At 68.8% G+C, this 114,490-nt stretch carries 98 protein-coding genes and 1 tRNA gene; 36 read left to right on the top strand and 63 right to left on the bottom strand.

The window, feature by feature from the left end; all coding sequences use genetic code 11:
- Positions 1-84 precede the first annotated feature (84 nt).
- Positions 85-1,548, bottom strand: coding sequence for a mycothione reductase (locus FM105_RS06260; protein ID WP_087006436.1), 1,464 nt, complete (start codon positions 1,546-1,548; stop codon positions 85-87).
- 63 nt (positions 1,549-1,611) lie between these two features.
- Positions 1,612-3,036, bottom strand: coding sequence for a type I glutamate--ammonia ligase (gene glnA / locus FM105_RS06265; RefSeq protein WP_087006438.1), 1,425 nt, complete (start codon positions 3,034-3,036; stop codon positions 1,612-1,614).
- Between the two features lie 154 nt (positions 3,037-3,190).
- Between glnA and FM105_RS06270 the strand changes: the two genes are divergently transcribed.
- Positions 3,191-3,739 carry an RDD family protein gene (locus FM105_RS06270; protein ID WP_087006440.1) on the top strand — a complete coding sequence of 183 codons (549 nt, stop codon included), beginning with the start codon at positions 3,191-3,193 and terminating at the stop codon, positions 3,737-3,739.
- A gap of 142 nt (positions 3,740-3,881) precedes the next feature.
- On the opposite strand, the gene FM105_RS06275 is transcribed toward FM105_RS06270, so the two are convergent.
- The 3 genes from FM105_RS06275 to lipB are packed head-to-tail and all read right to left on the bottom strand — an operon-like array spanning position 3,882 to position 6,417.
- Positions 3,882-4,640, bottom strand: a complete 759-nt coding sequence (locus FM105_RS06275; protein ID WP_087006442.1) for a DUF4191 domain-containing protein — start codon at positions 4,638-4,640, stop codon at positions 3,882-3,884.
- Positions 4,641-4,678: 38 nt separating this feature from the next.
- Positions 4,679-5,719: a lipoyl synthase gene (gene lipA / locus FM105_RS06280; protein ID WP_087006444.1), complete on the bottom strand. Its 1,041-nt coding sequence runs from the start codon at positions 5,717-5,719 to the stop codon at positions 4,679-4,681.
- A gap of 59 nt (positions 5,720-5,778) precedes the next feature.
- Positions 5,779-6,417 carry a lipoyl(octanoyl) transferase LipB gene (gene lipB / locus FM105_RS06285; RefSeq protein ID WP_087006445.1) on the bottom strand — a complete coding sequence of 213 codons (639 nt, stop codon included), beginning with the start codon at positions 6,415-6,417 and terminating at the stop codon, positions 5,779-5,781.
- Between the two features lie 179 nt (positions 6,418-6,596).
- Between lipB and FM105_RS06290 the strand changes: the two genes are divergently transcribed.
- Positions 6,597-8,189, top strand: coding sequence for a hypothetical protein (locus FM105_RS06290; RefSeq protein ID WP_087006447.1), 1,593 nt, complete (start codon positions 6,597-6,599; stop codon positions 8,187-8,189).
- Positions 8,190-8,363: 174 nt separating this feature from the next.
- On the opposite strand, the gene sucB is transcribed toward FM105_RS06290, so the two are convergent.
- The 3 genes from sucB to FM105_RS06305 all read right to left on the bottom strand — a co-directional run bounded on the left by sucB (position 8,364) and on the right by FM105_RS06305 (position 13,274).
- Entirely contained in the window at positions 8,364-10,199 is a 1,836-nt protein-coding gene (gene sucB, locus FM105_RS06295; RefSeq protein ID WP_087006449.1) for a 2-oxoglutarate dehydrogenase, E2 component, dihydrolipoamide succinyltransferase, read from the bottom strand.
- Between the two features lie 21 nt (positions 10,200-10,220).
- A complete protein-coding gene (lpdA, locus tag FM105_RS06300; protein ID WP_087006451.1) occupies positions 10,221-11,612 on the bottom strand; it encodes a dihydrolipoyl dehydrogenase in 1,392 nt (463 codons plus the stop codon).
- 150 nt (positions 11,613-11,762) lie between these two features.
- Complete coding sequence (locus FM105_RS06305; RefSeq protein WP_087006453.1) at positions 11,763-13,274, bottom strand: leucyl aminopeptidase; 1,512 nt, start codon at positions 13,272-13,274, stop codon at positions 11,763-11,765.
- A gap of 90 nt (positions 13,275-13,364) precedes the next feature.
- On the opposite strand from FM105_RS06305, the gene FM105_RS06310 reads away from it, so the two are divergent.
- Positions 13,365-14,477: a quinone-dependent dihydroorotate dehydrogenase gene (locus tag FM105_RS06310; protein WP_087006455.1), complete on the top strand. Its 1,113-nt coding sequence runs from the start codon at positions 13,365-13,367 to the stop codon at positions 14,475-14,477.
- A gap of 72 nt (positions 14,478-14,549) precedes the next feature.
- Here FM105_RS06310 and FM105_RS06315 read toward each other — a convergent pair whose 3' ends face one another.
- On the bottom strand, positions 14,550-15,176 hold the full coding sequence (locus tag FM105_RS06315; protein ID WP_087006457.1) for a DUF3043 domain-containing protein: 627 nt from the start codon (positions 15,174-15,176) through the stop codon (positions 14,550-14,552).
- Between the two features lie 20 nt (positions 15,177-15,196).
- On the opposite strand from FM105_RS06315, the gene FM105_RS06320 reads away from it, so the two are divergent.
- The 6 genes from FM105_RS06320 (at position 15,197) to FM105_RS06345 (ending at position 21,087) form a co-directional block, all read left to right on the top strand.
- Complete coding sequence (locus FM105_RS06320; protein ID WP_087006459.1) at positions 15,197-16,591, top strand: dipeptidase; 1,395 nt, start codon at positions 15,197-15,199, stop codon at positions 16,589-16,591.
- 161 nt (positions 16,592-16,752) lie between these two features.
- Positions 16,753-17,106 (top strand): HesB/IscA family protein, encoded by a 354-nt coding sequence (locus FM105_RS06325; RefSeq protein ID WP_087006461.1) that lies wholly within the window; start codon positions 16,753-16,755, stop codon positions 17,104-17,106.
- A 167-nt stretch (positions 17,107-17,273) separates the two neighbouring features.
- Positions 17,274-17,912, top strand: coding sequence for a leucyl/phenylalanyl-tRNA--protein transferase (aat, locus tag FM105_RS06330; RefSeq protein WP_306298567.1), 639 nt, complete (start codon positions 17,274-17,276; stop codon positions 17,910-17,912).
- A 177-nt stretch (positions 17,913-18,089) separates the two neighbouring features.
- Complete coding sequence (gene ctaC, locus FM105_RS06335) at positions 18,090-18,983, top strand: aa3-type cytochrome oxidase subunit II (RefSeq protein WP_087006464.1); 894 nt, start codon at positions 18,090-18,092, stop codon at positions 18,981-18,983.
- On the top strand, positions 18,983-20,689 hold the full coding sequence (ctaD, locus tag FM105_RS06340; protein WP_179207098.1) for an aa3-type cytochrome oxidase subunit I: 1,707 nt from the start codon (positions 18,983-18,985) through the stop codon (positions 20,687-20,689). Before ctaC ends, ctaD begins: the two co-directional genes overlap by 1 nt.
- Positions 20,686-21,087 (top strand): cytochrome c oxidase subunit 4, encoded by a 402-nt coding sequence (locus FM105_RS06345; protein WP_087006468.1) that lies wholly within the window; start codon positions 20,686-20,688, stop codon positions 21,085-21,087. Before ctaD ends, FM105_RS06345 begins: the two co-directional genes overlap by 4 nt.
- 1,453 nt (positions 21,088-22,540) lie before the next feature.
- On the opposite strand, the gene qcrB is transcribed toward FM105_RS06345, so the two are convergent.
- The 4 genes from qcrB to ctaE are packed head-to-tail and all read right to left on the bottom strand — an operon-like array spanning position 22,541 to position 26,759.
- Positions 22,541-24,193 (bottom strand): cytochrome bc1 complex cytochrome b subunit, encoded by a 1,653-nt coding sequence (qcrB, locus tag FM105_RS06350; RefSeq protein WP_087006470.1) that lies wholly within the window; start codon positions 24,191-24,193, stop codon positions 22,541-22,543.
- Positions 24,190-25,242 carry a cytochrome bc1 complex Rieske iron-sulfur subunit gene (gene qcrA, locus FM105_RS06355; protein WP_087006472.1) on the bottom strand — a complete coding sequence of 351 codons (1,053 nt, stop codon included), beginning with the start codon at positions 25,240-25,242 and terminating at the stop codon, positions 24,190-24,192. Before qcrA ends, qcrB begins: the two co-directional genes overlap by 4 nt.
- Positions 25,243-25,285: 43 nt before the next feature.
- Entirely contained in the window at positions 25,286-26,071 is a 786-nt protein-coding gene (gene qcrC / locus FM105_RS06360) for a cytochrome bc1 complex diheme cytochrome c subunit (RefSeq protein ID WP_087006474.1), read from the bottom strand.
- 46 nt (positions 26,072-26,117) lie between these two features.
- A complete protein-coding gene (gene ctaE, locus FM105_RS06365; protein WP_444861021.1) occupies positions 26,118-26,759 on the bottom strand; it encodes an aa3-type cytochrome oxidase subunit III in 642 nt (213 codons plus the stop codon).
- Between the two features lie 390 nt (positions 26,760-27,149).
- Here ctaE and trpD point away from each other — a divergent pair, with 390 nt between their 5' ends.
- Complete coding sequence (trpD, locus tag FM105_RS06370) at positions 27,150-28,166, top strand: anthranilate phosphoribosyltransferase (RefSeq protein ID WP_087006605.1); 1,017 nt, start codon at positions 27,150-27,152, stop codon at positions 28,164-28,166.
- Between the two features lie 25 nt (positions 28,167-28,191).
- On the opposite strand, the gene FM105_RS06375 is transcribed toward trpD, so the two are convergent.
- The 3 genes from FM105_RS06375 to FM105_RS06385 form a co-directional block, all read right to left on the bottom strand.
- Positions 28,192-29,922 carry a DEDD exonuclease domain-containing protein gene (locus FM105_RS06375; protein ID WP_087006477.1) on the bottom strand — a complete coding sequence of 577 codons (1,731 nt, stop codon included), beginning with the start codon at positions 29,920-29,922 and terminating at the stop codon, positions 28,192-28,194.
- A 72-nt stretch (positions 29,923-29,994) separates the two neighbouring features.
- Complete coding sequence (locus tag FM105_RS06380; protein ID WP_087006479.1) at positions 29,995-30,438, bottom strand: hypothetical protein; 444 nt, start codon at positions 30,436-30,438, stop codon at positions 29,995-29,997.
- Positions 30,435-31,244, bottom strand: a complete 810-nt coding sequence (locus FM105_RS06385; RefSeq protein ID WP_087006481.1) for an alpha/beta hydrolase — start codon at positions 31,242-31,244, stop codon at positions 30,435-30,437. Before FM105_RS06385 ends, FM105_RS06380 begins: the two co-directional genes overlap by 4 nt.
- Positions 31,245-31,364: 120 nt before the next feature.
- Here FM105_RS06385 and FM105_RS06390 point away from each other — a divergent pair, with 120 nt between their 5' ends.
- Both FM105_RS06390 and FM105_RS06395 read left to right on the top strand, forming a co-directional pair.
- The gene (locus FM105_RS06390; RefSeq protein WP_087006483.1) at positions 31,365-32,111 is read left to right on the top strand and encodes a lysophospholipid acyltransferase family protein; all 747 of its coding nucleotides are present in this window, start codon (positions 31,365-31,367) and stop codon (positions 32,109-32,111) included.
- A 231-nt stretch (positions 32,112-32,342) separates the two neighbouring features.
- On the top strand, positions 32,343-32,894 hold the full coding sequence (locus FM105_RS06395) for a MerR family transcriptional regulator (protein ID WP_218777922.1): 552 nt from the start codon (positions 32,343-32,345) through the stop codon (positions 32,892-32,894).
- Positions 32,895-33,151: 257 nt separating this feature from the next.
- On the opposite strand, the gene FM105_RS06400 is transcribed toward FM105_RS06395, so the two are convergent.
- The 3 genes from FM105_RS06400 to FM105_RS06410 form a co-directional block, all read right to left on the bottom strand.
- Positions 33,152-34,231, bottom strand: a complete 1,080-nt coding sequence (locus FM105_RS06400) for a ParA family protein (protein WP_087006489.1) — start codon at positions 34,229-34,231, stop codon at positions 33,152-33,154.
- Positions 34,232-34,292: 61 nt separating this feature from the next.
- Positions 34,293-37,331: an AAA family ATPase gene (locus tag FM105_RS06405; protein ID WP_087006491.1), complete on the bottom strand. Its 3,039-nt coding sequence runs from the start codon at positions 37,329-37,331 to the stop codon at positions 34,293-34,295.
- A gap of 3 nt (positions 37,332-37,334) precedes the next feature.
- Entirely contained in the window at positions 37,335-38,531 is a 1,197-nt protein-coding gene (locus FM105_RS06410; protein WP_087006492.1) for an exonuclease SbcCD subunit D, read from the bottom strand.
- Between the two features lie 140 nt (positions 38,532-38,671).
- Between FM105_RS06410 and FM105_RS06415 the strand changes: the two genes are divergently transcribed.
- The 3 genes from FM105_RS06415 to FM105_RS06425 all read left to right on the top strand — a co-directional run bounded on the left by FM105_RS06415 (position 38,672) and on the right by FM105_RS06425 (position 43,527).
- Positions 38,672-42,082: a pyruvate carboxylase gene (locus FM105_RS06415; RefSeq protein WP_087006494.1), complete on the top strand. Its 3,411-nt coding sequence runs from the start codon at positions 38,672-38,674 to the stop codon at positions 42,080-42,082.
- Complete coding sequence (gene def / locus FM105_RS06420) at positions 42,075-42,566, top strand: peptide deformylase (protein WP_087006496.1); 492 nt, start codon at positions 42,075-42,077, stop codon at positions 42,564-42,566. The genes FM105_RS06415 and def overlap by 8 nt, the downstream gene beginning before the upstream one ends.
- Positions 42,567-42,663: 97 nt before the next feature.
- Positions 42,664-43,527, top strand: a complete 864-nt coding sequence (locus FM105_RS06425) for a 3-hydroxybutyryl-CoA dehydrogenase (protein WP_087006498.1) — start codon at positions 42,664-42,666, stop codon at positions 43,525-43,527.
- Between the two features lie 136 nt (positions 43,528-43,663).
- On the opposite strand, the gene FM105_RS06430 is transcribed toward FM105_RS06425, so the two are convergent.
- Positions 43,664-44,944, bottom strand: coding sequence for an aminotransferase class I/II-fold pyridoxal phosphate-dependent enzyme (locus FM105_RS06430; RefSeq protein WP_087006500.1), 1,281 nt, complete (start codon positions 44,942-44,944; stop codon positions 43,664-43,666).
- A 144-nt stretch (positions 44,945-45,088) separates the two neighbouring features.
- Here FM105_RS06430 and FM105_RS06435 point away from each other — a divergent pair, with 144 nt between their 5' ends.
- Both FM105_RS06435 and FM105_RS06440 read left to right on the top strand, forming a co-directional pair.
- On the top strand, positions 45,089-46,174 hold the full coding sequence (locus FM105_RS06435) for an Ldh family oxidoreductase (RefSeq protein ID WP_087006502.1): 1,086 nt from the start codon (positions 45,089-45,091) through the stop codon (positions 46,172-46,174).
- Positions 46,175-46,239: 65 nt separating this feature from the next.
- Positions 46,240-47,016, top strand: a complete 777-nt coding sequence (locus tag FM105_RS06440) for a class I SAM-dependent methyltransferase (protein WP_087006504.1) — start codon at positions 46,240-46,242, stop codon at positions 47,014-47,016.
- A gap of 182 nt (positions 47,017-47,198) precedes the next feature.
- On the opposite strand, the gene FM105_RS06445 is transcribed toward FM105_RS06440, so the two are convergent.
- The gene (locus FM105_RS06445) at positions 47,199-47,684 is read right to left on the bottom strand and encodes an Hsp20/alpha crystallin family protein (RefSeq protein WP_087006506.1); all 486 of its coding nucleotides are present in this window, start codon (positions 47,682-47,684) and stop codon (positions 47,199-47,201) included.
- A gap of 275 nt (positions 47,685-47,959) precedes the next feature.
- On the opposite strand from FM105_RS06445, the gene FM105_RS06450 reads away from it, so the two are divergent.
- On the top strand, positions 47,960-48,892 hold the full coding sequence (locus tag FM105_RS06450) for an AEC family transporter (RefSeq protein WP_087006507.1): 933 nt from the start codon (positions 47,960-47,962) through the stop codon (positions 48,890-48,892).
- Between the two features lie 177 nt (positions 48,893-49,069).
- Here FM105_RS06450 and FM105_RS06455 read toward each other — a convergent pair whose 3' ends face one another.
- The 6 genes from FM105_RS06455 to FM105_RS06480 all read right to left on the bottom strand — a co-directional run bounded on the left by FM105_RS06455 (position 49,070) and on the right by FM105_RS06480 (position 55,469).
- A complete protein-coding gene (locus FM105_RS06455; RefSeq protein WP_087006509.1) occupies positions 49,070-49,993 on the bottom strand; it encodes a TIGR01777 family oxidoreductase in 924 nt (307 codons plus the stop codon).
- Entirely contained in the window at positions 49,990-50,712 is a 723-nt protein-coding gene (locus FM105_RS06460; RefSeq protein ID WP_087006511.1) for a TetR/AcrR family transcriptional regulator, read from the bottom strand. Before FM105_RS06460 ends, FM105_RS06455 begins: the two co-directional genes overlap by 4 nt.
- Before the next feature lie 117 nt (positions 50,713-50,829).
- Complete coding sequence (locus FM105_RS06465) at positions 50,830-51,291, bottom strand: transglycosylase family protein (protein WP_306298568.1); 462 nt, start codon at positions 51,289-51,291, stop codon at positions 50,830-50,832.
- Between the two features lie 259 nt (positions 51,292-51,550).
- On the bottom strand, positions 51,551-53,929 hold the full coding sequence (locus FM105_RS06470) for an ATP-binding cassette domain-containing protein (protein ID WP_087006514.1): 2,379 nt from the start codon (positions 53,927-53,929) through the stop codon (positions 51,551-51,553).
- Between the two features lie 23 nt (positions 53,930-53,952).
- Positions 53,953-55,071 (bottom strand): winged helix DNA-binding domain-containing protein, encoded by a 1,119-nt coding sequence (locus FM105_RS06475; protein ID WP_087006516.1) that lies wholly within the window; start codon positions 55,069-55,071, stop codon positions 53,953-53,955.
- Between the two features lie 23 nt (positions 55,072-55,094).
- Positions 55,095-55,469: a hypothetical protein gene (locus FM105_RS06480; protein ID WP_087006517.1), complete on the bottom strand. Its 375-nt coding sequence runs from the start codon at positions 55,467-55,469 to the stop codon at positions 55,095-55,097.
- Positions 55,470-55,618: 149 nt separating this feature from the next.
- On the opposite strand from FM105_RS06480, the gene FM105_RS06485 reads away from it, so the two are divergent.
- A complete protein-coding gene (locus FM105_RS06485; RefSeq protein WP_087006519.1) occupies positions 55,619-55,960 on the top strand; it encodes an RNA polymerase-binding protein RbpA in 342 nt (113 codons plus the stop codon).
- 166 nt (positions 55,961-56,126) lie between these two features.
- Here FM105_RS06485 and FM105_RS06490 read toward each other — a convergent pair whose 3' ends face one another.
- Both FM105_RS06490 and FM105_RS06495 read right to left on the bottom strand, forming a co-directional pair.
- Positions 56,127-56,861: a polyprenol monophosphomannose synthase gene (locus FM105_RS06490; RefSeq protein ID WP_087006609.1), complete on the bottom strand. Its 735-nt coding sequence runs from the start codon at positions 56,859-56,861 to the stop codon at positions 56,127-56,129.
- Between the two features lie 192 nt (positions 56,862-57,053).
- Positions 57,054-58,046 (bottom strand): metal-dependent hydrolase, encoded by a 993-nt coding sequence (locus FM105_RS06495; RefSeq protein ID WP_179207099.1) that lies wholly within the window; start codon positions 58,044-58,046, stop codon positions 57,054-57,056.
- Between the two features lie 56 nt (positions 58,047-58,102).
- On the opposite strand from FM105_RS06495, the gene FM105_RS15010 reads away from it, so the two are divergent.
- Both FM105_RS15010 and secA2 read left to right on the top strand, forming a co-directional pair.
- Positions 58,103-59,809 (top strand): exonuclease domain-containing protein, encoded by a 1,707-nt coding sequence (locus FM105_RS15010; RefSeq protein ID WP_306298569.1) that lies wholly within the window; start codon positions 58,103-58,105, stop codon positions 59,807-59,809.
- A gap of 77 nt (positions 59,810-59,886) precedes the next feature.
- Entirely contained in the window at positions 59,887-62,154 is a 2,268-nt protein-coding gene (gene secA2, locus FM105_RS06505; RefSeq protein ID WP_087006520.1) for an accessory Sec system translocase SecA2, read from the top strand.
- Between the two features lie 58 nt (positions 62,155-62,212).
- Here secA2 and FM105_RS06510 read toward each other — a convergent pair whose 3' ends face one another.
- The 5 genes from FM105_RS06510 to FM105_RS06530 all read right to left on the bottom strand — a co-directional run bounded on the left by FM105_RS06510 (position 62,213) and on the right by FM105_RS06530 (position 68,276).
- Positions 62,213-64,891: a DEAD/DEAH box helicase gene (locus tag FM105_RS06510; protein ID WP_087006521.1), complete on the bottom strand. Its 2,679-nt coding sequence runs from the start codon at positions 64,889-64,891 to the stop codon at positions 62,213-62,215.
- A gap of 82 nt (positions 64,892-64,973) precedes the next feature.
- Positions 64,974-65,792: a twin-arginine translocase subunit TatC gene (tatC, locus tag FM105_RS06515; RefSeq protein WP_256970266.1), complete on the bottom strand. Its 819-nt coding sequence runs from the start codon at positions 65,790-65,792 to the stop codon at positions 64,974-64,976.
- Positions 65,793-65,815: 23 nt separating this feature from the next.
- Positions 65,816-66,124: a twin-arginine translocase TatA/TatE family subunit gene (locus FM105_RS06520; protein WP_179207100.1), complete on the bottom strand. Its 309-nt coding sequence runs from the start codon at positions 66,122-66,124 to the stop codon at positions 65,816-65,818.
- Between the two features lie 33 nt (positions 66,125-66,157).
- Positions 66,158-67,156, bottom strand: a complete 999-nt coding sequence (locus tag FM105_RS06525; RefSeq protein WP_101599168.1) for a WYL domain-containing protein — start codon at positions 67,154-67,156, stop codon at positions 66,158-66,160.
- On the bottom strand, positions 67,149-68,276 hold the full coding sequence (locus FM105_RS06530) for a helix-turn-helix transcriptional regulator (RefSeq protein WP_218777920.1): 1,128 nt from the start codon (positions 68,274-68,276) through the stop codon (positions 67,149-67,151). Before FM105_RS06530 ends, FM105_RS06525 begins: the two co-directional genes overlap by 8 nt.
- 52 nt (positions 68,277-68,328) lie before the next feature.
- On the opposite strand from FM105_RS06530, the gene FM105_RS06535 reads away from it, so the two are divergent.
- Complete coding sequence (locus FM105_RS06535; RefSeq protein WP_087006527.1) at positions 68,329-69,486, top strand: DUF3866 family protein; 1,158 nt, start codon at positions 68,329-68,331, stop codon at positions 69,484-69,486.
- A 125-nt stretch (positions 69,487-69,611) separates the two neighbouring features.
- Here FM105_RS06535 and FM105_RS06540 read toward each other — a convergent pair whose 3' ends face one another.
- From FM105_RS06540 to dop, 7 genes are read right to left on the bottom strand one after another with little or no spacing between them, the layout of a single operon-like run.
- Entirely contained in the window at positions 69,612-69,992 is a 381-nt protein-coding gene (locus FM105_RS06540; RefSeq protein WP_087006529.1) for an FKBP-type peptidyl-prolyl cis-trans isomerase, read from the bottom strand.
- A 57-nt stretch (positions 69,993-70,049) separates the two neighbouring features.
- Positions 70,050-71,012 (bottom strand): FKBP-type peptidyl-prolyl cis-trans isomerase, encoded by a 963-nt coding sequence (locus tag FM105_RS06545; RefSeq protein WP_087006531.1) that lies wholly within the window; start codon positions 71,010-71,012, stop codon positions 70,050-70,052.
- Positions 71,013-71,044: 32 nt separating this feature from the next.
- Entirely contained in the window at positions 71,045-72,520 is a 1,476-nt protein-coding gene (gene pafA / locus FM105_RS06550; RefSeq protein ID WP_087006532.1) for a Pup--protein ligase, read from the bottom strand.
- Positions 72,517-73,167 (bottom strand): proteasome subunit alpha, encoded by a 651-nt coding sequence (gene prcA, locus FM105_RS06555; protein WP_087006534.1) that lies wholly within the window; start codon positions 73,165-73,167, stop codon positions 72,517-72,519. The genes pafA and prcA overlap by 4 nt, the downstream gene beginning before the upstream one ends.
- Positions 73,164-73,994 (bottom strand): proteasome subunit beta, encoded by an 831-nt coding sequence (gene prcB, locus FM105_RS06560; protein WP_087006536.1) that lies wholly within the window; start codon positions 73,992-73,994, stop codon positions 73,164-73,166. Before prcB ends, prcA begins: the two co-directional genes overlap by 4 nt.
- A complete protein-coding gene (locus tag FM105_RS06565; RefSeq protein WP_087006538.1) occupies positions 73,991-74,191 on the bottom strand; it encodes a ubiquitin-like protein Pup in 201 nt (66 codons plus the stop codon). The genes prcB and FM105_RS06565 overlap by 4 nt, the downstream gene beginning before the upstream one ends.
- A gap of 33 nt (positions 74,192-74,224) precedes the next feature.
- Entirely contained in the window at positions 74,225-75,787 is a 1,563-nt protein-coding gene (gene dop / locus FM105_RS06570; protein WP_087006540.1) for a depupylase/deamidase Dop, read from the bottom strand.
- A 49-nt stretch (positions 75,788-75,836) separates the two neighbouring features.
- Between dop and FM105_RS06575 the strand changes: the two genes are divergently transcribed.
- Positions 75,837-76,214, top strand: coding sequence for a DUF3054 domain-containing protein (locus FM105_RS06575; RefSeq protein WP_087006542.1), 378 nt, complete (start codon positions 75,837-75,839; stop codon positions 76,212-76,214).
- A gap of 3 nt (positions 76,215-76,217) precedes the next feature.
- Here the strand turns inward: FM105_RS06575 and arc are convergent, their stop codons facing one another.
- From arc to FM105_RS06590, 3 genes are read right to left on the bottom strand one after another with little or no spacing between them, the layout of a single operon-like run.
- Positions 76,218-77,825 carry a proteasome ATPase gene (gene arc / locus FM105_RS06580; RefSeq protein ID WP_087006544.1) on the bottom strand — a complete coding sequence of 536 codons (1,608 nt, stop codon included), beginning with the start codon at positions 77,823-77,825 and terminating at the stop codon, positions 76,218-76,220.
- Complete coding sequence (locus tag FM105_RS06585; protein ID WP_087006546.1) at positions 77,806-78,921, bottom strand: tRNA (adenine-N1)-methyltransferase; 1,116 nt, start codon at positions 78,919-78,921, stop codon at positions 77,806-77,808. Before FM105_RS06585 ends, arc begins: the two co-directional genes overlap by 20 nt.
- 49 nt (positions 78,922-78,970) lie before the next feature.
- The gene (locus FM105_RS06590; protein WP_087006548.1) at positions 78,971-80,128 is read right to left on the bottom strand and encodes a site-2 protease family protein; all 1,158 of its coding nucleotides are present in this window, start codon (positions 80,126-80,128) and stop codon (positions 78,971-78,973) included.
- Positions 80,129-80,156: 28 nt separating this feature from the next.
- Between FM105_RS06590 and FM105_RS06595 the strand changes: the two genes are divergently transcribed.
- Positions 80,157-80,969, top strand: a complete 813-nt coding sequence (locus FM105_RS06595) for a RecB family exonuclease (RefSeq protein WP_087006549.1) — start codon at positions 80,157-80,159, stop codon at positions 80,967-80,969.
- Here FM105_RS06595 and FM105_RS06600 read toward each other — a convergent pair.
- On the bottom strand, positions 80,947-81,648 hold the full coding sequence (locus tag FM105_RS06600) for an HAD family hydrolase (RefSeq protein WP_256970267.1): 702 nt from the start codon (positions 81,646-81,648) through the stop codon (positions 80,947-80,949). The genes FM105_RS06595 and FM105_RS06600 overlap by 23 nt on opposite strands.
- 342 nt (positions 81,649-81,990) lie before the next feature.
- On the opposite strand from FM105_RS06600, the gene FM105_RS06605 reads away from it, so the two are divergent.
- Positions 81,991-82,821 carry a PAC2 family protein gene (locus FM105_RS06605; protein ID WP_179207102.1) on the top strand — a complete coding sequence of 277 codons (831 nt, stop codon included), beginning with the start codon at positions 81,991-81,993 and terminating at the stop codon, positions 82,819-82,821.
- A gap of 40 nt (positions 82,822-82,861) precedes the next feature.
- Here the strand turns inward: FM105_RS06605 and mshC are convergent, their stop codons facing one another.
- From mshC to FM105_RS06620, 3 genes are all read right to left on the bottom strand, one after another.
- On the bottom strand, positions 82,862-84,100 hold the full coding sequence (gene mshC / locus FM105_RS06610) for a cysteine--1-D-myo-inosityl 2-amino-2-deoxy-alpha-D-glucopyranoside ligase (protein WP_087006616.1): 1,239 nt from the start codon (positions 84,098-84,100) through the stop codon (positions 82,862-82,864).
- 109 nt (positions 84,101-84,209) lie between these two features.
- The gene (locus FM105_RS06615; protein WP_087006555.1) at positions 84,210-85,022 is read right to left on the bottom strand and encodes an SCO1664 family protein; all 813 of its coding nucleotides are present in this window, start codon (positions 85,020-85,022) and stop codon (positions 84,210-84,212) included.
- 8 nt (positions 85,023-85,030) lie between these two features.
- Positions 85,031-85,597 carry a DUF3090 domain-containing protein gene (locus FM105_RS06620; RefSeq protein ID WP_087006557.1) on the bottom strand — a complete coding sequence of 189 codons (567 nt, stop codon included), beginning with the start codon at positions 85,595-85,597 and terminating at the stop codon, positions 85,031-85,033.
- A gap of 66 nt (positions 85,598-85,663) precedes the next feature.
- Here FM105_RS06620 and FM105_RS06625 point away from each other — a divergent pair, with 66 nt between their 5' ends.
- Positions 85,664-86,038: a hypothetical protein gene (locus FM105_RS06625; protein WP_087006560.1), complete on the top strand. Its 375-nt coding sequence runs from the start codon at positions 85,664-85,666 to the stop codon at positions 86,036-86,038.
- A gap of 21 nt (positions 86,039-86,059) precedes the next feature.
- Here FM105_RS06625 and FM105_RS06630 read toward each other — a convergent pair whose 3' ends face one another.
- Positions 86,060-86,977 carry an aldo/keto reductase gene (locus FM105_RS06630; protein ID WP_087006562.1) on the bottom strand — a complete coding sequence of 306 codons (918 nt, stop codon included), beginning with the start codon at positions 86,975-86,977 and terminating at the stop codon, positions 86,060-86,062.
- Between the two features lie 72 nt (positions 86,978-87,049).
- Between FM105_RS06630 and FM105_RS06635 the strand changes: the two genes are divergently transcribed.
- Positions 87,050-87,892: an undecaprenyl-diphosphate phosphatase gene (locus tag FM105_RS06635; protein WP_087006564.1), complete on the top strand. Its 843-nt coding sequence runs from the start codon at positions 87,050-87,052 to the stop codon at positions 87,890-87,892.
- On the opposite strand, the gene FM105_RS06640 is transcribed toward FM105_RS06635, so the two are convergent.
- The gene (locus tag FM105_RS06640; protein WP_087006566.1) at positions 87,893-88,594 is read right to left on the bottom strand and encodes a histidine phosphatase family protein; all 702 of its coding nucleotides are present in this window, start codon (positions 88,592-88,594) and stop codon (positions 87,893-87,895) included.
- Positions 88,595-88,627: 33 nt separating this feature from the next.
- On the opposite strand from FM105_RS06640, the gene FM105_RS06645 reads away from it, so the two are divergent.
- Entirely contained in the window at positions 88,628-89,608 is a 981-nt protein-coding gene (locus FM105_RS06645) for a DMT family transporter (RefSeq protein ID WP_087006568.1), read from the top strand.
- On the opposite strand, the gene FM105_RS06650 is transcribed toward FM105_RS06645, so the two are convergent.
- Both FM105_RS06650 and FM105_RS06655 read right to left on the bottom strand, forming a co-directional pair.
- Positions 89,583-90,920 carry a M20/M25/M40 family metallo-hydrolase gene (locus FM105_RS06650; protein ID WP_087006569.1) on the bottom strand — a complete coding sequence of 446 codons (1,338 nt, stop codon included), beginning with the start codon at positions 90,918-90,920 and terminating at the stop codon, positions 89,583-89,585. The two genes, FM105_RS06645 and FM105_RS06650, sit on opposite strands and share 26 nt — an antisense overlap.
- Positions 90,921-90,967: 47 nt before the next feature.
- Positions 90,968-91,678 carry a PIG-L deacetylase family protein gene (locus FM105_RS06655; RefSeq protein WP_087006571.1) on the bottom strand — a complete coding sequence of 237 codons (711 nt, stop codon included), beginning with the start codon at positions 91,676-91,678 and terminating at the stop codon, positions 90,968-90,970.
- Between the two features lie 107 nt (positions 91,679-91,785).
- Between FM105_RS06655 and FM105_RS06660 the strand changes: the two genes are divergently transcribed.
- Positions 91,786-93,009: an NAD-dependent epimerase/dehydratase family protein gene (locus tag FM105_RS06660; RefSeq protein ID WP_087006573.1), complete on the top strand. Its 1,224-nt coding sequence runs from the start codon at positions 91,786-91,788 to the stop codon at positions 93,007-93,009.
- Between the two features lie 15 nt (positions 93,010-93,024).
- On the top strand, positions 93,025-94,224 hold the full coding sequence (locus tag FM105_RS06665; RefSeq protein ID WP_087006575.1) for a glycosyltransferase: 1,200 nt from the start codon (positions 93,025-93,027) through the stop codon (positions 94,222-94,224).
- Between the two features lie 75 nt (positions 94,225-94,299).
- On the opposite strand, the gene FM105_RS06670 is transcribed toward FM105_RS06665, so the two are convergent.
- From FM105_RS06670 to FM105_RS06685, 4 genes are all read right to left on the bottom strand, one after another.
- Positions 94,300-94,386: transfer RNA gene (locus FM105_RS06670), tRNA-Leu, on the bottom strand.
- Positions 94,387-94,455: 69 nt separating this feature from the next.
- Positions 94,456-95,355, bottom strand: a complete 900-nt coding sequence (locus FM105_RS06675) for a MaoC/PaaZ C-terminal domain-containing protein (protein WP_087006577.1) — start codon at positions 95,353-95,355, stop codon at positions 94,456-94,458.
- On the bottom strand, positions 95,355-96,704 hold the full coding sequence (locus tag FM105_RS06680) for a 3-oxoacyl-ACP reductase (RefSeq protein WP_087006579.1): 1,350 nt from the start codon (positions 96,702-96,704) through the stop codon (positions 95,355-95,357). The genes FM105_RS06675 and FM105_RS06680 overlap by 1 nt, the downstream gene beginning before the upstream one ends.
- Before the next feature lie 25 nt (positions 96,705-96,729).
- Complete coding sequence (locus tag FM105_RS06685) at positions 96,730-98,025, bottom strand: acetyl-CoA C-acetyltransferase (protein ID WP_087006581.1); 1,296 nt, start codon at positions 98,023-98,025, stop codon at positions 96,730-96,732.
- Between the two features lie 122 nt (positions 98,026-98,147).
- On the opposite strand from FM105_RS06685, the gene FM105_RS06690 reads away from it, so the two are divergent.
- Positions 98,148-98,759, top strand: coding sequence for a TetR/AcrR family transcriptional regulator (locus FM105_RS06690; protein WP_087006582.1), 612 nt, complete (start codon positions 98,148-98,150; stop codon positions 98,757-98,759).
- Complete coding sequence (locus FM105_RS06695) at positions 98,756-100,804, top strand: acyl-CoA dehydrogenase family protein (protein WP_087006584.1); 2,049 nt, start codon at positions 98,756-98,758, stop codon at positions 100,802-100,804. Before FM105_RS06690 ends, FM105_RS06695 begins: the two co-directional genes overlap by 4 nt.
- Here FM105_RS06695 and metX read toward each other — a convergent pair.
- From metX to FM105_RS06725, 6 genes are all read right to left on the bottom strand, one after another.
- Complete coding sequence (metX, locus tag FM105_RS06700) at positions 100,779-101,813, bottom strand: homoserine O-acetyltransferase MetX (protein WP_087006586.1); 1,035 nt, start codon at positions 101,811-101,813, stop codon at positions 100,779-100,781. The genes FM105_RS06695 and metX overlap by 26 nt on opposite strands.
- Positions 101,810-103,153, bottom strand: coding sequence for an O-acetylhomoserine aminocarboxypropyltransferase/cysteine synthase family protein (locus tag FM105_RS06705; protein WP_087006588.1), 1,344 nt, complete (start codon positions 103,151-103,153; stop codon positions 101,810-101,812). The genes metX and FM105_RS06705 overlap by 4 nt, the downstream gene beginning before the upstream one ends.
- Positions 103,154-103,348: 195 nt before the next feature.
- Positions 103,349-106,765 carry an error-prone DNA polymerase gene (locus tag FM105_RS06710; protein ID WP_087006589.1) on the bottom strand — a complete coding sequence of 1,139 codons (3,417 nt, stop codon included), beginning with the start codon at positions 106,763-106,765 and terminating at the stop codon, positions 103,349-103,351.
- Between the two features lie 13 nt (positions 106,766-106,778).
- A complete protein-coding gene (locus tag FM105_RS06715; RefSeq protein ID WP_087006591.1) occupies positions 106,779-108,407 on the bottom strand; it encodes a DNA polymerase Y family protein in 1,629 nt (542 codons plus the stop codon).
- A complete protein-coding gene (locus tag FM105_RS06720; RefSeq protein ID WP_087006592.1) occupies positions 108,404-109,237 on the bottom strand; it encodes a hypothetical protein in 834 nt (277 codons plus the stop codon). Before FM105_RS06720 ends, FM105_RS06715 begins: the two co-directional genes overlap by 4 nt.
- A 50-nt stretch (positions 109,238-109,287) precedes the next feature.
- On the bottom strand, positions 109,288-110,952 hold the full coding sequence (locus FM105_RS06725) for an HNH endonuclease signature motif containing protein (RefSeq protein WP_179207104.1): 1,665 nt from the start codon (positions 110,950-110,952) through the stop codon (positions 109,288-109,290).
- A 235-nt stretch (positions 110,953-111,187) separates the two neighbouring features.
- Between FM105_RS06725 and FM105_RS06730 the strand changes: the two genes are divergently transcribed.
- Positions 111,188-111,658: a tRNA (cytidine(34)-2'-O)-methyltransferase gene (locus FM105_RS06730; RefSeq protein WP_087006596.1), complete on the top strand. Its 471-nt coding sequence runs from the start codon at positions 111,188-111,190 to the stop codon at positions 111,656-111,658.
- Positions 111,659-111,770: 112 nt separating this feature from the next.
- Positions 111,771-112,637 carry a bifunctional hydroxymethylpyrimidine kinase/phosphomethylpyrimidine kinase gene (thiD, locus tag FM105_RS06735; RefSeq protein WP_087006598.1) on the top strand — a complete coding sequence of 289 codons (867 nt, stop codon included), beginning with the start codon at positions 111,771-111,773 and terminating at the stop codon, positions 112,635-112,637.
- A 120-nt stretch (positions 112,638-112,757) separates the two neighbouring features.
- On the opposite strand, the gene FM105_RS06740 is transcribed toward thiD, so the two are convergent.
- Positions 112,758-113,015 (bottom strand): type B 50S ribosomal protein L31, encoded by a 258-nt coding sequence (locus FM105_RS06740; protein ID WP_087006601.1) that lies wholly within the window; start codon positions 113,013-113,015, stop codon positions 112,758-112,760.
- Between the two features lie 174 nt (positions 113,016-113,189).
- On the opposite strand from FM105_RS06740, the gene FM105_RS06745 reads away from it, so the two are divergent.
- Both FM105_RS06745 and FM105_RS14525 read left to right on the top strand, forming a co-directional pair.
- Entirely contained in the window at positions 113,190-113,753 is a 564-nt protein-coding gene (locus tag FM105_RS06745) for a YbaK/EbsC family protein (RefSeq protein WP_087006603.1), read from the top strand.
- 87 nt (positions 113,754-113,840) lie between these two features.
- Positions 113,841-114,470 (top strand): hypothetical protein, encoded by a 630-nt coding sequence (locus tag FM105_RS14525; protein ID WP_143275842.1) that lies wholly within the window; start codon positions 113,841-113,843, stop codon positions 114,468-114,470.
- The last annotated feature ends 20 nt before the right edge of the window (positions 114,471-114,490 follow it).

Consider the following 114,490-nt stretch of genomic DNA (forward strand, 5'->3'; position numbering starts at 1 on the left):
GACGAAGCGGCCTGACGAAGCGGCCTGACGAAGCGGCCTGACGAAGCGGCCTGACTGAGCGGCACGCGGGCGGCACGCGGACCGCTACGCGAAGTCGAGGTCTAGCAGCGCGTTCTCGACGACCTCGGGCAGGGCCGGGTGGATCCAGTACTGGCCGTGGGCGACCTCGTCCGCCCGCTGGCCGAACGCCATCGCCTGGATGAGCGGCTGGATGATCATCGACGCCTCCGGGCCCATGATGTGAGCCCCGAGGATGCGTCGGGTGTCCTTGTCCGCGATGACCTTCGCGAATCCGGTCCGATCCTCCAGGGCCCACCCGTACGCGACGCCCGCGTAGTCGCGGCGTCCCACGGTGACGGCGGCGCCCGAGGCCCGGGCCTCCTCCTCCGTCATCCCGACGGTGGCGATCTGCGGACGGGTGAAGACGGCGGCGGGCACGGCATGGTGCCGGGTGGCCGTGAGGTCCGCCTCCTGCGCGCCGCCCGGTGTCCCGGAGGCGAGGTCGACGAGGAGGTTGCGCTGGACGACGTCGGCCTCGTGGTTCGCGACGTGCTTGAGCTGGTAGGGCGAGCAGACGTCGCCCAGGGCGAACACGCCGGGCAGCGGATCGCCGCCGCTGAGCACGCGCTGGTGGGCGTCGACCGACAGCCTGCCATCGGCGTGCACATCGAGCCCTGCGGCCACGGGATCCAGACCGGCGGAGTTCGGCTCGCGGCCGACGGCCAGCAGGAGGCGCTCCACGACGATCGGCTCGGGGACCTCGGCGCCGGGGACGCGGCCCGTGGACGCGAAGGTGACCCGCACCCGTCCGTCGTCGGTGAGGGAGACCTCCGAGGCCTCGATGCCGAAGCGGACGTCGTTCTCCGCGGCGAACGCCGCCGTGTAGGCGGCGGACACCTCTGCGTCCTGGTGGGCGAGCATGCTGTCGCCGCGCACGGCCACCGTGGTGTCCGTGCCGATCGAGGTGAAGATGTGCGCGAACTCCGCGGCGATGTATCCGGAGCCCAGGACGAGGACGGAGTCCGGACGGTCGTCGACCCGCATGATGGAGCGCGAGGTGTGGATCGGGTGGCCCGGTTCGTCGACCAGCGCGGGATCCAGCCCCGGGATGGCCGGCACGACGGGGTGCGCACCGGCTGCGATGACGATGCGATCCGCCGTCACCTCGGAGCCGCCGTCGCCCATGAGCGAGTGCGTGCCCGTGAAGCGCAGATGCTCCGTCAGCACGGTGGTGTTGTCGAGCTCTTCGCTGCGATAGCGGCGGCCCGCGGACTCGATCTCGTCGATGCGGGCGAACACGCGATCGCGGATGGCGGGCCAATCGGCCGATGCGAAGTCCGTCTGGAGCCCGAGGTCCCGGGAGTCAGTCGCCTGGCGTGCGACGTCGGCGACATGGACGTACATCTTCGTGGGGATGCACCCTGCGTTGAGGCAGGTGCCGCCGAACAGGGACGGCTCTGCGATCGCGACCCGCAGATCCGCGAAGCGGTCGTCGAGGATGGAGTTCCCTGAGCCGGTGCCGATGACGAGCACGTCGAAATGAGTCATGCGGGAAGTCTAACGAGGGGCCCCGCCGTCGGCGGGACCCCTCAGAGTGTGGACTGGATCGGGTCAGAGCGAGTAGTAGAGCTCGAACTCGGTCGGAGTCGGACGGAGGCGTGCGACCTCGATCTCCTCTTCGCGCTTGTAGCGGATCCAGGTCTCGATGAGGTCCTCGGTGAAGACGTCACCGGCCGTGAGGAAGTCCATGTCCTGCTCGAGTGCGAGAAGAGCCTCGTCGAGCGACCCGGGGATGGTCTCGATCCCCTCCAGCTCCTCCGGGGGGAGCTCGTAGAGGTCCTTGTCGATGGGCTCCGGCGGCTCGATGCGGTTCTTGATCCCGTCCAGGCCCGCCATGAGCTGCGCGGCGAATGCGAGGTACGGGTTCGACGACGGGTCGGGGACGCGGAATTCGAGGCGCTTCGCCTTGGGGGAGGAGCCCGTGACCGGGATGCGGATCGCGGCGGAGCGGTTGCCCGATGAGTACACCAGGTTCACCGGTGCCTCGTACCCGGGGACCAGTCGACGGTAGGAGTTGATCGTCGGGTTCGTGAAGGCGAGGACGGCACCGGCGTGCTCGATGAGGCCGCCGACGTACCAGCGCGCCAGGTCGGACAGGCCCGCGTAGCCGTTCTCGTCGTAGAACAGCGGCTTGCCGTCCTTCCAGAGTGACTGGTGGCAGTGCATGCCGGAGCCGTTGTCGTCGAACATCGGCTTGGGCATGAACGTCGCGGACTTGCCGTTCTCCGTCGCGACGTTCTTCACCACGTACTTGAAGTCCAGGAGCTGGTCCGCCGCGTGCTTGAGCGTGTTGAACGTGTAGTTGATCTCCTGCTGACCGGCCGTCCCGACTTCGTGGTGCGCGCGCTCGACGCTGAAGCCGATCTGCGCGAGCGTCAGCGAGATCTCATCGCGGATGTCTGCGAAGTGGTCCTGGGGCGACACCGGGAAGTAGCCGCCCTTCATGGGTGTCTTGTAGCCGAGGTTGCCGCCCGGCTCATCCGCGCCTGTGTTCCACGCCGCCTCGATCGAATCGATCTGGTAGAAGCTGTGTCCCGGAGTCGTCTGGTAGCGGATGTCGTCGAACAGGTAGAACTCCGCCTCTGCTCCGAAGAACACGGTGTCCGCGATGCCCGTGCTCTTGAGGTAGGCCTCGGCCTTCTCCGCGACCTGGCGCGGATCCCGGGAGTACGGCTCATCCGTGAACGGATCGACGATCGAATGGGTGATGACGAGCGTCTTCGCCTCACGGAACGGATCGATGTAGGCCGAGCTCACATCCGCGAGCAGCTTCATGTCCGACTCGTGGATACCGCGGAAGCCGCGGATCGACGAGCCGTCGAACAGCAGGCCCTCGGTGATCTCGTCCTCGCCGTACGCCTGCGCTGGAAGGTTGAAGTGCTGGACGACGCCCGGCAGATCGCAGAAGCGGATGTCGACGAACTGGACCTCCTGCTTCTGGACGAATTCGATGAGCTCCTGTGCTGTCGTGAACACGCGCACTCTCCTGCTTTCGATTGTGTGTCGGTGAGTCCGGGCGACGGGCCGCCGTGTCGCCACGGGGTCCGGACGTCCGATCCGCTCTCATTCTATCGACCAGAGGCACCTCCCTCGCCACCCGAATGTTCTGCGCGTGTTCAGGGGGAGGCTCTTGACCCGCATCATGGCGTTCGACGTGCGCACAGAGGGCACGGAGGCATCGACTAGCCTGGGACGCATGGTTTCCAAGGGTGAGGACGGCGCGGGCAGGTCCGAGTGGCTGACGGGTCCGACGCTGCCGGAGGGGTCATGGCCGGGCCGCCGGCTGGGTCTTCCGCAGGAGGGTCCGGGGGCGGTCGCATCGATGCTGCGCAGGGTCGGCGGCATCGTGATCGACTGGGTGCTCGCCATCATGATCGCGAACCTCGCGCTCGACCTCGACCTCCTGGCCATGAACATCGCGATCCACTCCATCTTCGCAGTGCTCTACCTGCTGAGCGTGTGGCTCATGGGACGCACGCCGGGCCACCTGGCGATGGGGATCGGCGTGGTCGACATCGAGACGCGGGGGACCCTCGCGTCGACCGGGCCGGTCGGCCTGCTCCGCGCGCTCGTCCGGACGGTGCTCGTCTGCCTGGTGCTCCCCGTCGTCATCGCCGATCCCGATGGCCGCGGACTCCACGACCTGGCGACCCGCACCGTCGTCGTGCGCACCCGCTGACCGCGGCTGTTCATCCAGCAGGATCGTCACACAGCGCAACGGCTGAGGGCCGCACCGAACTGATCGGTGCGGCCCTCTAGCCGTTTCTGCACTGCACGGAGACGATCCCGCGCGTGCAGCGCGCGTGCAGCGCGCGTGCGGGTCAGCGTCCGCGCAGTGCGCGGCGGTCCGGACGGATGTTGTTCGGATCGACGCCCTTGGGGATCGGCGGGCGGGTCGCGAGCGAGCCGATGCCGGTCAGGCGGTTCCGGACTGCGAGGATCTCTGCCTTGTTGAGGCGCTTGGGCAGCTTGTAGAGGGTCTTCGTGAGGTTCTCCATGGGTACCTGGCCCTCGTTCTCACCGCCCTGGAACGTGTGGACCGGGACGCCCTTGACGACCTTCTCGTGGCGGCGCTTCTGCTTCTCGAGCAGCTGCGTCACCTTGTGCCTGCTGCGGCCTTCGCCCACGAGCACCACGCCGGCCCGCCCGGTGGTGCGGAAGACCATCTCCTGCGTGCGGGGGTCGACGGCGATGGGCTGCTCATCCATCAGCCAACCGCGCCGCGCGGTGTTGAGGACCGCTCCGATCGCACCGGCCTGGCCGCGCATCTGATCGAACGCGGCGGTCTCCGCGTACCGGCCGAGCATGAACATCGCGAGCACGGCGCCGGCGAGGAGGCCGGAGATGCCCCAGAGGATGGTGCCGAAGACACCGCCGCTGACGAGCAGGCCGACGAGGACGCCGACCAGCGTGAGACCCACGAGCGCGGCGGCCATGAGCCAGGCGGAAGCGGGGTTGTGCTTCCGGGCGAGGTTGAAGACCTCGCGCATCTGCTGGATTCGGCCGTTCTTCTTGGGGGCCCGGTCCTTCTTCTTGCGGCCGAAGAGGCCCTTGCGGGGGGTTTCGCTGTTCGTTGACATGCTCTCGCTTCGATGCGGACGGGGTGGGAGGGGTCGACTCAGTAGTGTACCTCGTCGCCCTCACCGAAGGCGTCGACGACCGCCTGCGCCTCCTGGCGGGCCGCCACGTCGCGGTCGAGGTGGGCGAGGTGGGCGGGGATCTCCTCGCCTCGTGCGCGCATCGCCTGGGCCCACAGCTTGCCTGCACGGTAGGACGAGCGGACCAGCGGACCGGACATGACGCCCAGGAAGCCCATGCGCTCTCCCTCGTCGCGCAGATCGACGAACGTCTGCGGCTTGACCCAGCGGGTGATGGGGTGGTGACGCTCAGAGGGCCGCATGTACTGCGTGATCGTGAGGAGGTCCGTGCCGGCCTCCTTGAGGTCGTGCATGGCCTCGACGACCTCCTCGTCGGTCTCTCCCATCCCCAGGATGAGGTTCGACTTCGTCACGAGGCCGGCCTCGCGGGCCTTGGTGATGACGGAGAGGGATCGCTCGTACCGGAATCCCGGGCGGATCCGCTTGAAGATGCGGGGAACGGTCTCCACGTTGTGGGCGAGGACCTCGGGGCGGCTGGAGAAGACCTCTGCGAGCTGGTCGTCCTTGGAATCGAAATCGGGGATGAGGAGTTCGACGCCGGTGCCCGCCCCGTCCTCGTACTCCAGCGCGTGGATCCGGCGGACCGTCTCCGCGTACAGCCAGGCGCCGCCATCGTCGAGGTCGTCGCGGGCGACGCCCGTGATCGTGGAGTAGCGCAGTCCCATCTGACGGACGGAGTCCGCGACGCGGCGGGGCTCATCCGCGTCGAAGTCCGCCGGCTTGCCGGTGTCGATCTGGCAGAAGTCACAGCGTCGGGTGCACTGCTCACCGCCGATGAGGAACGTGGCCTCGCGGTCCTCCCAGCACTCGAAGATGTTGGGGCAGCCGGCCTCCTCGCACACGGTGTTCAGTCCGGCGCCGCGCACGAGTGACTTGAGCTGGGTGAATTCCGGGCCGATGTTGGCCTTCGCCTTGATCCAGGCCGGCTTCTGCTCGATGGGCGTCTGCGCATTGCGCGCCTCGATGCGGAGCAGCCTGCGGCCCTCGGGTGCGAGTGTCACGGTGGAGTCCCTTCACTGAGTGAGCGGTGGTGTCGGTATCGCCGGGCGAGTGGTCGTGGTCAGGCGGTGATGTGGTCGTCGAGGAGTTCTGCGAGCCGGTCTGCGATCTGCTCGGGGGTGACGGTGCGCCCCAGCTCCTGGGACATCGAGGTGACGCCGGCGTCGGCGATGCCGCAGGGGATGATCGAGTCGAATCCCGCCGAATCGTTCGAGCAGTTCACCGCGAGTCCGTGCATGGTCACGCCGTCGTGGATGCGGATGCCGATGGCTGCGATCTTGCGCTCGGGGCCGCGGTCGTCAGCGGCGAGCCATACTCCTGCCCGTCCCTCGACGGTGCGTGCGGCGATGCCGTGCTCCGCCATGAGCGCGATGATCGCCTGCTCGATCTGCTCGACGAAGAGGCGGACGTCCTTCGGGTCCTGAAGCCGGTAGATCGCGTATGCGACGAGCTGCCCCGGGCCGTGCCAGGTGATCTTCCCGCCGCGGTCGACGTCGATGACGGGTGTGCCGTCGGTGGGCCGTTCGTGATCCTCGGTCCGCTTCCCCGCCGTGTAGACGGCGTCGTGCTCCAGGAGCAGGAGGGTGGAGGGGCGTTCCCCGCGCACCACGTCGTCGTGATAGCGAGTCTGCAGCGACCATGCGTCGCGGTAGTCGACGAGCTGCGGGTGGTATCCGAGGCGCTCCACGGTGAAAGCCATGTGGCTCACAGTATCCGGCGGGGCCGCGCTGCGGCGCACACCCCACTGTTAACCTCACCACGTCCATCTGGCAAAGGTGGAGGCATCCAGGATAGTCAAACGATATCAAATGCACGTATACTGCATATCACGGCGTCCGAAGGAGTGCGCGACGAAGCGCGCGGAGGGTGGGAGACAGCATGGATGCGGATGCAGCTCGATGGTCGACCGGCGGGGACTGGGCCATCGACGAGCAGATCGATTCGGCACTCCTCCGCGTGCGCCGGGACGAGGAGACGCGCTGGTTCGCCGTGGTGGATTCGGACGCGGTCGGGGAGGCCGAATCCACGGTGTGGCCGTCCGTGCGCGGTGCGAGTGTGGACGGTCGTGCCGGTCTCCTCGTCCCGCGCTGCGAGGGCGGGCTCCTGGAGGACGCCCTCCGACTGCGCGGGGGCATGTCGGCGGCGCTCGCGCTCGGTGTGCTCGATGAGGTCCTCGAGGTGCTCGAGACGGCTCCGGCGGCGCCCTGTGGCGGATCCCGCGCTGCGATCCGCAGCTTCGCGGTGGAACGGGGCGGAGGCGTGGTCCTGGTGCCGGGCCGTTTCCGGGATGGCGCGACGCGGTCGGATGCGGCCGAGCTCGGAGAGCTGCTGCACCTCGCTCTCACCGGGGCGACGTGGGAGGAGACGGGGCTGCCGGTGTCGGAGACCGCGCCCGAGGCCCCGGCCGCCGTCTCCGGACTCGTCACCGACCTGCTCGAGGGGTCGGTGCTCACCGGTGGGGCGACAGTGCCTGCGGACATCGCGGATCTGCGTGCGCGCATCGGGTGCCTGGGCCCGTCGCGTGAGCGCGGCTTCCTGCCCGCTGAGCCCGGGGTGTTCGAGGACGATGCACCGACAGGGACTCTCAGCCCGGAACTCGTCGAGGCGCTGCGGACCTCACCGACCCGCTCTGCGCGCACGAGCGAGTCGCACCAGGTCGGGTCTCGACTGCCCGGTGCACGCGTGCCCGATCGGCCGCCTCAGGGGCGACGGTCGTCCCGGCGTCGTCGGTCGTCTGAGGGTCATCGGTCGTCCCGAGTGCCGACGGCGAACGGTGACGAGGCCAGACCACGGCGCGACCGGCGACGGGCCGAGCGGGGCAGGAGGCATGGGCGCCTCGCGACAGGCATCCTCGTCCTGTGTGCGGCGGCGGTCGCCGTGGGCGCGGTGCTCATGGGCACAGGTGCCGGATCGCACGCTGGCGACGCGGAGGCGAGGCACGCGTCGTCGCAGCCCACTCCGACCACTCCGCTCACTCCGACCAACCCGGCTGACCCGACACCCACTCCGCCGCAGCCTCCCATGCAGCCTTCGATGCCGTCCCCGTCTTCCGCTGCGCCCTCGGAGATCGGCACGCATGCAGCCGGCCCCCTCGACGCCGCAGTCGCACTCACGCGTGCCCGCGCGGAGGCTTTCGCGAACGGCGACGCGGACGCACTGGCCGCGGTGACGGTGCCCGGGTCTCCTGCGGCTGAGGCGGACGCACAGCGCACGCTGGGGGAGTGTGCCGAGTGCGCAGACGCGCTGTCCCTGTCCGACGTCGGCTTCGCAGTCGACCACGAGTCCCGCGGTGACGAGTCCCGGGGCCTGGGTGCGGAACAGGACTTTGAGGAGGGGCAGCCGCCCGCGGACGGGCAGCGGGCGCACGTGCGTGCGACGATGCGCTCCACGGGCACGGCGCCGGTCCCGGTGGTCCTCGTCCTCGAGTGGTCCGACGACCAGTGGCGCGTCCACGACGTGCGGTCGTCGTAAGACTGGCTGTGCCGGCGTGAGGCTGTGCAGGCGTGACGCTCCGTCGCCGTGAGTCTGGGTCGTCGTGGACATCGCACCCGTGGGTGAATGCGTGTGGGGCGGGAGACCGATGGTCTCCCGCCCCACACGTCGACAGGTGCCGCTCAGCGCGTCAGCGCTGCGGGCTCCCGCTCATCAGAGCTCGAGGTCGCCCTCGAAGTCGGCCTCCTGCAGACGCTCACGGATCGTCTTGAGGAAGCGACCCGCATCCGCACCGTCCACCAGCTCATGGTTGTAGGTGAGCGGCAGGTGCACCATGTCGCGGACTGCGATCGACTCCGCGCCGTCGGCGGTCTTGACGACCATGGGACGACGGACGATCGTCCCGACGCCCAGGATGCCGGACTGCGGGTAGTTGATGATCGGTGTGTCCATGATCGCGCCGAAGCTGCCGATGTTGGTCACGGAGAACGTGCCGCCGGACAGCTCATCGGGCTTGATCTTGTTGTTGCGCGTCCTGTCGGCCAGATCGTCGATGGCCTTCGAGATGCCGGCGATCGACAGATCGCCCGCATCCTTGATGACCGGGACGAGCAGACCGCGCGGCGTGTCGACTGCGATGCCGACGTGCTCGTGACCGAAGTACTCGATCTCCTTGCCGTCCGCACCCAGCTGCGCGTTCATCTCCGGATGGATCTGCAGCGCTTCGACGACCGCCTTGATGAAGAACGGCAGGTACGTCAGTTTCACGCCGTGCTTCTCCTGGAAGGCGTCCTTGGTCGACTTCCGCAGATTCGCGACACCGGTGACGTCGACCTCGGACACCTGCGTGAGCTGCGAGGTGTTCTGCAGCGATTCGCGCATGCGCTTCGCGATCGTCTGACGGATCCGCGAAGACTTCTGCGTCGTGCCGCGCAGCTTCTTCGCCTCCTCCGACAGCTCCACGACGCGCGGTCCGGAACCGCCGGACGTGCCGGTGGCTCCGCTGACCGGTGCGGGAGAGGCCGCCGCATTGAGCACGTCCTGCTTGCGGATGCGACCACCGACGCCGGTGCCCTTGATCGACGTGAGATCGACGCCCTTGCTCTTGGCGAGCTTGCGGACCAGCGGTGTCACGTAGGCGGCGTTGTCACCCGACACGCTGCGTGCGATGTCCTCACCTGATGCGGGGGTGTCTCCACCGCTCACGACCTGAGGAGTGTCCTCGGCCGGCGCGGAGGACGGTTCCGGTGCGGACTCCTCAGCCGGTTCGGGCTGGGACTCCTCGGCCGGAGCCTCGTCCTCTGCAGGTGCCTCCTCCGCGGGGGCCTCTTCGGCCTCGGCAGCGGGTGCCTCATCCGATCCGGAATCATCCGAACCGCCGGCGGCATCCTCGGACCCGACCAGCGCGAGCTTCGCGCCGACCTCGACCTCCTCGTCCTCTTCTGCGAAGAGTTCGAGGACCGTGCCGGCGACGGGGGAGGGGACCTCGGTGTCGACCTTGTCGGTGGAGACCTCGAGCAGCGGCTCGTCGACCTCGATCGTTTCGCCGACCTCCTTGAGCCACCGGGTGACGGTGCCTTCCGTCACGGACTCGCCGAGCGCGGGCATCGTGACCTCGGTCGCGTCGCCGGATCCCGACGACGCCTTCGGTGCGGGTGCCGCCTCGGGCTCTGCTGCGGACGCGTCCTCCGGCTCGTCGGCCTCGTCCTCGGACGGTGCCTCGTCGGCCTCGTCCGCTGACTCCTCTGCCGTGTCCTCGGCGGGTGCGGATTCCTCAGCGGATGCCTCGGCGTCGCTCGAGCCGCCGCCGGATCCGTCACCGATCACGGCGAGCGCACCGCCGACCTCGACGTCGTCGTCCTCTTCCGCGAGGATCTCTTCGACGACTCCCGCGTACGGGGAGGGGATCTCAGTGTCGACCTTGTCGGTGGAGACCTCGAGCAACGGCTCGTCGACCTCGATCGACTCTCCGACCTCCTTGAGCCACCGGGTGACAGTGCCCTCGGTGACCGATTCGCCCAGAGCGGGCATGTTCACTGTGTTGGACATCGTGTTCGACTCCTTCGGGACTCAGTTGTGCGCGTGGAGCGGCTTGCCGGTGAGGGCGAGGAACGCCTCTCCGATGGCTTCGTTCTGGGTGGGGTGCGCGTGGATGAGCTGCGCGACCTCCTCCGGGAACGCTTCCCAGTTGATGATGAGCTGCGCCTCGCCGGCCTGCTCGCTCAACCGGGCTCCGATCCCGTGGATGCCGAGCACCGGGCCGTCCTTCTCACGGACGACCTTGATGATGCCGGTCGACTTGAGGATGACGGTCTTGCCGTTGCCCGCGAGGTTGTAGTCGAGGGTCTCGATGCTGTCCTCGCCGTACTGCTCAGCGGCCTGCTTCTCCGTGATGCCCACGGAGAAGATCTCCGGCTCCGAGTAGGTGACGCGGGGGACGCCGGACTCGACGAGCGGCGCGGGGTTCAGGCCCGCGATCTCCTCTGCGACGAAGATGCCGTGCGCGAACGAGCGGTGCGCGAGCTGCAGGCCGGGGGTGATGTCGCCGATCGCGTAGACGTTCCCGACGCCCGTGTGCTGGCGCTCATCGACGATGACGAAGCCGCGGTCCGTCGTGATTCCCTGGTCCTCGTAGCCGAAGCCCTGGGTGACGGGGCCGCGGCCCACGGCCACGAGCAGGTAGTCCGCGTCGAGGACGGTGCCGTCCTCGAGCTCCACGTGCACCTGGTCGTCGTCCTGCGTGACGCCCTTGAACATCTTGCCGGTCTTCACGCCGATCTTGCGCTTCTTGAAGGCCCGCTCGAGGTTCTTGGAGATCGCCTCGTCCTCGTTCGCCACGAGTCGGGGGAGTCCCTCGACGATGGTGACCTTCGCACCGAAGGAGGTCCACACACTGGCGAACTCGACGCCGATCACGCCGCCGCCCAGGACGATCGCCGACTCCGGGACGTCCTTGAGGTGGAGCGCCTCCGTGGAGGTGAGCACGCGACCGGAGATGTCGATGCCGATCGTCTTCGGCTCGGAGCCCGTCGCGAGGATGATGTTCTTGCCCGTGACGGTCACGCCGCCCTCATCGTTGGACACCTGGACCGTGTCCGTGCCGGTGAGCTTGCCCTCGCCGGAGATGTAGTCGATGCCGCGAACCTTCACGAGCCCCTGGAGGCCCTTGTAGTTCTTGGAGATGACATCGTCCTTGTAGGCGAGCACACCCTCGATGTCGATGCCCTGGAATTCGGCCTTGATGCCGAACTGCTCGGCCGACTTCGCCGTCTCCGCGACTTCTGCGGCGTGGAGCAGGGCCTTGGTCGGGACGCAGCCGCGGTGGAGGCACGTGCCGCCCACCTTGTCGCGTTCGATGAGTGCGACGCTCATCCCGAGCGTCGCGGCGCGGAAGGCGGCGGCGTATCCGGCCGTCCCGCCCCCCAGGATCACAAGATCATAGTTCTCTGACGATTCGGTCACGGAGCACTCCTCAATATCCGGCGGACTCTTTGCCACACATGGGCCTCGAGCTCAATCATTCCACTTAACGAGGGGGTTGGGACCCCTATTCCCGGTCGTTTCACGGTGAGGGCGATCACGCGGCGCCCCCACCGTCGGCATTCCCGCCGCTCACGCTCCGGCCAGACGGGCCGCGAGCTCGACGAGGGTGCGCACCGGCACTCCCGTCCCGCCCTTGCCCGTGTAGCCGTGGGGGCCTTCGCCGTTGAACGAGGGTCCTGCGATGTCCAGGTGCGCCCATTCGACGCCGTCTTCCACGAACTCCTGGAGGAACGCAGCGGCGGCGAGCATGCCGCCGGAGCGACCGCCCGCGTTCGTGAGGTCCGCGGTGTTCGAGTCGAAGGAGCGGATCATCTCCTCTGGGATGGGCATCGGCCACATCGGCTCGCCGGATGCCTCCGCCGCGAGGACCAGCTTGTTGCGGGCATCGTCCGTGCCCATGACGCCCGTGGTGCGCAGCCCCAGCGCCACGACCTGCGCGCCCGTGAGCGTCGCGATGTCGACGATGAGGTCCGGGGACTCCTCCTGCGCGGCGACCAGGGCATCGGCGAGCACCAGGCGTCCCTCGGCGTCCGTGTTCGTCACCTCGACGGTCTTCCCGCCGTAGATGCGCAGGACGTCGGCCGGCCGCTGCGCGGATCCGGACGGCATGTTCTCTGCGAGGGCGAGCCACGCGGTGACCCGGACGGGCAGCCCCAGGCGTGCGATCGCGAAGATCGACTGCGCTGCGGCGGCCGCCCCGGCCATGTCCGACTTCATCTCCTCCATCTTCGCCGGCGGCTTGAGCGAGATGCCGCCGGAGTCGAAGGTGATGCCCTTGCCCACGAGCGACAGGTGCGTCGCAGCCTTCTTGGGCGCGTACGAGATCTTCACGAGGCGGGGGCCGCGGGTCGAACCGCCGCCCACACCGATCAGACCGCCGAACCCGCGGGAGCGCAGGGTGTCCTCGTCGAGCACCTCGACGGTGACCTTGGCCTTCTTGAGGTCGCCGGATCCCGCCTGGTCGACGACGGCCTGCGCGAACGAGGCGGGGAACAGGTCGAGCGGAGGCTGGTTCACGAGGTCGCGGGCGCCCGCGGATGCGGCGGCGATCGTCGCGGCGCGGTCGAGTCCGGCCTTCGCGGATGTCGGGGCGACGAGCGTGAGGGTCGAGACCGGATTCTTGTCCGTGCCGTCGGACAGGTATGCGGTGTAGCGGTACGAGCCGAGCAGTGCGCCGGTGGCGACGGCCTCGGCGGATGCCGAGTCCGCGACGGGGAAGGCGAGGCCGACGGAGTCCGTCTTCTCCAGCGAGCGCAGGGCGGTGCCCGCGGCACGGCGCAGCGTCTCGAGGTGAGCGCTGTCGGATTCGGCCTCGTCGCCGATCCCTGCGAGCACGACCGAGGTCGCCTTGAAGCCGGTGGGTGCCGGTATCCGGACGGTCGAGCCGGCCTTCCCCGTGTGGCCGACGGCCTCCGCTGCGGCCGTGAGCGCCTGCGCCTGCTTCTTCGCCAGGCCCGGGGCTGCGGGGACGCCTCCCGTCTGGTTCTGCTGGAACGCGACGACGAGTGCATCGACGGTGAGCGCGGCGGGATCGCCGGTGGCGCGCGCGAGCGTCGGGAGGGGAGTGCTGGGGGTGACCATCGAGGGTCCTTCCGTGAGTCGGATGGTGTCCGTCCCTACCCTAGTCCGGTGGGAGTCGCAGGTGAGGGCGGGGCGGATAGACTCCGGCTCGTGGACAATTCCCTGTATTCGCTCGTCTTCCGTGCCGTGTTCGCGCCGATGGATGCGGAGCGCGCTCACCACCTCAGCTTCACGGCCCTGCGCGGACTCGATTCGCTGCCGGGACTGCGGGCCGCGTTCGGCGCAGTGCTGTCGGCCGGGACCGATGATCCGGTCGAGGTGCTGGGCCTGCCTTTCCGCAACCGCGTGGGGCTGGCCGCCGGGTTCGACAAGGAGGGCGGCGGGGTCCGCGCCCTGTCGCGTCTGGGGTTCGGACACATCGAGATCGGGACGGTGACGGGACAGGCGCAGCCGGGCAACGAGCGTCCGCGGCTCTTCCGCCTGCTCGCGCACGACGCGATCCTCAACCGCATGGGCTTCAACAACGCAGGGTCGCATGCCGCCGCAGCCGCGGTCGCGCAGCAGCGGGACCTCGTCGAAGAGCTGCCGGCATCACGGCGACCGATCATCGGGGTCAACATCGGCAAGACCAAGGTCGTCGAGGCGGCGGATGCGGCATCGGACTACGCCGTGTCGACGCGGGAGCTGGCGCCGCTGGCCGACTACCTCGTCATCAACGTGTCCTCGCCGAACACTCCGGGCCTCCGCGACCTGCAGGCGGCGGACTCGCTGCGCCCCATCATCACCGCGGTGCGCGACACCGCCGCGAAGGTCGTCGCGGCCCCGCGCTCGACACTCGGCCACGTTCCGCTGCTCGTGAAGCTCGCGCCGGACCTGGCGGACGGCGACGTGCGGGAACTGGTCGATCTTGCGATCGCGGAGCGGGTCGACGGCCTGGTGCTCACGAACACGACGATCGATCGCGAGGTTCTGACGGGAGCAGACCGGGACTTCGCGCGGGGCGAGGCCGGGGGGATCTCCGGACGGCCGCTCGCCGCACGATCGATGGAGGTGCTGCGCCTGGTGCGCGCCCACCTGGACCGCGCCCACCCGGGATCGCCGATGGCACTGGTATCCGCCGGGGGAGTCGGCGATGCCCGGGACGTCGCAGCTCGCCTGGGTGCGGGGGCAGACCTCGTGCAGGCCTACTCCGGACTCATCTACGGCGGACCGACGTGGCCCGGTCAGGTGGTCCGCGGAAGCCGTGGCGGACGGCGGCGGTGAGCGGGTGGATATGAGGAGGGGCCGGGCGATCGCCCGGCCCCTCCTCATTTCATGCGCGCTGTGCCGTCCGGGTCAGGACGGGTACTGGCCGCGCTTCACAACAGCCTTGGGCACGCGGAGGCGGCGGATCTGCACGGAGCGCATGATCGCGTAGAAGTTGGTGCCGCGCTGGATGGAATCCTCGCCGAACTTCGTCTTGAGGCGACCGCGCAGCAGGACGCAGAGCAGGACGCTGTCGAGCAGGATCAGGATGATCAGGCCGTAGACGATGAAGTTCGCGATCATCGCCCACTGCTGTCCGCCGAACATACCGGCGAGCAGCACGACGAGTGCGATCGGGATGAACATCTCTCCGATCGAGAACCGTGCGTCGACGTAGTCGCGGATGTACCGGCGCTGCGGCCCGGCGTCACGGGGCCCGAGGAACCTCTCGTCCCCGTTCATCACACCGATCCGGGATTCGTCGCGTCGACGACGCATCTCCTCGCGCGCACGCTTGTCAGCGGCCTTGCGGTCGCCACCGACCAGAGGGCGCTGATTGCGCGCTTCCTGGTCGCTGCGCTTGGGCGTGGGGCGATTCTTCTTCTGCTCCGCGGAGTGCGCGGCGGGCTCGGCGTCAGCGCCGACCGCTGTGTCGTCGTGCGACGACGCGCGCTGATCCGGGTCAGCTTCCTGGGGCTTACTCTTCCGTCCGAACACGCAATGAATAGTATCGGATCATGACTGACTCACAGCATCCGCGTCCCGCGTCCGCTCGCGCAGCGGAGCTCCACACCGCACTGGACACCGTCTTCGACCAGGTGAAGGAGACGCTCGCGTCGCTCGTCGCACTCCCGTCGATCGCCTGGCCGTCCTTCGACCAGTCCCATGTCGCCGCGTCCGCCGAGGCCGTCGCCGGCCTGGCCCGGGAGGCGGGCTTCCCGTCGGTGGAGGTCCTCACAGCGCCCACGGCATCCGGTGTCGACGGCGCACCCGCTGTCGTGGCACGTCGAGAGGGTCCGGCGGGTGCTCGGACAGTGGTCCTCTACGCACACCACGACGTCCAGCCCACGGGGGACGAGGCCCTGTGGAACACCCCGCCGTTCGTCGCGACGGAGATCGGCGATCGGATCTACGGACGAGGCGCAGCCGATGACAAGGCCGGCATCCTCGTCCACCTCACCGCTCTGCGCCTGCTGGGCGACGACCTCGGCGTCGGTGTGGTCCTCTTCGTGGAGGGGGAGGAGGAGGCGGGCTCCCCGAGCTTCCAGAACTTCCTCCGCACGCACCGGGACAAGCTGGCGGGCGACGTCATCGTGGTCGCGGACTCCGGCAACTGGAAGGTCGGCACGCCGGCGCTGACCACCAGCCTGCGCGGCATGGCATCGCTCGAGTTCACCGTGTCCACCCTGGACCACGCGGTGCATTCCGGGATGTACGGGGGAGTGGTGCCCGACGCCGCCCTCGCGATGACGAGACTGCTGGCGACCCTCCACGGTGAGAGCGGGGCGGTGGCGGTGTCCGGCCTCGGCGGCGAGACGCGCGCCGATGTGGAGTACGACGAGGCGGAGCTCCGCCGGGATTCGGGAGTGCTCGACGGCGTGGAGCTCATCGGTGACGGATCGCTGGCCTCCCGCCTGTGGTCCCAGCCATCGATCACCGTCATCGGCCTGGACCTGCCGAATGTCGACGTCTCCTCGAACACGCTGCAGCACTCCGTGCGCGCGAAGCTGAGCATCCGGGTCGCCCCGGGCGGGACCCCGGCCGACGCACTGGCAGCGGTCAAGGAGCATCTGCGCTCCCACGCTCCGTTCGGTGCGCAGGTCGAGTTCGGGGCGGAGGAGGGCGGCAGCCCGTGGCGGGCGGACACCGAGGACCCGGTCGTCGACACCGCGATGGCCGCGCTGTCCGACGGCTTCGGAACGGAAGCGGTGCAGGTGGGCCTGGGCGGGTCGATCCCCTTCATCGCGGACCTGCTCGGGGAGTTCCCCTCCGCGTCGATCCTGGTGACAGGAGTGGAGGATCCCGATGCGCGGGCGCACAGCGCCAACGAGTCGCTGCATGTGCCGGACTTCCGGTCGGCGATCGTGTCTGAGGCGCTGCTCCTCGAGGCGCTGGGGCGCGCCGAGGGATAGCCGCTGGGCCGGGATGAGGGATAGGGGGCTGGGCCGGAATGCAGGTCGTCCGACGCGGCGGAATAGGAGCGGCCGTCGCGGTGTTCCGAGGTGTAGCCTGAGAGGACCAACGATCGACAGTGCGATCTGCGACGTTCCCCGAATCGTGCGAAGGAGATCCGATGACCGTCACCGACACGACGACCGTGCCCCACGGAGTCGAACTGACAGACACAGCCGCCGACAAGGTGCGCAACCTGCTCGAGCAGGAGGGCCGTGACGACCTGCGACTGCGCGTCGCAGTGCAGCCCGGTGGCTGCTCCGGTCTCATCTACCAGCTGTACTTCGACGAGCGCACGCTCGACGGAGACGCGGTGCGAGACTTCGACGGCGTCGAAGTGATCGTCGACAAGATGAGCGTTCCATACCTGGGTGAGTCGAAGATCGATTTCTCCGACACCATCGAGAAGCAGGGCTTCACGATCGACAACCCCAACGCCGCGGGCTCCTGCGCGTGCGGTGATTCGTTCCACTGACCCACAGGCGCACTGCGATGGCGGGATCGGGTTCCTCACGGAAGCCCGGTCCCGCTGTGCGTTGCAGGGGAGGTGCGCTGCCGGCGAGGTTCAGCAGCTCGGTGGCTCAGCGGCTTGGAGGCTCAGCGGCTCGCGAGTCGGTGGTCACGTGTTCGATCGGAGGAACGATGATGCACGACGAGGACCTCAAAGCGGTGTCGGTCGGCTTCACCGGTGAGGTGGACCTGGTCATGTCCGCTTATCGAGCGGGTCTCTTCCCGATGGGGCTGGGCGATGACGGCGGCCCCCCGATGGGGTGGTGGGCCCCGACCGTCCGCGGTGTGCTGCTTCCCGGCGGACTGCGGGTGAGCAGGAGCCTGCGCCGCTCGATGCGCGACTTCACCTTCACCGTCGATCAGTCGTTCCCCGCCGTCGTCGCAGGGTGCGCGGACACCTCACGGGAGGGCTCGTGGATCACTGAGGGCTTCGCACGGATGTACGACGACCTCCACGCGGCCGGATGGGCGCATTCGGTCGAGGTGCGCGATGCGGACGGCGCGCTGGTCGGCGGACTCTTCGGCATCAGCTTCGGAGCGGTGTTCGTCGGTGAATCGATGTTCCATGCGGCTACGGACGCGTCGAAGGCGGCGCTCGTCCACCTCTCGGACCTCCTCGATGAGCGGTGCGGGGACCGCTGGATGGTCGACGTGCAGTGGTCGACTGAGCACCTCGAGAGCCTCGGCGTGTCGGAGCTGACGGGGCTCGAATACCTCGATCGGCTCCACCGTGCGGAAGGTGCTCCCGATTCTGAGGCCTTTTTCAGCTGAAGCCCCGCCAACGTGAATTTCTACGCCGTGTAGCGGTAAGGTGTGGGAGACAAAGTCAGAGTTCGGTGACCAGGGCATCTACACCCTTGTCCGCGTTCCGCATTCACGGTGCATCCGGAGTGGGAACCGGCAGGGTCGGCCACCCTGGGGCACCGACAGAGGTTCGAAAGGCTGCACGTGGATTCTCCGAATCAGCCAGCACCGGGGGCGCGCGCGTCCTGGGCCAAGCGGCTCGGTGTGATCGGCGCAGCGGCGGCAACGACACTGCTCGCCGGATGCACGACGGAACAGTGGGAGGTCGGCTTCCTCCATCCCGACTCCAAGGGCGCCACTTCCCACACCGATCACTACATCGCGCTGTGGAACGGCGGATGGATCGCCGCACTCATCGTGGGTGCCATCACCTGGGGCCTGCTGCTGTGGTGCATCGTCGCCTATCGCCGCAAGAAGTCCGATCGCGGCCTGCCCGTCCAGATGCGCTACAACATGCCGGTGGAGATCCTCTACACGGTCGTTCCGATCATCCTGGTCCTCGCGTTCTTCTTCGAGAACGTCAAGACGTTGGACAACACCATCAACGACGACACGGAACCGGAACAGGTCATCGAGGTCTATGGCAAGCAGTGGGCCTGGGACTTCAACTACGTGACGGAGGACGTCCACTACGCCGGAGTTCAGGCGAACCTGGATGGCACTGAGCAGCCGGGCATCGATGCGCCCACGCTCTACCTCCCCTCGAACACGGATCTCGAGCTCAAGCTCGAATCCCGCGACGTGGTGCACTCCTTCTGGATCCCCGCGTTCCTCGAGAAGCGCGACATGTTCCCCGGTCACTCGTCGAGCATCCATCTCCAGGCCCTCAAGGAGGGCGACTACATGGGCAAGTGCGCAGAGCTCTGCGGCGAGTTCCATGCGGAGATGATCTTCAACGTCAAGGTCGTCTCGCCGACCGAATACGACGACTACATCCAGTCCCTGCGCGATCAGGGCAATGAGGGTGTCCTGGGTGAGGAATACAACCGCACCGAGTGGTACCACAACCCCTACGAGCAGGAAGGGGCTGAGAACTGATGACTGCGACTGACTCGCGTCCTGCCGGCATCGTCGGTGCGCCCGCCGATCCGGTACCGACCAGCAAGGGTCGTATCTTCGTCAGCTGGATCACCTCCACTGACCACAAGACGATCGGATACATGTATCTGATCAGCTCCTTCCTCTTCTTCTGCCTCGGCGGCGTGATGGCTCTGCTCATCCGTCTGGAGCTGTGGGAGCCGGGGATGCAGATCCTCGAGACCAAAGAGCAGTACAACCAGATGTTCACCATGCACGGCACGGTGATGCTGCTGATGTTCGCGACACCGCTGTTCTCCGGCTTCGCGAATGTGCTGATGCCTCTTCAGATCGGCGCACCCGACGTCGCCTTCCCGCGACTGAACTCGTTCGCGTTCTGGCTCTTCTCCTTCGGCTCGCTCATCGCGCTGGCAGGCTTCCTCACACCTCAGGGTGCGGCCTCGTTCGGCTGGACGGCGTACGCGCCGCTGTCGAACACCACGTTCACCCCGGGCATCGGTGGTCATCTCTGGGTGATGGGCCTCGCCTTCCAGGGCTTCGGCACCATCCTCGGCTCGGTGAACTTCATCGCCACGATCCTCACGCTGCGCGCTCCGGGCATGACGATGTTCCGCATGTCGATCTTCACGTGGAACACGCTCATCACCGGTGTGCTCGTGCTCATGGCGTTCCCGCCGCTGGCCGCCGCGCTGCTGGGCCTCGCGTCCGACCGGATCCTCGGTGGACACATCTTCAGTCCGGAGAACGGAGGTCCGCTGCTCTGGCAGCACCTCTTCTGGTTCTTCGGGCACCCGGAGGTCTACGTCATCGCTCTGCCGTTCTTCGGCATCGTGTCGGAGATCTTCCCGGTCTTCAGCCGCAAGCCGATCTTCGGCTACGTCGGTCTCGTGTACGCCACGATCGCGATCGCCGCGCTGTCCGTCACGGTGTGGGCACACCACATGTACGTGACCGGTGCCGTGATGCTGCCGTTCTTCGCGTTCATGACGATGCTGATCGCGGTTCCGACCGGTGTGAAGATCTACAACTGGATCGGCACACTGTGGAGGGGCTCGCTCACGTTCGAGACGCCCATGCTGTGGTCGCTCGGCTTCCTCGTGACATTCGTGTTCGGCGGTCTGACGGGAGTCATCCTCAGTTCGCCGGCGCTTGATCAGCAGGTGTCCGACTCCTACTTCGTCGTCGCTCACTTCCACTACGTCGTCTTCGGCACCGTGGTGTTCGCGATGTTCGCCGGCTTCTACTTCTGGTGGCCGAAGTGGACGGGCAAGATGCTGGACGAGACGCTGGGCAAGATCCACTTCTGGGTCCTGTTCATCGGCTTCCACATGACGTTCCTCGTGCAGCACTGGCTGGGCGCAGACGGCATGCCGCGCCGTTACGCCGACTACCTGCCGCAGGACGGTTGGACGTTCCTCAACCAGGTGTCCACCGTGGGATCCCTGATCCTCGGCCTGTCGATGATTCCGTTCTTCTGGAACGTGTGGATCACGTCGCGCAAGGCCCCCAAGGTCACGGTCAACGACCCGTGGGGCTACGGCGGATCGCTCGAGTGGGCGACGTCCTGCCCGCCGCCGCGTCACAACTTCACATCGCTTCCGCGCATCCGCTCCGAGCGCCCTGCGTTCGAAGCGAACCATCCGGAACTGCTGGAGCTCGCGGCCGCCGGTCACGGTGCCGCTGAGGCCAAGGAGGTCGCCAAGTGAAGACAGGCGCATGGATCTTCGGTCTGGGTATCTTCTTCTTCGCGCCCGTCGCGATCGTCTACGGCTTCCTGACCGACTTCACGGAGTGGGTCGGGCTCGCCGGACTCATCCTGGTGGGCGGTATGGCCCTCATGATCGGCGTCTACCTGTGGACGTGGGAGAAGAAGCACCCACAGCTGCCGATGGATGACATCGATGGTGAGATCGAGGACGAGTACTACGAGTACGGCTTCTACTCCCCATGGAGCTGGTGGCCGATCACCGTGGCCACGGGCGCGGCACTGTGCTTTGTAGCGGTTGCAGTCGGCTGGTGGATCTTCCCGTTCGGCGGCGTCATCGCCATCGTGGGAATGGTCGGTCTGATCTACGAATACGATCGCGGCAAGTTCGCGCACTGATCGGAGCGCGACGGGTTGACCTCGTCGTGGGCCTCGCACTCTGACACACAGGAGGGCGGGATGGAAGGAGACTTCCATCCCGCCCTCCTGTGTCTCTGCTGCGCGTGCTGCGGGTAGTCGGACTGGTGGAGCAGAGCGGGCGCATCGCGTGTCGTTGGAGGCGCTCCTACTCGAGCGTCTTCCTTCTACCCGAGCCTGTGCCTACCCAACCCAGTGCCCACCCGAGCCACCAGCTTTCATCAGACCGCATAGCAAGGAAGTTGTGCGGTCTGATGAATGGGCGTGTCTCGCGCGGGTATGCGCTCGACCCGGCGGTGTCTCGGGACATCGGTGACACTTCTGCACCGGGACATCGGTGGCACTTCTGCATCAGGACATCCGTGACGGTGTGCACGGTCCCGGTGGGGACACTTCCCCACAGCGATCGATGGGTGAGCAGAATCGCCCAAGCACATCTCCGCGTCGGCTCTGCGGCCTCTCAATGGGTGGAGGAGCCAAGCGATGGGCTGCGAGTCGAGGTGATCACCGGAAAGCCGCTCAACGCGACTGCGGAGCTCAAGAAGGAATCCTTCTCCACTGTGGTCGGCATTGCCACGCTTCGCCGTCGATACGGGGGCGATCTTCACCCGCCGTTGGCATCCGCGGCGCAGACCACCGCCCACAGTTGTCTCAGATGCCCGTATCCGCTCTATTCGACGAGCTCGTGACCTTGGGGCCGCGGCGGAAGGTTTCCGGGACGATGTAGGACCGCGTGTGTGCTCAGAATGAGCATTGGCCCGGATACGGATCGTGGGACTTGCGGACACCGTTGCTCCCTGCTGGCGGCCAGCAGCAGCGCTGAGGCACGATCAGGTGGCCTTCAGACCTTCATCTACTGACCCAGATCCTCACCGCTGTGGAGAATCGTTCGGACTTCGGGCCGGGAGGCTGAGGGCAAGAGACGGTGGCCTCAACCGGCCACGGAGTCATCGTCATGAGGACCGGACCACGCAGGAGCTCATCGAAGATTCCGGTGGGGTCGGCGCTTGGCTTGCCTGCAGGGACCTTCACCTGTCCGTGTGAACTCCGGCGGTTGGCTGCGCCCCGGAGCCGGGTCCAGAAGCGAGCGGCGTGCGTGGAGACCGACGAGGGACGGATCCCGGAGCGTCACGGGAGTCGTGAGACATGGAGTGTCACCGGTCTCCTGAGGCAGAATTGTCACCGATGTCCGGAGACATGGCAGACGACCCGCGAGCCACAGCGTTTCATCAGACCGCACGACTTCTTTGCTATGCGCTCTGATGAAAGCTGGTGGCTCGAGTTCTGTCGCGCGTTCTGTGAGGTGCTCGAGGCGTGTTCGCCGCGGGTGTGGAAGGGCGCGTGGGGGAGTAGTGGCACGCAGAAGGGGGTCAGAACAGGTATGGCACCTGTTCTGACCCCCTTCAGCGCAGCGCGCTGAGAGTGCGGTCAGACCTTACTTCTCGAGGCCTGCGCTGTGGTCGCGGTGGTCGTCACCCTCGACCTCACCATGGTGGTCTCCATGGGCGGCGTCGAGCTCAGCCTTGGTCACCGGGGTGACGCGCTCCTCGTAGAAGTACTTCGCCATCGCGGCACGCACTCGCTCGAGACCGGACACCTTGCCCTTGGCTCCAGGCTGCGCCGGGATAGCCGGCGGTGCCTCGAAGGCGGTCAGCTTCCAGCTCTCGTGAGGCGTGAGCGGAATGTGACGCTCCTGGAACTCACCGTGGGGCAGACGGATGATGTGTCCCGACTCGTGTCCGTGCAGAACGAGCTCGCGATCCTTGCGCTGCAGACTGATGCAGATGCGGCGCGTGAGGAAGAAGGCGATGAACGGTCCGACGATGAAGAGCACTCGGAAGATGTAGATCATGTCGTTCAGGGACATGTGGAAGAAGACTGCCACGAGGTCACCCGAAGCGCCCGCCCACATCACCGCGTACCAGACGACCGCTGCGACACCGAGTGCCGTACGGGTCGGCGCATTGCGGGGACGATCGAGGATGTGGTGCTCGCGCCTATCCTTCAGCAGCCACGATTCGATCCACGGCCATATCGCTGCGATGCCCCAGAAGCCCATCATGATGATGATCGCGATATTGATGTTCAGGCTGATGGGGTAGCCGAAGATGTAGAACTCCATCCATCCCGGCATGATGCGGAGGATGCCGTCTGCCCATCCGACGTACCAGTCCGGCTGGGTGCCGGCGGAGACGGGGGAGGGGTCGTACGGGCCGTAGTTCCAGATCGGGTTCGTCGTGAAGAGCGCCGATATGAATGCTATGACCGCGAAGATCATGAAGAAGAACCCGCCGGCCTTCGCCGCGAACGACGGCAGAACCGGCTCGCCCACGACGTTCTTCTCTGTGTGCCCCGGGCCGGCCCAGTGCGTGTGCTTGTGGATCACGAGGAACATCATGTGCACGCCGATGAGTGCGATGAGCACCGCCGGAAGGATCATGATGTGCAGCGAATAGAGTCTCGACACGATGTCGATGCCGGGGAATTCGCCACCGAACAGGAAGAACGAGATGTAGGTGCCGACGAGCGGGATGGACTTCAGGAGGCCATCGATGATCCGCAGACCGTTGCCGGAGAGCAGGTCGTCAGGCAGGGAGTAGCCGGTGAAGCCGGCACCGAGGCCGACCATCGACAGAACGATGCCGATGACCCAGTTGAGCTCACGCGGCTTGCGGAACGCGCCGGTGAAGAAGACGCGCAGCGCGTGGATGGACAGACCCGCCATGAAGAGAAGAGCCGCCCAGTGGTGCATCTGGCGGATGAAGAGACCGCCTCGGACCTCGAACGAGATCTCGAGAGTCGACTGGTACGCCTCGGAGATCGTCACACCGCGCAGCGGTGTCCAAGGACCGTTGTAGATGACTTCGGCCATCGCCGGCTTGAACCAGAACGTGAGGAACGTACCGGTGAGCACGAGGATGACGAAGCTGTACAGCGCCACCTCGCCGAGCATGAACGACCAGTGCGACGGGAAGATCTTGCGACCGAATTCTCGCACGGCCTTCGATGCGCTTGTGCGGTCCTCCGTCCACTGCGCGACGTCTCCGACGATCGCGGTGGCCCTGTTGGTCTGCTGTGTGGTGCTCATGCGTTCGTCTCCCGAGTGTTGATCTCCCAGAAGGTCGGTCCCACAGGTTCCGTGAAGTCAGACTGGGCGACGAGGTAGCCTTCGTCGTCGACTGCGATGGGCAGCTGGGGGAGCGGCCGCTTCGCAGGCCCGAAGATCACCTTGCAGTGGTTCGTGACGTCGAAGGTCGACTGGTGGCACGGGCAGAGCAGATGATGCGTCTGGTGCTCGTACAGCGCGACGGGGCAGCCGACGTGCGTGCACACCTTGGAGTAGGCGACGATTCCATCGACGCCCCAGGACTCGCGGTCCGGATCCGTGTTCAGCTCATTCGGATCGACGCGCATGAGCAGCACGGCTGCCTTGGCCTTCTCGTCGAGCGGGTGGCCGGAGTCGCGGAGGTTCTCCGGGATCACGTGGAACGCAGAGCCGATCGTCACATCAGCGGCCCTGATCGGCATGATGTCACTCTGCTCCGGGATCATCCCGATGTCCTTGCAGAGCCGGACTCCTGGGCCCCAGAGCGTGGTGAAGAGCTTGTCGCCGGGGAGCGGACCCAGGTCGCGGAACACGAGGATCGCGGGCAGCGGCGCGATGGCCACCGCAGCGATGAGCGTGTTCCGGATGAGCGAACGCCGCGCGATGCCGGACTCGTCCTTCGCCTGGTTGAGGATCTCCAGGGCAATGGCCTGGTCCTCTTCTGTCCCGCCGCCCTTGTCGTGGCGGTCCTCGACGATCTCCGCATCGGTGACCAGGGTCTTCGCCCAGAGGATGATGCCGATGCCGATGCCGGCGAGTGCCGCTGTAGCGCCGAGGCCGATGGCCATCGTGTGGATGCGGACCAGCGCTCCAGAATCCCCGACGGGGAACAGGAAGTAGGCCACGATGAACCAGATGGTGCCGATCATCGAGACGATGAACCAAGCTGCGATCTGGCGCTCAGCGAGGCGCTCTGCGGTCGGGCTGCTGTCGGTGATGCGCGGCTTGTGCTCGGGAAGGCCCGGGTTCGCGAACCCGTTCATCTCCGCGAGCTGGCCGCCCTGGCCGCCGCTGCTCTCAATCGAGGTCATTCGCTTCCTCGTCTAGTACTCGTTGCGGATAAAGACTTGATGCTCATTTGGAGCGGGCTGTGAGCCATACCGTGATGCCGATGACGCCTGCCAATCCGAAGAACCAGATGAACAGGCCCTCCGCCACAGGTCCCAGCGAGCCGAGCTTGAAGCCACCCGCGGACGGGGTCTCGGAGACCTCGCGGACGTACGTGATGACGTCCCGCTTCTCTTCGGGGGTCAGGTTCGCGTCATTGAAGATCGGCATGTTCTGCGGCCCGGTCTGCATCGCCTCGTAGAGGTGCTTCTCGGAGACCTCGGAGAGATTGGGCGCGTACTTGCCGCGTGTCAGAGCACCGCCGGAGCCGACGACGTTGTGGCACATCGCGCAGTTCGTGCGGAAGAGGCCACCGCCGGCAGCGGAATCGCCCTCAGCGGTGTTGAGCCATTCCTCATCCGGAACGGCGGGTCCGGGGCCCAGCGAGGCGACGTAGCCCGCCATCGCTGCGATCTCCTCTTCGGAGAACTGAGGCTCCTTCACCTGTGCCTGCGGACCGTGCATCTGCAGCGGCATGCGGCCGGTGCTCACCTGGAAGTCGACAGCGGCAGCGCCGACGCCGATCAGGCTCGGACCGTTCTCGGAACCTTCTGCGTTCATGCCGTGGCAGGTCGCACAGTTCGAGACGAAGAGCTTCTGTCCCTCTTCGACCTGAGCAGTGCTGTATTCCTCGGCATTCGCGGTCGTGTTGCCGGTGAAGAGCGAGTACGCGCCGCCGGTGAGCAGCATGCCCACCAGCAGAAGGACGACGAGGGCCATCGGATGCCGACGGCGAGCGGCGAGTAGCTTCACTGAGAGTCCTTTTCTGATCTGACGTGGTCGCGGGCTGAGGTGCTGATCACTGGATCGCGTAGATGATCAGGAACAGCGCGACCCACACGATGTCCACGAAGTGCCAGTAGTACGAGACGCACGTGGCGAAGGTCGCCTCACGGTGACCGAACCGCTTGGCGCCGTAGGCACGACCGATCACGAACAGGAAGGCGATCAGCCCGCCCAGAACGTGGAGTCCGTGGAATCCGGTGGTGAGGTAGAAGGCCGAGCCGTACCCGTTGGAGTTGATGGCGATGCCGTGCGAGACGAGCGTCGCGTACTCCATGACCTGACCGGCGACGAACACCGATCCCAGGACGAAGGTGAGGAAGAACCACTCGACCATGCCCCAGGACTTGATGTTGAACAGCCCGCCCGTGCGGTACGGCTTGAAGCTGTGCTCGGCCTTCCACACGCCGATCTGGCAGGTGAAGGACGAGGACACGAGGATGAGGGTATTCACCGTCGCGTACGGCACGTCGAGTTTTGCGGTCTCCACCTCCCACATTTCGGGCACGACGGAGCGCAGCGTGAAGTACATGGCGAAGAGCGCGGCGAAGAACATCAGCTCGCTGGCCAGCCAGACAATCATCCCGACGGTTGTCGAGTCTGGCCTGTTCACAGCGGGACGAACTGGCGCTGAGGGAGATGCAGCTACGGTTGACACGCCCCCATTATTACCCGTTTTGCAGGCGGAATTCACCTTGTACACAGGTTGTACGGCCTGCTTCTTCTACAGCGTGTAGCAAGAACCGCATGTTGGCGCGGATCGGAGCCTGTGAGATCGATGGGAAATATGTCGTCGGTGTGGCGCGCCTCTCCGGGTCGGGACGCGGTCGGGCTGCTCCAGGGTCGCTCGTCGGTCCGTCTCCAGCGTGTTCCGGGGAGTGGACCCGCGCGTCGGCGGGCGGTCCCGCGCCGTTACGATGACGGGGTCCACAGATCACTTCGCGAGGAGACCTCCGTGTCCACGACCGCCGCGCCCCATCCCCAGCAACCTGCCGTCGACGGAGCAGTCGACGGCATCACAGGGGTGAGGGAATGGCCGGATCTGCTGATGGGTCTGATGGACGGCAAGCACATGGATGCGGACACCGCCGCGTGGGCGATGGACCAGATCATGGGGGGGAACGTCCCTGATGTGACGATGGCTGCGTTCCTCGTGGCCCATCACGGCAAGGGCGAGACCGTCGATGAGATCTCTGGACTGGTGCGCGCGATGTATGCCCACGCCGTGGACCTTCCAGGACTGTCCGACGCCGTCGACATCGTCGGTACCGGCGGTGACCGTGCGAAGACGGTGAATGTGTCGTCGACCGCGTCCTTCGTGATCGCAGGAACGGGCCAGCGGCTGGTGAAGCACGGCAACCGCGCGACGTCCTCGGCGTCCGGATCGGCAGACGTCCTGGAGGTGCTCGGACTCGCGCTCGACCTCACCCCTGAGCAGTCCGTGGCCCTTGCCCATGAGGTCGGTATGGCGTTCGCCTTCGCGAACGTCTACCACCCGGCGATGCGATTCATCGCGCCTGTGCGGAAGCAGATCGCAGTGCCGTCCGCCTTCAACATCCTCGGCCCTCTCACAAACCCTGCGCGCACGCGCGCGACGGCGATCGGGGTCGCCGACCCTGCGATGGCGCCTCTGGTCGCCGGCGTGCTCGCTGCGCGCGGAGACTCGGCTCTGGTCTTCCGGTCCCGTGACGGACTCGATGAGTTCAGCACGACCGCGGTCACAGACGTCTGGGAGGTGCGGAACGGCGACGTCGTCGAGCAGGCGATCGATGCGCGTGACCTGGGCCTGCCGCGTGCGACCAAGGCTGACTTGCGCGGAGGCGACCCATCGTTCAATGCCGACGTGATGCGCCGCACCCTTGAGGGAGAGCACGGACCCGTGCGCGACATCGTGCTCCTCAATGCTGCGGCAGCGCTCGTCGCGGCATCGTCGGATGTCGACGGTTCGCTGGTCGATCGCCTTGCGGCCTCGTTCGCAGTCTCGAAGGACGCACTGGACTCCGGTGCTGCAGCGGGCAAGCTCGGCGCGATGATCGAAGCGTCCACCCGCCTCGCTGAGGGGTGAGCGCCTGTCCCGGGAATCCGGGCTGTCAGCTGACGGGCCGGACGAGCCGTGTCCAGGCGAAGCGTGCGGCTTCGAAGCCGTGCGCGGGCTGTGACCACGCGCTGCTGCTCCGCACCAGCCGCGTCGTTCCGTTCGAGAGCCAGGAGACCAGAAGATCGGTCTCCTCATCAGTGGTCAGCTGGGTGACCGGGTCGTGAGGCGGAACGAATTCGGCTGACAGCAGGAGTGCGTCGATCGCTGGGTACGGGCTGACTCCTCGATGGCTCGATCCGGCGGCGGCGAGTCGACCGTGGCGGATCACGGCGAGGTCCCAGCCACCGTCCTCCCTCCGTTCGGCGGCGACGATCTCCGTGATCGACCGCAGTGAGGTGCGTGTGCTGAGCCCCGCTGTCGAGTGGAGGAGCCCGCCGACGGAGTCGCGGACCTCTGCCGCCGCCTCGAACCTCTCCTGCGAGGCGAGGTCGGAGATCCGCTGCCGGGCCCCGGCGAGGAACTGCCCTGGATCGCCGTTGAAGAGTGCTCTGAGTCCGGCGAGGGAATGTGCGTATTCGGCAGGGTCCGTCTGTCCCGCGCACGGACCGTGGCAGCGCCCAACCTGGGCTGCGGCGCAGGGTGCGAACCGAGCAGAAGCGGGTGAAGCGGTGCAGGATCTGAGTGGGAAGACCGTTTCGAGCAGCTGCTTGGCGGCGCGAGCGGACGCGGCGGACCGGAAGGGCCCCAGGATGCGGGCCGAGTCGACCCGTTCGCGGGTGAGCGAGCGCACCGCGGAGAGGCGGGGGAAGTCCTCTCGAGTCTCGGTCAGCCAGTGGCGCTTCTCCGGTCGTTTGGATCTCCTGTTGTACGGCGGCTCGAGTTCACCGATCAGCCGCACTTCCCTCACACGCGCTTCGAGCACGGTCGCGCACAGCAGCGGTGAGACTTCCTGCGCTGCGGTGACCATCTCCGTCATCCGACCGCGGGTCTCCGATTCTGTGAAGTACGAGCGCACGCGCGAGTGCATGTTCCCACTGGAGCCGATGTAGAGCACCCTGCGCGATCCGTCGAGGAATGTGTAGACGCCGGGTGCGTGGGGGAGACCGTCCGCGAGATGGGTCTTCTGCCGTCGCCGCGACCAGCCGGTGGTCCGGACCGTCGAGAGGTCTTCGAGCGTCACGATGCCATGCGAGCCGTAGATCTCGAACAGGCCGTGCAGGACGCCGACTGTGGCGCGTGCATCCGACAGCGCCCGGTGATCCGGGTCCGTGTCGGTGCCGAAGAAGGCTGCGAGCGTGGCGAGCTTGTGGTTGCGGACCTCTGTGCGGGGCAGCGCCCTGCGCGCGAGGGTGACTGTGTCGAGGACCTTCGGGGCCGGCCACGTGTAGTCCAGTCGAGTGCAGGCCGCGCGCAGGAAGCCGACGTCGAACGGCGCGTTGTGGGCGACGAGGACAGCGCCCCGCATGAACTCGAGGAAGCTCGGCAGCACGGCTTCGATGCGCGGAGCATCCGCGACCATGCTGTTGGTGATCCCCGTCAGCCGTGCGACGAACGGTGAGATGGCGGAACCGACCGGACGTACGAGCGACTGGAATTCGCCGAGCACGTCGCCGCCGCGGACCCGCACCGCACCGATCTCCGTGATCGCATTGTCAGCCGAGTGCGCCCCGGTGGTCTCGAGGTCGACGACGACGAAGTCGACGTCGTGCAGGGGTGTGCCGAGGTCGGCGAGGGACAGCTGGCCGCCACGGGTGTGCGTGCGGCTGCGATCGAAGGACGGCATGGCGTCCATGGTCGCACGGGGCACGGACACAGGAATCGGCCCGCCCGGATGGGCTCTACGCCCGGCGACGCCTCACACCTCACGACCGTCGGAGAAGGGGTCGCGCCGCTGCGGCAGATGGGTGAAGAGCACGACTGCGGAGCCGACGGTCACCGCGATGGTGACCAGCAGGAGCCATCCCGGCACGGGGCGCAGGAAGATGGCGATGATGAACAGTGCGAAGGCCCCGCCGAGGGCGCCGATGAGCCCGAGGACGAGGGAGGGGGACGTCGTGCGCCACCCGATCGGCTCCGGTTCGGGCGCGATCCATTCCTCGTCGTCGAGTGCTTCGCGCACCTCGTCGGGCGGGATGTCCGGCGCCGGAGAGGTGTGCCAGGTGATGTTGTCCACGAACGACGACCACGTGGAATCATCGACCCGCTCGTCGGCCGGAAGCGACTCCGTCTCCGGAGTGAGGTCGTCGTCCGGGTCTCCCTCGTCGTCGGATCCGCTGCGATCGTTCGGTTCTGAGGTCATGCAGCACCTCCGGCGGACTCCTGCAGCGCTCTGCGGATCTCCCCGGCGATGACGTCCGCGTCGTGGTCGAGGGTCGCCACGTGGCGGCTGCGACGCAGCGCGACCGTGCGCGCGGAACTGCTGAGGCGACTGCGCAGCGTCCTGAAGGAGCGCGGGGAGACGACACCGTCTCGCCCCGACAGGCAGACGGTGACGGGACAGTCGATCATCCAAAGCTCTTCGCGGAGGCCCGCCAGACCGCGGTGCATGCTCGCGACCGCCCGCACTGGGGTCCGATCGTTGGCGCCCTCGATGACTCCGGGCTTCTCGATGTCCCCTCCGATGGAGGGGATCGTTGCGACGAACGGCCACAGGAGCGGCAGCGCAGGAGCGAGGGGCGAGTCGACGTGCAGCGCTGGATTGACTGTGACGATCGCCTCGGGGCGCCTGTCGATGCCGAGTGCCAGCGCGAGCGCCCCTCCCATGGACTGACCGACGACGATGACTCCCGGATGCTCGTCCGCCGCCTCGTCGTACGCTGCGATCGCTGCCTGTCGCCACTGATCCCAGCCCGTCTTCCGGAGCTGCTGCCATGTGCCGCCGTGGCCCGGCAGTCGCGGAATACTCAGTGTCGCGGAGGTGTCCGACAGCGATTCTGCGAGCGGTCGCATCGAGGACGGGCTGCCGGTGAACCCGTGGAGCAGCAGGATCGCCGGCAGCGCAGCGCTCCCGCGCTGATGCCACGCCGAGTGCGGAGAGTCCGGAGGCAGCGAGATCCCGTCATCAGGAGCGGTCTGCGACTGGCGGTGCGTATCGTGCGAGGCCATGGTCTCAGCATCCCACACGAGCCTCGAGTCGGCAGAGGGGTGGACCGGCCGTCCACGCCCATATAGTGGTGGTGAGCCGCTGTCGCATGTCGCAGTCCACCGAACGGAAGCAGGTCGGGAGTGTTCTACTGGTTGCTCAAGCGCATCGTCGTGGGCCCCATCCTGCGCATCCTCTTCCGACCATGGACTCGCGGCCTCCAGCACGTCCCCGCAGACGGCGGGGCGATCATCGCGGCGAATCACCTGTCCTTCATCGATTCCATCTTCGTGCCCATCGCGGTGCCCCGCCCCGTGGTCTATCTGGCGAAGAACGACTACTTCACCAGGCCGGGTGTCCGCGGCCGTGCTCAGCGCTGGTTCTTCCAGCTCACGAATCAGCTTCCAATGGACCGAAGCGGCGGCTCCGGTTCGGAGAACTCGCTCCGTGCCGGACTGGACGTGCTGCAGTCCGGTTCCCTCCTGGGCATCTATCCCGAGGGCACCAGGAGCCCCGACGGCCGACTCCACAGGGGCAGGACGGGTGTCGCACGTCTCGCGATCGCGGCAGGCGTGCCGGTCGTCCCGGCAGCCCTCATCGGCACCGACGCGGTGCAGCCCAAGGGGAAGAACATTCCGCGGATACGCCGCGTGGGCGTGGTCTTCGGTGAGCCGCTGGACTTCTCGCGCTTCGAGGGCCGCTCCGACGACAGGCATGTGCTCCGCGCGGCCACGGACGAGGTGATGTACGAGATCATGCGGCTGTCGGGCCAGGAGTACAGCGACACCTACGCGACGGCGCACACGACGACCCTGCTGACATCGACGCGGACCGCGGAGTCCGCTCAACAGGACGAGAGCCCCCGTGGCACGCCCGCTGACCGGGAGTGACGGACTGTCGGACCCATGTTCGATTACTCCTATAACGGCGACACGCAGAATCGTTACAGCCTGCATGCGTGACCCGCGCCGCCTCGCCCCATACCTTCGTGATGTGCCCACAACCCCGGCGCAGGGGTCGAGAGGTGTAGAATCGTCTGCACCAGCTCACCGCCGCTTGCGCCCCGCTTCCCCCTGGGGTGAAAAGGAGGAGTCGGTGTGAACCGCTCTGAACAGGAATCGATGCAGATGGAGTCATTGCCGCGCGACGCGCAGGGGCTCCTCTTCGACGACGACATCCCGGCCCTCGATGATGAGGCCGGATACCGCGGACCGACGGTCTGCAGCGTCGTCGGCATCACATACCGCCAGCTCGACTACTGGGCACGCACCTCGCTCATCGTCCCGTCGATCAGGGCCGCCACCGGATCCGGATCGCAGCGCCTCTACAGCTTCCGCGACGTACTCGTCGTCAAGATCGTCAAGCGGCTCCTGGACGCCGGCGTCTCGCTCCAGCAGATCCGCGTCGCAGTCAGCCACCTGCAGGGGCAGGGCGTCGAAGACCTCTCCCAGATCACGCTCATGAGCGACGGTTCGTCCGTGTTCGCGTGCACATCGGCCAATGAGGTCATCGACCTCGTGCAGGGCGGCCAAGGTGTCTTCGGCATCGCTGTGGGACACGTCTGGCGCGAAGTGCAGGGCACACTCTCCGAACTTCCGAGCGAACGGCCTGACGATGAGATCGTCGAGGTGGACGAACTCGCCATGCGCAGGGCACAGAAGTCAGCGGGCTGATGGATCACCGTCCGCTCGGCTGAGCTCGAGAGGACACGGAGAATCACAGAACTGAGGGCGCCTGGCCGGGAAGCGGCAGGCGCCCTCAGTCGTGTGCGGAAGCATGTCGCGCCTCGTGGCGATCAGGCCGCTGCGGCGCGTGCCCGCGGTTGTGCCGCCACGCGAGAAGGACCCTCATTCGCCGTCCCTGGGGAGGGCGAATGAGAGTCCTACAGGAGAGGGAGAGCGAGGACCTGTGACGCGGAGGGTCGTGTGGCTCAGTGGCGCGTGCGAGGCCGACGCGGGGCCTCCTCTGCATCCTCCGTGGCAGGGGTGCCTGTGCTGGAAGCGGAATCATCGGTGAAGGGATTCGTGCTGTCCTGCTCTTCGGCACCCGGCGCTGAAGAGTCTGCGGGAATCTGCTCAGACACATCCGTGGTGGGCTGCTGCGCGGCCTGCACGTCATCGGCCTGCACAGCACCCGCCCGCGCTTCGCCGACCGGTGCTTCACCGGCCTGCGCGTCGACTGCCGGCGCATTCGGAACCTGTGCATCGCGGGGATTCCCGCGCGACCGCATGGTCGATGTGCGCAGCCCCCGGTCCAGAAGCGCATCGAAGGAACCGGCGAGCTCACTGGCGGCCTGCCCCGGCCACGAGTGGATCGGACGTGCGGATCCCTGGGCCTGCTGGAGCACCGTCCTCTCCGACAGCGGGGGAGTGAGCAGGAGGGGGCCGAACATCTCCCGCATCTCATCGACGCGGAAGGAGTGCTCACGGGACTTCGTCCTGACGCGGTTCGCGATGATGCCGAGCGGCTGCAGGTCCGGCGCCCCCCGGCGGCGCAGCTCTGCGACTGCGCGGAGTGCACGGTCAGCGGCCGCGACGGAGAAGAGCCCCGGCTCGGTGACGACGGCGACGCGCTGGCTCGCCATCCACGCCGCGCGTGTGAGGCCGTTCATCGAGGGCGGGCAGTCGATGATGACGAGTCGGTAGTCGTCGCTCACAGTCGCGAGCGCGTCCTTGAGCCGGCGGAGGAACCGCTCGGACATCGTGGGGCGGTCGAACTCCGCCGATCGCGGACTGCCGGGGATCACGTCGAGTGCCCCCTTCGCTCCGCCCGACCATCCCGACGGCACGATCGCCTGCGACATGATCTTGGCTTTCGGAGCGGCGAGGACGTCCGCGATGTCGAGCGGTGTGGTCACCGGAACATCGAGGCCAGTGGACGCGTCCGCCTGCGGATCCATGTCCACGACGAGCGTGGGCAGGCCGCGGTTGTGGGCGGCGGAGGCCAGGCCGAGGGCGACCGAAGTCTTCCCGACGCCGCCTTTGAGGCTTGAGACACTGATGACGAGCACGCTATCTACCGTAACCGATCGCGGTCGCATTTCCCGTGGGCAACCCGCCCGACCTGGCGTGTCATTCGTGTGAACCGTCCTGTGGGGACTCGAGGCGGACACTCGCGCCGAGTGCGCTCGGTTCGACCATGATCCGGGTGGTGATCGCCTGCTGGAGTTCCGCGACGTGGGAGATGATGCCGATCGTTCGGCCACCCGTGCGCAGACGGTCCAGCACCGCCAGGACGTCGCTCAGCGCATCCGGGTCCAGTGTGCCGAATCCCTCATCGAGGAACAGGGCATCGAGGTCGATGCCGCCTGCTGCTCCGCGCACCGTGTCGGCCATGCCAAGCGCGAGCGCCAGAGACGCCATGAAGCCCTCGCCCCCTGACAGCGTGCGCGGGTCGCGCGACTCCTCCGTGAAGAGGTCGATGATCTTCAGCCCCAGCCCCGAGCGGCGTTCCCCCCGACGCCGTTCCAGGTCATGGGCGAGGCGATAGCGTCCGGCGGTCATGTCGACCAGCCTGTCTGAGGCGTGTGCGGCAACGTCCTCGAAGAGCGAGGCGAGCGCGAAGGATGACAGCGACATGCGGCTCGCCGCGTCAGAGCTGGTGCCGAGGACGAGCTCTGCGGCGTCGATGTCCCGCAGCAGCTCTTCGACCTGAGCCTCATTCTCCGCGCGGTCGGCTGCGGCCTGCGAGTAGGCATCGTGGGCGCGCACCGCTGCGGCCCGTACGACCGCTGCGCGCTGCGCCGCCGCATGGGAGCGCGCCTGCAGGGATTCTGCGTGTGCCGCGGTGCGCGCAGAGGATTCGGCGAGCTCCGCATCCTGAGCTGAGTCGGTCAGTGCACGACGGATGACATCGGATTCCCTGCGCAGAGCGAGCCGGGAGGCGCGGGACCGCTGCTCCTCGACCTGCGCCTCCAGGCGGTCCAGGGGGAGGGCCGCGGCCGCTTCGAGTGCTTCGACGTCTGCGAACGGAGAGTCCCGGAGTGCATCGAGGAGCTCTTCTCTGCGCACGCGAGCATCACGGCGAGCCGCTTCAGCCGTCTGCCGTACGCTCACCCACGCGGTGCGTGCACGATCGAATCCCTCCAGCGCCTTCCGCATTCTGTCTGCTGCGCGGAGATCGACAGGATGCTCGAGGCCGATCCGCTGCCATGCGACAGGCGATGCTGTCGTGTCTGCGTCGGAGACCTCTTCCAGCCTGCTGCGTGCTTCCGCATGTGCTGTCGCTGCGAGACGGCTGGTCGTCTCTGCCGTGGTCAGCGCGGTCTGGGCCTCGTCGATCCGGAGCTTCAGCGCGCGCAGTCCGTCCGCCGCCTGCGCGAGTTCGGTCTTCAGCCGTGCGCGGTCCGTCGCGGCGTCCTCCGCGGCGGCCAAGCGTGACGCGAGGATGTCCTCGTCGATCCCCTCTGCCTCAGTGCGGGTCCGTTCGAGTGCCGATTCCGCTGCCGCGAGCGAGGCCCGCGCTGCGGCATGGGCGGATCGTGCCGCTGTGTCCGCGGCTTCGTCGCGCGCCTCATCATCAGACGTGGGACCCCCGTCGGCCGGCACGGCGGGGTCAGGGTGGTCGCAGGATCCGCAGACCGGGCACGGCTGGTCGGCCTGCAGGAGCCCCGCGAGGGTCCCGGCACTGTCCCTGCGCATGGCACGACGGGTCGCTGTGAGGGCATGGGCCGTCTGCTCCGCGCGCTGCATCGTGCTGAGGCCGTGTTCGTGCGCCGCATCGCGCTGGGCGAGGGCGGTGCGCACAGCGGCGGCCAGGCGCTCCTGTTCGCGGAGCCGATCCCGCGATGATGCCGTCTCCTCGAGCGCGTCATGGCTGCTCCGCAGATCCTCTGCGCGGGTCCGGAGCTCGTCCTCATCCTTCCGCAGCGCTGAGAGGAGGGCCTTCGCGCCGTCGAGCTCCGTCGCAGCAGTCGCTGCGGCTGAGCCGGTGACGGCACTGCGTTCCTCGAGCTGCGCATGTCGGCGCAGCCGGTCCTCCGTGCGCTCGAGATGAGCCCGGGCCGTCGCGATCTCGGAGTCTGTCAGGTCCTCGAGGCGGACACGCGCATCCGTCGGCAGCGCAGTGACCGCGGAGCGCTCCGCGCGCTGTGCTGCGGTTTCCATGCGTTCGGCTTCGGTTCCTGCACGTCGCACTGCGGTCAGGTGAGTCCCGAGTGCCTGTCCCGCACGTGCGCGCTCCAGCTCTCTGCGCAGGGATTCGCGTTCGCCGGACTCCTCGTTCCACGCGGCCTCGTCCTGGAGCAGGGCTGAGAGTGCCGCGCGATCCTCAGCACGCTGCCTCCAGGACTGGGCCGTGTCCGTCGCGCTCGCAGCCAGTCGGTCTGCGAGCTGTGCGGTGAGGTCGGCGGATTCCGCGCGCTCGTCGGCGATGACCGCTGCCGCGCCCAGGAACGCGAGGGCGTCGATCACGCCGGGGGCCGCATCGGGAACGACCAGAGCCTCCCAGGAGGATTCCGCGGCGGCTTCGACCGCGAACCGTCGACGCTGGGATTCCTGCTCCGTGGTGCGTCGCGCGTCCGTCGCCCGATCGGCGAGCACGCGTTCCACCGCCTGGAAGTGCTCCGTGGCGAACAGCTTCTCGAGGATCGCTTCGCGTTCGGCCGGGTCCGCGTGGAGGAAGGCGGCGAAATCACCCTGCGGCAGGACCACCAGCTTGGTGAATTGGGCCGCGTTCAGGCCGAGGATGCCGTCCAGGAACGACTGCGTCTCCTGCGCAGTGCGGGAGATGCCGGCCCATTCGCCCTCGACCCATTCCGCCAGCGCGACGGTGTGCTGCTGGGTCGTCATCCCCGACCCGCGCTTGCGCGGGCGCAGGTGCTGCGGGACCCGCTCGATGCGGAAGCGGCGGCCGCCCGCGCTGAAGACGAGTTCGACGCGCGTCGGGTCGTGGGGTGCGGCGAGGTGGGACCGCAGGTCCGATGCGGAACCACGCGGGCCGGGGACCGTATTGAAGAGAGCGAAGCAGAGCGCGTCGAGGATGCTCGTCTTGCCGGCGCCCGTGGGGCCGGAGATGAGGAACAGTCCATCGTGGGACACCGCGTCGAAATCGATCGTCTGCCTGTCTCGGAAGGGGCCGAAGCCCTCGATGACCAGCTGGTGGGGGCGCATCCGTCACACCGACCCTTCCGCGGGACCTGCCGCCGCGTGGACCCGGGCCAGCGCGTCGGCGAACCGCCTGCGGATCTGAGGCGGTGGCGGACCCCCGCGCTGCGCACGGTGGAAGTCCGCGAAGACCTCTTCGTCCGTGCGGACGACCGCGGTGGAGGCGGATCCCGCTGCCGAGGTCCCGGTCGGCTCGTCGAGTCGGGTCCACGACATCCTGATGAATCCCGGGAACGCGGCCCGCAGCCGGTCGACCGCCCCGGGGATGCGCTGTGGGTCGGTGAGCTCTGCGGCGATGAGCGCCTCCTCGTGGTCCGCAGACTGCGACACGACGTCGTGGAGTGTGCCGCGCAGCGTGCGCACGGGCCGGAATTCGGGGACCGGGTGCGACGTGATCAGGGGCTTCCCGATCGCGCCCGAGTCGCTGAACTCGACTTCGACGACCTCCTTAGAGAAGCGGGCCTCGCCGAAGGAGAACGGCAGGGGAGAACCGCTGTACCGGACGTGGTCCGAGATCTCCTGCGGCCGGTGGAGATGGCCCAGCGCCGCATAGTCCGCGTCGTCGAAGACGGACGCGGGGGTGACACCGACATCGCCCAGAGACACATCGCGCTCGGATTCGCTCGACGTCGACCCCGCGACGAAGGCGTGGGCCAGGACGACGAGTCGGTCATCGGGGGAGTGGGAGTCCCTGCGCGCCCGGATGCGCTCCATCGCCGTGCTCAGAACAGCCGCGTGCGTGCGGCGTGCCGCGTCCATGCGCTCCCAGACGAGCGAGGGCTCGAGGTAGGGGATCCCGTGGATCGAGACCCCCGGGGTCGGATCCGCGTTCGGGAGCAGTGCTCCGTCGAACCCGATCCGCACCGGCCGCCGGATGTCCGACAGGTGGGTGCGGAGGTGCACCCCGGCGCGTTCGAGGTGGTGCCGATTGAGCCCCAGCCGGACGAACGAGTCGTGATTCCCGCTCGATGCGACCACCCGTGCACCCCGGTCCAGGAGCCCTGCGATCCCGTGCTCCCAGAGCCCCAGCGCGTCCGGGTGCGGGATCGCACGGTCGTAGACGTCCCCGGCGATGGCGATGACGTCGATGTCGCGTTCGTCGACGAGCGCGTGCAGCCAGTCGAGGAATGCGCGGTGCTCGTCCGTGAGGTCGACGCCGTGCAGCCGTCTGCCCAGGTGCCAGTCGGAGGTGTGGAGGATCCGCATGCGCTTCACAGTAGCCAACGCCACGGACACGGGCGTGCCCCTGCCCGTGCACCCCCTGAAGGCTGTGTCCTCGACCACTTGTACAGTGGGGCTGTTCCGCAGGACGCGTCGTGAACCGGCGCCGGAAGAAACGAGTTCGAATGTTCCGAAAGGTGCTTGTCGCCAACCGTGGCGAGATCGCCGTCCGTGCTTTCCGCGCTGCTTACGAGCTCGGCGCGGAGACCGTGGCCGTGTTCCCCTACGAGGATCGCAACTCCGAGCATCGGCTGAAGGCCGATGAGGCGTACCAGATCGGAGAGGAGGGGCACCCGGTCCGGGCCTACCTCGATGTCTCCGAGATCATGCGCGTGGCGAAGGAATCGGGAGCCGACGCCGTCTACCCGGGCTATGGCTTCCTCTCCGAGAACCCAGATCTGGCCCGCGCGTGCGAAGAGGCCGGGATCACCTTCGTGGGCCCTCGCGCTGACGTGCTCGAGATGGCCGGCAACAAGGTCCATGCACTGGAGGCGGCGCGTCGAGCGGGCGTTCCGACCCTCGACTCGACCTCGCCGTCGGCAGACATCGACGAACTGCTCGAGCAGGCCGCGGACATGGAGTACCCCCTGTTCGTCAAGGCCGTGGCAGGCGGCGGCGGGCGCGGTATGCGCCGCGTCGACTCCCACGACGGACTGCTCGAGGCGCTCAAGGCGGCGATGCGAGAGGCGGAGGGCGCCTTCGGCGACCCGACCGTCTTCATCGAGCAGGCGGTGCAGCGTCCGCGCCACATCGAGGTCCAGGTGCTGGCCGACAACGACTCGAACGCGATCCACCTCTTCGAGCGCGACTGCTCCATCCAGCGCCGTCATCAGAAGGTCGTGGAGATCGCACCCGCGCCCAACCTGGACCCGGCGGTGGCGGATGCGCTGCGGAGCGACGCGCTCCAGTTCGCACGTGAGATCGACTACCAGAACGCGGGCACCGTGGAGTTCCTCCTCGAGACCGCGGGTCCGCGCGCCGGCAAGCACGCTTTCATCGAGATGAACCCCCGCATCCAGGTCGAGCACACGGTGACGGAGGAGATCACGGACATCGATCTCGTCCAGTCCCAGATGCTCGTGGCAGCGGGCGGCACACTGGACGAACTGGGACTCTCCCAGGACATGATCCAGATCAAGGGCGCGGCGCTGCAGTGCCGCATCACGACGGAGGATCCCACCAACTCCTTCCGCCCCGACACCGGAGTGATCACCGCCTACCGGTCCGCCGGCGGCGCGGGTGTGCGGCTGGACGGCGGCACCGCGTACGCGGGTGCCGAGGTCTCCGCGCACTTCGACTCCATGCTCGTGAAGTGCACCACCCGCGGCCGCAGCTTCGAACAGGCGGTCGATCGTGCACGTCGTGCGCTCGCGGAGTTCCGCATCCGCGGCGTCGCCTCGAACATCGGCTTCCTGCGCGCAGTCCTCGCAGAGAAGAAGTTCCGCGACGGCGACCTCGCGACGTCCTTCATCGACGATCATCCCCACCTCCTCGAGGCCCGCGTGGGCGCGGACCGCGGCTCGAAGATCCTCGAGTTCCTGGCCGATGTGACGGTCAACCGCCCCAACGGTGAGGCCCCGGTCTCCCTCGACCCCATCGACAAGCTGCCCGCCCTGCCGGAATCGCTCGCCGGAGCGACCGCGCCGGCAGGCTCCCGGCAGAAGCTCCAGGAGCTGGGTCCCGAAGGCTGGGCCAGGGCACTGCGCGAGCAGACCGCGCTGGCGGTCACGGACACGACGTTCCGCGACGCGCACCAGTCACTGCTCGCCACCCGCGTGAGGACGAAGGACCTCGTCACTCCGGCGGAGTACGTCTCGAAGATGACCCCGGAGCTCCTGAGCATCGAGGCCTGGGGCGGAGCCACGTACGACGTCGCACTGCGCTTCCTCGCGGAGGATCCGTGGGAGCGTCTTGCGAAGCTGCGTGCGGCGGTGCCGAACATCAATCTCCAGATGCTGCTGCGCGGCCGCAACACCGTGGGGTACACGCCGTACCCCACTGAGGTCACGGACGCCTTCGTCGCCGAAGCGGCGGACGTGGGCGTGGATGTGTTCCGCATCTTCGACGCGCTCAACGACGTGTCGCAGATGCGTCCGGCGATCGACGCGGTCCGCGCCACCGGGACGACAGTCGCCGAGGTCGCGCTCTGCTACACGTCCGACCTCTCCAATCCGAACGAGTCGCTCTACACCCTCGACTACTACCTGCGACTCGCAGAGCAGATCGTCGAAGCCGGAGCACACGTCCTGGCTGTGAAGGACATGGCAGGACTGCTGCGCCCGGCCGCGGCCACCACACTCGTCACCGCACTGCGTGAGAACTTCGACCTCCCCGTGCACGTCCACACCCACGACACCGCCGGCGGACAGCTCGCGACTCTGCTCGCCGCATCCGCTGCGGGTGCGGATGCCGTCGACGCAGCCAGCGCCGCGATGTCCGGGACCACGAGCCAGCCGTCCATGTCGGCACTCGTGGCGTCTCTGGAGAACACGGAGCGCGACACGGGCCTCAGCCTCAGCGCCGTCGGAGACCTGGAGCCCTTCTGGGAAGCTGTGCGCAACGTCTACAAGCCGTTCGAGTCCGGGCTCCCGGGTCCGACCGGGCGCGTGTACCGCCACGAGATCCCCGGCGGGCAGCTCTCCAACCTCCGTCAGCAGGCCGTCGCTCTGGGCCTGGGGGAGAAGTTCGAGGAGATCGAGGCGATGTACGAGGCCGCGGACCGGATCCTCGGCCACCTCGTCAAGGTCACCCCGTCGTCCAAGGTCGTCGGGGACCTCGCCCTCCACCTCGTGGCGGTCGGCGCGGATCCGGATGAGTTCGAGCAGAACCCGCAGAAGTTCGACGTGCCGGATTCGGTCATCGGCTTCCTCAACGGGGATCTGGGCGACCCTCCGGGCGGCTGGCCCGAGCCCTTCCGGAGCAAGGCGCTCGAAGGACGCACGCACAAGGCTCCTGCCGCGGACCTCGAGGCCGACGACTCTGCGCTCCTGAACGAGTCGGGCACGACGCGCCAGGACACGCTCAACAGGCTGCTGTTCCCGCAGCCCCACAAGGAGTTCGGCCGGATGCGCGATCAGTACGGCGATCTCTCCGTGCTGGAGACGTCGCTGTACCTCTACGGACTCGAGGAGGGCTCGGAGTACAGCGTCGTCATCGACAAGGGCAAGGCGCTCCTGGTCGGCATCCAGGCGGTCGGACCCGCCGATGAGCGCGGCATGCGGACGATCATGTGCACCCTGAACGGTCAGCTGCGTCCGATCTCCGTCCGTGATCGCAGTGTCGATGTGGATGTCGCCGCCGCAGAGAAGGCCGACCCGGACAACCAGGGTCACGTCGCCAGCCCGTTCGCCGGCGTCGTCACCCTCCAGGTCGAGACGGGTGACACGGTGAAGGCAGGCCAGACGGTTGCCACGATCGAGGCCATGAAGATGGAGGCTTCCATCACCTCGCATGTGGACGGAACCGTGTCCCGACTGGCGATCGGACCGGTCCAGCAGCTCGAGGGCGGCGACCTCGTCGTCGTGATCGATGGCTGACCGTCCTATCCGGCACTACGGCGATCCGGTCCTGCGCACGGTGTGCGCGCCGGTCACCTCGTTCGACGACTCGCTGCGCGTGCTCGTCCGGGATCTCGCAGACACTGCGGCTCCGGACGGGCGCGCGGCGGTCGCCGCTCCGCAGATCGGGGTGGACAGGCGCATCTTCGCCTTCCACCTCGACGACAGGGTGGGACACGTCGTGAACCCGGTCGTCGTCCAGACCGGCGGGGAGCAGCGCGACATCGATGAGGGCTGCCTGTCCGTGCCGGGTCTCTGGTTCCCCACTCCGCGGTGGGAGTTCGCCGTCGTCGAAGGATTCGACGTCGACGGCGAGCCGATCCGCGTCGAGGGCGAAGGAGTCTTCGCGCAGATGCTGCAGCACGAGACCGACCACCTCGATGGAACCGTCTACATCGAGACCCTCCCCAAGGAGCGGAAGCGGGAAGCACTGGCGGCAGTCCGCCGGGCGGACTGGTTCTGACTCCCTGACACCGAGGGCCCCACAGAGGGCGCTCACCGACGAAGCACCGGGTCCAGACGGCACAGACGGACCCGCAGACGTGAAGAAACGAGGGAATATGGCTATCGAACGCGCCGGAGTCGTGGGCTCCGGACTCATGGGATCCGGCATCGCAGAGGTGCTCGCACGTGCGGGGCTCGACGTCGTCGTCCGCGACATCAGCGAGGAGGCCATCGCCTCGGGCCGCACCAGCATCGAGAAGAGCCTCGAGAAGGGCGTGCAGCGCGGAAAGCTGTCCGCTGAGGACCGGGATGCCGCGCTGGCCCGTCTGCACTTCACCGTCGACATGGCGGACTTCGCGGACCGCCAGCTGGTCATCGAGGCGGCGAGCGAGAACGAAGACGTGAAGAAGGCGATCTTCGCAGAGCTCGACACCGTGGTGACGGCGAAGGACGCGATCCTCGCATCGAACACGTCCTCGATGCCGATCATCCGCTTCGCACAGGCCACCGGCCGACCGGACCGCGTGCTGGGGATCCACTTCTTCAACCCGGCACCCGTCCAGCCGCTGGTCGAACTCGTCGTCTCCGAGCTCACTGATCCGGCAGTCGTCGACGCGATGGACTCCTTCGCGACCGATGTGCTGGGCAAGGTGACGATCCGTGCGTCGGATCGCCCCGGGTTCGTCGTCAATGCACTGCTGATCCCCTTCCTGTTCTCCGCGATCCGCATGGTCGAAGCAGGTCATGCGACGAAGGAGGACGTCGACCTCGGCATGGTGAACGGGTGTGCGCACCCGATGGGCCCGATCGCACTGGCCGACAGGGTGGGACTGGACACCTGCCTGTTCGTCGGGCAGAGCATCTACGAGGAGACGGGCGACCCGGCGGCGAAGCCGCCGGTGCTCCTGTCGCGCATGGTCGATGCGGGACTGCTCGGTGTGAAGACCGGACGCGGCTTCTACGACTACAGCGCGACGTGACGAACCCGCGGTGATGAGTCCGCACTGACGGTTCCTCCGACGCGCTGAGAGCGCGCTGGAGAGCCGCCGGTGCCATGGCATGACGAAGGGTCCGGACCGATCGGTCCGGACCCTTCGTCATGCGCTCCCCGTGCGCTCAGCTGCGGGGTGCCGCGACCGCTTCATAGGCGGCGACGCGCACGCAGGCGGCGACGACCTCGGCCGCGGCCTCGACCTCTTCGAGAGGAGGCATGGTCGGCGCGATCCGGATGACTGCATCATCCGGATCCACGCCGTGGGGATGCGTGGCTCCCGCGGGCGTCAGCTTGACCCCGGCCTCGCCGGCCAGCTTCACCACGTGGGAGGCGGTGCCCGGCGGCACCGCGAGCGTGATGAAGTACCCGCCGGACGGCTTCGTCCACGCGGCCAGGTCCTCCGGACCCAGTTCGCGGGAGAAGATCTCGTCCACCGCGGCGAACTTGGGGTTGAGCAGCTCCGCGTGCTTCCGCATGTGGCTGCGGACGCCCTCCGGGGAGCCGAAGAAGCGGGCGTGCCGGAGCTGGTTGATCTTGTCCGGGCCGATCGCCCCGGCCGCGGTGTGGCGCGCGAACCAGTCGACGATGGTGGGGGACCCGCCGACGAACGCGACGCCGGCACCGGCGTGCGTGATCTTGGACGTCGAGGCGAACACGAGAGGTCGATCCGGGTTGCCGGCCTCTGCTGCGATGCCCAGGACATCGATCGGCTCCGGGTGCGGCTCGCGCAGGTGGTGGAGCGCGTACGCGTTGTCCCAGAACACGGTGAAATCGCCTGCTGCGGCCTGCAGGGTCATCAGCTCACGGGTGCGGCGCTCCGAGATGGAGACGCCGATCGGGTTGGAGTGGACCGGTACGACCCAGATGCCCTTGACAGTCGGATCGTCCGCGACGAGCGACGCGACCTGGTCCATGTCGGGGCCCTCCGCATCGGTGGCGATCGGCACGAGTTCGAAGCCCAGGGCCTCCGCCAGGCCGAAGTGTCGGTCGTATCCCGGCACGGGGCACAGCATCCTCACGGGGGTCCCCGCCCAGGGGCCCGCCGAATCGGGTCGCCCGTGGAGCATCGCGAAGGCGAGCGCATCACGCATGAGGGTGAGAGACGAATTGCCCTGTGCGAGCAGCTGGTCGGCGGGCACTGAGAGGAGGGGCGAGAAGATCTCGCGCAGTTCCGGGAGTCCGTGCAGGCCGCCGTAGTTGCGGGTGTCCGTCCCGTCCGCCGACGCGGCGTCGGCACCCGTGACAGCAGTGAGGAGGCCGTCGGCGAGATCCAGCTGAGCCGCCGACGGCTTGCCCCGCGTGATGTCCAGGCTGAGTCCACGCGCGGCGAACCGCTCGTAGTCCGCCGTGGCGTTCTCGAGGCGCGACGCGATCTCTTGTGGGGTGAGCGAACTGAGCGACATGCGCGGGTCCCTTTCGAATCGGGGGAGTGCAGGAGGACCGGTACGCCCCAATCCTAGTCGTCTGCCGCCTGGTCGGGAGGAGACCTCGCTCGTGCCGGAGAGACGCTTGTGTTGCTGCCTCGCCGTTTGTGTAGTCTCGCTCACATGAGACGATTCGACCCCGCTTCCGTACGTGCCCAGATCGATTCGACCCTCCGAGGGTTCGGCGCTGATGACCACACGCGCACCGTGTGCACGGACGTCATGTACGACACGGACCTCATGGGAGTCGACTCCCACGGGATCTCCATGCTTCCGTACTACGCCTCGGAGATCGCGAAGGGTCACATCGATCCGACCGCGGAGCCCGAGGTCGCGCACTCGTTCGGTGCGGTCGTCCGCGTCGACGGGAAGAGGGGTTTCGGCCACACCGGCGCGCACCTCGCCATGACCAGCGCGATCGAGGCTGCGGAATCGTTCGGCGTGGGCATCGGTGTCGTGGGGCAGACGAACCACTACGGCGCCGCGGGCTACTACGCGCGCATGGCGGCCGAGGCCGGACTCATGGGCATCTCACTGTGCTCGACTGCGAACGCACTGCAGGTGCCGCACCGTGCCAAGGGCGCGCTCATGGGCACGAACCCGATCGCGTTCGCCGCGCCCGTCCCGGGGGAGGAGCCCGTCCTGGTCGACATGTCGACGACGACGGTTCCCCTCAACAAGGTCAAGCTCTACGGACTCCGCGGCGAGGACCTCCCGGAGGAGTGGGCCGTCGACGGTGACGGCGCGCCCATCCATGATGCGCAGGAGATCTATTCCCGCCTGGAGTACGGCAAGGACGGGGGAGTGGGGCTCCTGCCGCTGGGCGGTCAGGGGTTCTTCACCGGTGGGCACAAGGGCTCCGCACTCGCGACGATGGTCCAGATCCTCTCCGCGGCGCTTCCGGGCGCAGGACAGCCGGGGAACGTCGACGGGTACCAGGACATCGGCTACTTCTTCCTCGCCATCGATCCTGCTGCCTTCGGCGCTCCGACGGATGCGGGGGAGTACGTGCGCGAACTGCGAGACACCATCCGTGGGATGGAACCGCTCGATGCCGCAGAGCCGGTGCAGGCGACGGGGGACCGCGACTTCCTCACACGGGCAGAGCGGCTGGAGAACGGAGTGCCGCTCGCCGAGGCGCTGGTCGATCAGCTGCGTGCACTGAGCACCGAGTTGGACAGCGACTTCGCCCTCGTCGAGAGCGTGTGAACTCGCAGTCGTCATCCGCCTCACCGCCGGACAGCGGCTCCTGGGGGAGTACCGGACAGCGAGCCGTGCGTCCCGCCGTGGTGCACTCGACCCGCGAGGCGGTGGGCACGCGGTTCGGGGAGTCTGCAGCGGTCTACGATCGGGTGCGGCCCCGGTATCCGGACGCCGTGTACGACTGGCTGGCGGAGGAGACCACCGCGCCTGGACGCTGTGCGGACGTGGGCGCCGGAACGGGCATCTTCGGAGCCGGACTGCGTGCTCGCGGATGGTCGGTGGTCGGCATCGATCCGGATCCGGAGCTGCTCGCTCTGCACCCGGAGCCGGCCCATACCGGGACCGCGGAGTCGCTTCCGCTGGACGACGGCTCCGTCGACCTGGTGGCGGTCGCGCAGGCATGGCACTGGATGGACCCGGTCGCGGCGGCCTCGGAGTTCCAACGCGTGCTCACAACGACCGGGGCTGTGGCGATCGTTCTGAACCAGCTCGATGTGCGCGTCGATTGGGTCCTCAGGCTGGCTCGCATCATGCATGCGGGCGACGTCTATCGACCGGCGTGGAGTCCGGAGCTCGTCGGGTTCACTGATCCACTCGCAGCGGAGTTCGCGTTCACCACCCGCGTGAGCACGGAGGACGTGGTCGAGCTGGCGGCGACGCGCTCGTACTGGCTGCGCAGCGGACCCACGGTCCGCGCGCGCGTGGAGGCGAACATCCGCTCGTTCCTCGCAGGGGAGGGACGCGGGCTCGCAGCCGAATCGGGCGGCCTCGTCACGGCAGCGGGGGAGCCGGACACGTTCGAGCTGCCCTACCTGTGCCTCGCATACGTGGCGCACCGAAGCGTCTGAGCGGACCAGCCCGGCGCCACATCGGACCTGCGCCGGGTCACGTCAGGACCGGGGGAGCACACACGACGGCGGACGGACGCATGATGCGTCCGTCCGCCGTGTCGCCCGGAGGCAGTGTGTCTGAGTCGCTGTGTGTCTGGCCCGAGCGTCTATATGTCTGAGCGGCTGTGTGCCCGTGCGGCTCAGAGTTCCGGCGCGGAGTCGCCGGAGGCTGACGGGGTGATCGGTGGCTGCTCCGAGGAGACGACCGTGTTCGAGCGCGCGCTGTCCGCGTGCGCCACGGAGATCTTCCGCGGCTTCGCATCGTCGGCGACCGGGATCGTCAGCGAGAGGACGCCGTCGGCGTACTCCGCGGAGATCTGGTCGACCGCCACGCGGTTGCCCAGCGTGAGCTGGCGGGCGAACGTCCCCGTCGGACGCTCGCGGGTGAGCCACTTGACCTCCGGCTCCGGATCGAGCGTGGTGCGCTCGGCACGGACGGTGAGCGTGCGGTCCTCGACGTCCACATCGATGCTGGACGGGTCGACGCCGGGCATGTCGATGCGGGCCACGAACATCTCTCCGTCGCGGAAGAGGTCCATCGGCAGGCCGACCGCGTTGGGTGTCCTGGTGACCTCGGAGAAGAAGCGGTCGATGTCGCGAATGGGGTTGAAAGTGGATCCGGCCATGAGGGTGGTCCTTTCATTCGGCGTGTCGTGCGCGGAGCTGATCGCTGGCGACCAGCGGTCAGCAGTCCGTGCATGATGGCTCGTGCTCGAAGGCTCGCTGCAGTGAGTCCGACACGCTTGAATCTAGTCGCTTTCGGGCATCCCTGGAAGTCGGGTGGACAGCCGCCTCATGACGCCGCGCCGTCGTGATAGGACGGGGAGGGGCACGAGGCCCGACCAGGTCTGCGCGTGCAGGTGACAGGGTCTGCGCATGCAGGTGACAGAGGGGGAGCGGCATGTCGGTGGGGGCGATCGCGGCGGCGCTGGTCCCGATCGCGGCGCTGCTCGCACTGGGAGCGGTGCTGCGTCGGCTGCGAGGCTTCTCCAGCCCCGACTTCTGGTCGGGAGCGGAGCGTCTCGCGTACTTCGTCCTGCTGCCGATGCTCCTGTTCACGAGCATCGCGACCGTCGACCTCGGGGGAGTTCCGGTGGGGCGAGTGGCGGTGGCCGTCGTCGTTCCCACGCTGCTCGTCACGGGAATCCTCTTCGCACTCAACAGGGTGGTCGCCCCGACAGCCGCTGCATTCACATCTGTGCTGCAGGGATCGGTCCGCTTCAATACGTATGTCGGAGTATCCCTCGCGGTGAGTCTGGCTCCGGGGGAGGGTGCCGCACTCGCGGGGATCGTGGGTGCGGTGCTCGTGCCGCTGGTGAATGTGATCGCGACGCTGGGCTTCGAGGTGTTCCTCGTCGACAAGAGCTCATTGCTCTCACTGGTGGGCAAGGTCGTGCTGAATCCGCTGGTGCTCGCATGCGTCCTGGGTGCCGCGGTGGGCACGCTGCCGTTCGACATGCCCGAGGTCGTCATCGGAGTCCTGGATCCGCTCGCGGCCGCCGCACTGCCGGTCGGCCTGCTCTGCGTCGGTGCCGGACTGCGGAGGATCGAGCTGCGGACGCACGCGGTGGGGCTCGTCGTGGCGTCGTCGATGAAGCTGCTCGTGCTTCCGGCACTGACGCTGGGTGGACTCATCCTGGTCGGGGTGAGCGGGCCGGTGGCGCTCGTCGCGCTGATCTTCCAGTCGATCGGAACGGCGAGCACGTCGTACGTGCTCGCACGGCAGCTGGGCGGCGATTCGTCGCTCATGGCTGCGCTCATCGCGTTCCAGACGGTGGCGTCCTTCGTGACGCTGCCATTCGTCCTGCTCGTCGGTTCTGCGGTGCTCGTGTGACGCGCGATCCTGAGCGAGTGTGCCCACGGGGGGGTGGGCGCAGCTCTGCCGGCTCTTGCCCGTGGGAGAGCGCTTCCACGGATCAACTTAACATAATGTAGATTATCGGCGCACCGTGGATGCGTGGATCCGGGCTCACCTCCCACCTCGTGTCGAGGTGCTCAGGACTGCGCAGCCCTATCCCAGCTGTACGGGAACCAGCCCGCGGCGAGTCTCCTCGGCGATCTGCGCAAGCGCGTCGTCGAGTTCAGGGTGCGTGAACGCGAATCCGCTCTGTGTGAGCCTGCGCGGCTCCACCCAGCGGCTCTTGAGGACGAGTTCGGCCTCCGTGCGGATGATCCGGGCGCCTGCTTCGAGTGACCAGGCCGGCAGTCGCACACCCTTGCGGGATCCGATGCGTCCGCCCAGGTGGCGTCGCACGCTGCACATGAACTCCTCGTTCGTGACGGCATGCGGAGATGCGAGGTTGATCGGCCCACGCAGATCGCGGTCCGCGATGATGTGCTGCACCGCCCGATAGACGTCTTCTATGTGGATCCACGACAGCATCTGGCCACTATCGCCCTGGCGGCCGCCGAATCCCATGCGCGCCAGATTGATGTTCGGGTTCATCGCTCCCCCTGCGCCCAGGACGATCGACATGCGCAGCGCGACCTTCCGTACCTGAACCGGGGCATCCCAGAGCTCGTGCTCCCACGCCCGGGCGACTGCGACGGAGAACCCGCTGCTCAGCTCACCCGTGTCCTCGTCCTGCGGCCGATCCCGCGCGTCGCGATAGATCGTCTCGGTGCTCGCATTGATCCACAGGGGCGGGCTCGAGCACTGTGCGAGTGCCCTGCCCAGAGCGTGAGTGGTCTCCGTCCGCGAACGGAGGATGTCATCCGCGGTCCGCTTGGTGTACCGGCAGCTCACCGACCGGCCCGCGAGGTTGATGAGGGCGTCGGCGCCTTCGAGCACCCCGCCGAGGTCCCCGCCCCACCGCGCGTCGGCTTCGGATCCCCGCCCGATCGTCCGAACCCGCGCGCCGTCCTCCTCGAAGCGCCGCACCAGGCGACTCCCGATGAATCCGCTCGCACCGGCGAGTACGACGGTCTGCGTCATTCCTGGCCCTCTCTGAGTGCACCGGCCGTGCGCACGCGGTCCATGAGGTCGATGGCATCGGCGGCAAGGCTGCGACCGATCGGAATGCGCGCCAGGGACACCATCCTGCCGACGAGCGGAGCGGCGCCGTCGATGAGCAGGGCGGTGCGCCGAGTGTCAGGGCTCGAATCGAGCACCCAGAAGAGTGTGACGCCCATATAGGCGAGCCAGAGCAGTTCGGGAAGCCTCTCCCCTGGGCGCCCGCCGGGTACGCGTGCGGACGCATCGACGACCTCGCGCATGAGAGCCACAGCGTCTGTGCGCGGTGAGCGCGAGGCGGCTGAGAACGGGCTGGTCTCCGAGTCCATGCGGAGTGCCGTGCCGAGCAGTGTGGATCCGAACGAATGATAGGGCGCCATGACCTCGACGCCGATGGTCAGGGCGCGTCGGAGATTGTCCGCGAGTGAACCGCCGGCGATGAGTGCGGACTGTGTGCGCACCCGATGCTCGATCACGACGCGCCGGTACAGCTCGTGCACGAAGGCGTCCTTGCCGGCGAAGTGGTAGTACGCGTTGCCGGTCGTTACCCCGGCCTCCCGGGCGATCCCGCGCATCGTCGTCGCGTCGTACCCGTGTGCGCGGAACATCCGCAGGGCGGTATCCGCGAGCAGTTCTCGTGTCCGCTCCGCCTTCGTCCCGGTGGAACCGTGCGGTGCTGCTGCATCGCCGTGCGCGCTCATGGCCTCAGCTTGCTCCCGAAGTGAACGTGTTCAAAAATCCAGGAAGGCCGCGCACACAGATCGTGGCCGCGGGGAGACTTCCCCGCGGCCACGTATCCAGTCTCACTGCGGTGCTGCTCAGGCGCCGCCGAGCTGCGGCTTGTCCGAGCCGCCGTCGGAGTCGCCGCCCTCATCGGAGCGTCCTTCGTCCGAGTCATCGGATCCCGAGCCGTCATCCGCCAGCCCGTTCTCCACGGTGAGTCCTGCTTCCTGGCTGCACACCGGCCATGCGCCCGGTCCCTGCTCCTTGAGGGTCTCCTGCGCGACGTCGATCTGCTCGGCCTTGCTAACCTCGTGCGGCATGCCCTCACCGCCGAACGCCTCCCATGTCTGCAGGGAGAACTGCAGGCCTCCGTAGTAGCCGTTCCCGGTGTTGATGCTCCAGTCCCCGCCGGACTCGCACTCCGCGACGCGGTCCCACACGGATCCGGAGTCCGCCTGTGCGGGGCTGGCCGCTCCGACGAAGCCGACGGCTGCGACCGCTCCGGCGCCGCCGAGCAGTGCGATCTTGCGGAGGCTGTTCGTCATGGTGGTCTTCACGGTGTCGTTCTCCTTCGGAGCGCAGAGCGGGGTGCTCCCCCGCCGGTGCGCGCCTCGGTGTCGTCCGACGTCGTGCGTGAGCACGGCGTGCATGTCAGTGCCCGGTTCGTTACCGGGCCGTTACACGGTAGCGAACAGTCGGGCGCTCATGACAGCCAGAACCACGGATCAGCGGTGCGCATTCACTCAGAGTCGCCTCAGCGTTACCTGACCGTGATGTGATTGCCCGCACACACGTGGGCGCGCACGCCGCCGGGCGTCACTCCGACACGTACGCGGCGAGGTGCTCGCCGGTCAGAGTCCTCTCCCCTGCCCGCGCCCGGGCGATGAGAGCCGCCGGAGTCCCCTCGAACACGACGCGTCCACCGTCGTGGCCGGGCCCGGGGCCCATGTCGATCAGCCAGTCTGCATGGGCCATGACCGCCTGGTGGTGCTCGATGACGATCACCGTCTTCCCCGAGTCGACGAGTCGATCGAGCATGGCCAGCATCGCCTCGACATCCTGGAGGTGCAGTCCCGTCGTCGGCTCGTCGAGCACGTAGACCTCACCGTCGCCGGCCATCCGCACGGCGAGCTTCAGCCGCTGGCGCTCTCCGCCGGATAGTGTTGTGAGCGGTTGACCGATCGTCACGTACCCGAGCCCCACATCGACGAGACGGCTGAGGATCCTGGCTGCGGCCGGCACCTTCGCGTCGCCCTCGGAGAAGAATGTGTGGGCCTCGGCGGCCGACATGAGGAGGACCTCGGCGATGGACCTCTCCCCCAGCCGGTATTCGAGCACCTCGTCCTGGAACCTGCGGCCCTGGCAGACCTCGCAGGTGACGGCCACTCCTGCCATCGTCGGGATGTCGGAGTAGATGACCCCCGCGCCCTTGCAGGTCGGGCACGCGCCCTCGGAATTGGGGCTGAAGAGCGCGGGCTTGACCCCGTTGGCCTTCGCGAACGCCTTGCGGATGGGTTCGAGCAGACCCGTGTACGTCGCGGGGTTGCTGCGCCGCGATCCTCGGATCGCCGTCTGGTCGACGACGACCACCCCGTCACGGCCGGTGAGGGAACCGTGGATGAGCGAGCTCTTCCCCGAACCGGCGACCCCGGTCACGACCGTGAGCACACCGGCCGGGACGTCGACATCGACGTCGTCCAGGTTGTTCAGGTCCGCGCCGCGGATCTCCCACGCGCCCGAGGCCGTCCGCACCTCGTCCTTGAGCCGCACCCGGTCGTGGAGGTGCCGACCGGTGGGCGTGTCCGCACCGGCCAGCTCCGTGACCGTGCCCTCGTACACGATCTTGCCTCCCTGGGTCCCCGGACCCGGGCCGAGGTCGACGACGTGGTCGGCGATCGCGATCGTCTCCGGCTTGTGCTCGACGACGAGCACCGTGTTGCCCTTGTCCCGCAGCTGCAGGAGGAGGTCGTTCATCCGGGAGATGTCGTGGGGGTGCAGGCCCGTCGTGGGCTCGTCGAACACGTACGTCACGTCGGTGAGCGGCGACCCCAGCTGGCGGACCATCTTGATCCGCTGCGCCTCGCCGCCGGACAGCGAGCCGGACGCGCGCTCGAGGGACAGATATCCCAATCCCAGGCGCACCAGGGAGTCGAGCAGCTCCGCGAGGCCCGTGAGCAGCGGGGCGACCGACGGCTCCTCGAGCCCGCGGACCCACTCCGCGAGATCCGCGATCTCCAGAGCGCAGGCATCGGCGATCGAGAGTCCCGCGATGTGCGAGGAGCGGGTCGCCGTACTGAGCCTGGTCCCGTCGCACGCCGGGCAGGCCACATAGGTGAAGGCACGATCGACGAACTCCCTGATGTGGGGCTGCATCGATTCCCGGTCCTTGGTCAGCATCGACTTCCGGATCCGAGGGACCAGACCCTCGTACGTCGAGTTGATGCCCCGGAACTTCATCTTCGTCGGCTCCTTCCAGAGGAAGTCGCTCATCTGCTGCGCATCGAACTCCCGGATCGGCCGGTCCGCGGGCATGAGCCCGGACTCCGAGTAGTACTTCACCATCCAGCCCCCGGCTTTGTAGCCGGGCACGGTGATCGCCCCGTCGTCCAGGGAGAGGGACTCGTCGAACAGTTGGGTGAGATCGACGTCATGGACGGTGCCGGTCCCCTCGCAGCGGGAGCACATCCCCCCGACGACGGCGAACTCCCGACGCTCCCTCTTGGTGGAGCCGTCCGCCTGCTCGAAGGTCACGGCTCCTGCGCCGGAGACCGATGCGACGTTGAAGGAGTACGCCTGCGGCCCGCCGATGTGCGGCGTCGCGATCCGGGAGAAGAGGACACGCAGCATCGCGTTCGCATCTGTCGCGGTGCCGACCGTGGACCGCGGGTTCGATCCCATCCGCTCCTGATCGACGATGATCGCAGTCGTGAGGCCCTCGAGGACATCGACGTCCGGGCGGCCCAGTGAGGGCATGAAGCCCTGGACGAACGCGGGATAGGTCTCGTTGATCAGCCTCTGCGACTCTGCGGCGATCGTCCCGAAGACGAGCGAGCTCTTCCCTGAACCCGACACGCCTGTGAAGACCGTGAGCCGTCGCTTCGGGATGCTGAGGCTCACGTCGCGCAGATTGTTCTCGCGTGCGCCGTGCACGCGGATGTGATGGTGGGAATCCGCGGCTGCGGTCGGTTTGATCACGGGTGGTCTCCTCCGGGATGGCTTCAGGGCGCAGTGTAGGGGAATGCTGCGAAGAGGCGCTCGAAGCGCGTGCGCTGGGCATCGCTGACGGACGTGAGCGGCGTCAGCGACAGACTCCTGCGCCCGGCCGAGCCCTTCCTCGTCCATGTGCCGACCACCCGACCGCGGCGGATCGCGGCCCGCTTGAACACCCCGTTGTTGCCGGGCACCAGGACGGCGTGATCCGCGGCACCCATCAGCACGAGCCGGTCAGGGTATCCCAGCACCAGTTCGTCGAAGCCCGGCAGCAGGAGTTCGCGCATCGCGTCCTTCTCCCTGGCCCAGTACTCATCCATGAGCCCCGGTCGCCAGTACGCGGTCTCCTCATCGCCCGGGATGGGTCCGGACTCCACCGAATCCTCGATGAGCGGCAGTGCTGAGCGGATCGTGCGCAGCGGCAGCTTCGTCCACCACGCGAAGTCGCGCAGGGTGGCGGGTCCGTGTGACCGGATGTACCGCCGCAGCAGCTCTGCCGTCGCAGCGACACGATCACCGTCGAACCGTTCGCTCAGCGTTGAGCCCGCCGGCAGCCAGCGTGCGGCGTCGACGACTGCCGTGTCGTCGCCCGACCACGGCCCGTAGGCCGCGATGCCCGTCGAGATCAGTTGGACGAGCAGGTGGTACCCGCGGCCGCCGGTGGGGTCGATGCCCGCGGACCGCCACGCCTCGAAGACCTCTGCCCGCGGCACTCCGCTCCCCTGCCCCGGCTCGGAGCGGTCGTGGGCGAGGCCGATGAGGACATCGGCGGCCCGTGAGACGTGGGACTCGTCGAGGCCCAGCTGCGGGCGCCGCCGCGCCGCCGCGCGGATGGGACCGTCGGCGCACAGCTGGGTCATCCAGGCGAGGTCCTCCGCGGCCACGGCGAAGACCGTGCCGCGCATGGGGTAGCCGCGGACGATCCGTCCTGTCGTGAAGGCATCGAGGACGGGGCCGACGGCACCGGATGTGCGCAGGGCGAGGGAGGCCACGACGCCGGGGAGGTCCTGCCCCTGATGGGCGCCGAACGCACTCACGGCCTCGTGGACGGATGTCCAGGAGGCCGTGGTGCGGGCAGAGAGTCCCTGCGTAGTGATGCGCAGTCCCACGAGCGTGCGAGCGTCCATGGGACGGTGGTGTGCGGCGCGGATCAGCCGCGCAGCAGCTTGCGCGCGCGGCGCGCTCCGACGACGACGGTCGATCGGGCGGTGTCGAACGCGCGGTCCGTGCGCTCGCCGCGCGACGGCACCCGGTCGGACACCTCGTCGAGCGCGCGTGTGAGACGCTCCTCTGTCCAGTCGACGGCTCCACCGGGAGCGGCGGCCCGGGTGGCGCCCTCACGGGCGTAGCGGGCGGCGTTCCCCGCGTAGTGCTTCGCCGTGCGGGTGGCGTCCACGGCCGTGCGGGACGCCGTGCCCGCACCGCGGGCGAGGGTGTCGGCAGCGCGGCGGAGCCGCCTGCCCGTGGTCCATTCGACGGATTCGTAGACGTCGTCGGGTTCGATGGGCTCGCGCATGCTGGTCATACGCCCATGATCCCCCTGTCGGGACGGGAATGTCCAGGGAGGGTAGACTGTTGTGTTCGGTGCAGACAATTGTCAGTGGACGAGTCAGACGACGGAATCAGACGACCGAGTCGGACGACGCAGAGTAGACGCGGAGAAGTGAGAGTCATATGAGCGAACGCAGCCTGCGAGGGACACAGCTGGGATCCCGGAGCCTCGAATCGGAAGCGGGCGTCGAGCCGGCGCCGCGCCAGCTCATCGAGTACCGCTGCGAGGACGGGCACAGGTTCAGCGTGCCCTTCTCCGTCGAGGCGGACATCCCCTCGCAGTGGGACTCCGGCACGCACGGCGTGGGTCTGCGGGTCGACGGAGGGGCCCCGGAGGAATCGGATGCGAAGCCCGTGCGCACGCACTGGGACATGCTGCTCGAGCGGCGCTCCTTCGAAGAGCTCCAGGTGCTCCTGGACGAGCGGCTCGCCTACCGCCGCGGGGACCTTCCCGCCGCGAACTGAGCTCTCGGCTCAGACGACAGCTCAGACGATCTGAGACACGGCCTCTTCAGTGAGGCGACGAGGCCCGCACGATGTGCGGGCCTCGTGTCGTCTCCCGTTCTGGGCCTTCTCCGAGGCTCTGGGCCTTCTCTGACTCCAGCGCGCCTCTGCACTGGGTGGCCGCCTCTCAGCGGCCGACGAGGCCGCGCAGCTGGCGACCGCGCCGCTGGACTCCCCAGCGGGCCACCCGGACGAGCGCCTCATTGATGATGTCGCCGTCCATCTTCGACTCGCCGAGCTCACGTTCGACGAAGGTGACAGGGACCTCTGCGATGCGCAGCCCTGCATCCTTCACACGGCGCGTCATGTCGATCTGGAAGCAGTAGCCGGTCGACTCCACGTCCTCGAGGTCGAGGGTCTCGAGCGTCTCGCGGCGGAACGCGCGGAAGCCCGCGGTCGCGTCGTTGACGCCCAGTCCGATGAGCACGTTCGCGTAGAGGTTCGCGCCCCGTGACAGCAGGTGGCGGTTGCGCGGCCAGTTCACGACCGCGCCGCCGGGCACCCAGCGGGATCCGATCGCCAGGTCCGCTCCGTCGTGCACCGCCGCGAGCAGCTGTGGCAGGTCGCGTGCCCTGTGGGAACCATCGGCGTCCATCTCGCAGATGATCTCCCAGTCCCGGGCGAGAGCCCACCGGAAGCCGGCGAGGTAGGCCCCGCCCAGCCCGCTCTTGACGGAGTTGTGCAGGACGTTCACACGGGCGTCGGATTCCGCGTGACGGTCCGCCCACTCCCCCGTGCCATCGGGTGAGCCGTCGTCGACCACCAGGACGTGTGCGTCGGGAGCCCACTGTGCGAGGGCTGCGAGCGTCCGCGGGAGGGACTCGATCTCGTTGTATGTGGGGATCACGACCAATGTCTTCATCGGTGCCACTCTAGCGGAGCATCGAGGCGGTCGGGATCCATCCGTCCAGGGAAGGAAACGGTCCGGCGGCAGGGCCTTCGGGCCGCAGGCGCTGAGCACCTGCGTTGTCTAATGGCCCGCCGCCGGACCTCGCCCCTGCAGGGCGACTGTGAGCAATCTACCGAGCGGTAATCGCTGTCGCAACCGGCACTGTCACGGCGTCTGCGTCGGTGCAGGACAGACCGCGTGTCGCTGTCCGCGCACCCAGACATCGCGGACGACCGGCAGGGGTGAGGAGCCGGAGAGGTCCGGAAGTCCGGGGGTGCCGGAGCGCGGATCGGTGCTCCACGCCGCAAGGCGGTCGTCTGCCACCTGGACGATCAGCTCGCCCACCTTCCAGCGCACTGCGGTCGCCTCCGCGCCGGGCGCGAGCACCCCGCCCTCGAAGCTCCCGGTCGCCCGGAAACCGAAGCGGGTGGCGGCGTTGAACGCGGCGCGGGCGGAGATGCCGGCGGTGCCGCTGTAGACGGCCGTCGCGAGGGTCTGCCACGGAGAAGCGGGATCGAGCACGAAGCTCACCTGTGCTCCGGCCGCCAGGAGCGGGGCCAGCGGTTGGTCGTGCTCCTGCGGGTCGAGCGTGATGCCGACGCCCGTCGCGGCGAGCCGGTCCACGGCGTCCCCCGGGATCGGGCAGGTCACCAGGAGCCGCCAGAGGGAGCGCTGGGCCCGGGTGCGGACCTCGGCGTCGTCGAGCGCGTCGAGGACCGCTGTGAGGTCGGACTCGTCCTCCACCACGATGTAGAGAGGCCGGTCGACCGTGAGGGCGCCTGCGAGGTCGCGGGCCGCGACGCTGGTCGCTCCGGTGTCCGCGCCCGCCGGGTAGGCGGTGACCGCGAGGGCGTCCGGGGCCGCATCGCGGAAGGCGGCCACGGCGTCCGCGGAGCCGAGCACGTGGACCGCGGTGATGCCCGCCTCCACGAGTGCGCCGGGCGCGGGGTCGTCGCCCGTCAGGAGCAGTCCCGCATGGACGAAGCCGGGGGCGACGAGGTCGCCCGCGAGGTCGGTGTGGTCACCCTCCGTCGCAGCGGCCGCCTCGTCCTCGCCGACCCAGGACACGGTCGGACCTGCGAAGGAGATGGCGGTGGCGAACGGATCGACGCTGGAGTACACGTCGCCGCTGTGGAGGATCGTCGGCATATCGGTCATCCTCCGATTCTCCCACGTCCGGTTCCGTGTCCGAGGCACCCGGTAGGGTGGCGCTCGTGACACCACCACTGCTCGTGCTCGACACTCCGGCCCTCTACTACCGGTCGTTCCACGGCCTGCCGGACACCATCCGGTCGCCCCATGGCCGGCCCGTCAACGCTGCGAAGGGCCTGCTCGACACGATCAGCCAACTGGTCACCCGCTGGGGCTCCCGAAGGATCATCGCGGTCATGGACGCGGACTGGCGCCCTGACTTCCGCACCGCGCTCCTGCCCGAGTACAAGGCGCATCGGATCACCGACCCCGCCCGCGGCACGGAGACGCCTCCGGACCTGGAGGCGCAGCTCCCGGTCATCTTCGATGCGCTCGATGCCTTCGGCATCCCCATCGCCGAGGTCCCGGGCACCGAAGCGGACGACGTCATCGCCTCGATCGTCGCCCAGGGCGGTGACGAGGACATCGTCGTCGTCTCGTCCGATCGGGATCTCATCGCACTGCTGGAGCCGGGCCGCAGGGTGTGCGTGCACCGCCCGCGGACGGGCGGACGCTGGGAGACGATGGCGCTCGCAGACCTGCCGGCCGCCTACGGGGTTGCGGACGGGACCGCGTACCGCGCCCTCGCCGCACTGCGGGGCGACCCGTCGGACGGCATCCCCGGCGTCCCCGGGATCGGTGAGAAGACGGCGGCGAAGCTCGTGGCGGGCTACGGCGGCCTGGACGCGATCGTCGCCGCAGCGCAGCGCGGGGACAAGGAGCACGGCCTCTCCCCCCGGCGACGGGAGAACATCCTCGCGCACGCGGACAGCGTCCGTGCGGGCGAGCAGGTGATGGAGGGGCTCACGGACCTGGCGGTGTCCGACTTCGTCGCCGCGGCCGGAGGCGAGCCGGACACGGCGCGCATCGCCGAACTGGGCGGTCAGTGGGGCCTCGAGCGCACCATCGCCCGGCTGCTGGCCGCACTCACCGGCGACGACGTCGAGGTGCGGACGACAGAACGGGTACGGGAGACGACGGAGCACGTCGACGAGCAGGGCGGACGCCCCGCTCCGAACGGGCTGCCCACCGGCTGGGCGGCGGATTTCTGCGCGTTCGATCTCGAGACGACGGGGGTGGACCCGCACAGCGGCCGGATCGTGTCCGCCGCTCTTGTGCCCTTCGTCGGCGGTGACGAGGGCCCCGCCCGCACGTGGCTCGTCGATCCCGGTGTGGAGATCCCCGAGGCCGCCCAGCGCGTCCACGGGATCTCGACCGAGCGCGCGCGTGCCGACGGCGAGCCGACCGCCGTCGCACTGCCGCAGATCATGGACGCCGTGCGCGCCCTGTCCGCGTCCGGCACGACGCTTGTCGGGCACAACATCGTCTACGACCTCACCGTGCTGGCCGCGGAGGCGGTGCGGGCGGGCATCCTCCCCTCCCCCGATGCCCTGCTCACGGATCTCCCGCCCGTACTCGACACGCTGGTCGTCGATCGGCAGGTGGACACGTACCGCCGGGGCCCGCGCACGCTGGGAGCACTCGCACAGCACTACGGCGTGTCTCTCGAGGACGCGCACGACGCACTCGCGGACGCGCGGGCGGCAGGTCTCATCGCCCTCGCCCTCGCCCGCTCCTCCCCCGCACTGGCGGGAACGCCCGCCGCCGCACTCCACGACCAGCAGACGGTGTGGAAGCGGGAGCAGGCCGCTTCGCTGCAGGAGTTCCTGCGTCGCAAGCGACCCACGGCGGTGGTCAGCGGGGACTGGCCGCTGGAACGCCTAGACTGACTCGGGTCCGACCCCGGGTGGACCCGGCGGCCCCACACGCTATCGACCACACGCTATCGACGAGGTGCACACGACGAATGGGACTCTTCTCGCGACTGCTCAACCGGCCTGGAGCACAGGCCGACAAGCGGATCGGCTGGTTCGACCGCGCACAGGACTCCGTCGCACAGCGGCACGAGGAGTACGCCGATTCGACGGATGAGCAGCTCACCGAAGCCGCGGCTGCGGTGTTCGAGACGGGCACCCGCGAGGAGCAGCTCGTCCGCTTCGTCGCGCTGGCGCGCGAAGCCGCGGAGAGGACGCTGGACGAGCGTCCGTACGACACGCAGCTGCGCGGACTGGTCGGACTGCTGGACGGGAACGTCGTGCAGATGCTCACCGGTGAGGGCAAGACCCTCGTCGGTGCGCTGGCGGCCGCCGGCTACGCACTCCAGGGCCGCCGCGTCCACGTCGTGAGCGTCAACGACTACCTCGCCGTCCGCGACCGCGGCTGGATGGCACCGGTCTTCGACCTGCTGGGCGTCTCCGTGTCCGCCGTGTCCGGCTCGATGTCCGACGAGGAGCGCCGCGAGGCCTACCGTGCGGAGGTCGTGTACGGCTCCGTCTCGGAGATCGGCTTCGATGTCCTCCGCGACCGATTCCGGCTGCCCGGCGAAGAGGTCCGCGTCGAATCCCGCGACGTCGTGATCGTCGATGAGGCGGACTCGGTCCTCATCGACGAGGCCCGCGTGCCCCTGGTCCTCGCGGGCTCGACGCAGAAGGAGGACGCCGACCAGCGGGTGGCCCGGCTGGTGGCGCGCCTGGACCCGGACGAGCACATCGAGGTGACCGAGGACCGCAGAGCGGTCTCGCTGACGCCCGCAGGCATCGACGAGGTCGAGGACTCACTCGGCGTCGAGCTGTACGGCCAGGACGCGGCGACCCTCGCGGCGGTGAACCTGGCCCTCTACGCACGCATGCTCGTCCATCGCGATGTCGACTACCTCGTGGTCGACGGCGCCATCAAGCTCATCGATGCCTCGCGCGGACGCATCGCCCACCTGCAGCGCTGGCCGGACGGGCTCCAGGCGGCCGTCGAGGCGAAGGAGAAGCTCGAGACATCGACCAGCGGCGAGATCCTCGATCAGATGACGGTCGAAGAGCTCATCCACTCCTACACCCGCGTGTGCGGGATGACCGGCACGGCGCTGGCGGTGGGCGACGACCTCCGCGAGTTCTACGACCTGGAGATCGTGCCCGTCGACCCCCACGAACCGGTCATCCGCATCGATGAGGCGGACCGGCTCTTCACCTTCCAGGAGTCGAAGGAGCGGGCGATCGTCGAGGAGGTGGCGGAAGCCCACGCCTCCGACCGCCCGGTGCTCGTCGGCACGCGCTCCGTCGCAGAGAGCGAATCGCTCGCCGAACGGCTCCGCGAGCGGGGAATCGACTGCGAGGTGCTGAACGCGAAGGACGACACCCGCGAGGCGCAGATCATCGCCCGCGCCGGTGAAGCCGGCGCCGTGACCGTGTCCACGCAGATGGCCGGCCGCGGCACGGACATCAGACTGGGCGGCGAGGACGTCGCGGAGGCCGGCGGACTGCTGGTGATCGGCGCCGGGCGCTACGAGTCATCCCGCCTGGACGATCAGCTGCGCGGCCGCGCCGGCCGCCAGGGCGATCCGGGCAGCTCCGTCTTCTTCACGAGCCTCGAGGACGAGCTCATGAGCCGCGTGCCGGAAGCGCAGCGGTTCGTGGAGGAGGGGGACGAGACGGGTCTCATCACCTCGAAGCGCGCGGCACTGCTCGTCGAGCACGCACAGCGCATGGCGGAGGGCGAGAACACCGCGGTCCACCGCGACACCTGGCGCTTCAACGACCTCATGGCGAAGCAGCGTGAACTGGTCCTCACCCGTCGTGACGAGGTGCGCGACGAGCTGCGGGGCCCCGCCGAGGTCCGCGACCTGCTGGGCGAGGACCGGGTCTCCCAGATCGAGGACGAGCAGTCCGCCGACGTGCTCGACACCGCCATCCGCGATGTCCTCCTCTTCGCCGTCGACGAACGCTGGGTCGATCACCTCGCGTTCCTCAACGACCTCCGCGAGGGCATCCACCTGCGCACACTGGCGCGTGAGAAGCCCCATGAAGCGTTCAATGAGGAGTCGATCGGCGCGTTCGCGAGCTTCTGGGACGACGTGCTGACCCGCTCGCACGAGGTGCTCGCGGACGCGGACTTCACGGGCGAGGGCGTGGATCTGCCGGCCCACGGCCTCAAGCGGCCCTCATCGACCTGGACCTATCTGACGACGGAGAACGTCTTCGGCTCTGACCTCGAGACGGTCGTGAAGACGCTGCGGAAGCCCTGACCCGGGGCTCCTCCGGACACAGGCGTCGGTGCGCCGGACAGTGGCTCCGCCGTGCCGGTCAGTCCGCGACGACGCCGCGACGGATCGACTCCGCTGCCCTGCGGACCCGCACGGCGGTCGCAGGCTCGGAGACGTCGGCGATCTGCCCGAGGATGTCGAGCGTCTGCTTCGCCCACCGGACGAAGTCCCCGGCCGCGATCCCGGATCCCTTGAGGGTGTTCGCCAGGGAGGCGCCCTCCGTCCAGTTGTAGACGAGCCGTCCGATCCCGAAATCGGGTTCGGGGGTGTCGCTCAGCCGTGCGGAGCGCTCGAGCTCCGTCACCGTCCGCCAGAGGCCGTGCACGTCCAGGACGGCGGCGTCGAGTGACGCCGTCGGCATGCGGGGGACGCCGAAGGTCTCGGTCTGCCGAGCGGAGTAGACCAGTCCGGACGCCAGGGAGGCGATCTCCGGTTCGCTGAGCGAGTCGAAGACGCCGCCCCGCACGGCGAGTGCGGTGACGAGGTCCCGCTCACCGTAGATGCGGCGGAGGATCCGGCTGTCGGGCAGGAACCCGACGGATGTCAGCACGTCGCAGACGCGGTCGAACACCATCGCGATCGACGTGGTGCGGCCCTCGATCTTCGCGCGCAGAGACGCCGATTCCGCCTCGAGCTTCTCCGCCCGTTCGGCCCATCGTGCGTGGTTCTCGCGGTCCGGGCAGGAATGGCACGGGTGCGTGCGGATCTCGTCGCGCAGCTGTTCGATGCGAGCCGCGTCAGGAGACTGCGGACGGTCCTTCTTCCCGGACTCCAGCGCCTCCGCCATCGCGGTCGTCGGGTCCTTCACGCGGCCGTCCGCCAGCGCATCGACGAGTACCTCGCCCAGTCGCCTGCGCTGCTCGACGACACGATGGTTGAACTTCTTGGGGAACTTCACGCGCCCCAGCTTCACCGCGGGCTCCGTGACCTCATGCGGACGCAGGTGCCAGACACGGCCCTCCTCCGTGAGCACGCTGGGCAGGCGCGTGTCCGCGTCCCGGCGCTGCATCGGCGCGATGACGACGCAGGCGCCCAGAGACCGCTTGGACGGCAGCGTGATGGCATCGCCCACCCGCAGCAGGCCCAGCGACTCCATGACCTCCCGCTGGCGGAACTTGGAGCGCGTGCGCCGCTGCCGCTTCTCCTCGACCGATACCGCACGGCGCAGCTGCGCGTACTCGGCGAAGTCACCGCGATCGCACGCCATGGAGCTGCGGTAGCCCGCGACCGCCTCCTCATTGCGACGCAGCTTCTTCGCGAGGCCCACGACACCGGTGTCGGCCTGGAACTGCGCGAACGACGTCTCCAGCACGCTGCCGGCGGAGTCCCGGTCCATGCGCGCGAGCAGATTCGCCGCCATGTTGTAGGTGGGGACGAACTGGCTGCGCAGCGCGTACGTGCGCTTCGAGGCGAGTGCGCCGATGTCCGCGACGTCGACGCCCGGCTGCCAGACGACGAGCGCGTGGCCCTCGGTGTCGATGCCCCGGCGACCGGCCCGCCCCGTCAGCTGGGTGTACTCCCCCGGCGTGATCTGCACGTGCGCCTCGCCGTTGAACTTCACGAGCTTCTCGAGCACGACGGTGCGGGCCGGCATGTTAATGCCCAGTGCGAGCGTCTCCGTCGCGAAGATCGCCCGCAGATGGCCCGCCGCGAAGAGGTCCTCGACCAGTTCCTTGAACTGCGGGATCATGCCGGCGTGATGGGCTGCGAAGCCGTGGAGGAGCCCGGTGGAGAAGGTGCCGAATCCGAGCACGCCGAGGTCCTCCCGCGGCATCTGCTCGACGAGCTCATCGAGCCGTGCCTCGATCGCGCGCTTGTCCGCGGCATCCGTGAGGTCCACGCCCCGCGTGAGCAGCTGCTCCACGGCCTCATCGCACCCGTTGCGGGAGAAGATGAAGAAGATCGCCGGGAGCAGAGAGCCCTCGCGCAGTCGGTTGAGGATGTCGATGCGCGAGGCGCGGGGCGCACGGGCCTGACGGCGCGGCGGACCGCCCCGCCCGCGGCGGTTCCCCTGTCCCCTGCCGTGGGACTTCTCGTGCTGGCGGATCGCACGGACCAGATCGGGTTCCAGCTCGGTTCCCGAACCCGCGCGGAAGAGGCGGTGGATGCGTCCGTCGACCATCATGTGGTTGTGGAGCGGGACGGGTCTGTGCTCGGTCACCACGACGTCCAGGCGGCCGCGGACCTCCCGCAGCCACGCACCGAACTCGTCCGCGTTGGACACGGTCGCGGACAGTCCGACGATGCGGACGTGGGCGGGGAGGTGGATGATGACCTCTTCCCACACGGGTCCGCGGAAGCGGTCGGCCAGGTAGTGGACCTCGTCGAGGACGACGAAGCCCAGGTCCGTGAGTGCTTCGCCCGAGTACAGCATGTTCCGCAGCACCTCGGTCGTCATGACGACGATCGGCGCATCGCGGTTGATCGAGGTGTCACCGGTGAGCAGCCCGACGTTCTCAGGACCGTAGTCGCGCGAGAACTCCGTGAACTTCTGATTGCTGAGCGCCTTGATGGGCGACGTGTAGAAGACGCGCACGCCACGATGCCGGGCGAGGGCCACCGCGAACTGGGCGACCACGGTCTTGCCCGCGCCGGTGGGTGCGGCGACGAGGACGGAGCGATCCTCCTCAAGGTCCTGGCAGGCAGTGCGCTGGAATCGGTCGAGGGGGAATCCCAGACCGGCTTCGAACGCGGTGAGGGGGTCGTGCTCTGCGCTCATCGTCACGCTCCTCTCATCGTGCGGCGGCAGCCGCTGCTGACGTGTCGTCGTCCGTGCGTGTGCATCCGGTGCATCATTCGCGTCAGTCCTCAGCCGGATCCTCCCACAAACCCTCTGCGATGAGGCGCTTCTTCCGCCGTCTGTCGCCCAGGAGACAGATGAGCCAGGCGATGAAGAACAGCGCGAGCATCGGGATGACGAGGAAGAACATGGAGATCGCGTCCGGCGCGGGCGTCGCGATCGCGGCGAACACGAACACGATGAGGACCACGATGCGCCACGACTTCCGGATCCGGTCGGCGCTCAAGATCCCCAGCATGTTGAGCCCGACCATGAGGACCGGCAGGACGAACGCGATCCCGAACACCACGATGATGATCATGACGAACGTGAGGTAGTCCTGCGCGGGGATGATGTTGCTGGCCCCTGCCGGGGTGAAGGATGTGAGGGCACGGACCGCGTTCGGCATCGCGAAGAACGCGAGGCAGGCGCCTGCGAGGAAGAGCGGGATCGAGGCGGCCACGAAGCCCAGCGTGTACCGCTTCTCCGTCTTGGTGAGGCCGGGGACGATGAAGGCCCACAGCTGCTGGATCCACACCGGCGACGACAGGATGAAGCCGATGAAGAGCGACACCTTGATCTTCATGTCGAAGGGCGACGCGATCCCCGCATAGTTGAGCTCTGCGATGCGGTCGTCCTGCGCGGCGATCTCATCGACCGGTGACTGCAGGATCGCGAGCACCGGATCGTAGAGGAACCAGCCGAGCACCGACGTGAGGACCAGCGCGACACCGCAGATGATCGCGCGATTGCGGAACTCCACGAGGTGCTCCGACAGCGGCATCCGCTTGTCGGGGTTCTTCTTCGAGCGCTTCCAGCCCGCCCTGTCCTCTGCCTCCACCGTCGTCGTCGGGTCCGGAGGACTCAGGAGTCGCGGCGCTGGTCGTCTTCGGGCAGCGCCTGCTCGTCGCGGCTGGGCGTCTGCGCAGAGCTCTGCCCGGTCACGTCATCGACGGACGGGGCCGACGAGGTGCTCGTGACCTCTCTGCGCTCTCCGCCTTCGGCGTCCTTCTCGCCCTTCTCACCCTTGTCGCCGCGGAGGTCGTCCACCTCGGACTTGAAGACCTTGAGGGACTTGCCGACGTTCTTCGCGATCATGGGCAGCTTGGGTGCGCCGAAGATCAGGAGGATGACGATGACGAGGATGAGAATATGGATGGGCTCAGGGCGCATTCCGGCTCCTAGGGGTCGATGCTCCAGGACATTCTAGTCCTCGGGTGTTCGTCGCGCGTACAGGGAGAGGGCCTCGTGGGTCACATCCGCGGCGCGACGCACGACCTCCGGCGGATCGGCGGCCAGCACTCCCGCGCCGTGGGCGCTCAGCAGCCGCACCGCCCAGTCGCGACCCACGTGCGGAAGATCGAGCGAGACGGTGCCCGCACCGTGCTCATCGTCGCGGCGGGTGCCGCCTACGGCGGGGACGTCGATCTCGTCCGCGAGCCACGCGGACTCCGGCCGCAGGGCGACGGAGACTCCCGAGGGCGACGCTGAGGTCGGCCCCGCCGCCGCATTCGCCGCGGAATGGGACGCGGGGGCGTCCGGGGCCTCGGCGGTGGAGGGGGTGGTCTTGGCGTCCCGTGCAGGTGCCGCCGCACGGATCCGGTCGACCGCGAACGAGCGGTCGCCGCCGGAGGTGAGGCAGTGGGCGTCCAGATACCAGACGCGGCCCAGCCGCAGCCGCAGCGGACGGATGGTGCGCTCCGTGAGCTCGTCGCGTGCGGGGACGTAGTAGCGGATGTCGAGCGTGGTCCCCTCGCGCAGCGCCGCACGCACGGTGTCCGCGAGCTCACCCGGCAGCCTGGGCGGGGAGATGTCGAGCATGCCGCCGGAGCCCTCCCCCGAGGCCCCCTGCAGCTTCTGCCGCACGGACCGGATCGTCGTGGGGTCGGCCTCGTGGGCGGACTCGAGGTAGTCGAGCGCCAGCAGGAGCCCGCCGACCTCGTGGGGGCTCAGTCGGACGGGGACGGAGACCTCGTCGGCATTGCCGACGTACACGCGGCCGCCCTCCCATTCCGCCTCGATGAGATCGTCGGGCATGTGCCCGGGACGCCCCGTCACGAACAGCAGCTCCAGGTCATCGACGATCTGCTCCGCGTCCACGTCGAAGTGCGCGGCGACGTCTGCGAGGTCCGTCCCCGGCCTGCGCGTCAGGTACGGGACGAGGCCCAGCAGTCGTGACAGGCGGTCGTGCGCGCGTTCAGCCACCGTGACCTCCCAGGGAGTCGTCGAGGGCCTCGTCGAGCGCATCGGCGGTGCGCGTGAGGCATGCGATGTGGCGCTGCGCGAGCTCGTCGGGGGCGAGCACGAGGACCGACGGTGAGTACTCGAGCAGCCGTTCGGCGAATGCGGACTGGTCATCCGTGCGCAGACCGAGCACGTCCCATCCGGTGGGGATCGTGGGAGCCTCCGCGGGGACGGTGGGGACCGCTTCGTGAGCGGACTCCCGCAGCGGCACCGCGCGTTCCGGTGCCACCGCGAGCACGACGTCGACGGGCTCGCGCCGTGCATGGTCGTGCGGGCCACCCGCCCCGTCCAGCGTCGTCTGCGCCGCCGCGTCGAACCCGTCCGGGACGTCGTAGTCACCGTCCCTGCGGCCGGGAGCCGAGCGGATGCGGCCCTGGATGCGTGTGAGGCGGAAGGTGCGCACGGCGTCCCGATCGACATCGCGGCCGACCACGTACGACCGGTCGCCGCGCGTGAGCAGCGCATACGGTTCGAGCGTGCGCCGCGAGGTCTGCGCCCCGGGCCGCCGGTAGTCGAAGGCGACGGCGCGCCGTGCCTCGACTGCTCGCAGGAGACCGGCGAAGACAGTGCCCACGATGTGCGCGGGGACGGTGGCGAGAGGGGCGTCGGCCATCGGAGCCACGGAGTCCGGTCCCGATGCAGATGCTGGTACGGCGGCCGGTGCGGCGGCCGGATCACCGTCGGATCCGTCCCCCGCGTCGGATCCGTCCCTCGCGTCGAAGCCCTCCCCCAGCCCGCGCAGCTTGTTCAGCGCCGCCCGGGCGTCGGATTCGAGCGCCGTGTCGGCCAGGAGCGACTGCGTGACGGACACGACGGCCGCCTCTGCCGGGGTGAAGTCGATCTGGGTGAGTGCGTAGCCCGCGTCGTCGATGCGGTATCCGTAGCCCGTGCCGTCTGTGAACGGGTCGTCCCACGAGGTCGTGGAGATCGCGATCCCCATGGCTTCGAGTGCCGCCTTGTCGCGGGAGAACTGCCGATCGAACGCAGCCTCGTCGAGATCCGCGTAGTCGGCGATGCTGCGTCGCAGATCGTCCCTGTCGGTCCACCCGCGGGCGGCGCGCAGGGCGATGAGCAGGTTCATCAGCCGCTCAGTCTGACGTCGCACTCGTGTCACGTCCCCTACAGTACTCATCATGATCCACTGGCGTCGCGCGACAGTCCGCGCAGTCCTGACAGACCGCCCGGGTGCACGGGAGGTGAGCGCAGCGCTCCACACCCCGCTGCCGGGTGCCGACGACCCGGCCGAGGTGCGCGCGCTGGCCTACACCGACCTCGTCGGCGCCCCCGAACCGGGCGATGACGTGCTGTTGAACGTGTCCGCGCTGGCACGGCGGCTGGGCACCGGGGGCTTCGCGCTCGTGACGGCGATCCCCGACCGCCTGCCCGCTGATCCGCCGCCGAGCCCCGGCCACCTCGTGAAGGACCGCTACTCCCCCGCGCAGACGATGGTGCTGGGCGTCGATGACCAGGAATCGCCCCACCACCGGACGCTCGCGGAGGCCACTGGGATCGGCGGCACCCCGGTCGTGGTCGCTGACCTGCACTCCTCGCTCCCGGCGATCATCGCGGGGATCCGCGCCGACCGCCCGGAGGCCCGCGTCGTGTACGTCATGACGGACGGGGCCGCGCTGCCGCTGGCCTTCTCCCAGGCCGTGCACGGCCTCCGGGAGGCGGGCCGGCTGCACGCGACGGTGACCGTCGGCCAGGCGCACGGCGGCGACTACGAGGCCGTCACGGTCCACACGGGCCTGCTCGCGGCGGTGCACGTCGCAGGCGCTGACGTCGTCGTGGTCTCGCAGGGCCCCGGCAACCTCGGCACGGGCACGCCGTACGGATACTCCGGGCTGGTCGTCGGCGACCACCTGAACGCGGCTGCCCTGCTGGGCGGCATCCCGATCTCCGCCCTGCGCATGTCGCAGGCCGATGCGCGGCGGCGTCACCGCGGGATCTCGCACCACACCCTCACGGCGGTGACGCAGGTGGCGCGGCCCGGATGCATCATCCCGGTCCCGTCGCCGGACACGCTCACCGACGCCGAGGCCGCGATCGCCTCCGCGTGGGAGCACGGCCCCGGTGCGGTCGAGCAGGAGACGGCCGCGCAGCTGCCGGAGCTCGCCGAGGCCGGCCATTCGCTGGTCGACGTGGGACTCGAGGGACTCCTCACTGCGCTGGGCGAATCGCCCGTCCGCCTGTCGACGATGGGCCGCGGTCTCGCGGAGGATCCCATCGCGTTCCTGGCAGCCGCCGCGGCCGGGCGTGCTGCGGCCGCAGTGGTCGTGCAGGTGGACTGACGTCGTGCGGGTCTACTGACACGCCGTCGGGATTCCCGCCGTCGGCAGTTGCCAAGGGCCCCTGGGCACCGCGAACGGTGTCCAGGGGCCCTCTGCGTGGAGCGGCGAGATCAGGCGCGGCGAGATCAGGCGCCGGCGACGCCCTCGAGGTCGCACACGAAGATGAGGCTCTCGTTCGGAGCGATCGTGCCCGGCACTCCGCCTGCGCCGTACGCCAGGTGCGGCGGGATGCGCAGCGTGCGCCGACCGCCGACCTTCATGCCCTGGACACCCTGGTCCCAGCCGGCGATGACCATGCCCACGCCCAGCGTGAACTGCAGCGGCGTGCCGCGGTTGTAGGAGGCGTCGAACTCCTCCCCGGTCGAGTACGAGACGCCCACGTAGTCGACCGACACGGTGTCCCCGGCCTTCGCCTCGGGCCCGGTGCCCACGACGTCGTCGACGATCTCCAGATCGGTGGGGGCGGTGTCGCCGGGGAAATCGATCTCTGGCTTCTGTTTCGCCATGGTGGATGCTCCTTCGGGTTCGAGAGGTGTGTTCTTGTGAGGCCTCGGACCGGCTTCTCAGCCGACCGCGGACAGGATGTCGATCACGAATACCAGCGGTGCGTCGCCGGGGATGCTGGGAGGTGACCCGGCCTCGCCGTAGCCCTTCTCCGGTGGGATGGCCACGACGATCTGCGAACCGACCTTCTGGCCGACGAGCGACTCGTTCCATCCGTCGATGACGGGAGCGGACCCCACGCCCTGGACGACGAACGGCTCTCCGCGCTCCCACGAGCTGTCGAAGGGCTCACTCGCGTCGTCCCACAGCCAGCCGGTGTAGTGGACGGACACGTTCTGCCCCTCCTCGATCTCCGGGCCCTCGCCCTCGATCGCGATGGCGGTCTCGAGCTCCGAGGGCGCGTCGCCCTCCGGCTGCGAGATGGACGGCGCGCCGTCCTCGCCCAGGGTGAGCTCGGGGAACTCCTCGGGGAGCTCCTGCTCCTCGCCCTCTGCGCGCTCGAGCGGCTCCGGGATGTCCTCGACGCCCTCGATGTCGATGACGTAGATCAGCGTCTCCGCCTGCTGTCCGGCAGATGCCGCACCGTTGAGCGAGAGCAGGACCCGAGAGCCCACGGGCTGGTCGACGACCGCCTCGAGGAGTCCGGAGTTGATCTGCTCCGTGTCGGTCGGGAAGCCCGATGGGCTGCCCGCCTCGTACGAGGATTCGACGACCTCGCCGGTCGTCCCGGACACCAGGGTCATGTGCGCGGTGACCTGCTGCCCCTCCTCGACGGTCTCGCCGTCGCCCTCGGAGACCATCGAGGTCTCGGTGTCCTCGATCACGAGCGGTGCGTCGAAGCTCACGTCGGGCTGTTCACCGACGTCGCCCTCGACGGTGACCTCGTCGAGCGATGTCGCGGCCGGAGTGACGTCCGCGGTGGGTGAGGGTGCGGTCTGGTCCGCCTCCTCCGCACTGCACGCGGACAGCACGAGCACGAGCGCCGCAGCGGCCGCTGCCGTGGTGAGCACGGTCTTCTTCACAGGTGTTCCTTCCGATGGGTGCCGGGGCGATCCTAGACGCTGGAGCTGGGCGCTTCGTCGACGAGGGCGTCGATCACTGCTTCCGCGCGTTCGCTGACCGGCGCGAACGGATCCTTGAGGACGACCGCACGATGCGATTGATCGTTGAGCCGCAGATGCACCCAGTCGACCGTGAAATCGCGGCGCGCCGCGTGGGCGGCCTCGACGAACCGGCCCCGCAGCGCCGCGCGCGTGGTCGCCGGCGGTGTGCTGCGAGCCGCGGTGATCGCCTCGTCGTCGACCACCCGGGCGGTGCGCCCCGATGCCGCGAGCGGGCCCAGCAGGCCGACGCCCGGCGTGATGTCGTGGTACGCGACGTCCAGGCGGGTGAGGCGCGGATCGTCCCAGTCCGCGCCGCTGCGCGCCAGGTAGCGGTCCATGAGGGTCTTCTTGAGCACCCAGTCGATCTCTCCCGCCATGGGCGAGGTGTCCCCCGCCTCGAGCGCCTCGATCATGCGCCGCCAGCGATCGATCACCCGATGCGCGACGGCGTCGTCGCCCAGGGAGTGGTCTCCGCGCTCGACCAGGCGAGTCGCGTGCTCGAGGTAGACGGATTGGAGTGCGAGTGCGCTCGTGGTGCCGCCGGAGGCGGATTCCAGAGCCGTGCGTCCGGTGAGGTCGCGGGAGACCATCCGGATGTCGCGGATGGGGTGGCGCAGTGAGCGGTCGCCCATGGGCACGCCCGATTCGATGAGGTCGAGGACCAGGATCGCCGTGCCGACCTTGAGCTCGGTCGTCGCCTGGAGCATCGACGAATCGCCGACGATGACGTGGAGCCTGCGGTACTTCTCCGCGTCCGCGTGGGGCTCATCCCGCGCATTGATGATCGGACGGGAGCGGGTCGTGGCCGACGAGAGGCCCTCCCACATGACGTCGGAGCGAGCGGAGAGACCGAATGTGCGCGATCCGCCCGCAGCGCCGGCGGCGACGCCCGGTTCCTGCTGCGGTGCCGCACGGTTCGTCTCCGCGAGCGGAGCCTGCAGGCTGGGCCGCGTCGGGATGAGGGCTCCCGCTCCCACCAGCAGCTGCCGCGTGACGAGGAACGGCAGCAGCACCGAGGTGAGGTGCGAGAAGTCCATCGAGCGGCGCACCAGGAGGTTCTCGTGACTGCCGTACGAGTTGCCCTGGGCGTCCGTGTTGTTCTTCACGAGGTGGGCGCGGCCGTCGTGGCCGTCGGCCTCGAGCGCGGACTGCGCACGGGCGAGCAGATCCGTGAGGATCGCGTCGCCGGCGGCGTCCTGCGCGATGAGGTCGTCCAGCCGGTCGCATTCGGCCGTCGCGTATTCCGGGTGGGAGCCGACGTCGAGGTAGAGCCGCGCCCCGTTCGGCAGGAAGACGTTGGAGGAGCGACCCCACTCCACGACCGGACGGAACAGGTACCGCGCGACCTCCTCCGGGCCCAGGCGGCGCGAATCCCCCGCGGTGAAGGCGATCCCGTATTCGGTCTCCAGGCCGTAGATGCGCTTCATGCGTCCCCCTCGAGTCGGCGGAAGGTGCGGTGGAAGTCGGACGAGCGGTCCAGCAGCGCGGCCTCGACTCCGGTGTCTGCCGCCAGTCCCATGGCCTCACGTCCCGTCTGCTGAGCGTCGGCGAGGCCCAGGGCGGAGAAGTCGACGTCGGCCAGTCGCTTCGCGATCGCCTCGGCCCCTGCACCGAGCGCGACGTGCCCCACCTCATGGGAGACGGAACCGTCGAAGGAGATGCGGAACAACCGGTCATCGGCCGGGCCGGTGCCCAGCTCCGCGACGACGAGGTCCACCTCGAACGGCTTCTGCTCCGTCGTGAAGACGCCCGCGAGCGTCTGGGCGTAGGCGTTGGCGAGCCCGCGCGCGCTGACGTCGCCCCGGTCGTACGAGTATCCGCGCAGATCCGCATACCGCACTCCGGCCTGCCGCAGGCCCTCGAACTCGTTGTACTTGCCGACCGCGGCGAAGCCGATGCGGTCGTAGATCTCTGCGATCTTGTGCAGTGAGGACGACGGATTCTCCGCCAGGAGCAGGATGCCGTCGGCACAGCTGAGGACCAGGACGGGCCGCCCGCGGGCGATGCCCTTGCGCGCGAACTCCGCGCGGTCCTTCATGAGCTGCTCCGGTGAGACGTAGAACGGCATGCTCATGGGGCCTCCTCCCCGCGCATCCGCGCGTCTGCGAGAGCCGAGGCCGCTGCCAGGACCTCCTCCTCCGGCACCCGGCGCTCACCGGCGGGACCGACGGTGCGGATCAGTGGTGCGATCCCCCGCACGATGTCGGGACCGCCGGTCGCCGCATCGTCGTCCGCCGCGTCGGTCAGCGCCTCGAGCGCGATGCGCACGCCCGTGCCCGTGTCGAGTCCCTCGCGCCACAGGCGCTTGAGCGCCGAGCGAGCGGGACCGGCTCCGGAGCCGATGGCGTGGTGGTCGACCTCTTCGTACTTGCCGCCGGTCACGTCGAAGCTGAAGATCCGTCCGACGGTGTCGACGTCCCGGGCACCGCGGGAACCGGATCGTCCGGAGGCATCGAGTCCCGCGAAGAGGGGCACGACGGCGAGCCCCTGCAGCGCGAGGCCCAGGTTGGAGCGCAGCATCGCTGCGAGGCGGTTCGCCCGCCCTTCGAGTGAGAGCGGAGTGCCCTCGATCTTCTCGTAGTGCTCGAGCTCGACCTGGAACAGTCGGATCAGCTCGAGGGCGAGGCCCGCAGTGCCCGCGATGCCGATCACGGAGGTCGCGTCAGCGCGGTGGACCTTCTCGATCCGCCGGCTGGCGATATGGTGCCCGGCGGTCGCCCTCCGGTCCCCGGCCATGAGCACCCCGTCCGCGGTCCGGAAGGCGAGCACGGTCGTGCCCTCGGGAGGCAGGGACACCGGCGTCCCCGTCGTCGTCGGCAGCGCCTCCGGCCTGAGGGTGCTCACCAGGTCGAAGAACGAGGTCGACGTCGAGGTGAGGAACGCAGGGCCGAAACCGCTCACTGGCCGCCCTTCTGCACGAAGTTCTTCACGAACTCCTCCGCATTCGACTCGAGCACGCTGTCGATGTCGTCGAGGATCGAGTCGACTGCCGTCGCGTCGACCTGGGTCTGCGCCTGCGGTGCGATCGGCCCGTCGTCCTCCGGGAGGTCGGGGCGCTCATTGCGGTCCCGGTTCGCCTGTTCGCTGCTGCTCGTCATGTTCCATCCTTCGGGAGTCGTGTGAGGTCCAGTCTAGTGATGCGGTGCGGCGTCCGGCCCCGGCTCGTCCGGTCCGGACAGCCGTGCGACGAGATCATCCGCGTCGCGTGCCCCGGCGAGTGCGTCGCCCACCTCGTCGCGCGTGAAGCGGTGCGGGTCGCGCAGCGGGATCCGCACGAGCGAGCCGTCGGCCCGCTCCAGCACGAGCGAATCCCAGCTCGCGGCGGCGACGGCGGCGGTGAAGCGTGCGACCGCACCACCGCGGAGGAAGGCGCGAGTGGACTCCGGTGCCGTCTCCACCGCGCGGGTCACCTCGTCGTCCGTCGTGAGGCGCCGGATGCGCCCCGCCGACTCGAGACGGTAGAAGAGGCCCCTGCCGTCCCGGACGTCGGAGTACTGGACGTCGATGAGTGCGAGCTTCGGACTGTCCCACGCGAGGTCCTCCCGCGTCCGGTAGCTCTCCAGCAGCGCGAGCTTCGCCACCCAGTCGACGTCCGCGACCAGTTCCATGGGATCCCTCGCGAGTGAAGTGAGGAAGCGCTCCCACTCCGCGAGCACCTCGGCAGTGTCCGCATCCGGGGCGGGGCCCGCGGCTGCACGGGCCGCATCGAGGTAGGCGCGCTGAACCTGAAGCGCGGTCGTCGTGGTGCCGTCTTCCAGCGGGAGCGCGGCGGTGAGGGTGAGGTCGTGGCTCACCGTCTGCAGTGCGGTGACCGGGTCGGCGAACCGGATGTCCGGGCAGAGGCCCGCCTCGATGAGGCCGAGGACCAGCGAGGTGGAGCCGAAGCGCACCAGGGTGGCCGGCTCCGCGAGCGTCGCATCCCCGATGATCACGTGGAGCCGGCGCCAGTGCGTCCCGTCGGCGTGCGGCTCGTCGCGCGTGTTGATGATCGGCCGGCGCAGAGTCGTCTCGAGCCCGATCTGCTCCTCGAAGAAGTCCGCGCGGGAGGAGATCTGGTAGCCGGGCTCCTCGCCGCTGCGTCCGATCCCCACCCGGCCGGCTCCGCAGAGGATCGCCCGCGTCGTGAAGAACGGGATGAGCTGCTCCGCGAGCGCCTCGAAGTCCACGTCGCGGCGCACGATGTAGTTCTCATGGGTGCCGTAGGACGACCCCTTCGAATCCGTGTTGTTCTTGTAGAGGTTCACCGGTTCCGGGCCGGTGGACAGCGTGCGCACGCACTCCTCCGCGACACGATCGCCGGCACGGTCCCAGAGCACGGCCTCGCGGGGTGTGAGGACCTCGGGCGACGAGTACTCCGGGTGCGCGTGGTCGACGTAGAGGCGTGCGCCGTTCGGCAGGACGACGTTCGCCAGGTACTGGGCGTCGGGCATCGCGTCGGGCAGATGCGTCAGCTGGGTGATGTGCGCATCCGATTCGTGCATGAGGAACCCGCGGGCGTCGGCCAGGGGCGTCTCCGCGCTGAAGTCCCAGAAGCTCTGCGCCGACCGCAGCCCGCGCGGGGCGGCGTAGGCGTCGACGACGCGCGCGGAGTCCCGCATGGGATTCGCGCCGGGGCGCCCCGGCTGGCTGATGCCGAACTCCGTCTCCGCGCCCATGACGCGGACGACGCTCAGCGGTGGGACCTCGTGGCTCATGCTTCTCCTCCCCGGACCGAGCGGTGGCTCAGCCCCCTACAATCGAGGCGTGGCCTCGAAGAAATCGTCTCATCTCGTCCTCGCCCTCCTCGTCGACCTCGTGCTCGTGCTCGCGTTCGTCGTGGTGGGGCACTACCAGCACTACCGCGACTTCGACGTCTCTGCGCTCGCGACGACCGCGTGGCCGTTCGTCGGGTCGCTGGTCCTCGCGTGGCTGCTCGTCCGCGTCTGGGACCGTCCGCTGTCGCCGCTTGCGACCGGCACCGGCGTCTGGGCGGTCATGGTGCTCGTCGGGCTGACGCTGCGCGCGATCAGCGGGGTCTCCGTCGCAGAGGCCTTCCTCATCGTCGCCACCGGCCTGAACTTCGTGACGCTGGTGGGCTGGCGCCTCATCGCCTCTGCGGCGGTGGGGCGCAGCGCCCGGTGACGCTCACACGGGCGTCGGCGTCTGCTGACCCGTGTGGATCAGCCGCAGGTGCGTGATCCGCTCGCCCCTGCGTCCGCTGATCCGCGCCCACTCGTCGGGATTCGTCGTGTTCGGCAGGTCCTCGTGCTCACCGAACTCCTCCTCGATCGCCTGGTCGAAGTGCTTCCACCGCATTCCGCGCCCCTCGCCGGACAGCACCGACTTGATGGCGTGCTTCTTGGCGCGGTCGACGACGTTGTGGATCATGGCGCCGGATGCGAAGTCCGCGAAGAAGAGCACTTCCCTGCGTCCGTCCGCATACGTCACCTCGACGAACTCGTTCGCGCGCGACCGGGTGAACATCCGGTCGACGCACCGGTCGATGAGGGCGGCGACGCCGTCCTGCGCGAGCGACTCGTGCAGGGGCAGCCGATCGGTCACATACTTCGAGAAGATGTCCCGGGCGGCGTCCGCATCGGGACGCTCGATCCGGATCTTCACGTCGAGTCGGCCAGGCCGCAGGATTGCCGGATCGATGAGGTCCTCACGGTTGGACGCACCGATCACGATGACGTTCTCCAGGGACTCCACGCCGTCGATCTCCGCGAGCAGCTGCGGCACGATCGTGGTCTCCACGTCGGAGGACTTGCCGGTGCCGCGCGTGCGGAAGAGCGATTCCATCTCGTCGAAGAACACCACGACGGGTGAGCCCGCCGTCGCCTTCTCCCGGGCGCGGGAGAAGATGATGCGCAGCTGGCGCTCCGTCTCGCCCACGTACTTGTCGAGCAGCTCCGGGCCCTTCACGTTGATGAAGTAGCTCTTCGATGCGCTGTCGGTCCGGCGGGCCGACAGCGAGTTCGCGACCGCCTTCGCGATGAGCGTCTTGCCGCAGCCGGGAGGGCCGTACAGGAGGATGCCCTTGGGCGGCTTGAGCTCGTGCTCTGCGAACAGCTCCGGATTCTCGAACGGCATCTCCACCGAGTCCTGGATCTGGCTGATCTGCGCCGCGAGTCCGCCGACGTCCTCGTACGAGATGTCCGGCACCTCTTCGAGGAGGAGCGTCTGCACCTCGGGCTTCTCGATGGTCTCCAGCGCGAACTGCGTCCGCCGGTCGACGAGCACGTGGTCGCCCACGCGCACACCGTGCTCCCGCAGCTGCGCCGACAGGCGGCAGACGAGCTCGTCGTCGTTCGGCCCCCCGATGATGACGCGGTCGCCGTCGGGCATGACCTCGCGGACGGGCGCGACGTCCCCGACGCCCCGGCCCTCGGCGAGTGCGAGGACGACGAGGCCCTCGGACAGCCGCACGTCCGCACCGGGTGCGAGCACGTCGTCGGAGAGGTCGGGTGCGACCGCGAGGCGCATCCGGCGACCGGACGCGAGGACGTCGACCGTCCTGCGCTCCCCCGTCCCCTGCGGGGCGTCGACGACCGTCCCATAGGTGTTCGGGGGCTCGGACAGTGACGCGACCTCGGACTTGATGCGGGTCAGCTCGTCCTTCGCGGTGCGCAGCGTCGAGGTGAGGGTCTCGTTGCGCTTGCCCGCTGCGAAGAGCTGCTGGCGCATCATCGAGTTCTCCCGACGCAGCTTCACCGCCTCGTCGGTCGTGCCGTCAGTCTTCTCGTGTGTCATCCGTGACCTCCTCCTGTGGGACTGCCTCGCCTGTGACTGCGCCCTCTGTGGCTGCCTCGTCCGTGGCTGCGCCGTCCTGTGCAGCCTCCACCCTGGCGCGCGAGCCGGCGGCGCGCCCGAGCTTGCGCAGGCGCTTGGGCGGCGCTGTCCGCTGGCCGATGGCCGACTCGGTGATCTCCGGTTCGAACCAGGCGTCGAGGTCCTCTTCGTCGGGTGTGCTGCCCTGCGGCCTGCGCGACCTCTCGAGCGGTTCGACGCCCTCATCCATCCTCCGGGCGAAGAGCAGGAATCCGGTGTGTCCGATCATCCGATGCTCGGGACGGACCGCGAGGCCCTCAAGGTGCCAGTCGCGGACCATCGATTCGAGTGCCCGGGGCTCCGCGAAGCGGTTCGTGCTCCGCACGGCCTCCGCGGTGCGCGACAGCTGCGAGGCGGTGGCGACGTAGACGATGAGCATCCCGCCCGCGGTGAGCGCGTCGGCTGCGACGTCGACGCATTCCCAGGGGGCGAGCATGTCGAGGACCACGCGGTCGGCCTCGCCGGCCTCCAGCGCCCGCGGCAGCTCCTCTGCGAGGTCGCCCACCGTGCACGACCATGCGGGGTGGGGGCTGCCGAAGAAGTCCGCGATGTTGCCGGAGGCGATGTCTGCGAACTCCTGACGGCGCTCGAAGGACAGGACGCGACCGTGGTCGCCGACCGCGCGCAGCAGCGCGAGGGTGAGCGCGCCGGAGCCCACCCCCGCCTCGACGACGACGGAGCCAGGGAAGACATCCCCCATCGTGGTGATGAGGGCCGCGTCCTTCGGGTAGATGACAGCGGCGCCGCGCGGCATCGACAGCACGAAGTCCTCGTAGCCGGGGCGCATCGCCTGGAACTCGACGCCGGCGGTGCTGTGCACCGTCACACCGGCGGGTCTGCCGAGCAGGTCGTCGTGCTCGATCCACCCCTTGTGGGTGTGGAACTGGTCCCCGGGCGCCAGGACGATGGTGTTGAGCCTGCCGCGGGGGTCCGTGAGCTGCACTTTGTCGCCGGGTCGGAACGGTCCGCGCAGAACGCGCGAGCCGGTGGGAGCCGGGTCGTGGGAGGTCGTGTTCATCGCCTCCACTCTAGTCGGCGTCACCGCCGTGCGGGCAGGGTGTGAGCGCTCAATGGTCGAGCAGCTCGTCGAAGAACTCCTGCAGGTCGATGAAGCCCACCAGCGAGTCACCGTCGAGGACGAGGCAGTGCGTCGCCTTGGGGCGGTGCGTGAGGGACTCGAGCAGGTGCGGAGCGGTGATGTCGCGAGGGGCGCCGATCCACGGTCCGAGGGGGCGCACGTGCTCGTGGACCAGGGCGGAGCCCGGCGCATCCTGCGCCGAGCTGCGGTCGACGAGCCCGTACGGGATGCCGGACCGATCGAGGACCACGATGAGGGGACGCCTGCCCGTGCCGGGATCCGCGTACTCGAGTGCTTCGGTGACCGGTGCAGACCAGGATGCGGCGACCGCGGGCTGGATGACGAGGCGCATGTCGAAGGTCTCCACGCGGCGCGCCCGCGTCGCGTTCTTGGCGGCGTCCGCGGCAGACACCCAGATCATCACGGCGATCGCCGTCGTCCACATGACGGTCACGAGGTCGGGTCGTCCGCCGACCAGCAGCGGCTGCAGGATCGCCAGCCCCACGAACCCGAGCGCGATGATGCGTCCGGCCCAGGCCGCGAGGATCGTCCCCATGTAGGGACTTCCGGTGATCCGCCAGAACACGGCCTGCAGCGCCCAGCCGCCGTCCAGGGGGATGCCCGGGAGCAGGTTGACCGCGCCCAGGGCGAGGTTCGCGAACACGAAGCCGAACAGCAGCAGCCAGGTGACGCTGCCGCGGCCGACGGAGTCGAGGAGGAGCCAGCCGATCCCGCCCAGCGCGAGGTTCACGACCGGCCCGACGACGGAGATGAAGAAGCTCGTCCACGCGGCCCGCGGAGAATCCGGCGCCTCACGGGGCTCGAACCGGGTGAAGCCGCCCCAGACGTTGAGCTCGATCGCCGCGACGCGGTAGCCGGCCACACGGCCCGCTACGGCATGGGCGAGCTCGTGGAGGAAGACGGACCCGAAGAGCACGACGGCGAAGACGAGGCCGATGACGTACGCACCCGGGCCCAGGTCTGGGCGGACGCGTGAGATCCAGGGAGAGAAGAGGAGAGCGATCGCACCGGCGGCGATGAACCACGACCACGCGAGCTGGACGGGGGCACCGAGCACCGTGCCGAGCCGGAGTCCTCCGGAGGCGCCGGGCGCATGGGCGTCTGCGGATGCGGTCTGTTCTGGCACCGCACCATCGTACGGGTACGGTTGCCCCATGGCCGAACTGCTCGCACTGTCACCCTCACGCGCCAACGACTTCGTGCAGTGTCCGCTGAAGTTCCGCCTGCGGACGATCGACAAGCTGCCGGAACCGCCCTCGGAGGCGGCCTTCCGCGGCACGCTGGTCCATTCCGTGCTCGAGCGGCTGTTCGACGCCTCGGCCCCGGAGCGCACGATCGAGCGCGCGGTCGACGGGATCGCGCCCGCCCTCGAGGCACTGCGCGCCAAGGATCCCCAGACCGTGGCGGAGCTGTTCCCCGGCCCTGACCAGATCGTCCGTCTGCAGGAGCAGGCGCGCGGACTCCTGGAGGCCTACTTCGCGCTCGAGATGCCGGACAGGTTGGAGCCGGAAGCACGCGAGGAGTTCGTCTCCGCGCCCATGAGCAGCGGTCTGCTGCTGCGCGGCTTCGTCGACCGCACGGACCGTGCGCCGGGCGGACAGGTGCGCCTGGTCGACTACAAGACCGGCAAGCAGCCCAAGCCGCAGTACAGCAGCGAGGCCGACTTCCAGATGAGGTTCTACGCGCTCGTGCACTGGCTGAGCAGGCGCGAGCTCGTCCACACCCTGCAGCTCTTCTATCTGGGCAGCCGCACGACCGTCGCGAAGCGTCCGACCGCAGGAGACATCGAGCGGACGGAGATGGAGATTCTGGAGCTCTGGGAGTCGATCGCCCGCGCGGCCGAGGCCGACGAGTGGCGGCCGCGGCGCACTCCGCTGTGCGGCTGGTGCCACTTCAAGCCGATCTGCCCCGCCTGGGGCGGGACTCCCCCGCCCACGCCGGAGATCACCGCGATAGCAGGTCGCTGAGGCCCTCCGTCGTCATCCCCGCGAGGGACTCGACGAGCACGGCGCCGTCGAGCCGCGGCAGCGGCACGATGTGCGGGATGCCCACCGCCCGCGTCCCGGCGGCGACTGCGGACCGCAGTCCCGGCAGCGAATCCTCGAGCGCCGCGCACGCGCTCGGCGGCAGCCCGACCGCCTCCGCGCCCACGAGGTACGGCTCCGGATCGGGTTTGCCGGCAGACACCTCGTCGCCGGTGATGAGCGCGGTGAAGGTGCCGGGTGCGCACGCGGCGACGACCGCCTCGGCGAGCCTGCGGTAGGACATCGTGACGAGCGCGCACGGCACGTCGTGGGCACGCAGGTCCGCCAGGAGCTCGAGGGCTCCCGGACGGAAGGGCACGTGCTCCCGCACCTGGGCGACGACGCCGTCCAGCAGGATCTCCACCGTCTGCTCGGGCGGCAGAGGCAGCCCGTGCTCCCCCAGGATCTCCGCACTGCGCAGCAGGGTGTTCCCGACCATGAGCTCGCCCAGGGTCTCGTCCCAGTGGAGGCCGTGCCGGTCCATGAGCTCGATCTCAGCGCGCATCCAGTACGGTTCCGTGTCGACGAGAGTGCCGTCCATGTCCCAGAGGACGGCCTTGAACTCTCGCTTCGGATACTCATGCTCCTGAACTGCACAAACACTCGAAAGTTCGGTACTCACACTGTCCTCCGAAGAATTCCATGCACCGTCCTGTGCACCGGACCACTCTCGAACGATAGCGTCCGGCCCCCGTCCTCCTCAAGGCGAACCCCAGGCGGCCGGAGTGAGGTGGATGAGGGCGTTCGCTGAACGTGCGGTCACCTGTCGGACGGACCGGCCCGCCTGGTTTTGGAGCGCGCGTTCCGATATTTTCGTACGCACACCGACGCCAGGAGAGTGCGTGGCATCACGAGTGCGGAGCCTCCTCTCACGACGACGTGACATGCTCTCTCACCGCCGCGTGCGGGAGTGCTCATGTCGCCCCGCCCCGTCGAGCGGTGCCCGAGCGCGTACTGTGGGTGCATGGACTACCTGCCGGCCCCGGGTTCCCGCCTCGTCGTCATCGCCTTCGAGGGGTGGAACGACGCTGCGGAATCCGCCTCGAGGTTCGCGAAGGACCTCATCAGGCAGACGAATCTCACCCGGACCGGGATGATCGGCGGCGAGGAGTTCTACGACTTCCAGACGGCGCGGCCGCACATCGTCCGCGGCGACGACGGCAGCGCCCGCATCGACTGGCCGGGCACAGAGATCCATACCGGCACGGTCCCCGGCACGGGCATCCCGCTCGAGGTCATCGTGGGCGACGAGCCCGCATTCCTCTGGCAGCGCTTCGCCTCCCTCATCGTCGATCGGGTCTCCGACGGCGATGCGGTCGTGCTCGTGGGCGCGCTGCTCGCGGACACGGTCCATTCCCGTCCGATCCCCGTCACTGTCACGACCGATCAGCCGGACGCCTTCCCGCACGTGGACGCGATCCGCACGGAGTATGAGGGTCCCACGGGCATCATCGGAGTGCTCGCCCACGAACTGTCGGCCTCAGGCCACCCGGCCCTGTCGCTGTGGGCCGCCGTGCCGGGATATGTCGCGGGCGTCCCCTCCCCGAAGGCGCAGCTGGCGCTCCAGGGCACCTTCGAAGAGCTGACGGGGCTGGTCCTCGACCAGGGAGACCTCGTGGACAGCACCCGCGAGTGGGAGATGGAGGCCGAGGCCGCCGTCGCCGCGGACGACGACCTCGCGGCCTACATCCACCGGCTGGAGAGCATGACGGACGCCGCTGATCTGCCCGAGGCGAGCGGAGACGCGATCGCCCGGGAATTCGAGCGGTACCTCCACCGTCGCGGAGACGGCTGAGGCCCCTGAGCCGGGCGGATCCGCGTCAGCCGGTGCAGCGTCAGCGCAGGTCGATGCCGAGCAGTGCGTCGACTGCGTCGACCACCAGTGCGGTGCCTGCGGCGGTGCCGTCGTCACCCACGGAGTCGGCCCACTCATCGAGCGTCTCGAGGACCGCCGGCGTGTCGAGGTCGTCGCCGAGGTTCTGCCGCATGTCCTTGAGGATCTCCTCCGCCGCATCCATGGTCGTCCCGCTGCGAGCGGCAGCGCGCCATTCGGCGAGCCGCTCACGGGAGTCGGAGAGGAGCGCGTCGGTGTACATCCAGTCGCTGCGGTAGTGGTGCGCGAGCAGGAGCGCACGGATCGCCATGGGATCCTCTCCCTGCTCGACGAGCTTCGAGACGAGGACCAGATTGCCCTTCGACTTCGACATCTTCTCGCCCTCGTACCCGACCATGCCGACGTGCATGTAGGCCTTCGCGAAGTTGTGGCCGGTCAGCGCCGTGGCGTGGGCCGCGCACATCTCGTGATGCGGGAAGGCGAGATCGGATCCGCCGCCCTGCACGGTGAGCGGAAGGCCCGCGTGCTCCTGAGCGATGACGGCGCATTCGATGTGCCAGCCTGGCCTGCCCGATCCCAGGCGGCCGCCGTCCCAGGCGGGCTCCCCTTCGCGCTCGGCACGCCACAGCAGGGGGTCGAGCGGGTCCTCCTTGCCGGGGGTCTCCGGATCGCCGCCGCGCTCCGCGAAGAGCACGAGCATCTCGTGCCGTTCGAGGTGGGACGTGGAGCCGAACGGGGGGTCGATGCGAGTGCCGACCCGGTAGTACACGTCGCCGCTGTCCAATGTGTAGGCGGCGCCCTTGTCGAGCAGGCGGGTGACCGCCTCGACCACGCGGTCGACGGATTCGACGGCTCCGATGTAGGCGTCCGGGGGGATGACGCGCAGGAGCTCCATATCAGACCGGAAGAGGTCGATCTGCGACTCCGCGAGTTCGCGCCAGTCCATCCCGATGGCGTCCGCCCGCTCGAGCAGCGGATCGTCGACGTCGGTGATGTTCTGCGCGTACGTCACGTCCACCCCGGCGTCGTTCCACGTGCGCAGGAGCACGTCGAAGGCGACGTAGGTGGCGGCATGACCCAGGTGCGTCGCATCGTACGGCGTGATGCCGCAGACGTAGAGACGCGCCTCCTTGAGCTTGCGCGGGGTGTCGGCCGGACCGCGATGCGAGGTGCAGAACACGGTCGGGCGCTTCCCGCGGCCGGAGACAGAGGGGATTTCAGGGGATGACCAGGACTTCACGCGCCCAGCATGGCACTTCGCCGCGTGCAACGCGAACTCGACGCACACGAGTCTCCCGGCGTGCGATGGGCGTCTCAGCGGAACCTGTGCGCCGAGCCACAGCGGACCGTCACAGGGGCGGCCAGGGCACCAGGCTGCGATCGGCGTCGGGGAGCGGGAGGATCCCGTTCCGGAGGAGCGCCGTCGCGCGCTCGGTCAGTGCATCGATCTCCGCTGCCGCGAGCACGTCTCCCAGCACGGGGACCAGGTCGTCGTCCCGGACGCGCTCGATCAGTGCGCGCTCCTGCGCGGTCAGCGGTGATCCGGCGAAGCCCCAGAGGACCGTGCGCAGCTTCGGCTCCGCGTGGAACGAGAGCCCGTTGTCGATCGCGTGGAGCGCGACCCGTGGAGGCGCGCCGTCCGTGAACTCCCAGGCCCCGCACAGGACGTGACCGCCCTTGCGGTCCGCATTGTTGATGAGGACGTCGAAGAGGGCCAGCGCGCGGACGTCGGGCGTGAGCTCGTGGGCGAGCACCACGTCGGTGCCGTCGCTCAGCACCGCGCGCAGGACGGGGGCCAGGCCGTCGTCCACGGCGTCCTCGGCCACGAGTACCACCGGCTCCCGGGCCGTCGGATCCGATTCCACATAGACCTGGAGGGAGGCGCCCGCGCCGATGTCGTCCCGCCAGACGGTCGGCGGCACCACGTCGAGGCCGAGGTGGGCCGACAAGCGGTGAGCCGCGACCTCACGCAGCGACAGCGTGCCGGTGGGGAAATCATGGAGCGGCCGCTCCCCCGCACGGGTCTTCAGCACGGCGCGGACGGTGCGCTGCGGTTCGTCGGAGGCGACTGCTCCGGTGACGGTCGCCAGCAGCGTCTCGTTGCTGGCACCCCTCATCCTGCCCAGGGGACGGACGGTCCCGGTGGACAGCAGTCGGCACATCGCGCTGCTCAGCGAGCCACCCCGTTGAGGCGCGGGCACACGTGACCGGAGGAGTCCAGCGCCTGATGGCAGAGAGGGCACTCACCCCGACCGGAGGTGACGACCTGCACGCCCCGGCGGGCGAATTCGCGGGCCTGGGGACCGGTGAGGCGGATGCGCAGCACCGACCGCTCCTCGCCGTCGGCACCGGGCTCGGAGCTCGCTCCCGCCTCTGCATCCGCACGGGTGAGCTCGAAGCACTCGATGATGAGGCGATGGTCCTCCGTGTCCCACCCCAGACTCATCGTGCCGACCCGGAACTCCGCATCGACCGGGGTCACGAGGCCGCCGTTGTCCTCGAGCTCCGGAACCGGGGCCGCGGGGACGCCGTGCGCGTCGTCGGAGCGCGAGCGCACCAGGTCGAGCAGCTCGTCGACCCTCTCCGCGAGGATCTCCACCTGCTCCTTCTCCAGCATGACGGAGTGGACTGCGCCGTCCGAGGACGCCTGCAGGTAGAAGGTGCGCTCCCCGGGCAGGCCGACGGTCCCGGCGACGAAGCGGTCGGGTGCGGGGTGCTCGAAGGCGTGGGCGGGCATACGCCCAGGCTATACGAGGACGCCGACCCCTGTCCGACACCCTCCGGTGGCGCTAGAGTGGACTGCATGAGCACGGATCCGAGCGCTGCCCTCGAAGACTTCCTCTCCGCCGTCCGCGAGCACTTCGCGGCGTCGGCGCACCGCACATCGGAGACCGATCCCCGCGTCGAGGCCTCCTACATGGCACTCGCGGACGCCTTCGAGATCTACGAGGACTCCCTCTACACCGCGTACGGGGAGGTGACTCCGTTCGAGCTCTTCGACGACGTCGAGGACGACCGCGAGGACGGGGACGACTACGACGAGGACGACTCGGACGATGAGGACGAGGACGACGACTACTACGACGACGATGACGCGTACGACGGCGACGTGGACACCGACGACACGGACACGGCGCCGGGCGACACCGCGGGTGCGGGCGACTCCAGCCGCGGCTGACCCTCGTCGCGGCTGATCAGCTCAGTTGCAGGGGTCCGAGATCTGGTCGAGGACCTCGCTGATCTCATCCGCCAGCTCCAGATCGGACGCGAGCAGCTGATCGAGCTGGGCGCGTGTACGCGGCGACACGATCGTCGAGGCGCACAGCGACCGTCGGTTCCACGCGAGGGCGATGTCGATCGGGTCGACTCCCAGCGCGGTCGCAGCCTTCACGACTCCCTGGACGACACCGGTCGTGTCGTCGTCGAGCAGCTCACCGACGTATCCGCCGAGGTCCCCCGCACCACGGCTGCCCGTCGGCAGTCCCCGCAGGTACTGGCCGGACAGGACACCGCGCCCGAGGCCCGCGCCGGCGATGAGCCCGAGCCCCAGGTAGTCGAGCGCGGGCCGCAGGGAGGCCTCGGCGTCGCGCCGCAGGAGCGAGTACTCCGCGATCGCGCCGGCGAACGGGAGTCCGGAGTCAGCGGCGCGCAGCGACAGCTGCCAGGCGGAGTGGTGCGACAGCAGCACGTAGCCGACGTCTCCCGCGTCCACCAGGGTGCGCAGGACGGACGCGGACTCCTCCACCGGGATCTGGTCGTCGAACGCGTCGAGCACCAGCACATCGAGGTGATCGCGATCGAGCGCACCCAGCAGGGTGCGCACATCTGTCAGGAGATCGGAGCGGCCGGTCCGCAGCTGGGGCGGTCCCCCCGCTTCGGTCGCGCGCACTCCCACCCGTGCGAGGAGCTGCACGCGGGACGGGATCCGCATGCCTGTGACGAGACCCACGGCGGGGGCGTCGAAGGCGGGGAGCTCGAGTGCCGTGCCCCCCGCGGAGGCGTAGGCGTCGAGGAGTTCCCGAGCGGTCGCCTCGTCGACGCGTCGACCCCATTCGAAGGTCCCCAGTGAGAGATCGGACACCTGCAGGCCCGTATTGCCCATCCGGTTCGAATGCATAGTTCCGAAGGCTACCGGATGAGGGGTAGCCTGACGTGGTTCACGCCCCCGAAGCAAAGGACATGATCCTCCATGGATTGGATCATCGCCGTGATCCTGGGCATCGTCCAGGGCCTCACCGAATTCCTGCCGGTCTCGTCGTCCGCCCACGTGCGGATCATCGGCGAGTTCCTGCTGCCCGGCCGGGATCCCGGTGCGTTCTTCACTGCGATCATCCAGATCGGCACGGAGACCGCCGTCATCGTCTACTTCTGGAAGGACATCACGTCGATCATCGGCGCGTGGTGCCGATCGCTCGTGGGCCGTGAGTCCCGCAGCGACCCGAAGGTCCGGATGGGCTGGCTGATCATCATCGGCTCGGTGCCGATCGTCGTGCTCGGCCTCCTCTTCCAGGATGCGATCGACTCCGTCCTGCGCAGCCTGTGGATCACCGCGACGATGCTCATCGTCTTCGGCCTCATCCTGGGCGTGGCGGACAAGGTCGGACCGCGCGTCCAGACCCTCGACAAGATGACCTGGGGGCAGGGACTCGGCTACGGATTCGCCCAGGCGCTCGCACTCATCCCGGGCGTGTCCCGGTCCGGCGGCACGATCATGGCGGGTCGCTTCATGGGCTTCACCCGCCCCGAGGCGGCGCGCTACTCGTTCCTGCTGGCGGTGCCCGCAGTCATGGGTTCCGGCTTCTACGGCCTCTACAAGTCCCTGTCGGAGGTGTCGGCCGGCAACGAGATGGTGCTCGGCTGGGGCCCCACCGCGCTGGCGACGATCGTGGCGTTCGTCGTCGGATACGTCGTGATCGTCGGCTTCCTCAAGTTCGTCCAGACGAAGTCGTTCGCCGTCTTCGTCTGGTACCGCGTGGCCATCGGTGTCCTCATCTACATCCTGCTGGGCACCGGAGTCCTGCAGCCGCTCTGATCAGCGTCCGCCGCCCGGCCGGCGCGCCTGTGCGCGCCGCCCCCGGGCCGTCGCACCGAGCATGGTGACCGTCATGGGAGGGACCGACCCGGTCTTCCCCACGACGAGTCGAGACACCGATGCCGGAGCGACCGCGATCCGCTGGAAGCTGTCGACCTCCATGCCGAGTGCGTGGGCCAGCATCATCTTGATGACATCGCCGTGGGATACGAGGATCGCCGCCTTCGCGCCGCGCTCGTGCGCCTGTTCGCACGCGGACTCGAGCGCGGCGCGGGATCGCACTGCGACCTCGGCGAGCGATTCGCCTCCCGGGAACCGGGCGCGGCTGGGAGTGGACCGCACGGTCTCCCAGAGCGGCTCCTTCAGAAGATCGCGGATCCTCCTGCCGGTCCACTCCCCGTAGTGGACCTCGGAGAGCTCCTCGAGCACCGTGCGGGCAGCGGGCGCGCTCTGCGGATCAGCACGAGAAGCGTCCACGGATCCGTCTGGCCGCATGAGCTCGTCCGCGGTCATGAGGCACCGCCGGATGGGCGAGCTGAAGACCGCGGCAGGACTGTCGCCTGTGAGCTCCGGTATGAGGTCGCGGGCCTCGCGCACCTGAGTGCGGCCCGTGACAGTGAGTTCGACGGAATCGTCGCGTCCGGCCAGCACTCCGCCCGCATTCGCGGTCGATTCGCCGTGGCGCACCAGGATGATCTCCATCACCCCAGGATAGGCCGGTGATACGGTCACCGGGTGCGGGTAGACGGAACGATCCTCCTCGCCGGTGCCGCGACAGCGCTCGCCGGCTTCCTCATGGCCATCCAGTCGCGGGCGAACGGATCGCTCGCCGGCGTCATCGGCTCGGGTGTCTACGCCGCGACCCTCAGCTTCTTCGGCGGCCTCCTCCTCATGGTCCTCGTCCTCGCGGCATCGGCGAGAGCGCGTCGGGGTGCGGGCCGTCTCCTCGCGGATCTGCGGGGCGGCTCCGTGCGCTGGTGGATGCTGCTCGGAGGACTGGGCGGTTCGACGGTCGTGCTCGCGCAGGCTCTCACCGTGCCCCTCATCGGCGTCTCCATCCTCACGATGTCGTTCGTGTGCGGCCAGCTGCTGGGGGCACTGGTCGTGGACAACACATCGCTGCCGCCCGGCGGTCGCACACCGCCGTCGGCGCGGAGGCTCATCGGCACGATCGTCGTGCTCGCGGGCGTCGTGCTGGTGTCGGTGGGTGGATTCTCACGCGGCATCCCGCTCTGGGCACCGCTGGTGCCGCTGCTGGCGGGGACCCTGACCTCGGTGCAGGCAGCGCTCAACGGCAGGGTCCGGGAGTCGTCGCGCTCAGCGATCACCGCCACGACCGTGAACTTCCTGGTGGGCTTCGTCTTCCTGCTCGTGTGCAGCGCAGCCGTGTGGGCGGCCGGCACGCGTGTCGAGCGGCTGCCGCAGATGCCCGGTGAGGCGTGGCTGCTGATCGGCGGAGCGCTCGGGGTCGTGTTCATCGGCGTGACGTCGACGACGGTCAGTCACCTGGGGGTGCTGCTCGTGTCGATGACGTCGCTCTTCGGGAACCTGCTGAGCTCGCTGGTCGTGGACCTCGTCTACCCGGGGGCCACGATCACCGTCACGACGATCGTCGCGATGACGTGCGTGCTGATCGGCGTGGTCATCGCGTCATGGCCGCGGCGGGCGGAGCCGCCGCGGCGCTCAGTCGTCACGCCTCCAGCAGGAACCGACTGAGCACGCGGGTGCCGAAGTCCAGTGAGGACAGCGCCACGCGCTCGTCCTTGCCGTGGAACATGGCTGCGAAGTCCAGGTCATCCGTCAGCTGCAGGGGCGCGAAGCCGTACCCGACGATCCCCAGGCGCGCGAGCGACTTGTTGTCCGTGCCCCCGCTCATCGTGTGCGGCAGCACGATCGCGCCGGGATCCGCGTCGAGCAGGCATGACTTCATGGTGTCGACCAGCCGACCGCTGAAGGGGGATTCGACGGCGTCGCCCACGGTCACGGGCTCCACGTCGATCCCCTCTCCCACGAGCTCCTTGATCGTCAGCATGACGTCCTCGAACTGGCCCGGCAGCACACGGCAGTCGACGAACGCCTGGGCCGTCGCGGGGATGACGTTGTGCTTGTACCCGGCCTGGAGGATGGTCGGGTTGGAGGTGTTGCGCAGCGTGGGGCCCACGAACCGGGACACGGTGCCGAGCTCGCTGATGAGCTCTTCGGTCGTCTCCGCTGTGAAGGGGATGCCGGTGATCTCCGAGACCCCTTCGAGGAGGTCCCGCGTGGACTGGGGCATGTCCTCCGGCCACTCATGCGCGCCGATCCGGGAGATCGCCCCTGCGAGTCGGGTGATCGGGTTGTCGTCGTTGACCATCGAACCGTGGCCGGCGGTGCCGTGGGCGAGCAGGCGGAGCCAGGCGAGGCCCTTCTCCGCGGTCTGCACGAGGTAGACGCGCTGTCCGCGGATGGTCGTCGAATAGCCGCCGACCTCGCTGATCGCCTCGGTCGCGCCTGAGAACAGCTCCGGGTGGTTGTCGACCATCCAGCCGGCCCCGTATCCCCCGCCGGCCTCCTCGTCCGCGAAGAAGGCGATGATGAGGTCACGTCGGGGACGCAGCCCCTTCTGCAGCATGTCGCGGACGCTGGAAATGATCATCGCGTCCATGTTCTTCATGTCCACGGCGCCGCGGCCCCACAGGAGCCCGTCCTCGATGACGCCGCCGAACGGATCGACGGACCACTCCGACTCGTCGGCCGGGACCACATCGGTGTGGCCGTGGACGACGAGGGCTCCGGCGTCCGGATCAGTGCCCGGGATGCGAGCGACGAGGCTCGCGCGACCGGGCTCGGACTCCCTGATGGTGGACTCGAGGCCGACCTCGGCCAGCTGGGCCGCGATCCACTCCGTCGCCTCGAGCTCGGGGTTCGCCTTCCCCTCGCCCCAGTTCTGCGTATCGAACCGGATGAGTCGCTGCGCGATCCGGGTGGTCTCTGCGACGGCGCTCTCGTAGGGATCGTGGGGCTGGGGCGTGGAAGGGGACTGCGTCATGGAACAGGTCCTTTCGTCAGGGCGGTCTCAGGTGCTCAGGTCGACGCTCAGCCGTACACGCGGAACCCGAGGTAGGCGCGCCCGTCCTCATGGGTGAGGGTCGAGTCGATCTGGGCACGCGCCTGCTCCTCCACGGGCTCGTCGGAGAGCGCGGCCAGGTACTCCCGGTGGCACGTGAGGGAGGCGACCGCCGCCTCGACCCCGTCCGTCACGTCGATACGGTGGGTGGGCTCAGCACCGAACTCCACGATGCGGGCGACTCCGTCGTAGCGCGCGCCGGGCACGATCCATTCGTTGCCGGCGTCTGCGACGCCGTCGACCGCCGCCTGGCCGAGGTTGCGGTGGTCGGCCGAATTGAAGAACCGTCCGCCCCTCGTGGGCTGGAAGTTCAGCAGCACGACGAGCTCCGGTCGGAAGCGACGGATCTCATGGGCGATCTTCGTGCGCAGCTGAGGGGTCGCGAGGATCCGCCCATCGGGCTCGTCCAGGAAGACGAGTGAGGTGACGCCGACCTCCCGGCACGCGGCCTCCTGCTCCTTCGTGCGGACGATCGCGGACTCTGCGGGGTCCAGCCCCTCGATGCCGGCCTCGCCCCGGCTGGCGAGCAGATAGCCCACCCGCTTCCCGGCGCGCGTCCAGGCTGCGACCGCGGAGCCGATCCCGTACTCGGGATCATCGGGGTGCGCGACGATGACCAGCACAGATGAGAAGTCGTCGGGCATGTCGGGGAGCGGGGCCCCGACCTGGGCGTCCGTCATGAGTTCACCTCCATGTAGAACACTGTCCATCAGCCAGTCTACGGGGCGGGTAGTGTGGAGCGACGAACGAGACCAGAGCTCGACACGAACGTTTGAAGGAGACATACGTGCGCATCCTTGTCCTCGGCGGAGACGGCTTCTGCGGATGGCCTGCGGCCCTCCACCTCTCCCAGCTGGGCCACGACGTCGGAATCGTCGACAATCTGTCCCGCCGTCGGATCGATGAGGAGCTCGGGACCGATTCGCTGACGCCCATCCGCACCCCGCAGGAGCGGCTCGCGGCGTGGACCGAGGCCACGGGACGGACGATCGACTTCCACGAGGTCGACCTCGCCGAGGACTACGAGGAATTCGTTGCACTGCTGTCGCAGGCCCGTCCGGAGGTGGTCATCCACTTCGCAGAGCAGCGGGCGGCCCCGTACTCGATGAAGTCCCCCTCCCACAAGCGGTACACGATCGACAACAATGTGAACGCGACGCACAACGTGCTGTCCGCGATCGTCGAATCCGACCTCGATGTGCACCTGGTCCACCTCGGCACGATGGGCGTCTACGGCTACGGCACGGCGGGCATGCGCATCCCCGAGGGCTACCTCGACGTGAAGGTGCCGGGCGAGGACGCGGACGGGAATGCGACCGGCGAGCTCATCGACCAGACGATGCTCTACCCGTCGAACCCCGGTTCGATCTACCACATGACGAAGGTGCTCGACCAGCATCTCTTCGCGTTCTACGCGAAGAACGACAAGCTGCGGATCACGGATCTCCACCAGGGCATCATCTGGGGAACCCACACGGAGGAGACCCAGCTCGACGAGCGCCTCATCAACCGCTTCGACTACGACGGCGACTACGGCACCGTCCTCAACCGCTTCCTCATGCAGGCGGCCGTCGGCTATCCGCTGACGGTCCACGGCACGGGTGGGCAGACGCGCGCCTTCATCCACATCCAGGACATGGTGCGCTGCATCGCGATCGCGGTCGACAACCCGCCCGCGGGCGGGGACAAGGTGAAGATCTTCAACCAGATGACGGAGACCCACCGGGTCCGCGACCTGGCGGAGCTCATCTGCGAGATCTCCGGCGCCTCGCTGGAGCTCGTCCCGAACCCCCGGCAGGAGTCCGCGGAGAACGACCTGTACGCGTCGAACCGGACCTTCCTCGATCTGGGCCTCGAGCCGACGACCCTCTCCTCCGGACTCCTGCAGGAGGTCGAGGAGACGGCCCGTCGATACGCTGATCGTGCCGACCTCACGAAGATCCCGGCGACGTCGCTGTGGACCGAGAACCAGGCGGTCGGTGCACCGACACGGATCGCCGAGTCCGCGTGACGGCCTGCTGACCCGGTGCGCATCGCCCTCTTCACGGAGGTCTTCCTCCCCAAGGTCGACGGAGTCGTCACGCGGCTGGTCCGCTCCCTCGAGCAGCTCCAGGCGATGGGGCACGAGGTCGTCGTCTTCGCTCCGGGCCACCCCCCGGAGTCGTTCGCGGGCTTCGAGGTCGTCCGGGTGCGGGCGGTCCCGTTCCGCCCCTGGTATCCGGAGCTGTCCGTCGGCCTGCCGACTCCGGAGATCGCACGGGTCATGGAGCGCTTCCACCCCCATGTGGTGCATGCTGTGAACCCGATCTGGCTCGCAGCGTACGGGACGCTGTCGGCGCGGAGGCGGGATCTGCCGCTGGTCGCCAGCTTCCACACCGACGTGCCGTCGTACACGGAGCGTCTGGGCCTGGAGTGGATCACGGACACCACGAGCCGCTGGATCACCTGGATGCACAACTTCGCCCAGGTGAATCTCTGCACTTCGCAGCAGATGGTGCAGCGGGCGCGCGGCTCGGGCATCCGCAACGTGCAGCTGTGGCCGAAGGCCGTCGACACCGATGCCTACAGTCCCGAGCGCGCGGACCGCTCCATGCGCGAGCGCCTGACGGCCGGCAACCCGGATGATCGGCTGCTGGTCTACGTCGGCAGGCTGTCGAAGGAGAAGGACCTCGACCTGCTGCGCACGATGATGGATCGGCTACCGGAGAACGTCCGGCTGGCCTTCGTCGGATCGGGACCGCACCGCGAGGAGCTGGAGCGTCTGTTCGCGGGAACCCGCACCGTCTTCACCGGATACATGGGCGGCGAGGAGCTGGCCGCCGCGTATGCGAGTGCCGATCTCTTCGTGTTCCCCTCGACCACGGAGACGCTGGGCCTCGTCGCCCTCGAATCCATGGCCTCGGGCGTCCCCGTCGTCGGCGCTCGCGCCGGCGGGCTTCCCTTCGCGGTGAATGACGGCGTCGGGGGCCTCCTCCACGAGCCGGGCTCAGTCGACGACATCACGGCGAAGGTCTCACGTGTGCTCGAGGATGACGCGCTGCGGGCACGGCTGTCCGCCGGTGGCCGTCAGGAGACGGAGAAGCACGGCTGGCGCAATGCGACGGAGAGCCTCGTCGACGGCTACGAGGAGGCCGTGGAGCGGTACTGGTCGGATCACCGCCCGCCGGGCTGGCGCATGGCCCTCTTCGGCCGGCCGATGGATCCTGCGCGACCTCCCCTGAGCTGAGGGGTGGGGCCCTCGTGAATGAGTGAGGCCCCTGACCGCGGATCTCTCCGTGGCCAGGGGCCTCACTCACTGCTGTGCGCGGAGGGGGACTTGAACCCCCACGCCCATTATTAGGGCACTAGCACCTCAAGCTAGCGCGTCTACCAATTCCGCCACCCGCGCGGGCAACAGAGACAAGATTACACACTCCTCAGGTCCAGTCCAAATCGATCCGACCGCTTGTGAGCGGGCTCACTGCCGCCCGTTCGACGTACCATTCTCCGTACCGTTCTCGGTGCCGCTCTCGGTGCGTATGGAGGACAGCATGTGGGGCCGTCCGTCGCGCGGATTCCACACGTCGACTGTTGTCAGAGCGCTGCCGTGGGCAACGCGCACGGCGACTGTCGAGGGCAGCACCACGGGGGTCGCGAACTCCACGTCCCACGTGAAGGCATCGGCGCGGATCTGGGCGGATGCGAGCGCACGGGCCGCTGTGTACATCCCGTGGACGATCCGGCCCCTGAACCCGAACGCCTTCGCCGCGAGTCCGTTCAGGTGGATCGGGTTCACGTCGCCGGAGACTCGCGCATACGTATCCGCCGTCCGGGGCGTCAGCCTCCAGCTCATCGTGGCATCGGGTGCCTCGAACGGCGTGCGCTCCGCCGGGTCGTGAGGAGTCGCACCGTCCACCCGCACTCCCTTCGCGAGGTAATGGCAGCGCTCGTCGACGCAGCGCCGGCCGTCGACGTCGAACGCGGCCGCGACGACGATCTCCGTCCCCTTCGGGTGCGTGCGGATCGCGTCGATCCACACCGTGGCGGTGACGGCGTCGCCCACGCGCACGGGATGCAGCTGGGTGAGGGAGTTCGTGACGTGCACCATCCCCATGGCCGGAGCGGGGAAGTCCGGAGCACTCAGGAGCGAGAGGCTGGCTGCGAACCCCTGGGCGTGCAGCCACGTGACCGGCACGGTGTTGCGGACCGGTTCTCCGACGGCGCGGCAGAACTCCGCGACCGTCTGCGGATCGGCCGTCACGGTCTCCGTGCGGCGGGGGGACTCTGGGCCGGCGACCCGGGAGAGGGGGCCGGCGGCAGCGGGGCGGATGCGCTTGAGCACACTCGAACCCGCAGCGGCGAGATACGTCCTGAGCATCAGGCACCCACCAGATTCTGTCCGCACACGCGCAGCGTCGTGCCGGAGATCCCTCCGGAGGACTGTGCGGCGAGGAAGGCGATCGCCTCGGCGACGTCCACGGGGAGCCCGCCCTGCTGCAGGCTCGCGACACGGCGCGCGACCTCACGCGTGAGCGTGGGCATCTTCGCGGTCATCTCCGTCTCGATGAAGCCCGGGGCCACGGCGTTGATCGTTCCGCCCTGTGCGGCGAAGCGATCCGCGGACGCCGCGACCATCCCGATGACCCCGGCCTTCGAGGCGGCGTAGTTCGTCTGACCGCGATTGCCTGCGATGCCGGAGGTGGAGGCCAGGGAGATGATCCGCGGGGCGCTGCCCCATGCGCCCGCCTCGGTGAGCTGCGTGTTCATCCGCAGCTGTGAGGCGATGTTCACGGCGATGACGGAGTCCCAGCGCGAGGCCTCCATGTTCGCGAGCATCCGATCGCGGGTGATGCCCGCATTGTGCACCAGGATGTCGATCGGCTCCCCGACGCGCTGCGCGATGACCCGGCCCGCGTCCTCCGCGGTGATGTCCAGCTGCAGTGCGGTGCCGCCGATCCCATTCATCGTTCGTGCGAGCGCGTCGCCGGCCTGCGGCACGTCGACGCCCACGACGGTCGCTCCGTCCCTGGCGAGCGTCGCGGCGATCGCCGCGCCGATCCCCCGCGCCGCACCCGTGACGACGGCCAGGCGACCGTCCAGGTGTGCACCGGCCAGTGCCTCGGCGGTGGCGGCCTCTCCGTGAGCCGTCGTGACGTGCAGCGGCTGGCCCGATACGTAGGCGGACTTCGAGGACAGGAGGAACCAGAGGGCGCTCACGACGCTCGGGGCGTCCATCGGGACGCCGTCCGACACGACGATGCCGTTGGCGGTGGACCCGCCCCGCATCTCATGGGCGAGCGACCGCATGAGGCCCACCGCACCGTTGCGCGTCGCGTTGAGGGCCGGGTCCGTGTCCGCGGGACGCTCCGGGCTGATGTGGGCATCGCGGGAGAACACGATCACGCGGGAGCAGCGGACGAGCCCGCGCAGGGCTCCCCCGATCTCCAGGGCAATCTCCGAGAGGTCGGTCGGCTCCTGCGCCTCGTCGAAGAAGGCGAGGACGGCCGACAGCTTCTCCGAGGTGGGTTTGCGGCGGACTTCGAAGCCGTTGTCCAGCAGGATCTGTGCGTAGGCGTCCGCAGCGGCACCGGCTCCCAGCACGAGCACGGGCTCGCTGAGGTACGCGCCGTCACTGTGACGGCGCAGCGGGACGGGGCTGGGCAGCCCGAGCGTCTTGACCAGTGCCTTGAGCGGACCGTTGGCGAGTTTGGTGTAGCGATCAGTCATGGGTTCCTCCGAGTGGTGGTGTCTGTCAGGCCTCGACGATCGCGGTGAGGCCCTGGCCTCCGGCGGCGCAGATCGAGACGAGTGCGCGACGCTGGCCGGTCTCCTTGAGGTGCTTCGCGACCGACGCGATGATCCGCCCGCCGGTGGCGGCGAACGGGTGGCCGGCGGCGAGCGACGAGCCGTTGGGGTTCAGCTTGTCGCGATCGATCGGGCCCAGGGGTGCGTCGAGTCCCAGCTTCTCGCGGCAGAACTCCTCGCTCTCCCATGCGGCCATATGGGTGAGCACAGTCGAGGCGAACGCCTCATGGATCTCGAAGACGTCGAAGTCTGCGAACGTGAGGCCGTTGCGGGCCAGCAGTCGCGGCACGGCGTAGGCCGGTGCCATGAGGAGGCCCTCGCTGCCGGTGACGAAGTCGACTGCCGCGGCCTCGGCGTCGACCAGGTACGCGAGCGGTTCGATTCCGTGGTCCGCGGCCCACTCCTGCGACGACAGCAGCACAGAGGACGCGCCGTCCGTGAGCGGTGTCGAGTTGCCGGCCGTCATGGTGGGCGTCGCGGACAGACCGCGGCCGAACGCGGGCTTGAGTGCGCCCAGCGATTCCATCGTCGAGTCCGCCCGCAGGTTGGTGTCGCGTGAGACTCCCAGGTAGGGGGTGACCAGGTCGTCGAAGAAGCCGCGCTCCCATGCGGCCGCCATCCGCTGGTGCGAGGCCAGCGCCAGGGCATCCTGGTCCTCGCGCGAGATGCCCCATTCCGCGGTGGTGATCGCCTGGTGCTCGCCCATCGACAGCCCCGTGCGCGCCTCGCCGTTGTCCGGCAGCGCCGGCGCGAGATCGGAGGGCCGCAGGCGGGAGACGGCCCTGAGGCGCTGCGACATCGTCTTCGCGCGGTTGAGCTCCAGCAGGACACCGCGCAGCTCCTCGCTCACCGCGATCGGAGCGTCCGAGGCCGAATCCACACCAGATCCGATGCCCACGTCGATCTGTCCCAGACGGATCTTCTGGGCGATCGACACCGTCGCCTCGAGCCCCGTCGCGCACGCCTGCCCCAGGTCGAACGCGGGGGTCTCCGGAGACAGCGCGGAGCCGAGCACGGCCTCGCGCGTGAGGTTGAGGTCACGAGAGTGCTTGAGGACGGCGCCGCCGGCCACTTCGCCCAGCCTCTCCCCCGCCAGTCCGAAGCGGGCGACGAGGCCGTCGAGGGCACTCGTGAGCATGTCCTGGTTCGATGCGCGCGCGTACTGCTTGTGGGCGCGCGCGAACGGGATCCGGTTGCCGCCGAGGATCGCTGCGGGTCGCGTGGGCTGCGGGGACTGGGTCATGGAGTGGGTCCTCTCTGGAGGGAACGCGTCTGAGGTGTCGCGTCTGGGGGTGTCGCGCGGACGGATTCAGTCAGCTCTGAGCCGATTCACCGGTACCGACCGTACCTGATACCGTCAGTTACATGAAAGCCCGTGGGATGACCGATGAGACCGTCCGCGATGGTCGGAGCCTCCGCTGGGAGCAGCACCGCCGCACGCGCCGCCGTGAGCTCCTGCGCAGCGCCCGCATCGCGATCTCCACGCGGGGCGAGACGGTGTCGATGGACGGCCTGGCGGAGGCGACGGGAACGTCGAAGACGGTGTTCTACCGGTACTTCCACGACCGTCGGGGGCTGCAGCAGGCGATGGGCGACTGGGCCATGGACGTGATCCGCCGGTCGCTCGATGAGGCTGGGCGCCCGGACGGCACTCCGCAGGAGGCGCTGGAGGCGATGATCTCCGCCTTCGTCGCCCTGGGCGTGCGGTCCCCCGCCGTCTATCGGTTCTGCGACTCCGTCGTCACCTCGGACGACGGCGGGGGCGCATTCCTCGACGACGTCGTCGACCTCCTGTGCGCGCGCATGGGACTGACCGGCTCCACGGAGCGGATGTGGGCCTCGGGCGCCGTGGGCTTCGTCCGCAGCTGCACCCTGAACTGGCTGGGCGACGACCGCTCGGCAGACACCGACTCGACCGAACAGTTCACCACCCGCCTCGCCATGTGGCTGTGGGCCTCACGAAAGGAAGACGAATGAACCGAGGGAAGACGCCGCTCACGATCGACGCGACGGTCCTGCGAGACGTGCTCGACGGCGAATGGGCCGAGGCTCGCCGGCGCATGCGCGACCTCACCGAGGATCCGTCGCTCCACCTGCCCGCCGACGGCACACTCGAGGAGCTGCGGGCTGCGACCACCGCAGGCATCGCGGCGGTCGCCGAATCCGGTCTCACACGACTGCCGCTGTCCGAGGGCGAGGGCGGCAGCAACAGCCACGCGGAGTACGTCGCGGGCTTCGAGGAGCTCGTGGCGGCATCCCCCAGCCTGCAGATCAAGGCCGGCGTGCAGTTCGGACTGTTCGGCGGGGCGATCATGCACCTGGGCAACGACGAACAGCACGAGAAGTGGCTGGACGACGCGCTGTCCGGCCGACTCCTGGGCAGCTTCGCGATGACGGAGATCGGCCACGGATCCGATGTCGCCGAGGTCGCGACGACCGCGACCTACGATGCGGAGGCTCAGGAGTTCGTCATCCACACGCCGTTCCGAGCGGCCACGAAGGAGTACATCGGCAACGCTGCACGGGACGCTCGTGCCGCGGTCGTGTTCTCGCAGCTCATCACGAACGGGGTGAACCACGGAGTCCACGCGTTCGTGGTCCCCGTCCGCGACGAGGCTGGCAGCGTCGTGGACGGCATCACCATCGAGGACGACGGGAAGAAGGGCGGACTCCTGGGCGTCGACAACGGTCGGATCGCCTTCGACCAGGTCCGGGTCCCCCGTGGGAACCTCCTGACCCGCTACGGGGCCGTCACGGCCGACGGGGAGTACTCGTCGCCGATCGACTCACCCGGACGCCGCTTCTTCACGATGCTCGGCACCCTGGTGCAGGGACGGGTCTCGCTCGACGGGGCCGCAGTCGTCGCGTCGAAGCTCGCGCTCGACATTGCAGTGCGGTACGCGCACGACCGGCGCCAGTTCACATCGACCTCACCCGTCGAGGAGACGCGGCTCATCGACTACCAGCGCCACCAGCGCAGGCTCATGCCGCTCATCAGCCAGACCTACGCGAACGCCATCTCGCACGACACGCTGCTGCACACGTTCGACGCGGTGTTCTCCGGCGCGGACGAATCCGGTGAGGAGCGCGAGCTGCTGGAGACGCAGGCGGCCGGGTTCAAGGCACTCAGCACGTGGGACGCGCTCGACACGATCCAGGAGAGCCGGGAGGCATGCGGCGGGGCCGGGTACATGGATGAGAACCGGCTCGTCGGCCTCTACGGGGACATGGACGTATACGTGACGTTCGAGGGGGACAACACAGTCCTCCTCCAGCTGGTCGGCAAGCGGCTCCTCACCGACTACGCGAAGGAGCTCAAGGACATCGACTTCGGCGGTGCCGCCCGCTTCATCGGCGCGCAGGCCGCAGAGCACACCCTCTTCCGCACGGGCGTCGCGAACATCGGCCGGACGATCGGCGACCTCGTGACCACGTCGGTGAGATCGAAGCGGGTCCGGTCGGGCAAGGTGCAGGAGGCGCTCCTCTCCGACCGCGTCGAGACGATGGTCGCCTCGGTCGCCCAGGCGCTGCGGCCGGCGCGCTCGATGAGCCAGGCGGACAGCGCGGCGCTGTTCAACAAGCACCAGAACGAGCTCATCGAAGCCTCGATCGCCTACATCGAGCTGCTCAAGTGGCAGGGCCTCAACACGGAGATGCACCGGGTCGAGGACGAGGGCCGGCACCCCGACGAGGCGAAGATCCTGCGGAGGATCCGTGACCTCTACGGCCTCACGCTCATCGAGAAGCACATGGGCTGGCACAGCATGCACGGACGCCTGCCCATGGCACGGGCCCGCCTCATCGGTCCGACGATCGACTCCCTGTGCGCGAAGCTCGCCGAGAACTCGCTCGACCTCGTCGACTCGTTCGGCTACGGCCCGGCGCATCGTCGCTCCCCGATCGCCGACGGGGCGGAGGCGAAGCGGCAGGACGAAGCCCGTGCCTACTACCGCGCCGCGCGTGCACGCTCTGACTGGCCGGTGGACGAGAAGGAGCTCAGGAAGCGAGCAGCTCGGAGATGAGCGCTCCGACCTGATCGGATTCCGTGAGGAAGCCGTCGTGGCCCGCCCAGCTGGTGATCGTCCTGAATTCGGCACCGGCGGGCAGGCTGTCGGCGAGCAGCCGCACCTGCGGAGGGGTGTAGAGCCGATCGCTGGTGACGGCGGCCACGAGGAACCGGCCCCCGGCACCCGCGAGGGCCCGGCGCAGGTCCGCATCACGGCCTCGGCGGACGTCGTGGTCCATGAGCGCCTGTGACAGGGTCACGTACGAATCCGGGTCGAAGCGGCCCTGGAGCTTCCCCGCCTGGTGGTCGAGGTAGCTCTGGATCGCGTAGTACCTCTCCCCCGGTTCCTGTGCAGGAGCATTCGTCGCCTGCTGGCGCGCCTCGAACCGGTGGTTGAGCTCTGCATCGGCGCGATACGTCAGGTGGGCGATCTGCCGCGCGATGCCGAGGCCGCGCTCGCGATCCGCGCGGATCGCTGCGATCTGGATGTGGCCCCACGCGATCTGGTCCGCATCGGAGAAGGCGGGAGCCGCGAAGACACCGGTGCGGGCCACCCGGTCCGGGGCGATGAGAGCGGTCTCGAGTGCACGAGCGCCGCCCATCGACCCGCCGAGCACCGTGTGCCACACATCGATCCCCAGCTGATCCGCGAGCCGCAGCTCTGCGTGCACGGTGTCGCGGACCGTGATGAGAGGGAAGGCGCTCCCCGCGTGCTCAGCGCTCGTGGGGTCGGCCGGTCCCGTCGAGCCCGAGCAGCCGCCCAGCACATTCGCGCAGACGACGAACCAGCGGTCGGTGTCGAGCGTCCGGCCGGGGCCGATCAGCCCGTCCCACCACTCGTGGGCATGCGAGTCGCCCGTGAGCGCGTGCTCGATGAGGATCGCGTTGTCCCGCTGCGGGGACAGCACGCCGTACGTGTCGTAGGCGAGCGTCACGTCCGGGAGCACGACGCCGGTCTCCAGTGTCAGTGCTCCCAGACGCGCGGTGCGCGTGCGGTGCGAGGTCTCGGGGACGACAGTCGTCACTGGGCGCCCTGGGTGTCCTGACCCGAGGAGGCTCCCGCCGCTGCCTGCGCGGCGGCGAAGCCCGTCTCCAGGTCCGCGAGGATGTCGTCGATCCCCTCGATCCCCACGGCCAGCCGCACGAAGCTCTGGTTCACGCCCGCAGCGACGAGTGCCTCCTCGCTCAGCTGCGAGTGGGTCGTCGAGGCGGGGTGGATGACGAGAGAGCGGACGTCGCCGATGTTGGCCACGTGCGAGTGGAGCTCGAGTGCGTCCACGAAGGCGACCGCCGCGTCGAATCCTCCGGCGATGTCGAAGCCGAGCACGGAGCCCGCGCCCTTCGGCAGGTACTTCTTGCCCAGTTCGTACCAGGGGCTCGATGAGTGTCCGGCGAAGTGGATCTTCTCCACCTGCGGGTGGCCGTCGAGGAAGTCGATGACCTTCTTGGCGTTCTCCACGTGGCGCTCGATGCGCAGGCTGAGCGTCTCGATGCCCTGGGCGATGAGGAAGGCGTTGAACGGCGAGGCCGCGGGACCCAGGTCGCGCAGCAGCTGGACGCGGATCTTGATGCCGTAGGACACGTTCGCGCCGAAGGGCGAGTCGGGGCCCAGGTCACGGCCGAAGACGAGGCCGTTGTAGGACTCGTCGGGCTCGTTGAAGCCGGGGAAGCGATCGGGGTAGCGCGTGTAGTCGAAGTTCCCGGAGTCGACGATGACGCCTGCGATCGACGTGCCGTGTCCGCCCAGGAACTTCGTGGCCGAGTGGACGACGACGTCCGCGCCGTGCTCGATCGGCTTGACGAGGTAGGGGGTCGCCATCGTGTTGTCGACGATGAGCGGGACGCCGGCGTCGTGGGCCAGATCCGCCACGGTCGCGATGTCGAGGACCTCGGAGCGCGGGTTCGCGATCGATTCGGCGAAGAACGCCTTCGTGTTCTCCCGGACCGCGTCCTTCCAGGCCTGGGGGTCGCCCGCCTCGACGAAGGTCGTCTCGATGCCGAGCTTCGGGAGGGTCACCGCGAAGAGGTTGTAGGTGCCGCCGTAGAGGCTGCCGCTCGCGACGATGTGGTCGCCCGCGCCCGCGACGTTCAGCAGCGCGAGGAACTCCGCCGACTGGCCGGAGGCGACGAGCACGGCGCCGACGCCTCCCTCCAGCGCTGCGACACGGCCCTCGACCGCTTCGTTCGTGGGGTTGCCCAGACGGGTGTAGATCGGGCCGAGGTCGGACAGCGCGAAGCGGTCCGCCGCGGTCTTCTGGGAGTCGAAGACGAAGGAGGTGGTCTGGTAGATCGGCAGCGCGCGGGCGCCGGTCTGCGAGTCCGGCTCCTGGCCGGCGTGAATCTGGAGGGTCTCGAACGCGGTCATGGGGAGCTCCTTCGCTGGAGGGCGCGCGGCGTGGCGCCGGGCACCGGACTGAGGTCCGTCAGTGTCGTACTGGGTCCATCGTGGCTGAACCCGCAGCCGACCGGCGAGGGGTGCGTCATCGAACGTCACAATCGGACTCTTCCGGTGTCACAGCGCGTCACTGGAAGTCATCGACGTCACTGGGGACCATCGACTTCACTGGAAGTCACGGGCGCGCGGGGCGATGTCCGTGGCGATCGGCGTCAGCCGGTGCGCATACAGGCTCACGACGGCGGCGCCCGGCGCGCCATCGGGACGCAGTGCCCCGTCCGCCCGCTGGATGAGGCCCGTCACCGCGAGGACGTTCTTCGTGAGTGCGATCCTGCGGTGCCGCTGCATAAGTCCGCGGGTGCACACGACATTGAGCATGCCGAACTCGTCCTCGAGGTTGAAGAACGTGATCCCGTCGGCGGTCGACGGCCGCTGGCGGTGGGTGACGATGCCGGCGACCGTCACACGGGTGCCGTCGTGCACGTCCCACGCATCCCGCGTGGAGCCGTACCCGCGGGTGCGCAGAGCCTCCCGCAGCACCTCCGTCGGGTACCCGTCGACGGTCACCCCGGTCGCCCACAGCTCCGCGAGCGTCGTCTCGAAGGCGTCCATGCCCGGCAGCGCCGGTGCGGTCTCCGGGCCCGAGGTCCCCGGCAGCGTCGCCGGAGAGGCACCCGCCTGCCCGCCGGCTACCCACAGCGCCTCCCGGCGGTCCAGGCCGAGTGAGGCGAACGCGCCGGCCGTCGCGAGTCCCTCGAGTGCGCGGGTGGACAGCCCTGTCCGCTGGGCGACCTCGCCGACCGACGCGAAGGGGCCGTCGTTGCTGCGGGCGGCGACGACGACCTCGGCGGCGTCCTTCCCCACGTCCCGCACAGAGGCCAGGCCCACCCGGATCGCCAGTCCCCCGGCGGCATCCGGCCATCCGCCGCCGGACGCGGAGTCCGCCTCGAGATCCGCGAGCACCTGGGAGGCGTTCACGTCGACGGGACGGATGCCGACCCCGTGGCGGCGGGCGTCGGCGATGAGCGACTGCGGGGAGTAGAAGCCCATCGGCTGGGCGCGCAGCAGCCCGGCGGTGAAGGCCGCGTGATGGTGCCGCTTGAGCCAGGCCGAGTCGTATACGAGGTTCGCGAAGCTGATCGCGTGCGATTCGGGGAAGCCGTAGTTCGCGAACGCGGCGATCTTGTCGAAGATCGCCACGGCGATCTCCTCATCGACGCCGCGGGCTGCGGCTCCCGTGAGGAAGCGCTCGGACAGGAGTCGCATCCGCGTCTCGGACCGGCGGGATCCCATCGCGCGGCGCAGCTCGTCCGCGTCCGCCCCGGAGAACCCGCCCACGTCCATCGCCATCTGCATGAGCTGCTCCTGGAACAGCGGCACGCCCAGCGTCTTCTCGAGGCTCGAGCGCAGCAGCGGGTGGAGGTAGGTGACCTCCTCCTTCTGCTGCCGGCGGCGGATGTAGGGGTGGACGGATCCGCCCTGGATGGGGCCCGGCCGGATGAGCGCGACCTGGACGGCGAGGTCGTAGAAGCTGCGGGGAGCAAGTCGCGGCAGGGTGCCGATCTGTGCGCGGGACTCGACCTGGAAGACGCCCACCGCGTCGGCCGCGCAGAGCATGTCGAAGACCGCCGGGTCCTCCTGCGGGAGTGCGGCCCGGTCGATCCGCTCCCCCGTGTGCCGGGCGATGAGATCGATCGACTCGTGGAGGGCGGTGAGCATTCCGAGCCCCAGCAGATCGAACTTCACGAGGTCCATCGCAGCGCAGTCGTCCTTGTCCCACTGGACGACGGTGCGCCCCTCCATCGTGGCGGGCTCGATGGGGACGACCTCGCCGATCGGCCGATCCGCGAGGATCATCCCGCCGGAGTGGATGCCGAGGTGCCGGGGCGTCCCCAGCAGGCCGGCGGCGGCGGTGAGGACCGGGCCGGGCACCCCGTCCTCGTTGTCCCCCACCGGCTCGCCGGCTGCGGGCAGGCTCGACCAGCGGCGGATGCCCTTCGAGAAGGCGTCCTGCTGGCCGGGTGCGTAGCCCAGTGCGGAGGCCGCGTCCCGGACCGCCGACTTCGCCCGGTAGGTGATGACGTTCGCGACCTGTGCGGCGCGGTCTCTGCCGTAGTGGTCGTAGACGTACTGGATGACCTCCTCGCGACGATCGGATTCGATGTCGACGTCGATGTCCGGGTAGCCCTCCCGGTCAGGGGTGAGGAAGCGGTCGAAGAGCAGCCCGAAGCGCACCGCGTCCACCGCCGTGATGCCCAGGACGTAGCAGACGGCGGAGTTCGCGGCGGATCCTCGGCCCTGGCAGAAGATGTCGCGCTCCCGGCAGAACCGGGCGATGTCCCACACGATGAGGAAGTAGCCGCAGAAGCCCATCGATTCGATCGTGTCGAGTTCGCGGTCGACCTGCGCCCATGCCTGAGGCGCCGTCTCACGGGAGCCGTACCGGTGGAGGGCTCCGGGGAAGACGAGGCTGCGCAGGTGCTCGGCCTCCGTGTGGCCCGGCGGGATCGGAGTGGTGGGCAGGCGGGGTGCGGCGGCACGGAGGCTGAAGGCGGCCTCGGCGGCGATGCGCGCGGACTGGGCGACCGCGGCGCGGGGGAAGCGGGCGAGCATCTCCTCGCCCGTGTGGATGCGGGCCGAGGCGGTGGGCGGCAGCCAGCCCGCCATCGCGTCGAGGCTGCGGCGGGAGCGGACTGCCGCGCGCACCTGCGCGTCGCGGTGGCGGGCGCGGGTGGCGTAGTGGACCGCGTTCGTCGCGACGAGGGGCAGGCCCGTCCGCTCCGCGAGCTCCGTGAGGTGGCGGATGCGCTCGTCATCGTCCGGCAGCCCGTGGCGGGTGAGCTCGACTGCGAGGTTGTCGCGGCCTGCGGCATCGCGCAGGTTCCGCAGGGCGGTGAGGCCGCCGTCGGGGTCGTCTGGGTCGTCGAGTGCACGGGCGAGCGGTCCCTTCCGGCACCCGGTCAGCAGCTGCCAGGCCCCGGAGGTCCGTGTCTCCTCGAGGAGCTCCTCCGCGTGGAAGACCGGCCTGTTCTTCTCGCCGCGCATGTTCGCCGTCGTGATCGCGGCGGACAGGCGCCGGTAGCCGTCCACCCCGCGGGCCAGCACGAGGAGGTGCTCCGCGTCCGGATCCACCTGACCGGGGATGCGCTCCGTGAGGCCGATCGACAGCTCCGCGCCGAAGACCGTGGAGAGGCCCGCCTCTGCGGCGGCGGAGGCGAAGCGCGGGGCGCCGTAGAGGCCGTTGTGGTCGGTGAGGGCGAGTCCTGTGAGCCCTGCGGCGACCGCTGTCTCGACGAGCTCCTCCGGTTCCGAGGCCCCGTCCAGGAAGCTGAAGTCAGAGTGAGCGTGGAGCTCCGCATAGGGCGTCCCCGCGGGGACGCGGTGTGCCGGTGTCTTGTCGTGTGGAGTCTCGTCCGGCAGTCTCCGGGCAGGTCGAGTCCCCCACGATCCGACGGAGACGGGCAGATCTGTGCCGGGCTCGTCTGTGCTCGGCTGGTCTGTGCGCGCCTGCTCGGGTGGGGGCCGGTCGGAGAGCCTGCGTTCGAGCTCGGACCAGGGCGTGCGCGGGTTGAAGCCCGTCATGCGGCCACTTCCCTCATGCGTACTCTCCCAGCAGGCGCCAGCGCCCTTCCTCTTTGCACACGAGGAAGGCCGTGCCGTCGTCGGCGAGCACCTGGAGACGCACCCGGTACTGGCGGAGAGCAGGGTCCCACCAGCCGGTGTCGACGGGCCATGCTGACGAATGATCCACGATCCGGTACGCCCCGGATCCGGGGATGCGCAGAAGGGCGGGCGGCCTGTCGAGACCTGCCGGCCGGGCACTGACGGACGCGCCGGACTCATCGAGCAGCTCGATGGGGGTGTCGAGGACGCGTGCGGGGTGCGGGGCGGGGATCGTGCCCGGCCAGGGGGCCTCGGGATCGCGTGCGGCACGGGGCGTCTGCTGCCACGGCGTCCAGAGGTTCGTCTCACCGGGATCCCGACCTCCCTGCACGCCGGGGACCAGCACGGAATCGGGGCCGAACAGGCCCTGCACCCGCTCGAGGCTGTGGGAGACGTCGCCGGAGCTCCCGTCGAGGAGGCTGCGCTGGGTCTCGAGTGGGGCCGCGAGCTCTGCCGCGGTGAGTGTGAGGAGCGCGATCCCCTCGTCGAGACCGAGGTCGTCCTCGGGCGCGATCTCCTGGGCAGCCTCCTTCTGCTCGGCCTCCTTCTTCCGCGGCTTCCGTGTCTTCCGCCCGGTCCGGGAGCTCAGCCAGCCCTCCGCCTGCCAGCGAACCCGGTCCGCGACCCGGTTGTCGTCCATGTCCTCGAGCCGCCACGTCCGCTCGTGGTGGTCCCCCGAGGTCGCGGTGAGCCGAATCGTCACCTGGGTGCACGCGAGAGATCGCCGACGGACCGAGGCGAAGAGCTCTGCGGCGGCGCTGCGGGCGCGGAAGGCGAGGACGTCCGTGCGTGGCGTCGGAGGTTCGAGCGGCGCCTCGACGGACAGGTCCGCTTCGCGCGTGTGGTCGCGCAGCCCTCGATCGCCGAGGCCCCGTGCCAGATCCCGAGCACGCATCCCCAGCCGTCCGAACCGGGTTCCCACGTCTGCAGGATCGAGCCGCGCGAGGTCGCCCAGTGTGCGGAGCCCCAGTCGGGAGAGCACGCTCACGAGATCGCTGAGGTCCTCCGGGTCGAGGGTCTCGTCGAGGAGGTCCGCGGCTTCGAGCGCGTGGACGGGTTGGACGGCGAGGAACTCCGGGGTGCGACCGGCTTCGACACGGGTGGAGGTGCGCGCGGCCAGGAGCGCGGCGAAGGGCGTGTCCGCGATCCCGGGCAGGAACTCCCAGCCGGTCGACTCCGTGAGTCTGGCGAGAAGATACTCCACCGCGGAGGCCTCATCCGCGTGGACGTGCTGCAGGGAGTCGGCCGGAACGCTCACCGCTCCGGGCCCCAGCACGGTGAAGCGGGCCACTGCGGTGTCGAGGGCCTGCGTCGCTGCGACGAAGAGGCGGGCCTCCCCTTCCGGATCCCACGCGGTGAGGACCAGGCCCGGGCAGCGGCTCCGTGCGGCCCGATTCAGCATGTTCCGGCTGATGCCCAGTGCTCGGGCCGGCGCATTCGCGGAGACGACCCGGTTCGCCCGCAGGACGGCGACGGGATCCGTGGCGGACAGGTCCGCGTCGATCGCCGCTGCGAGCGCTGGCCAATCCGGAACGATGAGGGCGAGGAGCCGCTGCGTCATGGGGCACCGTCGGAGCGTGTGGAGGAGTCTGAGACGAGACGGAGCGTCCCTGCGGGGACGCTGTGGGATACAGCGGCGGAGGCCACGGGAGCAGCGGAGGAAGAGGAGGGGCGAGACCGCGGAGCTGTGGTCGCGCCGTGGGAGTCGGGGAGGACGAGGGTGTGCTCGCCGGTGTGCGCGCTGCGCAGGCGCAGGGTCCTGCTGCGCAGACGGCCCGTGCCACGATCCGTCCCCTCCCAGGATTCCTCGAGGACTGTCAGCCGCTCGGAGCTTCCGGGGAACGAACTCCCACGCTCTTTCACTCCTCCCTTCGCTGCTCCAGGACCATTCAGCAGGATGAGGGTCGCTCTGCTGTCCCGGAGCTTGGCGGCGATCCGCGCTCGGTCCCCCGCCGAGGCGGAGAACCCCGGATCGACGACGAGCACGTCGAAGGACTCCAGCAGGATCGACGTCACGCGCATCCAGTCCTGTGCAGGGGTGTCCAGGCAGACGAAGCGTGACAGGTCGATTCCCAGATCCCGCATCGCTGAGGCCGCTGGTGCTCCCAGTCCGATGCCCGCACACCACCCTCCGTCCCGGGTCGTCTCCGCACAGCAGGCCAGCGCGAGGGAGAGCACGGCCCGCCCGCTGAGGGAGACGACTTCTCCCTGAGGAAGGCCTCCCCGCGCGAAGAGTCCTGCGAGTGCGGAGCCGACCGGCCGAGGGCGTGCCTGATCGATGAGGGCCGTCGCCGTGGGGATGCCCAGGGAACGACTCAGCTTCTGCGTGAGTGCGCGCGCATCCGTCACCGCATCTGCTGCGGCGGTGGCGGGTGTGGGGGCGACGGACATACCCCCAGTATCGAACACACGTTCGAACGCGGCAAGTGTGCTGGTGTCGCTCACGCAGAGCCCTGCGCCTGCCCGCCGGCCCGATGGTCGCGCAGTGTCCTCTCCGCATCGAACAGCCACGCGATCCCTGCATCGAGGGTGAAGCCCCACCCGCCGCCGATCGTCACGATGTCCGGCTCACAGGGCCCCAGTCGGGCATTCGGGAGGTCGACGAGTGACGGATGGGTGACAGACGTCGCGGGGGCGGGGTCCGCGGAATCGGGGCAGTCGGAGGGATCCGAGAGCAGCTCATCGCCTGCGCGGAGGAGCGCGCCCTCCTCCGTGTGGACGTCGAACCCCGGCCCCGCACGCAGGGCGCCGGTGAAGGGCCGGTCGGCGGCGCGGGTGATGCGCAGGCGGTTCTCGTGGACGGCGATGTGATGCGATCGGCAGAGGAGGAGCATGTTGTCCATGTCCGTGGGGCCGCCCTCGCTCCACATGCGGATGTGGTGAGCCTCCAGGCTGTGGCGGCGGGTGCAGTCGGGGAACTGGCAGTGGAGGTCCCTGGCGGACAGCGCGATGCGCTGCTGCGGAGATGCCAGTCTGCGGGAGCGCCCCAGCGCAAGCACGTCTCCGCTGGCGTCGACGAGGGCTCCGACCAGCTCGCCGCCGCAGGCCAGGCGAGCCGCCGAGGCGGTCGTCAGTGGGCCGCGCTCCGCAGCGTGGCAGCGCTCTTTCAGCATCCGTGACGTCCCCGCGGGGGCGTCTGCGCCCTCTGCACCTCCTGCACCCTCTGCGCCGCTGCCTGCACCGAGGGCCTCGGGCGAGACGTGCACGACGACTGTGGCGCGGGCTGCGCGCCCCCGATCCTTCCGCGACATCTCATCCCGGTGCTCCCGCATGAGCTCGAGGAGAGCATCGACCCGCGTCGCACGATGCTCGGCGCGCACGGGCGGTGGAGGGGACGCCTCTCCCCCGCTGTCGGATCCGCCCCCGCTGTCGGATCCGTCGTCGGATTCTTCCGTGCGGTCAAGGCGATCGCGGACTGCATCGAGCGCCTCCAGGAGTTCGACCGCATCGGCCTCCGGCAGATCCAGGATGATGCGGGTCCGCCCGTACTGCTGGGTGGAGATGTAGAGAGAGTCCTGCTCCAGCCGGCGAGGCAGGCGAACAGTGACCGCGGCCTCCTCACTGCCGGGGGCCTCGGCGGACGACGCCAGGGGGACCCGGACCTCGGCGATGCCCTCCGGATCCGACGGGTCGAGTCGCCGGTAGGCGGCGACCATCGCGGAGATCTGTGACGCGGTCGCATGCCGGGTGATCTCCGCCGCCTCCTCGTCGTCGATGCGACCGCTCAGGCGAGTGATCTCGCGCGCCTTGCTGAAGGAGATCTTCCCCTCCTCCAGCAGGGAGGCGACCTGCGGCAGCGCGCGCAGGCCCCGCATGACTCGGATGTGCTCCCGTGCGGTGTGCGAATCCATCTCGCACACGAAGGACACCCACTGGGCGAGGGTGCGGACGCCGATCCAGTGCGTCCACGCCTCTGATCGGTCGATCTGATCGAGCAGCTGCAGGAACTGCGCCTGCTGCCGGGCGATGCTGCCGGCGAGGCGACGCATGCGGTCCGCGATCTCCTGTGCCTCGTCGATCCCGACCATGCTGTGGAGGTCGTCGCCGTGAGGGTCGTCGGTGCCGTGAGGCCCGCCAGCGCTGAGTCCATCGGTGCTGTCTGTCATCGCATCCTCCTGGGGTCCGTCGGGAATCGGCGACGCCGTCGTCGCGGGTGGGCTCCCCGATCTGCCCTGTGCTGACACAGTAGAAGGAGGCACGGACACAGGAATGCGATCGAACGATCCCGCAGTCATCCAAGAGGCCATCATGAACGACACAGAAACCGAACAATCCGCTGCCGCCACTCCCCCATGGGCCCCTGCGACGTCCCCGCGGGGACGGCAGTAGGCTGAAGCCCTTATGAAGGGCCTGAGCATCGTCTTCCACACGCCAGAGATCCCCGGCAACACCGGCAACGCAATCCGTCTTGCGGCCGTGACCGGAGCGCATCTGCACCTCGTCGAGCCCCTGGGCTTCGACCTCTCCGACGCGAAGCTGCGGCGGGCCGGGCTCGATTACCACGACCTCGCGCACGTGACGGTCCACCCGACCCTGGAGGACGTGTGGGAGACGCTGGGCGACCGCCGCGTCATCGCCTTCACGACGCACGCGCAGGACAGCTTCGCGGACGTCTCCTACCAGCCCGGGGACGTCCTTCTGTTCGGCAGGGAGTCCACGGGACTGCCCGACGAGGTCGCCGGTGATCCGCACGTCGATCTCCAGGTGCGGATCCCCATGCAGCCGTCCCGCCGGTCGCTCAATCTTGCGAACTCCGCCTCTATCGCTGTCTACGAGGCCTGGCGACAGCACGGGTACCCCGGCGGGGCGTGACGAGGCGATATGATCGAGGCGATCCGTCCGGGCTCAGCGACGCGCCTCCCCAGGCAGTCGTCGCAGCTCGGAAGCCGACACTGAAGACCAACGACGAAGGACATCGTCTCGCATGACTGACCCCACCACTCCCCGCGTCCTCACCATTGCAGGATCTGATGTGTCCGGAGGTGCGGGCCTCGCGGCGGACCTCAAGATGATCAACGAGTACGGTGCGTTCGGCACCGCCGTCGTCACCTGCGTCGTCACGTTCGACCCGGACGACTCGTTCGGGCACGTCATCAACTTCCTCGACACGGACCTCATCGTCCAGCAGCTGGAGTCCACACTCGCGATCCACGACTTCTCCGTCATCAAGTCGGGGATGCTCGGGTCCGTCGAGTCGGCGCTCGCCCTCGCCGACCGTCTCCGCGAGAACGAGCTGCCCTACGTCTTCGACCCCGTGCTCGTCTGCAAGGGCAGCGGCACGATGGTCGATCTCAAGGACCTGTTCGTCGAGAACCTCGTGCCCCTGGCGACTGTCATCACCCCGAACCTCGAAGAGGCGGCGACGCTGACCGGCGCGGATCCGATCGAGTCGATCGACGAGATGGTCACTGCCGCGCGTGCGATCAAGGCGATGGGAGCCAAGCACGTGGTCGTCAAGGGCGGCGCGCGCCTGGCCGGGCCGGATGCCATCGACGTCCTGCTCGAGGAGACGGAATCAGGAGAGCGCGTCACCGTCCTGACCGCGCCGAAGGCTCACGAGAAGCTCGTGAACGGTGCGGGGTGCTCCTTCGCCTCCTCGATCGCGGCGGGACTGGCGACCGGTCTCGACGTCGCGGAAGCGGCTCGCAGTGCGAAGGCCCGGATCGCCCACGGGATCGCCTCCTCGCTCACGAACGCGACCGGGGTCGATTCGCTCTTCCACCCCGCCTCGCGCGTGCAGCCGCAGGAGGGACTGTTCGTGACGGTCGAGGAGTACGGCGCTGACGACTGAACGGCCGAGGACTGGACGGCCGAGGGCTGAATGATCACCGGTCGGGCACACCGCTGAATGACTGCGGGCCCGGAACCCTCGCGAAGAGGATTCCGGGCCCGCAGTCGTGTGAGGACGCGTTCAGCCGCGGCGGCCGAAGCCCTTGTAGCGGTCCTTGAACTTCTCCACGCGGCCGGCGGAGTCGAGGATGCGCTGCTTGCCCGTGTAGAACGGGTGCGATGCCGAAGAGATCTCGACGTCGATCACGGGGTACGTGTTGCCGTCCTCCCACTCGAGGGTCTTCTCGCTCGTCGCGGTCGACCGGGTGAGGAACTTGGTGCCGGAAGCGAGGTCATTGAAGATGACCGGGCTGTACTCCGGGTGGATGTCCTTCTTCATTCTGAGTCCTTTGCTGTGAATTCTGATCAGGCCCTGATGCAGCTCGCGCTGCCTGCCAGTGCCCGAATTCCGCACTGATCCGCAACCGACATGGAGGTCTGGCCCCGAGGGGCCGCGCGCGGACCAGCTACCCATTGTACACAGCTGCGGGCCACTCCTGGTTAGGCTGAGGACATGAGCATTCTTCCCGAGTCCGTGACCACGTTCGCCCTGCCCGAGGCGGCCGAGCAGCAGCCGCCCCTCCTGGGAGACCCGGTCGCTCGAACCGCCGCCGAGGCCCCGGCCGCCCTGCAGGATGCCCGCGCCTTCGCGATCGATCCGGACCTCGCGGACACCGCAGCGCTGATGGAGGCGTACGGCCTGCCTGCGGAGGCTTCAGCGAACTGCGTGGTGATCGCCGGAACGCGGGATGGGGATGAGCGAATTGCGGCGTGCGTGGTCCTGGCGTCCACGCGTGCGGATGTGAACAAGCGGGCCAGGAAGCTGCTGGATGTGCGCAAGGCGTCCTTCCTGTCGATGGACCGGGCCGTCCAGGACTCCGGGATGGAGTACGGGGGCATCGGCCCGATCGGGCTGCCGGACGGTTGGCGACTGCTGATCGACTCGCGCGTGGTGGAGCAGGCGGAGGTGGTGATCGGCTCGGGGATCCGCGGGTCGAAGATCGTGCTGCCCGGTGCGGCTCTCGCACAGCTGCCCGCGGCCGAGGTCGTCGAGGACCTCGCGGTCGCGGTCGCCTGATGGATGGGGTCAGGAGTTTTCCACAGGTCTGAGCCGGTCTCTTCCGAAACTCGAGGAGAGCGGATAGATTAGCGCCCACTGACATCAATGCTGATGGGGTGGTTGTGGGTGGAGGGTTTCCGACCAGGCGCACGGTTGTGCCCCGGGGCGTCTCGCCGAGGTGCGAGAACCCGCCGACCGCTCAGAGTCGCCGCAGCCGCGCTGGCAGCGCTGTCGCTGCTCGGGCTGTCCGGGTGTTCGGGAGCGGCCGATGCCGCACCCACGGTCGGTCCCACCGCTGGCGCCGACGAGCCCACAGAACCGACCGAGTACCAGCCATCCCTGCCGCCCTATACGAGCGAAGTCGACCTGTCGGCAGAAGATGAAGCCGAGGTCGAAGAGCTCCTGCTGCTGATTGATGAGTTCAGCACGTATACGTCGGATGTCACCGCGCAATCAGTATCTGGTTTACAGTCCATTAAAGACAACCTGGATCCGAAATTTATCTCGTCACATGAAGAGTTTGTCTCAGAAGTTAACGCTGATGGCCACGAAGTAGGCGGTTCTGTCACCATTTCCGATACTGCGGTTTGGCGATTCGAGGATCACAATTACGCAATGGTCGGAATTTGTTATGACTACGATCACTGGGGCGTGGTTGACCCGGATACTGGTGATGCCGTTGAGGGCCATGAGGTTAACCGGCTCATCGTAAAAGAGAGTGTAGAAGTGGTCTGAAGCCGCCGGTGTCTAGCAGT

The sequence above is a fragment of the Brevibacterium yomogidense genome, from assembly GCF_900163715.1.
GTDB classification, from domain to species: Bacteria; Actinomycetota; Actinomycetes; order Actinomycetales; family Brevibacteriaceae; genus Brevibacterium; species Brevibacterium yomogidense_A.

What these genes read in the sequence shown, in the direction of transcription:
- FM105_RS06675 (WP_087006577.1), bottom strand. Translation starts at nt 95,355, where the DNA reads ATGCTCAGGACGTATCTCGCCGCTGCGGGTTCGAGTGTGCTCAAGCGC.
- def (WP_087006496.1), top strand. Translation starts at nt 42,075, where the DNA reads ATGGCTGACCGTCCTATCCGGCACTACGGCGATCCGGTCCTGCGCACG.
- qcrB (WP_087006470.1), bottom strand. Translation starts at nt 24,193, where the DNA reads ATGAGCACCACACAGCAGACCAACAGGGCCACCGCGATCGTCGGAGAC.
- FM105_RS06730 (WP_087006596.1), top strand. Translation starts at nt 111,188, where the DNA reads ATGAAGGGCCTGAGCATCGTCTTCCACACGCCAGAGATCCCCGGCAAC.
- secA2 (WP_087006520.1), top strand. Translation starts at nt 59,887, where the DNA reads ATGGGACTCTTCTCGCGACTGCTCAACCGGCCTGGAGCACAGGCCGAC.
- FM105_RS06375 (WP_087006477.1), bottom strand. Translation starts at nt 29,922, where the DNA reads ATGCCGTCCTTCGATCGCAGCCGCACGCACACCCGTGGCGGCCAGCTG.
- FM105_RS06705 (WP_087006588.1), bottom strand. Translation starts at nt 103,153, where the DNA reads ATGACCGCGTTCGAGACCCTCCAGATTCACGCCGGCCAGGAGCCGGAC.
- FM105_RS06410 (WP_087006492.1), bottom strand. Translation starts at nt 38,531, where the DNA reads ATGCGGATCCTCCACACCTCCGACTGGCACCTGGGCAGACGGCTGCAC.
- FM105_RS06425 (WP_087006498.1), top strand. Translation starts at nt 42,664, where the DNA reads ATGGCTATCGAACGCGCCGGAGTCGTGGGCTCCGGACTCATGGGATCC.
- FM105_RS06395 (WP_218777922.1), top strand. Translation starts at nt 32,343, where the DNA reads ATGCAGATGGAGTCATTGCCGCGCGACGCGCAGGGGCTCCTCTTCGAC.
- FM105_RS06635 (WP_087006564.1), top strand. Translation starts at nt 87,050, where the DNA reads ATGGATTGGATCATCGCCGTGATCCTGGGCATCGTCCAGGGCCTCACC.
- FM105_RS06715 (WP_087006591.1), bottom strand. Translation starts at nt 108,407, where the DNA reads ATGACGCAGCGGCTCCTCGCCCTCATCGTTCCGGATTGGCCAGCGCTC.
- pafA (WP_087006532.1), bottom strand. Translation starts at nt 72,520, where the DNA reads ATGAAGCGCATCTACGGCCTGGAGACCGAATACGGGATCGCCTTCACC.
- FM105_RS06530 (WP_218777920.1), bottom strand. Translation starts at nt 68,276, where the DNA reads ATGAACCTGCTCATCGCCCTGCGCGCCGCCCGCGGGTGGACCGACAGG.
- FM105_RS06630 (WP_087006562.1), bottom strand. Translation starts at nt 86,977, where the DNA reads ATGCATTCGAACCGGATGGGCAATACGGGCCTGCAGGTGTCCGATCTC.
- FM105_RS06430 (WP_087006500.1), bottom strand. Translation starts at nt 44,944, where the DNA reads ATGTCGCTCAGTTCGCTCACCCCACAAGAGATCGCGTCGCGCCTCGAG.
- FM105_RS06615 (WP_087006555.1), bottom strand. Translation starts at nt 85,022, where the DNA reads ATGTGCCGACTGCTGTCCACCGGGACCGTCCGTCCCCTGGGCAGGATG.
- FM105_RS06605 (WP_179207102.1), top strand. Translation starts at nt 81,991, where the DNA reads ATGGACTACCTGCCGGCCCCGGGTTCCCGCCTCGTCGTCATCGCCTTC.
- FM105_RS06725 (WP_179207104.1), bottom strand. Translation starts at nt 110,952, where the DNA reads ATGACAGACAGCACCGATGGACTCAGCGCTGGCGGGCCTCACGGCACC.
- FM105_RS06740 (WP_087006601.1), bottom strand. Translation starts at nt 113,015, where the DNA reads ATGAAGAAGGACATCCACCCGGAGTACAGCCCGGTCATCTTCAATGAC.
- FM105_RS14525 (WP_143275842.1), top strand. Translation starts at nt 113,841, where the DNA reads ATGCTGATGGGGTGGTTGTGGGTGGAGGGTTTCCGACCAGGCGCACGG.
- FM105_RS06445 (WP_087006506.1), bottom strand. Translation starts at nt 47,684, where the DNA reads ATGGCCGGATCCACTTTCAACCCCATTCGCGACATCGACCGCTTCTTC.
- FM105_RS06690 (WP_087006582.1), top strand. Translation starts at nt 98,148, where the DNA reads ATGAAAGCCCGTGGGATGACCGATGAGACCGTCCGCGATGGTCGGAGC.
- FM105_RS06585 (WP_087006546.1), bottom strand. Translation starts at nt 78,921, where the DNA reads ATGAACACGACCTCCCACGACCCGGCTCCCACCGGCTCGCGCGTTCTG.
- FM105_RS06385 (WP_087006481.1), bottom strand. Translation starts at nt 31,244, where the DNA reads ATGGCCTCGCACGATACGCACCGCCAGTCGCAGACCGCTCCTGATGAC.
- FM105_RS06475 (WP_087006516.1), bottom strand. Translation starts at nt 55,071, where the DNA reads ATGGACGCTCGCACGCTCGTGGGACTGCGCATCACTACGCAGGGACTC.
- ctaD (WP_179207098.1), top strand. Translation starts at nt 18,983, where the DNA reads ATGACTGCGACTGACTCGCGTCCTGCCGGCATCGTCGGTGCGCCCGCC.
- FM105_RS06620 (WP_087006557.1), bottom strand. Translation starts at nt 85,597, where the DNA reads ATGCCCGCCCACGCCTTCGAGCACCCCGCACCCGACCGCTTCGTCGCC.
- FM105_RS06490 (WP_087006609.1), bottom strand. Translation starts at nt 56,861, where the DNA reads ATGAAGACATTGGTCGTGATCCCCACATACAACGAGATCGAGTCCCTC.
- FM105_RS06710 (WP_087006589.1), bottom strand. Translation starts at nt 106,765, where the DNA reads ATGACGGGCTTCAACCCGCGCACGCCCTGGTCCGAGCTCGAACGCAGG.
- FM105_RS06320 (WP_087006459.1), top strand. Translation starts at nt 15,197, where the DNA reads ATGACTGACTCACAGCATCCGCGTCCCGCGTCCGCTCGCGCAGCGGAG.
- FM105_RS06275 (WP_087006442.1), bottom strand. Translation starts at nt 4,640, where the DNA reads ATGTCAACGAACAGCGAAACCCCCCGCAAGGGCCTCTTCGGCCGCAAG.
- FM105_RS06485 (WP_087006519.1), top strand. Translation starts at nt 55,619, where the DNA reads ATGAGCGAACGCAGCCTGCGAGGGACACAGCTGGGATCCCGGAGCCTC.
- thiD (WP_087006598.1), top strand. Translation starts at nt 111,771, where the DNA reads ATGACTGACCCCACCACTCCCCGCGTCCTCACCATTGCAGGATCTGAT.
- FM105_RS06435 (WP_087006502.1), top strand. Translation starts at nt 45,089, where the DNA reads ATGAGACGATTCGACCCCGCTTCCGTACGTGCCCAGATCGATTCGACC.
- trpD (WP_087006605.1), top strand. Translation starts at nt 27,150, where the DNA reads ATGGGTCTGATGGACGGCAAGCACATGGATGCGGACACCGCCGCGTGG.
- FM105_RS06290 (WP_087006447.1), top strand. Translation starts at nt 6,597, where the DNA reads ATGGATGCGGATGCAGCTCGATGGTCGACCGGCGGGGACTGGGCCATC.
- FM105_RS06640 (WP_087006566.1), bottom strand. Translation starts at nt 88,594, where the DNA reads ATGGAGATCATCCTGGTGCGCCACGGCGAATCGACCGCGAATGCGGGC.
- FM105_RS06325 (WP_087006461.1), top strand. Translation starts at nt 16,753, where the DNA reads ATGACCGTCACCGACACGACGACCGTGCCCCACGGAGTCGAACTGACA.
- FM105_RS06260 (WP_087006436.1), bottom strand. Translation starts at nt 1,548, where the DNA reads ATGACTCATTTCGACGTGCTCGTCATCGGCACCGGCTCAGGGAACTCC.
- FM105_RS06720 (WP_087006592.1), bottom strand. Translation starts at nt 109,237, where the DNA reads ATGTCCGTCGCCCCCACACCCGCCACCGCCGCAGCAGATGCGGTGACG.
- aat (WP_306298567.1), top strand. Translation starts at nt 17,274, where the DNA reads ATGATGCACGACGAGGACCTCAAAGCGGTGTCGGTCGGCTTCACCGGT.
- sucB (WP_087006449.1), bottom strand. Translation starts at nt 10,199, where the DNA reads ATGTCCAACACAGTGAACATGCCCGCTCTGGGCGAATCGGTCACCGAG.
- lipB (WP_087006445.1), bottom strand. Translation starts at nt 6,417, where the DNA reads ATGGCTTTCACCGTGGAGCGCCTCGGATACCACCCGCAGCTCGTCGAC.
- FM105_RS06745 (WP_087006603.1), top strand. Translation starts at nt 113,190, where the DNA reads ATGAGCATTCTTCCCGAGTCCGTGACCACGTTCGCCCTGCCCGAGGCG.
- FM105_RS06695 (WP_087006584.1), top strand. Translation starts at nt 98,756, where the DNA reads ATGAACCGAGGGAAGACGCCGCTCACGATCGACGCGACGGTCCTGCGA.
- FM105_RS06540 (WP_087006529.1), bottom strand. Translation starts at nt 69,992, where the DNA reads ATGGCGAAACAGAAGCCAGAGATCGATTTCCCCGGCGACACCGCCCCC.
- FM105_RS06450 (WP_087006507.1), top strand. Translation starts at nt 47,960, where the DNA reads ATGTCGGTGGGGGCGATCGCGGCGGCGCTGGTCCCGATCGCGGCGCTG.
- FM105_RS06460 (WP_087006511.1), bottom strand. Translation starts at nt 50,712, where the DNA reads ATGAGCGCGCACGGCGATGCAGCAGCACCGCACGGTTCCACCGGGACG.
- FM105_RS06595 (WP_087006549.1), top strand. Translation starts at nt 80,157, where the DNA reads ATGGCCGAACTGCTCGCACTGTCACCCTCACGCGCCAACGACTTCGTG.
- FM105_RS06455 (WP_087006509.1), bottom strand. Translation starts at nt 49,993, where the DNA reads ATGACGCAGACCGTCGTACTCGCCGGTGCGAGCGGATTCATCGGGAGT.
- FM105_RS06535 (WP_087006527.1), top strand. Translation starts at nt 68,329, where the DNA reads ATGATCCACTGGCGTCGCGCGACAGTCCGCGCAGTCCTGACAGACCGC.
- FM105_RS06405 (WP_087006491.1), bottom strand. Translation starts at nt 37,331, where the DNA reads ATGCGCCCCCACCAGCTGGTCATCGAGGGCTTCGGCCCCTTCCGAGAC.
- FM105_RS06680 (WP_087006579.1), bottom strand. Translation starts at nt 96,704, where the DNA reads ATGACTGATCGCTACACCAAACTCGCCAACGGTCCGCTCAAGGCACTG.
- FM105_RS06650 (WP_087006569.1), bottom strand. Translation starts at nt 90,920, where the DNA reads ATGACGCAGTCCCCTTCCACGCCCCAGCCCCACGATCCCTACGAGAGC.
- FM105_RS06480 (WP_087006517.1), bottom strand. Translation starts at nt 55,469, where the DNA reads ATGACCAGCATGCGCGAGCCCATCGAACCCGACGACGTCTACGAATCC.
- FM105_RS06305 (WP_087006453.1), bottom strand. Translation starts at nt 13,274, where the DNA reads ATGGTCACCCCCAGCACTCCCCTCCCGACGCTCGCGCGCGCCACCGGC.
- prcA (WP_087006534.1), bottom strand. Translation starts at nt 73,167, where the DNA reads ATGAGCATGCCGTTCTACGTCTCACCGGAGCAGCTCATGAAGGACCGC.
- FM105_RS06565 (WP_087006538.1), bottom strand. Translation starts at nt 74,191, where the DNA reads ATGACGAGCAGCAGCGAACAGGCGAACCGGGACCGCAATGAGCGCCCC.
- FM105_RS06685 (WP_087006581.1), bottom strand. Translation starts at nt 98,025, where the DNA reads ATGACCCAGTCCCCGCAGCCCACGCGACCCGCAGCGATCCTCGGCGGC.
- FM105_RS06655 (WP_087006571.1), bottom strand. Translation starts at nt 91,678, where the DNA reads ATGACGGACGCCCAGGTCGGGGCCCCGCTCCCCGACATGCCCGACGAC.
- dop (WP_087006540.1), bottom strand. Translation starts at nt 75,787, where the DNA reads ATGAGCCACGAGGTCCCACCGCTGAGCGTCGTCCGCGTCATGGGCGCG.
- FM105_RS06510 (WP_087006521.1), bottom strand. Translation starts at nt 64,891, where the DNA reads ATGAGCGCAGAGCACGACCCCCTCACCGCGTTCGAAGCCGGTCTGGGA.
- arc (WP_087006544.1), bottom strand. Translation starts at nt 77,825, where the DNA reads ATGACACACGAGAAGACTGACGGCACGACCGACGAGGCGGTGAAGCTG.
- FM105_RS06380 (WP_087006479.1), bottom strand. Translation starts at nt 30,438, where the DNA reads ATGACCTCAGAACCGAACGATCGCAGCGGATCCGACGACGAGGGAGAC.
- FM105_RS06520 (WP_179207100.1), bottom strand. Translation starts at nt 66,124, where the DNA reads ATGCGCCCTGAGCCCATCCATATTCTCATCCTCGTCATCGTCATCCTC.
- qcrA (WP_087006472.1), bottom strand. Translation starts at nt 25,242, where the DNA reads ATGACCTCGATTGAGAGCAGCGGCGGCCAGGGCGGCCAGCTCGCGGAG.
- FM105_RS06625 (WP_087006560.1), top strand. Translation starts at nt 85,664, where the DNA reads ATGAGCACGGATCCGAGCGCTGCCCTCGAAGACTTCCTCTCCGCCGTC.
- FM105_RS06495 (WP_179207099.1), bottom strand. Translation starts at nt 58,046, where the DNA reads ATGACCGATATGCCGACGATCCTCCACAGCGGCGACGTGTACTCCAGC.
- FM105_RS06415 (WP_087006494.1), top strand. Translation starts at nt 38,672, where the DNA reads ATGTTCCGAAAGGTGCTTGTCGCCAACCGTGGCGAGATCGCCGTCCGT.